This is a genomic window from Candidatus Ruminimicrobiellum ovillum, from assembly GCF_002392975.1.
In the GTDB taxonomy this organism is placed as follows: domain Bacteria; phylum Elusimicrobiota; class Endomicrobiia; order Endomicrobiales; family Endomicrobiaceae; genus Ruminimicrobiellum; species Ruminimicrobiellum ovillum.
Map to the genome: position 1 here is coordinate 102319 of NZ_DGIC01000012.1, position 115343 is coordinate 217661.

The 115343-nt window shown below is 31.5% G+C and carries 94 protein-coding genes, 5 tRNA genes and 1 pseudogene (1 of these 100 running past the window's edge); 13 read left to right on the plus strand and 87 right to left on the minus strand.

Going from position 1 to position 115343, the window contains the following annotated elements:
* Positions 1-254 precede the first annotated feature (254 nt).
* The 14 genes from B2Y85_RS07105 to smpB form a co-directional block, all read right to left on the minus strand.
* Positions 255-1205, minus strand: a complete 951-nt coding sequence (locus tag B2Y85_RS07105) for a transketolase family protein (RefSeq protein ID WP_372519787.1) — start codon at positions 1203-1205, stop codon at positions 255-257.
* A 31-nt stretch (positions 1206-1236) separates the two neighbouring features.
* Positions 1237-2061: a transketolase gene (locus B2Y85_RS07110; RefSeq protein ID WP_372519788.1), complete on the minus strand. Its 825-nt coding sequence runs from the start codon at positions 2059-2061 to the stop codon at positions 1237-1239.
* A 12-nt stretch (positions 2062-2073) separates the two neighbouring features.
* Positions 2074-3780 (minus strand): GAF domain-containing protein, encoded by a 1707-nt coding sequence (locus tag B2Y85_RS07115; RefSeq protein WP_372519789.1) that lies wholly within the window; start codon positions 3778-3780, stop codon positions 2074-2076.
* Entirely contained in the window at positions 3773-4426 is a 654-nt protein-coding gene (gene deoC / locus B2Y85_RS07120; protein WP_372519790.1) for a deoxyribose-phosphate aldolase, read from the minus strand. The genes B2Y85_RS07115 and deoC overlap by 8 nt, the downstream gene beginning before the upstream one ends.
* Positions 4420-5778, minus strand: a complete 1359-nt coding sequence (locus tag B2Y85_RS07125; RefSeq protein WP_372519791.1) for a DUF4139 domain-containing protein — start codon at positions 5776-5778, stop codon at positions 4420-4422. Before B2Y85_RS07125 ends, deoC begins: the two co-directional genes overlap by 7 nt.
* Before the next feature lie 52 nt (positions 5779-5830).
* Positions 5831-6271 (minus strand): ribose 5-phosphate isomerase B, encoded by a 441-nt coding sequence (rpiB, locus tag B2Y85_RS07130; protein ID WP_372519792.1) that lies wholly within the window; start codon positions 6269-6271, stop codon positions 5831-5833.
* Between the two features lie 14 nt (positions 6272-6285).
* Positions 6286-6870 carry a phosphate propanoyltransferase gene (pduL, locus tag B2Y85_RS07135; RefSeq protein ID WP_372519794.1) on the minus strand — a complete coding sequence of 195 codons (585 nt, stop codon included), beginning with the start codon at positions 6868-6870 and terminating at the stop codon, positions 6286-6288.
* A gap of 19 nt (positions 6871-6889) precedes the next feature.
* Complete coding sequence (gene tpiA / locus B2Y85_RS07140) at positions 6890-7642, minus strand: triose-phosphate isomerase (protein WP_372519796.1); 753 nt, start codon at positions 7640-7642, stop codon at positions 6890-6892.
* 74 nt (positions 7643-7716) lie between these two features.
* The gene (locus B2Y85_RS07145) at positions 7717-9453 is read right to left on the minus strand and encodes a GumC family protein (protein ID WP_372519797.1); all 1737 of its coding nucleotides are present in this window, start codon (positions 9451-9453) and stop codon (positions 7717-7719) included.
* 8 nt (positions 9454-9461) lie between these two features.
* Positions 9462-10136 carry a polysaccharide biosynthesis/export family protein gene (locus B2Y85_RS07150; protein ID WP_372519798.1) on the minus strand — a complete coding sequence of 225 codons (675 nt, stop codon included), beginning with the start codon at positions 10134-10136 and terminating at the stop codon, positions 9462-9464.
* A 29-nt stretch (positions 10137-10165) separates the two neighbouring features.
* Complete coding sequence (locus B2Y85_RS07155) at positions 10166-10672, minus strand: DUF4833 domain-containing protein (protein WP_372519799.1); 507 nt, start codon at positions 10670-10672, stop codon at positions 10166-10168.
* A gap of 57 nt (positions 10673-10729) precedes the next feature.
* Positions 10730-13573, minus strand: a complete 2844-nt coding sequence (locus B2Y85_RS07160; RefSeq protein WP_372519800.1) for a PD-(D/E)XK nuclease family protein — start codon at positions 13571-13573, stop codon at positions 10730-10732.
* 6 nt (positions 13574-13579) lie between these two features.
* Positions 13580-16714, minus strand: a complete 3135-nt coding sequence (locus tag B2Y85_RS07165) for a UvrD-helicase domain-containing protein (RefSeq protein ID WP_372519801.1) — start codon at positions 16712-16714, stop codon at positions 13580-13582.
* 12 nt (positions 16715-16726) lie between these two features.
* The gene (gene smpB / locus B2Y85_RS07170) at positions 16727-17209 is read right to left on the minus strand and encodes an SsrA-binding protein SmpB (protein WP_372519802.1); all 483 of its coding nucleotides are present in this window, start codon (positions 17207-17209) and stop codon (positions 16727-16729) included.
* A gap of 110 nt (positions 17210-17319) precedes the next feature.
* On the opposite strand from smpB, the gene B2Y85_RS07175 reads away from it, so the two are divergent.
* The 3 genes from B2Y85_RS07175 to B2Y85_RS07185 all read left to right on the plus strand — a co-directional run bounded on the left by B2Y85_RS07175 (position 17320) and on the right by B2Y85_RS07185 (position 18137).
* A tRNA-Arg gene (locus B2Y85_RS07175) sits at positions 17320-17393 on the plus strand.
* A 42-nt stretch (positions 17394-17435) separates the two neighbouring features.
* Positions 17436-17657, plus strand: coding sequence for a NifU family protein (locus B2Y85_RS07180; RefSeq protein ID WP_372519803.1), 222 nt, complete (start codon positions 17436-17438; stop codon positions 17655-17657).
* Positions 17658-18137 carry a metallophosphoesterase gene (locus tag B2Y85_RS07185; RefSeq protein WP_372519804.1) on the plus strand — a complete coding sequence of 160 codons (480 nt, stop codon included), beginning with the start codon at positions 17658-17660 and terminating at the stop codon, positions 18135-18137.
* Between the two features lie 5 nt (positions 18138-18142).
* Here B2Y85_RS07185 and B2Y85_RS07190 read toward each other — a convergent pair whose 3' ends face one another.
* The 13 genes from B2Y85_RS07190 to B2Y85_RS07250 all read right to left on the minus strand — a co-directional run bounded on the left by B2Y85_RS07190 (position 18143) and on the right by B2Y85_RS07250 (position 42782).
* The gene (locus B2Y85_RS07190) at positions 18143-18367 is read right to left on the minus strand and encodes a PspC domain-containing protein (protein WP_372519805.1); all 225 of its coding nucleotides are present in this window, start codon (positions 18365-18367) and stop codon (positions 18143-18145) included.
* A gap of 11 nt (positions 18368-18378) precedes the next feature.
* Complete coding sequence (locus tag B2Y85_RS07195) at positions 18379-20037, minus strand: AMP-binding protein (RefSeq protein ID WP_372519806.1); 1659 nt, start codon at positions 20035-20037, stop codon at positions 18379-18381.
* A gap of 13 nt (positions 20038-20050) precedes the next feature.
* A complete protein-coding gene (locus tag B2Y85_RS07200; protein WP_372519807.1) occupies positions 20051-20611 on the minus strand; it encodes a helix-turn-helix domain-containing protein in 561 nt (186 codons plus the stop codon).
* Positions 20612-20796: 185 nt separating this feature from the next.
* Positions 20797-22725 (minus strand): LTA synthase family protein, encoded by a 1929-nt coding sequence (locus B2Y85_RS07205; protein ID WP_372519808.1) that lies wholly within the window; start codon positions 22723-22725, stop codon positions 20797-20799.
* 1 nt (position 22726) lies between these two features.
* A complete protein-coding gene (locus B2Y85_RS07210; RefSeq protein WP_372519809.1) occupies positions 22727-23593 on the minus strand; it encodes a phage baseplate protein in 867 nt (288 codons plus the stop codon).
* Positions 23594-23974: 381 nt separating this feature from the next.
* Positions 23975-25369, minus strand: coding sequence for an MATE family efflux transporter (locus B2Y85_RS07215; RefSeq protein ID WP_372519810.1), 1395 nt, complete (start codon positions 25367-25369; stop codon positions 23975-23977).
* 19 nt (positions 25370-25388) lie between these two features.
* Positions 25389-26417 (minus strand): N-acetyl-gamma-glutamyl-phosphate reductase, encoded by a 1029-nt coding sequence (gene argC, locus B2Y85_RS07220; protein ID WP_372519811.1) that lies wholly within the window; start codon positions 26415-26417, stop codon positions 25389-25391.
* A gap of 133 nt (positions 26418-26550) precedes the next feature.
* On the minus strand, positions 26551-37719 hold the full coding sequence (locus B2Y85_RS07225; protein WP_372519812.1) for a hypothetical protein: 11169 nt from the start codon (positions 37717-37719) through the stop codon (positions 26551-26553).
* A gap of 32 nt (positions 37720-37751) precedes the next feature.
* Positions 37752-38183, minus strand: a complete 432-nt coding sequence (locus B2Y85_RS07230) for a hypothetical protein (protein WP_372519813.1) — start codon at positions 38181-38183, stop codon at positions 37752-37754.
* 129 nt (positions 38184-38312) lie between these two features.
* A complete protein-coding gene (rsmI, locus tag B2Y85_RS07235; RefSeq protein ID WP_372519814.1) occupies positions 38313-39023 on the minus strand; it encodes a 16S rRNA (cytidine(1402)-2'-O)-methyltransferase in 711 nt (236 codons plus the stop codon).
* A 1-nt stretch (position 39024) separates the two neighbouring features.
* Positions 39025-40269 (minus strand): HD domain-containing phosphohydrolase, encoded by a 1245-nt coding sequence (locus tag B2Y85_RS07240; RefSeq protein WP_372519815.1) that lies wholly within the window; start codon positions 40267-40269, stop codon positions 39025-39027.
* Positions 40270-40274: 5 nt separating this feature from the next.
* Positions 40275-41864 carry a glycoside hydrolase family 57 protein gene (locus tag B2Y85_RS07245; RefSeq protein ID WP_372519816.1) on the minus strand — a complete coding sequence of 530 codons (1590 nt, stop codon included), beginning with the start codon at positions 41862-41864 and terminating at the stop codon, positions 40275-40277.
* A 24-nt stretch (positions 41865-41888) separates the two neighbouring features.
* A complete protein-coding gene (locus B2Y85_RS07250) occupies positions 41889-42782 on the minus strand; it encodes a DUF4912 domain-containing protein (protein ID WP_372519817.1) in 894 nt (297 codons plus the stop codon).
* Positions 42783-42978: 196 nt separating this feature from the next.
* Here B2Y85_RS07250 and rpmB point away from each other — a divergent pair, with 196 nt between their 5' ends.
* The gene (gene rpmB, locus B2Y85_RS07255) at positions 42979-43170 is read left to right on the plus strand and encodes a 50S ribosomal protein L28 (protein WP_372519818.1); all 192 of its coding nucleotides are present in this window, start codon (positions 42979-42981) and stop codon (positions 43168-43170) included.
* Positions 43171-43245: 75 nt separating this feature from the next.
* Here the strand turns inward: rpmB and B2Y85_RS07260 are convergent, their stop codons facing one another.
* The 17 genes and pseudogenes from B2Y85_RS07260 to B2Y85_RS07340 all read right to left on the minus strand — a co-directional run bounded on the left by B2Y85_RS07260 (position 43246) and on the right by B2Y85_RS07340 (position 65392).
* Entirely contained in the window at positions 43246-44706 is a 1461-nt protein-coding gene (locus tag B2Y85_RS07260) for a RelA/SpoT family protein (protein ID WP_372519819.1), read from the minus strand.
* Between the two features lie 2 nt (positions 44707-44708).
* Positions 44709-45698 carry a hypothetical protein gene (locus B2Y85_RS07265; protein ID WP_372519820.1) on the minus strand — a complete coding sequence of 330 codons (990 nt, stop codon included), beginning with the start codon at positions 45696-45698 and terminating at the stop codon, positions 44709-44711.
* Between the two features lie 10 nt (positions 45699-45708).
* Positions 45709-47433, minus strand: a complete 1725-nt coding sequence (locus tag B2Y85_RS07270) for an ABC transporter ATP-binding protein (RefSeq protein ID WP_372519821.1) — start codon at positions 47431-47433, stop codon at positions 45709-45711.
* Positions 47430-48518 (minus strand): lipid-A-disaccharide synthase, encoded by a 1089-nt coding sequence (lpxB, locus tag B2Y85_RS07275; RefSeq protein WP_372519822.1) that lies wholly within the window; start codon positions 48516-48518, stop codon positions 47430-47432. The genes B2Y85_RS07270 and lpxB overlap by 4 nt, the downstream gene beginning before the upstream one ends.
* A gap of 94 nt (positions 48519-48612) precedes the next feature.
* Positions 48613-50763, minus strand: coding sequence for a tetratricopeptide repeat protein (locus B2Y85_RS07280; protein ID WP_372519823.1), 2151 nt, complete (start codon positions 50761-50763; stop codon positions 48613-48615).
* 3 nt (positions 50764-50766) lie between these two features.
* Positions 50767-51981 carry a hypothetical protein gene (locus B2Y85_RS07285; protein WP_372519824.1) on the minus strand — a complete coding sequence of 405 codons (1215 nt, stop codon included), beginning with the start codon at positions 51979-51981 and terminating at the stop codon, positions 50767-50769.
* Between the two features lie 4 nt (positions 51982-51985).
* Positions 51986-53419, minus strand: a complete 1434-nt coding sequence (locus B2Y85_RS07290) for an Rne/Rng family ribonuclease (RefSeq protein WP_372519825.1) — start codon at positions 53417-53419, stop codon at positions 51986-51988.
* A gap of 14 nt (positions 53420-53433) precedes the next feature.
* The gene (locus B2Y85_RS07295) at positions 53434-54648 is read right to left on the minus strand and encodes a tetratricopeptide repeat protein (protein WP_372519826.1); all 1215 of its coding nucleotides are present in this window, start codon (positions 54646-54648) and stop codon (positions 53434-53436) included.
* The gene (locus B2Y85_RS07300; RefSeq protein ID WP_372519827.1) at positions 54638-57091 is read right to left on the minus strand and encodes a TIGR03960 family B12-binding radical SAM protein; all 2454 of its coding nucleotides are present in this window, start codon (positions 57089-57091) and stop codon (positions 54638-54640) included. The genes B2Y85_RS07295 and B2Y85_RS07300 overlap by 11 nt, the downstream gene beginning before the upstream one ends.
* On the minus strand, positions 57084-58781 hold the full coding sequence (locus B2Y85_RS07305) for a glycosyltransferase family 39 protein (RefSeq protein ID WP_372519828.1): 1698 nt from the start codon (positions 58779-58781) through the stop codon (positions 57084-57086). Before B2Y85_RS07305 ends, B2Y85_RS07300 begins: the two co-directional genes overlap by 8 nt.
* Before the next feature lie 6 nt (positions 58782-58787).
* Positions 58788-59681 (minus strand): RluA family pseudouridine synthase, encoded by an 894-nt coding sequence (locus B2Y85_RS07310; protein WP_372519829.1) that lies wholly within the window; start codon positions 59679-59681, stop codon positions 58788-58790.
* The gene (lgt, locus tag B2Y85_RS07315; RefSeq protein ID WP_372519830.1) at positions 59671-60399 is read right to left on the minus strand and encodes a prolipoprotein diacylglyceryl transferase; all 729 of its coding nucleotides are present in this window, start codon (positions 60397-60399) and stop codon (positions 59671-59673) included. Before lgt ends, B2Y85_RS07310 begins: the two co-directional genes overlap by 11 nt.
* Positions 60400-60401: 2 nt before the next feature.
* Positions 60402-61367, minus strand: a pseudogene (locus B2Y85_RS07320) (hypothetical protein); the annotation flags it as partial.
* 15 nt (positions 61368-61382) lie between these two features.
* A complete protein-coding gene (locus B2Y85_RS07325) occupies positions 61383-62213 on the minus strand; it encodes a glycosyltransferase family 2 protein (protein WP_372519831.1) in 831 nt (276 codons plus the stop codon).
* Entirely contained in the window at positions 62210-63019 is an 810-nt protein-coding gene (locus tag B2Y85_RS07330) for a glycosyltransferase family 2 protein (protein WP_372519832.1), read from the minus strand. The genes B2Y85_RS07325 and B2Y85_RS07330 overlap by 4 nt, the downstream gene beginning before the upstream one ends.
* Positions 63020-63022: 3 nt before the next feature.
* On the minus strand, positions 63023-64318 hold the full coding sequence (locus tag B2Y85_RS07335; RefSeq protein ID WP_372519833.1) for a nucleotide sugar dehydrogenase: 1296 nt from the start codon (positions 64316-64318) through the stop codon (positions 63023-63025).
* Between the two features lie 102 nt (positions 64319-64420).
* Positions 64421-65392 (minus strand): GDP-mannose 4,6-dehydratase, encoded by a 972-nt coding sequence (locus tag B2Y85_RS07340; RefSeq protein ID WP_372519881.1) that lies wholly within the window; start codon positions 65390-65392, stop codon positions 64421-64423.
* 143 nt (positions 65393-65535) lie between these two features.
* On the opposite strand from B2Y85_RS07340, the gene B2Y85_RS07345 reads away from it, so the two are divergent.
* Genes B2Y85_RS07345 through B2Y85_RS07355 form a run of 3 tightly spaced genes read left to right on the plus strand, consistent with a single transcriptional unit; the run spans position 65536 to position 67925 of the window.
* A complete protein-coding gene (locus B2Y85_RS07345) occupies positions 65536-65874 on the plus strand; it encodes a holo-ACP synthase (RefSeq protein WP_372519834.1) in 339 nt (112 codons plus the stop codon).
* Between the two features lies 1 nt (position 65875).
* Positions 65876-66748 (plus strand): NAD(P)H-hydrate dehydratase, encoded by an 873-nt coding sequence (locus B2Y85_RS07350; RefSeq protein WP_372519835.1) that lies wholly within the window; start codon positions 65876-65878, stop codon positions 66746-66748.
* Between the two features lie 16 nt (positions 66749-66764).
* On the plus strand, positions 66765-67925 hold the full coding sequence (locus B2Y85_RS07355; protein WP_372519836.1) for a M20 metallopeptidase family protein: 1161 nt from the start codon (positions 66765-66767) through the stop codon (positions 67923-67925).
* On the opposite strand, the gene B2Y85_RS07360 is transcribed toward B2Y85_RS07355, so the two are convergent.
* The 17 genes from B2Y85_RS07360 to B2Y85_RS07440 all read right to left on the minus strand — a co-directional run bounded on the left by B2Y85_RS07360 (position 67915) and on the right by B2Y85_RS07440 (position 82152).
* The gene (locus tag B2Y85_RS07360) at positions 67915-68283 is read right to left on the minus strand and encodes a YraN family protein (protein WP_372519837.1); all 369 of its coding nucleotides are present in this window, start codon (positions 68281-68283) and stop codon (positions 67915-67917) included. The two genes, B2Y85_RS07355 and B2Y85_RS07360, sit on opposite strands and share 11 nt — an antisense overlap.
* Before the next feature lie 133 nt (positions 68284-68416).
* Positions 68417-69040 (minus strand): ribonuclease HII, encoded by a 624-nt coding sequence (locus B2Y85_RS07365; protein WP_372519882.1) that lies wholly within the window; start codon positions 69038-69040, stop codon positions 68417-68419.
* Between the two features lie 12 nt (positions 69041-69052).
* Complete coding sequence (gene rplS / locus B2Y85_RS07370; protein WP_372519838.1) at positions 69053-69424, minus strand: 50S ribosomal protein L19; 372 nt, start codon at positions 69422-69424, stop codon at positions 69053-69055.
* Between the two features lie 21 nt (positions 69425-69445).
* Positions 69446-70153: a tRNA (guanosine(37)-N1)-methyltransferase TrmD gene (trmD, locus tag B2Y85_RS07375; protein ID WP_372519839.1), complete on the minus strand. Its 708-nt coding sequence runs from the start codon at positions 70151-70153 to the stop codon at positions 69446-69448.
* Positions 70143-70472, minus strand: coding sequence for a ribosome maturation factor RimM (locus tag B2Y85_RS07380; protein WP_372519840.1), 330 nt, complete (start codon positions 70470-70472; stop codon positions 70143-70145). The genes trmD and B2Y85_RS07380 overlap by 11 nt, the downstream gene beginning before the upstream one ends.
* 5 nt (positions 70473-70477) lie before the next feature.
* Positions 70478-70708 (minus strand): KH domain-containing protein, encoded by a 231-nt coding sequence (locus B2Y85_RS07385; protein ID WP_372519841.1) that lies wholly within the window; start codon positions 70706-70708, stop codon positions 70478-70480.
* 62 nt (positions 70709-70770) lie between these two features.
* A complete protein-coding gene (rpsP, locus tag B2Y85_RS07390; RefSeq protein ID WP_372519842.1) occupies positions 70771-71028 on the minus strand; it encodes a 30S ribosomal protein S16 in 258 nt (85 codons plus the stop codon).
* Positions 71029-71279: 251 nt separating this feature from the next.
* Positions 71280-74345, minus strand: coding sequence for a transcription-repair coupling factor (gene mfd, locus B2Y85_RS07395; RefSeq protein ID WP_372519843.1), 3066 nt, complete (start codon positions 74343-74345; stop codon positions 71280-71282).
* Between the two features lies 1 nt (position 74346).
* Entirely contained in the window at positions 74347-74904 is a 558-nt protein-coding gene (locus tag B2Y85_RS07400) for a flavin reductase family protein (RefSeq protein ID WP_372519844.1), read from the minus strand.
* Between the two features lie 119 nt (positions 74905-75023).
* Positions 75024-75695: an FAD-dependent thymidylate synthase gene (gene thyX, locus B2Y85_RS07405; RefSeq protein ID WP_372519845.1), complete on the minus strand. Its 672-nt coding sequence runs from the start codon at positions 75693-75695 to the stop codon at positions 75024-75026.
* A gap of 55 nt (positions 75696-75750) precedes the next feature.
* Complete coding sequence (locus B2Y85_RS07410; RefSeq protein WP_372519846.1) at positions 75751-76194, minus strand: RrF2 family transcriptional regulator; 444 nt, start codon at positions 76192-76194, stop codon at positions 75751-75753.
* 241 nt (positions 76195-76435) lie between these two features.
* Complete coding sequence (gene nifU / locus B2Y85_RS07415) at positions 76436-76813, minus strand: Fe-S cluster assembly scaffold protein NifU (protein ID WP_372519847.1); 378 nt, start codon at positions 76811-76813, stop codon at positions 76436-76438.
* Positions 76814-76869: 56 nt separating this feature from the next.
* Complete coding sequence (locus B2Y85_RS07420) at positions 76870-78102, minus strand: cysteine desulfurase family protein (protein WP_372519848.1); 1233 nt, start codon at positions 78100-78102, stop codon at positions 76870-76872.
* Between the two features lie 66 nt (positions 78103-78168).
* Positions 78169-79362, minus strand: a complete 1194-nt coding sequence (gene nifS / locus B2Y85_RS07425; protein WP_372519849.1) for a cysteine desulfurase NifS — start codon at positions 79360-79362, stop codon at positions 78169-78171.
* A 265-nt stretch (positions 79363-79627) separates the two neighbouring features.
* Positions 79628-79918, minus strand: a complete 291-nt coding sequence (locus B2Y85_RS07430) for a rhodanese-like domain-containing protein (RefSeq protein WP_372519850.1) — start codon at positions 79916-79918, stop codon at positions 79628-79630.
* Between the two features lies 1 nt (position 79919).
* Positions 79920-80984, minus strand: a complete 1065-nt coding sequence (gene mnmA, locus B2Y85_RS07435; protein WP_372519851.1) for a tRNA 2-thiouridine(34) synthase MnmA — start codon at positions 80982-80984, stop codon at positions 79920-79922.
* A 1-nt stretch (position 80985) separates the two neighbouring features.
* Positions 80986-82152, minus strand: a complete 1167-nt coding sequence (locus B2Y85_RS07440) for a MalY/PatB family protein (protein WP_372519852.1) — start codon at positions 82150-82152, stop codon at positions 80986-80988.
* 135 nt (positions 82153-82287) lie between these two features.
* Between B2Y85_RS07440 and B2Y85_RS07445 the strand changes: the two genes are divergently transcribed.
* Positions 82288-83010 (plus strand): M15 family metallopeptidase, encoded by a 723-nt coding sequence (locus B2Y85_RS07445; RefSeq protein ID WP_372519853.1) that lies wholly within the window; start codon positions 82288-82290, stop codon positions 83008-83010.
* Positions 83011-83101: 91 nt separating this feature from the next.
* Here B2Y85_RS07445 and B2Y85_RS07450 read toward each other — a convergent pair whose 3' ends face one another.
* The 4 genes from B2Y85_RS07450 to B2Y85_RS07465 form a co-directional block, all read right to left on the minus strand.
* On the minus strand, positions 83102-83737 hold the full coding sequence (locus B2Y85_RS07450; RefSeq protein WP_372519854.1) for a hypothetical protein: 636 nt from the start codon (positions 83735-83737) through the stop codon (positions 83102-83104).
* A gap of 53 nt (positions 83738-83790) precedes the next feature.
* Positions 83791-84822: a [FeFe] hydrogenase H-cluster radical SAM maturase HydE gene (hydE, locus tag B2Y85_RS07455; protein WP_372519855.1), complete on the minus strand. Its 1032-nt coding sequence runs from the start codon at positions 84820-84822 to the stop codon at positions 83791-83793.
* Between the two features lie 268 nt (positions 84823-85090).
* A complete protein-coding gene (gene cysK / locus B2Y85_RS07460) occupies positions 85091-86023 on the minus strand; it encodes a cysteine synthase A (protein ID WP_372519856.1) in 933 nt (310 codons plus the stop codon).
* Positions 86024-86635: 612 nt separating this feature from the next.
* Positions 86636-87919 carry an O-acetylhomoserine aminocarboxypropyltransferase/cysteine synthase family protein gene (locus B2Y85_RS07465; RefSeq protein ID WP_372519857.1) on the minus strand — a complete coding sequence of 428 codons (1284 nt, stop codon included), beginning with the start codon at positions 87917-87919 and terminating at the stop codon, positions 86636-86638.
* A 748-nt stretch (positions 87920-88667) separates the two neighbouring features.
* On the opposite strand from B2Y85_RS07465, the gene gatC reads away from it, so the two are divergent.
* From gatC to gatB, 3 genes are read left to right on the plus strand one after another with little or no spacing between them, the layout of a single operon-like run.
* A complete protein-coding gene (gatC, locus tag B2Y85_RS07470; RefSeq protein ID WP_372519858.1) occupies positions 88668-88970 on the plus strand; it encodes an Asp-tRNA(Asn)/Glu-tRNA(Gln) amidotransferase subunit GatC in 303 nt (100 codons plus the stop codon).
* Positions 88971-89019: 49 nt separating this feature from the next.
* On the plus strand, positions 89020-90483 hold the full coding sequence (gene gatA, locus B2Y85_RS07475) for an Asp-tRNA(Asn)/Glu-tRNA(Gln) amidotransferase subunit GatA (RefSeq protein WP_372519859.1): 1464 nt from the start codon (positions 89020-89022) through the stop codon (positions 90481-90483).
* Between the two features lie 19 nt (positions 90484-90502).
* On the plus strand, positions 90503-91963 hold the full coding sequence (gene gatB / locus B2Y85_RS07480) for an Asp-tRNA(Asn)/Glu-tRNA(Gln) amidotransferase subunit GatB (RefSeq protein WP_372519860.1): 1461 nt from the start codon (positions 90503-90505) through the stop codon (positions 91961-91963).
* A 71-nt stretch (positions 91964-92034) separates the two neighbouring features.
* Here gatB and B2Y85_RS07485 read toward each other — a convergent pair whose 3' ends face one another.
* The 21 genes from B2Y85_RS07485 to B2Y85_RS07585 form a co-directional block, all read right to left on the minus strand.
* The gene (locus tag B2Y85_RS07485; RefSeq protein WP_372519861.1) at positions 92035-93015 is read right to left on the minus strand and encodes a glycosyltransferase family 2 protein; all 981 of its coding nucleotides are present in this window, start codon (positions 93013-93015) and stop codon (positions 92035-92037) included.
* A gap of 1 nt (position 93016) precedes the next feature.
* On the minus strand, positions 93017-93760 hold the full coding sequence (locus B2Y85_RS07490) for a metallophosphoesterase family protein (RefSeq protein WP_372519862.1): 744 nt from the start codon (positions 93758-93760) through the stop codon (positions 93017-93019).
* Positions 93761-93779: 19 nt separating this feature from the next.
* A complete protein-coding gene (locus tag B2Y85_RS07495) occupies positions 93780-94631 on the minus strand; it encodes a DUF4032 domain-containing protein (RefSeq protein WP_372519863.1) in 852 nt (283 codons plus the stop codon).
* Positions 94632-94656: 25 nt separating this feature from the next.
* Positions 94657-94742: transfer RNA gene (locus tag B2Y85_RS07500), tRNA-Leu, on the minus strand.
* Between the two features lie 162 nt (positions 94743-94904).
* Positions 94905-96674, minus strand: coding sequence for a tetratricopeptide repeat protein (locus tag B2Y85_RS07505; RefSeq protein WP_372519864.1), 1770 nt, complete (start codon positions 96672-96674; stop codon positions 94905-94907).
* Positions 96650-97756, minus strand: coding sequence for a hypothetical protein (locus B2Y85_RS07510; protein ID WP_372519865.1), 1107 nt, complete (start codon positions 97754-97756; stop codon positions 96650-96652). Before B2Y85_RS07510 ends, B2Y85_RS07505 begins: the two co-directional genes overlap by 25 nt.
* Before the next feature lie 79 nt (positions 97757-97835).
* Positions 97836-97909, minus strand: a tRNA-Pro gene (locus B2Y85_RS07515).
* Positions 97910-97914: 5 nt separating this feature from the next.
* Positions 97915-98253, minus strand: a complete 339-nt coding sequence (locus B2Y85_RS07520) for a MerR family transcriptional regulator (RefSeq protein WP_372519866.1) — start codon at positions 98251-98253, stop codon at positions 97915-97917.
* Positions 98246-98509, minus strand: a complete 264-nt coding sequence (locus B2Y85_RS07525; RefSeq protein WP_372519867.1) for an HU family DNA-binding protein — start codon at positions 98507-98509, stop codon at positions 98246-98248. The genes B2Y85_RS07520 and B2Y85_RS07525 overlap by 8 nt, the downstream gene beginning before the upstream one ends.
* Positions 98510-98519: 10 nt before the next feature.
* Positions 98520-99512 carry an NAD(P)H-dependent glycerol-3-phosphate dehydrogenase gene (locus tag B2Y85_RS07530; protein WP_372519868.1) on the minus strand — a complete coding sequence of 331 codons (993 nt, stop codon included), beginning with the start codon at positions 99510-99512 and terminating at the stop codon, positions 98520-98522.
* A 13-nt stretch (positions 99513-99525) separates the two neighbouring features.
* On the minus strand, positions 99526-100131 hold the full coding sequence (plsY, locus tag B2Y85_RS07535; RefSeq protein ID WP_372519869.1) for a glycerol-3-phosphate 1-O-acyltransferase PlsY: 606 nt from the start codon (positions 100129-100131) through the stop codon (positions 99526-99528).
* A gap of 268 nt (positions 100132-100399) precedes the next feature.
* The gene (gene der, locus B2Y85_RS07540) at positions 100400-101722 is read right to left on the minus strand and encodes a ribosome biogenesis GTPase Der (RefSeq protein WP_372519870.1); all 1323 of its coding nucleotides are present in this window, start codon (positions 101720-101722) and stop codon (positions 100400-100402) included.
* 26 nt (positions 101723-101748) lie between these two features.
* Positions 101749-103170 (minus strand): hypothetical protein, encoded by a 1422-nt coding sequence (locus tag B2Y85_RS07545; protein WP_372519871.1) that lies wholly within the window; start codon positions 103168-103170, stop codon positions 101749-101751.
* Between the two features lie 12 nt (positions 103171-103182).
* Entirely contained in the window at positions 103183-103773 is a 591-nt protein-coding gene (coaE, locus tag B2Y85_RS07550; protein WP_372519872.1) for a dephospho-CoA kinase, read from the minus strand.
* A complete protein-coding gene (gene polA, locus B2Y85_RS07555; RefSeq protein WP_372519873.1) occupies positions 103770-106508 on the minus strand; it encodes a DNA polymerase I in 2739 nt (912 codons plus the stop codon). The genes coaE and polA overlap by 4 nt, the downstream gene beginning before the upstream one ends.
* 224 nt (positions 106509-106732) lie before the next feature.
* The gene (gene trxB / locus B2Y85_RS07560) at positions 106733-107650 is read right to left on the minus strand and encodes a thioredoxin-disulfide reductase (protein ID WP_372519874.1); all 918 of its coding nucleotides are present in this window, start codon (positions 107648-107650) and stop codon (positions 106733-106735) included.
* Positions 107651-107679: 29 nt separating this feature from the next.
* Positions 107680-108156 (minus strand): TlpA family protein disulfide reductase, encoded by a 477-nt coding sequence (locus B2Y85_RS07565; protein ID WP_372519875.1) that lies wholly within the window; start codon positions 108154-108156, stop codon positions 107680-107682.
* Positions 108146-108466, minus strand: coding sequence for a thioredoxin (gene trxA / locus B2Y85_RS07570; protein WP_372519876.1), 321 nt, complete (start codon positions 108464-108466; stop codon positions 108146-108148). The genes B2Y85_RS07565 and trxA overlap by 11 nt, the downstream gene beginning before the upstream one ends.
* A 242-nt stretch (positions 108467-108708) precedes the next feature.
* On the minus strand, positions 108709-111999 hold the full coding sequence (gene carB, locus B2Y85_RS07575) for a carbamoyl-phosphate synthase large subunit (RefSeq protein WP_372519877.1): 3291 nt from the start codon (positions 111997-111999) through the stop codon (positions 108709-108711).
* On the minus strand, positions 111992-113089 hold the full coding sequence (carA, locus tag B2Y85_RS07580) for a glutamine-hydrolyzing carbamoyl-phosphate synthase small subunit (protein ID WP_372519878.1): 1098 nt from the start codon (positions 113087-113089) through the stop codon (positions 111992-111994). The genes carB and carA overlap by 8 nt, the downstream gene beginning before the upstream one ends.
* A 26-nt stretch (positions 113090-113115) precedes the next feature.
* The gene (locus tag B2Y85_RS07585) at positions 113116-114408 is read right to left on the minus strand and encodes an adenylosuccinate synthase (RefSeq protein ID WP_372519879.1); all 1293 of its coding nucleotides are present in this window, start codon (positions 114406-114408) and stop codon (positions 113116-113118) included.
* Between the two features lie 390 nt (positions 114409-114798).
* Between B2Y85_RS07585 and B2Y85_RS07590 the strand changes: the two genes are divergently transcribed.
* Both B2Y85_RS07590 and B2Y85_RS07595 read left to right on the plus strand, forming a co-directional pair.
* Positions 114799-114871: transfer RNA gene (locus B2Y85_RS07590), tRNA-Lys, on the plus strand.
* A 9-nt stretch (positions 114872-114880) separates the two neighbouring features.
* Positions 114881-114952 (plus strand) — tRNA-Glu (locus B2Y85_RS07595).
* Between the two features lie 88 nt (positions 114953-115040).
* Here the strand turns inward: B2Y85_RS07595 and B2Y85_RS07600 are convergent.
* Positions 115041-115343, minus strand: the 3' portion of a protein-coding gene (locus tag B2Y85_RS07600) for a prepilin-type N-terminal cleavage/methylation domain-containing protein (protein ID WP_372519880.1). The gene runs 216 nt beyond the window's last position; the window shows 303 of its 519 coding nt (coding positions 217-519); its start codon lies off the right edge, out of view — the gene reads right to left on this strand; the stop codon is at positions 115041-115043.

Below are 115343 nucleotides of genomic sequence, written 5' to 3' on the forward strand. Positions count from 1 at the left end.
AATTTATAATTTATAATTAAAGATATTTTTAAAATTTTCGTTTACAAGCATGATTAAAGCCGTCTATGAGTGCAGAAAAATTTAGAGCAAAAAGTTATAAATCAAAAAAACTTTTTAGTGCGAACATGCTTGAAGAAAAATCCGTTACATTAGGTCGTTAGGATTTTTCAAGTTGGAGCACGGCTTTAAATTTTTCAAACGAATGGCTTTTTTGCTTGTAAATGAGAAATTTTAAAAGAGCTATAAAAGGCAGCTTATTTTTTTCTTTTTAAAACTTTTTTCACGGCTTCGACAATATTTACATCTTTTAAACCATACTTTACAATCAGGTCTGCCGGCTTTCCCGATTCCCCGAAAGTGTCGTTAACTCCCACAAATTCCATAGGAACAGGACTGTTGGCAACAACAACTTCTGCAACAGCACTTCCGAATCCGCCGAAAATTTGGTGTTCTTCGGCAGTTACTATTGCACCGCAATCTTTTGCGGCATCGATTATTGCTTGTCTATCTATAGGTTTTATTGTATGTATATTTAAAACTCTTGCTTTTATACCTTCTTTTTCCAAAAGTTCCGCAGCCATTAAAGATTCATATACCATTGAACCGCAAGCCATAATACAAACATCACCGCCTTCTCTCATTTTTATGGCTTTACCTATTTCAAAAGGTGTTTTATCTTCGGTAATAATAGGAACATTTTCTCTGCCGTACCTTATATAAACAGGTCCGTTATAATCCGCAGCTGCAATTGTTGCTTTTTTAGTTTCAACCAAATCGCAGGGAACAAGAACCGTCATGTGAGGTAAACATCTCATTATGGAAATTTCTTCCAAAGCTTGGTGGGTAGCCCCGTCAGGACCAACCATAAGACCGGAATGAGAACCGCCGATTTTAACATTTAAATTCGAATAACAAATCGTTGTTCTTATTTGTTCCCAAGGTCTTCCGGAAGCAAAAACTCCGTAAGTGGAAACAAAAGGCACAAACCCCGCAACGGCAAGACCTGCTGCCATTCCCAACAAATTTGTTTCCGCAATACCCACATTAGCAAATCTATCAGGAAACTCTTTTTGAAAACCGTTTATCGCAACCGAAGAAACGGTATCTGCACCGAGAACAAATATTTTATCGTTTTTTTTGCCTAATTCAACAAGACCTTCACCAAAACCAAACCTCGTAGCTTTATTACCAAAAACATTTACCATAATTTATTTTCCTTATATTCCTAAAAATTGTTTACTTTAAACTTGCATCTATTTCTTTAAGAGCTTGTTCCAACTGTTCTGCATTAGGTGCCTTACCGTGCCAATCTGCAACATTTTCCATAAAAGAAACACCTTTACCTTTTACGGTTTTTGCCATTATAGCGGTAGGTTTTCCTTTGCACTGTTTTGCTTTTGTATATGCTTCATCAACTTCTTTTAAGTTGTGTCCGTCTATTTCTATAACATTCCAACCGAAAGCTTTATATTTATCCGCAATCGGATTAATATTCAACACGTCTTCTACTTTACCGTCTATTTGTAATCCGTTACAATCAACAATCGCACACAAATTATCAAGTTTAAAGTGCGGAGCGGCCATAACAGCTTCCCAAACGGAACCTTCCTGCTGTTCGCCGTCACCCATAAGGACATAAACTCTGTTATCCTGCTTTAACGTTTTCATACCTTTTGCAATACCTGCTGCTATTGAAAGTCCGTAACCCAAAGAACCGGTAGAAACTTCTATACCCGGAATATGTTTATCCATGGCAGGATGTCCCTGCAGACGACCGCCGATTTTTCTGAGAGTATCTAACTCTTCCTTAGGAATACAACCTATTTGCGCAAGAACTGCATATAGAACGGGGCAAACATGACCTTTTGAAAGAACAAAATAATCTCTGTTTTTATCTTGCCAGTTATCTTTATTAAAATTCATATGATTATTATATAAATCCACCAAAAGTTCTACGGCAGACAAACTTCCGCCGGGATGACCGGAACCGGCCTTATTCAACATTTTAAGAACTTCTTTTCTTACAGATGCTGATATAATTTTCAAATCAGCTATTTCCATTTGTTTCCCCCATTATATATTGGCATTTAATTTTTTATACAAATTCATTCTTTCTATTATACCATAAATAATAACAGATATGTGTTCCATTTTTTTTACATCGGTACAATTAAAATCGGAATTTTTTCTATTAATTGCAACCATTATTGCAATAACATTATTTTCTTGTTTTATCGGTAAAAATATTGCTGTTTTTAATTTAACGCTATCACTTATAAAATTACGAGAATAATTACTTACATCCGAATCTTTATTTATAACAACATACTTACCGCTGTTTATTATATCATTATAGATTGTTCCTTTTTTATTAGCAATCTTTAAAATGTTTTCCGAACCGAAAGACCCTTTAACGGAACAAAAGGTATCATTTTCTTTATTATATGTAAAAATACCGAAATTTTCTATATCCAAAATTTCTTTTGCCTTTGCTATTATATATTCCATGGAATCGGCTATATCTATTCTCGTAGTTGCATGAAATGCAATATCCGAAACATTTCTTATATCTTTTATTTTTTTCACCAATATACTATTTGTTTCTATAAGTTCTTTCGATGCCGTCTCTATTTCTATTTCCAGTTTTCTGTTTGTTTCTTTTATTTTTTGGTAATCTTTGATTCTGTTTATCAACGCAACCAAATATTTAGAAACACTGTTTATAATATCAATATTATCCGAATTAAAAGAATTTGCTATTTTACTTACTACAACAAAAACTCCTATACAATTTTTATCTTCATCTATAAGAGGAATAGCCATCATGGAACCAACCTTTTCATCGCACAGTCCGCCCAAATTTTCTTTTGTTATCTTATTTTCGTCATTTACAACAATTTCTTTTATTTGCTCATACGTGTTCCATATATAATTATTCTCATCTTTAGGCATAAAAGTTATGTCACTGTTCAATAACCCGTTTTTGGCAAATACTTTCAATTGTCCGCTTTCATCCGGGATAAAAAGAGCGCACATAGAATTTTTTATTCTTTTTTGAACAACATTAAATACAACATGAACGGAATTTACAAGCTCCAAATCGGAACTTACGATACTTGTTGCCGAAAACAACAAATTCATTGTCGTATTTACATCAAAAACTTTATTATGTAATTTTTTTAAATCTAAAAAAATATTTTTCCATATTCCGTATTCATTGGATTCATCAATAGTTACTTCCTTATCCATAACAATATTATTTATCATAATTTTTATTTGTTTGAAAGGATCAAAAACATATTTTTTAATATAAATATATGCAATAAATATGAAACCGATTAAAAGAAAAATAATCGATATTAAAAATATTGTTATATTCGCACCGCTTGAAAATATTTTTGCAAACAATTCATAAGACGGCCACACTTCAACCCAGCCTACAACGGAATTTTCATTTTTTATCGGATATGATAATTTTAAAACCGACAATATTGCCGAATTTATTTTTGTGGGATTTGATTTTTCTTTTCTGTTTTTTATGGTCAAATAACGAATATATTCTTTTTTTTCGAAATCGGAAATAAATTTTCTTGTTTTTTCCACAGCAAAATTTTTGTTCACTATTTCGGATAATACCTGTTTGGAATCATCTATCATAGGATATATGCTTTTTTTCAATTCATTATCAAAGAAAACATATACAAACAAAAACCACACCAATACTATAAGCAATATAGCGGAAATTATTATTGATATATGTTTAATTATTGTTTTATTCATCGTCATCTGTTAACAACTGCAAAGATTTTGATGTTCCCAATCTAATTGCCCCGGCCCTTATTAATTCTTCCGCTTGTTTATACGTGGATATTCCGCCGGAAGCTTTTATCCTTACATTGTTTTTCAATATTTTTTTAAAAAATTTAATATCTTCAACGGTTGCTCCGGATGGTGCAAAACCTGTAGATGTTTTTAAAAAATCAACTCCGTTATTTAAAACTATTTTAGCGATTTTTTCTTTTTCTTCCTGATTTAAATATGCGGTTTCAACAATTATTTTTAAAATTTTATTTAAACCGGTTTTCCTTAATAAAGCTATCTCTTTTTCCACATAGCTGAAATCTTTTGATTTTAAAGCGGAAATATTTATAACGGCATCTATCTCATCAGCACCGTTTTTTATGGCTTGCTTGGTTTCTATAAGTTTTCCTATACAACTGTTATAACCTAAAGGAAAGCCTATCACGGTACAAACTTTCACGTCGCTATTACTTAAAGCTTTTTTGCAACTTTCAACCATGAAAGGCGGTACACATACCGAACAAAATCTGTTTTCAACTGCTTGCTCACACAACAATTTAAAATCTTTATATGTTGCATTAGGTTTTAACAATGTATGATCTATAATTGATGCTATGTTTACCATGAATATTTTACCTTATAAGTAACTTTTGTTTCGGATTTTGCCGGAACATCAACTTCAAAAACTATAGTATTTGAATCTTTCTTTTCAAACTTATGTGAATTGGAAACGATTTTCCAATTAGACCAGCCGTAAAAAGTTTCTATAACATCAACCTTTACAGTTTCATCTTTTGCATTTTTCAAAACTATTTCATAAGTTTCTTCGGATTGTTTTGCGGAATTATTTCTTGAAGAGTTTGTCATTTTCTTTTCTGCCGTAACATCAAATGCATTACCCAATGTTAATCTCATATCTTTGTTTTCCGGAGTATGATCTATCATATCTTCTCCGACAAATTCTATTGAATCTCCGTCGCTCTTAAATACTCTTACTTTACCTTTAGGCAACGGTATTCCCAAATTAGAAGCCTTATTATTTTTAAATTTCAACGAAATTTCCACTTTATTGTTTTTGGAACTTTGATATGTATACTTTTTCTCTACGGGAATATTTTGTGCCGCAGTAAATTCTATTTGTTTTTTCTCATTATCTTTTAAATCAGCTTTTCTTTGCAATTTATAAATATGATATTCGAAAAATGCCTGTTCCTGAAAACCTGCTGCTGTATCATAAGCAGCTTCTTCCATAACGGCATTTTTAGCCATCATAAGACTTCTTGCAGCTCTTGGTTCTTTTACTGTATTTACATCACCTGCAACCAATTTTAGTTTAGCATCTTTGTATGTTCCACCGGATGTATTATTTATCGTTACCCAAGCATTCAAATCTATATTTTTATCATCTTTATTAAGCACGGCAACATAATCGGCTACCCAAGAAAAGCCTGTTGTTTTGTATGTTAATTCCAATTTTTTCTTACCGGCAACCTTACTGTTAATCAACCAAGACAAAGTAGGTTTTAACATTAACCCGTCAGGCATTTTCGGCAAAGAGATTTCTCCGCTCGGATTTATAACGATTTTATCGTTATTTGTTTTTATTATAGTACCGCCCTGAACGGATAAAAGCTTACCTGAAATTTTTTCTTTTTGAGAATTAGGCAAATATCTTTCAACCGTTATATCTTTACCTATATATTTTTGTAACAATTTATTACTGTTTACCAAATCAAAATCATAATTCTGTTCAAGAATTGTAATATTGTTGGAATCGGAAAGAAATTTCGGCAATACGCTCGTAGGATCTATTTTTGCAGATACATCATCTACTTCTATTGTTTGTTTACCGACTTTAACATCTACATCTTTTGTATCTCTTACAAGGGCAAAATTGTCATTGTATATTGTTACGGATGCGCCATAACCAAAACTTGAAACAAACATAAATGCAAATAAAACAAAAATTTTTTTCATAGAAATTTTCCTTATATATTTTATTTGAATATAAAAAAATAGAACAACAGCATTAATTCTGTTGTTCTATTTGAGTGATTTTATTTATTCTTTTTATATGTCTTTGTTCAAATTCCGTCTCAAGAAAAGTCTTAATCCACAAACAAATATCGTCGGGCGATGCAAATCTTGCTCCGGCACACATAATATTTGCGTTATTATGTTGAGCTATAAGCTGTGCGGTTTCTTTGCTCCAACAAACTGCCGCTCTTATACCTTTAACTTTATTTGCGGCTATTGACATTCCAATGCCTGTTCCGCAAATTAAAATTCCTTTATCCGCACTTTTTGAAATTATATTTTGAGATACTTTAAGTGCAAAATCCGGATAATCGCAACTATCTTTGGAATTTGTTCCGCAATCTATAACTTCATGTCCCAACGATTTTATAAAAGATATCAATTTATCTTTTATATCTATTCCTGCATGGTCGCAACCGAATGCAATTTTCATTTTTATACCCTTGATTATAATATAAAGAGTTTATCTCCGTTTTTCACACCTGCGGCATTAGCTTCTTCCATATCCAAATGGCATTCCAATGCCATTTTATCACTTACTCTTGCTATAACATTATCAAAAACGAGTCCTCTTTCTCCTTCCGTTTTCAATTTTAAAGAATCTCCGTTTTTTACTCCGTAAAATTCGGCATCTTTTGTTGTAAAATGAATATGTCTTTTAGCAACAATGCAACCTTCTTTTAGGTCTATTGAGCCTGCAGGACCTATTACTTTTATAGGTTCGGAACCTGCCAAATCACCGGACAACCTTATACAAACATTAACACCTAATCTTATAGCATCGGTTACAAATATTTCTACCTGAGTTTGTTTTCTTAACGGACCTAACACTCTGACTTTTTCTATTGCTCTTTTCGGTCCCTGTATTGTAACTGTTTCATCGCAAGCATGTTCTCCCGGTTGAACCAAATCTTTTGTCTTTGTTAATGTATGTCCTTTACCGAATAATGTTTCCATATCTTCTTTTGATAAATGTATGTGTCTGTTTGAAACATTTGTCAAAATAGGATTTTTTGCTCTATTTTCGTTCATTTTTATTTTTCCTCTATAATTATTTAGAAAATTTTACCAAAGCTTCAAAAGAATCTGCTTTCAAGCTTGCTCCGCCTACCAATCCGCCGTCTATATCTTCTTTTTTCATAAGTTCACTTACATTTTCGGGTTTTACGGAACCGCCGTAAAGGATTCTTATTTTATCTGCTGCACAACAATACATTTCTCCGTAAACTTTTCTTATAAAAGCATGAACTTCTTGTGCCTGATCGGGAGTTGCCGTTTTTCCTGTTCCTATTGCCCAAACGGGTTCATAAGCGATAACTACTTTTTCTGCATCTTCTTTAGATAAATCTTTTAAGCCTTCTCTTACTTGAGCTTCAATAACTTTAAATGTTACATCGGATTCTCTTTCCTGTAATGTTTCACCTACACAAACAACAGGTATTAAACCTATAGCTAATGCAGCTTTAACTTTTTTGTTTACCGTTTCATTTGTTTCACCGAAATATTGTCTTCTTTCGGAATGTCCTATTATTACATAAGTACAACCTGCATCTACCAACATATTAGGAGCAATTTCTCCCGTATAAGCACCTTTAGCTTCCCAGAATATATCTTGTGCACCTATATTAATATTTGTTCCTTTCGCTTCGTTTGCCAAAGCCGAAATTGCAGTAAATGTAGGACAAATTAAAACATCAACATCTTTAACATCTGCAATTTTACCTTTTAATTCACTTACCATAGCAACTGCTTCCGGTATAGTTTTGTTCATTTTCCAATTTCCTGCCATCAACGGTTTTCTCATGATTAAATCTCCTTTTAATATAATTTAATAAATATTTTTATAACAAACATCTTTTTTTATATTATAAAAAATTTCTATTTATCTTCTTTGTTATCCTCATTATAATATGAATAATTTTTATAATATCCGTATTTGCTGTATGTAAGACCTTTCGGTTCATATTGTGATATAACACCGCCAACAATCTTTATTCCGGCATTTTTCATCTTTTCAAGTGCAGCTTCAACTAATTTCGAGTTTGTACTTCCATACTTTACAACAAAAACAGCTTTATTTATATACTTACCCCATAACAAAGTATCACTTACAGGTAAAACGGCCGGGCAATCAACCATAACACAATCATAATTTTCAACTGCCCACTTTATAAATACTTCAAGTAACGGAGTATTTAATAATTCCGAAGGATTCGGAGGTCTTAGACCGGAAGTCATAACATACAAATTTTCTACGGAAGTTTGCTGAACATTATATTCAAAACTTGATATTTTTTTATCCTCCTGCCAAATATTGGTTAAACCTTTTTCATTCGAAACTTTAAACACTTTGTGAAGTCTGGATCTTCTCAAATCACCATCTATAAGCAAAACTTTTTTTTGAGTTTGAGCAAAAGCCACCGCCAAATTTACGGACAAATGACTTTTCCCTTCACTTTGCAAAGAACTGGCTATCAAAATAGGGGCTTTTCTGTCATCGGATAAAGCAAAACCTAACATTGTTCTTATATTTCTTATTTGTTCTGCCAACAAGAAATTCCCTTCTTTTAACATTATTTCATATTCGCTCTGTAACTTTTTTATTTTATTAACGGGAATAAAGCCTAAAAAAGGAATCTTTAATTTCTCTTGTAAATCGTCGGATGTTTTTATTGTTTTATCCAAGAATTCGACTATAAATATAAACAATATTCCTAAAATACAACCTACGCAAAAACCTATCAACAAATTCAACATTTTATTCGGTTTATAAGGATTATCCGGAACAAGAGCTTCATCAACTATTCTTATATTGTTTCCGGAAAATTGTCCGGAAAGTTCTATTTTTATACTTTGGATAAGCCTTCTTGTTTCAACATCTATCTTTTCTCTTATTGCTTGTAACTGATTTTGAACGGAAATAACTTCCGGATGATTTACGGTATATCTTGCATTTAGTTGGACATACTGTTTATATAATGCTATCTCTTGGTTCTTAAGATTTTTTATAAAATCGCTGTTCACTACCTGAGGCATAGAATTTAACAATTCCTGTTGTTTTGAACTTCTTTCCGTTGCATCAAGAGCAGCGATAACATCTTGTGCTATAGAAACTCGATTACTAACATTATCTTCTACAAAAGTTCTTGCTATTGTATTGGCAATCTTTGCACATAATTGTCTGTCGTAAGATTCTACTTCAAGGTTTAACAAACGACTTCTTGTTATAGGAATAATTTTTATATGTTTTTTTAGTTTTGCCCAACCGTTAGGTTGTTTGAATTCCGGAACTTCCGACAAATTCATATTCTTATGAACTTTTTCAAGCAATGTTCTCGATTCCAACAGTTTATACTGTGTTCTGTAATAATCTTCATCGCTTGCCCAAGATCCGAAAGAAGAAGTTTCTATTTTACCGGAATCTTCTCTGTCTATCATCATAAGAACGGAAGCTTTGTATTTCGGCTGCATCAACATATTTACAACAACAGCTGCCGCTATACAGATAATAACAACTCCGATCAACAACCATATTCTTTTTAATATTACCGATATATAGAATGTAAAATCTATTTCTTCGCTATTGTTGGTTTCATTTATAAAATTTTCGTTCATTGTTTCCTCTAAAACATACTTTGCGGAACGAAAACAACATCTCCGGGTATTAATTCGATATCAAGAGATTTGTTGCCTTGTTTTGTTATTGCATTAACATCTACATCTATACTTTTTTGTTTTCCGTTTTCCATTCTTAAAACTTTTATTTTTGAAGTGTTTGCAATATCGGTGAATCCGCCCACAGATGTAATTGCTTCAAGAACAGTTATCGTTTTTTCGGGCGGAATAGATATTTCCGAAGGTTTTTTCACCTGACCCAAAACATAAACCATTTTATTTGAATATTCCTTTATTAACATAGAAACCTGAGGACTTTTTATATAATATTTTAATTTTTCGGCCAACTGCTCTTCCGCATCACTTACACAATAGCCGCCGATTTTAACATTGCCTATCAAAGGATATGTAACGGTTCCGTTGGATGATATTCTGAGAACTCTATCCATATTAGGCTCCATAAAAACTTTAATTTCCACCAAATCTCCCGATTGCAATATATAATTTTTCGATTGCTGCACATTCGAAATATCATTTAACACTTGATCTTGAATACTATCGGTTTCATTATCCACACTACCGACACTATTGTTTTCGCCTGTAACGGCAACACCTTTCGTTGAGGCACATGACACTAAACAAAAAGAAATAAAACATAATAAAAATAAAATATAATTTTTCATAATTTTATTATTATACAAAAAAAGAAAAGTTATTTCACTAATATTTTTTGTTGTTGAATATTATCGGTGTTTACTTCTTTGCCGAACAACTCGTAGTAGTTAACCTTAGGTATACCGAAAGCTCCGTCGGTAGAATCTATATAAACTTTTTCCAAAAAACAATCAACATTGTTTATTTTTATAACCGCTTTCGGAACATTATTATCTAAGACTAAAATCATAGGCTTATCTTTTACGGATTTTAATGTAAAATCAAACTGTTCTTTTTCGGCATTATGTTTAACTTTAAAGCCGTAAGCTTTTTTATCAAAAGCACTTAATTCTTCTCTTTCACCGTTTTTATAAGCATATAAAAGCCAATAAACATCTACGGGCCTTTTCTCGTTTATACTGCCATCATCTTTTAACACCGCATCATATTTTACGACATTTGCATTTTTACTTCTCTCAATAGTAAACAAATTAACGGTTTTATCCGCATATATATTTATGCCAAACGTTAAAAACAATATTACTAACAGAATTGCTCTTTTCATTTTATGCTCCATAATAAAAATATTGTTACTATTTAGACATATATTTATACAAAATTGTTACTGTCTGCACAAGTAAAAGTAAGGACATTTTTGACAATCTGCATCATCGTAAATTTCGCTTTTAAACGGTTCATCGTTGTTAATATCCGCAATAATATTTTTGAGTTGTTTAAGCAAAATATCAAAATCTATTTTTTTATCTTGCTTTGTATCTGTTTTTTCCTTTAACAACGGTATTACAGATGTTTCTTTCAAAGAATACAGGAACACATTACTTACTGTTTTATCTTTGTTATTTTGCTCATACAAATATTTATAAATTATCAACTGAAAAGATTTTATGTTTTTTGCTATTACTTGTCTTGTAAACTTAGTTTCGTCGAAAACAAAATCTCTTGCGGCAATCGGTGCTTTCGCAGTACCGGTTTTATAATCTATAATACTTATTGTTCCGTCATCGTTTTCATCTATTCTGTCCATTCTTGAAATCAAATTATATTTTGTTCGGTTTACTTCTATTTGAAAATTAAAATCTTTTTCGGTATCCAACACTCTTTTAAACGGTCTTGCGATTTCCGCCGTTCTAAAATCGTTCAATTTCTTTTTAAGAAGTTTTTTTAACAAATACATTTTTCCGGTTTTAGTATTTTTAAAATATTCATCTATTTTATTATCCAACTCTTTTTCATAAGAAGTTTCGTCCAAAGTCAACAATTCTTCTTTAGTTAAACCGCCATGAAAAATTTTATTTAAAAAGTCGTGAACACAATTTCCTATATTAATACTTTCGTGATCATCATCATAATCTGTTTGTTCACCTAATTTCAACACATACTTATAATAAAATCTTAATTTACATTTCATATACGAATCTATGCTTGTTGCCGAATAATTGAAATTCAATAAATATTTTTTTATTTCGTCTGTCTTGGGAAATTCGGGTTTATTGTTGGCAAACAGTTGTGTAGATAAAACAGCATTATTAACCGTTACCGATTTTAAAAGTTTCGTTTTGTATTGTTTTTTCCATACAAGTTCTTCTATAAATCTGCTTCTTATGTTTGCATTGTCGCAAGGATATATTAAAGAAACGTTTTTTGCTCCAGAAATTAAACTGTAAAATTGATATTTTTGAATATCGATTTCTCTTTCCGAATAACCAATATTCAATAAATTAATAACTTCTTTCGGAATAAGAGGATTTATATCTTTTACATTCGGAATAACAGAATCCGACATAGATACTATAAAAACATTTTTAAACGAAAGTCCTCTGGATTCCATAAAACCCAATACTTGTAACCCTTTTAAAGGACTTCCCACAAGATTTATATTACCTGTAGCTATAAGGTTTTCAAATATTTTTAATAATTCTTTTGTACTAAAAATATTATTTGAACAAATAGAATTTAAAAGTTGGTTTGCAATGTCATAAATAATATTCATTGCGCCTAAATTAAAAGAGTACGAATTTATTAAACTTTTTTGGGTTATAATATCGGCTATACCGTTTATGGCTTTTCCCAAAGCATACATTGTAGAAACATTTTCGAATTTATAAAAAAAGATATCAAATAATTGTGTAATAAGTTCTTTTACTCTTTCCGGTGAAACTTCTTGCCAATAAGAAGTTATTTTTTTGGAAATAGTTTCATGTAATTCACTGTTATTTTGAATTTCATTCAACGAAACAAATTGATACATTTTAAATAAAGCTTTCTTATTTGAAAAATCGAAATTATTAATTATTTCATGAATTATAATTCTTGTAATATCCGGCAACCCTATAAATCTTATGTTTTTAACAAGCGGATTTGATATTATTGAAATAAAATCTTTTACGTAATACTTACTGTTTTCATCTCTGTTTAAATGAGTTTTAATTAAATCTTTCATTAAAGAAAATATTGTCGTTTTATTTGCGGGATATCCTACCGCAATATTAATATCTTTAAATACCGAATAAAGTTCGCTTGTAACCGCTTGTAATATTGTGTTATCCGGAACTATAACGACAGTATCTTTAAGTTCATTTTGCGGAACTTTTTGCACTAAATTCTTAACTAAACAAGCTTGAGAATATCCGTCGTAAGCACTGTAAAAATGAATATTGTCCGTTAAACTGTCTTTTACAGGTTTTGAAACGGAATTAAAATCTTTATATATTTTATTCAAATATTTCCAATTATTCTTGTCTCCTCTTAAGATAATGTCAAGCTTATCGGCATTAAACAAAACTTTAAACATTTCTGTTTCCGATTTATTCAAATAATACGGATTAAACAATATTACTCTATCGAAATCTTTAAAATAAGTTTCTATATGCTTTGCGGCATTATAATAAGAATACGCGGTTGTTGTTTTGTTTAACGACTCTATTCTTTTATGAAATTCCTCTCTGATAAAAGATATATTTTTCAAAAGATCATTAATACTTTTGGGAACATCAAAACCGATATCGGCCTGCATTTGAATATTTAACAATTTATCGTTACTTATTTGTTCCAAATCCAACAGATTTATAAAATTCAATATTTCGTTTGCCCACTGAAAGAAAGTCGAATATGTGTATTGATAAAAACTTGAACTTTTAAGATTGTTATGAATAATATCATAAATTATATAACTGCTGTCTATCTTTGATATTTTTTTCTTGTTCTGTAATCCCGATATTGAATTTACAAGTTCTTCAAAAGTAAAAAATTTTGGCGGAACAAACGGTTTATTTATTTGTTTTGCCAATTCCCTTTTTATAAACATCGACGGTCTGTTGGAAGTCATAATAACGGCAACCTTACCGAAATCATTTTCGACATCAGTTAAATCAAGCAAATATTTTGCCGTATATTCAACAATACTATCGTTTAAAGTAATGTTAATTATCTTACTCTTGTTTTTCATAAAATTTTATTCTATACCCGTATCCGTATAAAAATTACACAACTTTTCGTTTTCAATATCTACTATACAACAACATACTTTTTTATCCGCATATATATCTTTCAATATGTCAATATAATTTTTCATTTGATTATTTATGTATTCTTTATCGTATATTGAGCTTTTAAAATCTACTATACAAACTTCTTTTTGTTTTATTATTATCTTATCCGTTCTTATCGTATTTCCGAATTTATCTACATACTCTTTTTCGTTAAATACGATATTCCGTTCATCAAATAAACTTGCTATATCTTTGTTAGATAATAAACTTAAAATTTTTTCTTTAAAAATTGTAAAATCCTGATCAGGATATACTAATTGTGTATTTTCTATGGCTTTTTCGATTTTACTTTGTAAATTTTGCAAATTAAAAGTTTCTATTTGAGATAAAGCATAATGTATTATTTTCCCGTTTAGTAAAATATCTTTGTGCTTTTTTCCGTAAATTTCTATAGAGCTGTCATTTATTATATCTACAATATCCTGAAGTTTTGTAGGTATTATTTCAATATTTTTTATAACTTCTTCATCTTCATCAGATGTTTTTGCTTTTATCTTTCCTTTACCACCGAATTTTCTGTTATTTTCATCTATAAACATTTCAACATAACTTTTTTTATTTCCGCTTTTTGTTTTTTTGTGAGATATAAGAGCATAAAATTCACATACCGCTCTTGTTGTTGAAACATATAAACAGTTCAATTCGTCAGATATATTTTTAAAATATTTCTCATAGTAAATATCTTTTAACTCTTGTGAATAATTCGGCATTTCTCTGTTTATTGACAAGAAAGATATTTCATCTTCTTTTTCTATTGAAAATATATTATCTTCTTTTGGTTGTTCTATATAAAAATAAGGCATTATTACAACGTTATATTCAAGACCTTTTGATTTATGAATTGTAGTAATTTTTATTGCATTTGATGACGGAACTTTTATAAAAAACTTTTCATTTTTCTCGTTATTTTCAAAATCATTAAAGAAATCTATAAAATTTTGTAACCCCTGATTATCTTTTTCAAAATCACAAACTATTTCTAAAAATCTGTAAATTATATTTATATGTTCTCTGAAATTTTCTATTATCTTATACTTTGAAATTAAAGATACAACCATTTCGTATACGGCAACAAAACCAACCCTGTTAAAAAAATCTTCAATATAATCTTGCCATAGATTAGGATATTTTTTTCTGAATTTAATATAAAGATTAATATTGTTTGATGTTTCAAGAGAATTGTCGGTTATAAATTTGAATATTTCTTCTTTACTCAAACCTGTTACACGTAAGAACATATCACTTGTAATAAAAGAAACAAAAGATACATTATCCGTAGGCATATTAAAAAATTGTAACGAACTAAACAATTCTTTTATTATCTGTGAATTTATAATGTTTAATGTTTGAAAAGATTCTATATCTATACCCTTTTCAAGTAACCATCTGCCGATTTTTTCTATTTCGTCATTTTTTCTGCAAATTATCGTTATATCTTTTTTTGAAAATCTTTTTAACACATCATCTATTGTTTCATACAAATACTGTTTTACCAAATCATCAAAATCATCATCTTCACCATATTCTTTATATGCTATCTCGACATAACCGGATTCTTGAGTATTACATTTTTGTTCGGAATCTTTAAAAACTTCTACTATTCCTTCACAATATTTTGATACATCTTTTAAATTTTTATCTCTACCGATATAATTTAACAAGTTAGCTATATTATCTTGCGAATACACTTTATTATTAAAATCTACTATTGCTTTACAACTTCTGTAATTTGTATCAAGCACGGTAAGTTTTGGGGCATAATTATAAAACTCTTTTCTTGGAACATCGAAAATTTTATAATCTCCTCCTCTAAAACCGTAAATTGCCTGTTTTTTATCTCCGACATAGAAAAAGGAACCGCCTTTCGAAAGATTTTCTTCAACTATAAGTTTTAATGTTTGCCATTGAATTTGGTTTGTATCTTGAAATTCGTCTATAAGGAAATCGGTAAAATTGTTAGATAAACTTAAATATATTTCCGGAGCCAACTCTTGTTCATAAAAAACTTTTGATACCTGTTTATTTATATCCTGCAAAAACATTACGGAATCCAACTTAGCTCTTGTTTCAAATTCTTTTAATATACTATCAAACATCTTTATATAGTTATCGTAGAAATGTTTTGCTTTAAATTCCATAAATTTTTGGATTATTGTCTTACCTTTAACAAAAACCTCTTCTAATTTAGTACTGTGTTGTTCCTGAGGAAGAGTTGTTACATAAGGGACTTCATCCTTTGCAAAAAAAGAAGTTATATTATCATCAAACAAAGATTTCTTTTTTGAAACGATATCACTTGCATATTTTTGAAGTTTTATTCTACCGCCTATAAATTTCGGTATATTTTCTATTTCAAGAACTTTTTTACAAATTTCTATAAATGCACTATTCAGTTTAAATAACTCTTCGGAATACTTTACTTTCTTTTTTATTTCTACTATTTTTTTTGTTATTTCTTTTTTATATAATTTTTTGAATGTTCTTGAGATATTACCTCTAATATTCCAAGATGAAGTATTGTCTATAGTATATTGTTCAAAAAAAGTGTCCAACACTTCTTTTACTTTATCATCACTAAAGGATTTGTCCAGAAAAACATCTATAGAATAATCAATATACTCTTCATAAGAATCTAAAATCTTATAATTCGGCGATACTCCCAATTTCAGTGCACAGGCTTTTATTATTAAATTTATGAAACTGTCTATCGTTCTTACATTAAAATGATCGAAATTATTTATTATGTTATTTACAACAATGTTGGCATTTGACGGAATTTTTGTTTTGGGAAGATTTACTGCCGTCAAAACATCTTTTACATCTTGCCCTAAAGATATTTTTTTCAAATACTTTATTATTCTTTCTTTCATCTCGATAGTTGCTTTATTTGTAAAAGTTAAAGCAAGAATATTATTTAACGGAGGTTTTGTTACGGACGAATCGAAATTAAGCAATAAAGAAATGTATCTTTTTGCCAAATTGTGTGTTTTCCCCGAACCTGCAGAAGCTTCTAATACAACAAATTTACTTGTATCCATATTGGTTGTTTATTAATATTTATTTGAACTTTTTAAAGTTTTTTGAATTTCTCGATTTATGTCTTTTTTCTTCAACAAATCTCTTTTATCGTAGGTAGTTTTTCCTTTTGCAAGACCTATGAGAGCTTTTATTTTACCGTATTTTGAAACATAAATTTCTAACGGAACAACGGTTAATCCTTTTTCTTTTGATTTTGAAAACAGCTTATTTATTTCCTGTTTATGTAACAATAATTTTCTGTTTCTTTTAGTATCGTAATCACCGATATGTGTTGAAATTTGTGTATATTGTGCAATATAAACATTTTCTAAAAAAGCTTCATTATTATTAAATCTTACGATAGAATCCGCCAAACTTGCATTATGTAATCTTAAAGATTTTACTTCATATCCGGACAATACGATACCCGCTTCATATTCTTCCAAAATATGATAGTTATGATAAGCTTTTTTATTTGTAACCAAAACTTTTTTTTCTGTATTTTTCTTTGCCATAATATTACTGATTATTTTACCAAAAATATAATAAAAAAGTATATATGTGTATGTTGACAAAAAAGGTTAAATCTTTTAAAATCTTTAAATTAGGTTATTAATTTTAAGATGCGCCCATAGCTCAATTGGATAGAGCGTTTGACTACGAATCAAAAGGTTAGAGGTTCAACTCCTCTTGGGCGCGAACGGAATTTTATAAAAAAACAATAAAATTAAGGAGCATAACATGAAAGAAAAAGTTGAAGCGGTTTTGAATCAGGTTAGACCTGCTCTTATTGCCGATGGCGGGAATGTAGAGTTGGTAGATATTACACCTGATAACATCGTAAAAGTAAGATTGCAAGGACATTGCGGCAATTGTCCTATGGCAATGATGACATTGGAAATGGGAATAAAAAAAGCTATCCAAGAAGCTCTTCCCGAAATAAAAGATGTTGTTGCAGTGTAAATGAAAATCGGTATTTTATCCGACACGCATAACAATATAGATAAAATATGTAAAGCTATAGATTTTTTTAATCTCCGGCAAGTAGAATTCGTTTTACATGCCGGAGATTTTTCTTATCCGGAAGCAGCAAAATATTTTTCAAGGTTAAAATGTCCGTTTTTGGCAATTTTCGGAAACAATGATTTTGATTATTACGGATTATCAAAAACGATTGAAAAGTTCGGTAACATTTATGAACCGCCATACGATTTTGTATTAGACAACAAAACTTTCTTACTAACACATCATTTATACACACCTGCAAAAAAATTCGATTATATAATTTACGGTCATACTCATAGACCGTCCATAACAAAAACATCTAACGGTTTACTCATAAATCCCGGAGAAGTTACGGGAAGAAGATATGGAAGAAGCACGGTTGCAATACTTGATACAAGTACGAACCGTGCCGAAATATTCGATTTGGATTTAGAATAATCTTATTATTTTATTATATCGGGATTTGATGTACCTGAATAAGAATCTACGGGCATAATAAAATATGCAATTATATATATAAGCCCTACAGGAAAAAATCCCGTAAATACAAGCAACAAAACCATTATTATTCTTACAATAGTTTTGTCTATTTCAAAATATTGTGCCAAACCGGAACATATACCGAAAATAATCTTATCATTAGGTAATCTTGTTAACTGTTTTGCCATTTTTCCTCCAGCTATTTTTTATTGTCTGCTTCTCTTATTTGAACTCTTCTTATTTTTCCGCTTATAGTTTTAGGCAACTCATCTACGAATTCAACTATTCTGGGATATTTGTAAGGAGCTGTAACCCTTTTAACATGGTTTTGCAATTCTTTTTTCAAATCGTCACTTGCTTTAAAGCCTTTTGCCAAAACAACTGTTGCTTTAACAATTTGTCCTCTGTCAGGATCGGGAACTGCGGTTATAGCACATTCCAATACTGCAGGATGTTCCAACAATGCACTTTCTACTTCAAAAGGCCCGATTCTGTATCCGGAACTTTTTATAACATCATCAACTCTACCGACAAACCAAATATATCCGTCTTCATCTCTGTATGCGGTATCACCGGTAAAATATAATCCGTCATGTAAAACTTGTTTTGTAAGTTCAGGGTCTTTATAGTAACCGTTAAATAATCCCGCCGGTTTTTCTCCGTGAAGTCTTACCACTATCTGTCCTACTTCACCGAACTCGCAAGATTTATAATCATCATCTACAATATCTATATCGTAATACGGTGCAGGTTTTCCTATTGAACCCGGTTTCGGTGTCATCATAGGAAAATTTCCTATAATTGAAACAAGTTCCGTTTGTCCGTAAGATTCCATTAATCTTACACCGGTAATTTTTTTCCAATTGTTATACATTTCGGCATCTAACGGTTCACCTGCAATCGTACAATACTTTAAGTTAGATAAATCGTAACTCGGTATATCTTCTTTTATCAAATATCTGTATATGGTCGGAGGTGCACAGAAAGATGTTACTTTATGTTTAGAAATTTGTTCCAAAATATCTTTCGGCGTAAACTTATCGAAATCATAAACAAATACTGCCGTTCCGGTTATCCATTGAGCATAAATTTTCCCCCATGCGGCTTTTGCCCAACCGGTATCGGCAACGGTTATATGTAATCCGTTTTCCTGAAGATTGTGCCACTGACCTACAATCAAAAGTCCTAACGGATATGTAAAATCGTGTGTTACCATTTTAGGCATTCCGGTTGTTCCGGAAGTAAAATATAAAAGCATATTATCGTGATTTGTTGTTGCTTCGGCTCCCGTAGGTCTTTCGAACACGTCGGACTCTTTTTCTATTTCTTCGGTAAAATTGTACCAGCCGTCGGCACCTTTTGAATTAACGCAAACTTTATATTTCAGTGTAGGTGTTTTGCTTTGCGATTTATTTACAACATCAATAAGTCCGTGAGCATCTACAACAACTGCCATTTTTACATCCGCTGCATTACATCTGTAAACAATATCTTTTTCCGTTAATAAATGTGTTGCCGGTATTCCTATAGCACCTATTTTATGAAGAGCAACAACGGAAAACCAAAACTCGAATCTTCTTTTAAGAATAAGTAAAACGGTATCGCCTTTTTTTATACCGATTCTTTTAAAGAAGTTTGCCGTTTTGTTTGTATACTTTTTAATATCTTCGAACGTAAAAGTTTTTTCCAAACCTTTATCATCGCACCATACAAGAGCTTTTTTGTTAGGTTCTTGTTTTGCCCACTCATCAACTATATCGAAACCGAAATTAAAATTTTCCGGCACGGTTATTTTAAAATTTTTCACAAAATCTTCATACTTATCGAAATGCTTCATTGTTATATATTTTTCTAACATTTTTTTCTCCATATTAATTCAATATTGTAGCGAGAAATCTAAGTTGTTTGTTACCTAATGCCATCATTGCATGTTCTGTTCCAGAATCGAAATAAATACTGTCGCCCGGATTTAAAATAACTTCTTGGTCTTTATAAAAGAATTTCATTTGCCCTTCGAGAATATAGTTAAATTCGTGCCCTTCATGAGCATATTTGTGAATATCGGCTTTTTCTTCTTGTTCGGGATCTACGGTCACCATAAAAAATTCCGCTTTTTTATTAATAAAGTTATATGCCAAATCCTGATATTTATATTCTTTTCTTCTATCTATTGAAAGTCCTTTATCTTTTCTTACAACACTGAACTTTTTAAGTTTAGGTTCTTCACCGGTTAAAAGAACGGTTAATTCTATATTGAATTTGCCTGCCATTGCATACAAGAAACTTACCGGAATATCACATTCTCCGCTTTCATATTCAATATATTTATTTACATCTACATTAAGTTCTTTTGCCATCGATTCAATAGACATATCGGAAATTTCTCTTAATTCTTTAATTCGCTTTGCAATCAATTTAATATTTTCTAACATAACAAATACTACCTCCCTACCATATAATAAATACTTGTAAATTCTATAAATTTTATTGTGTAAAAGCAACATAAACTTAATCTAAACTTCTAAAAATTCAACATTTTTGTTAAATTTTATTGCTATTAATGTATTTAATGTTACATTTATAGGATTTTTTAAGAATTTATAATTAATTTTAGATTTTATTCAAACCACTTGTTATACTTGAAAGATGAGGAAACAACTTTATCAAAAGATAGTACTTTTTCTTCTAATTTTTTATATTTATCGGAATCTTTTTCAACATTTGTTTCCAATACGGACTGTCTATTATGTCTCATAAAATTATCATCTTCAACTATTGCAATATTGTTACCTTCACAGATAAACGCACAATGATTTGCTTGTTCATCCAAAGCATTTGTTCCTAAAGCGGTAAATTTTAAATTTTCACTAAACAAATGTGACAAAGTCGGTATTATATCTAATTGAGATACGGTATAATTTATTTTTTGCGGTTTAAATATTTTAGGTGCATATATTACAAAAGGAATATGAAACTTATCTTTCAACGTATTTCCGCTCTCTATACCATTAGGGACATGATCGGCAACAAATATAAAAATTGTATCATCAAACCAACCGTTTTGTTTTGCTTTTTCGATTAATTGCCCTATTGAATAATCGGCATAATACAATGAGTTTAAATATTTATTCTCTTCCGTTGTTCTCGGATATTTTTCAAATTCATCGGTTGTTTTGGTAAAAGGAATATGAGTTGAACCCGTAAACCCTAATATAAAGAATGAAGTGTCTTTTTTTAGCTGTGAAATTTTTTCGTTCATAAACATACACAAATCATAATCATAACCATAAAAAGCTTTCTCTTTATATTGCATATACACCGGAATAGAATCTTCCGAAAAGGTTTCTTTCATTCTAAAGTTTGTTTTGGCAATCACCCCGAAAAATTTATTTGAATCAATAGGTGAAGTCTGCATATATGCAGAATAATATTCTTTATTATTAAAGATATCTGCTACGGAAAACATATTTTTCAATTCTAAACCATAAGTATAACTTGAATTTTCAGCAATAAAACCCGGTATTAAAGGAAGCCCTGCAAAAATAGCATAAAGTCCAAACATACTTCTTGTCCCTACAGCATAAGCATTATTAAAAACTATACTTTCGGAAACAACTTTATCAAAATAAGGAGTTACTCCATAATTTGTATTATTTAAAGAATCTATATGTTTGAATGACCACCCTTCAAGAAGAACAATACACACATTATAATTTTTGTTTAAATCTTGTTTTGTAACAGTTCTCATTAATGGATAATTATCACTTATAAACAATTCATTTTTCGACAACAAATGGGTCCTTATTATCTTATATGAATCATCTGCGTTAATATTGTTTTTCAAAGCCATTTCATTTTTAACAAAAGCATGTGTTCCGGTAAAAACGCCGTTTAATATAAGATTTACTTCCTGAATATTATTTGTCAATGTATAAACATCAATTAATCCCAATGTCATACCGGAAATATTTCCTCTTATCATAAAAAATATTATTACGAATATAAGCAAAGAAATTATTGTATTTTTCATAATTGAAACTCTTTTAGGATTGTAAAAACTTTTAAATAGTTTTATCGACAAAGAATAAATAATACATATAAGCAAAATCAAAGATATTAAAACAAACCAATATCTCGTTAACGAATATTTTATAACAAACCTAAAATCACTTAATGCTAAAAACAATTCCTCGGTAATATGAGCTTTTGATTCTTGAAAATAAACTAAATCCCCAATCATTATCGTAAGCATAATAAAAAATATAATCCATATAGCAGATATTACAAATTTATAATATTTTATTGATTTTATCGGAAGAAGCAACATTATAAAAGGAACACAATAAAATATTGTCATTATGGATAAATCAAATTTTATGGAAAGCAAAAAAGATTTTAATACTTGAATACTCGTTAATGTAAATATGTTGCTATACTTTACTAACAAATAAATCCTACCTAAATCAAAAAAAATCAAAGTAGTAATAAGTACAGACACTACAAAAAATATTTTTATCTTAAAATCTTGATTAAGTATCAATTTCATTTTAATTTATCCTCATGATGTAACACAATGCATAATATGGCGGCATATTATTGTGTGCTTCAAATGCAGTTTGTTCATTTATGGTTGTATCTGTATTCCATGTAACATCATTTTCATAATCTTTTCCGGGACTTCCTACCCTATTTTCATCAATTTTGTAACTACCGTTTTCAGAATAATTTTTGATTGATATCTTATGACTGTGAGCAGGAATATTGTTGATGGTTAATGCTACCGATTCTTCTCCACCTGTTGTATCAACGGCATAATTTCTTCCTGCACCTAAAATAAACCTATCCCTTAAATCCGGTGTTCCGTTTGTACCGTCGCACAATACCCAACCTGCAGGTATATCATTTATGGAACCCGACCAAATTATTATTGCTCCTTTAGGGACCATAAAATATTCTGTAGTTCCCACAATTGTTTTTGCACCTGAAGAATCTACAACAAATTTTTTATCGTTACCTACAGTTACCGAAAATTCCGAATCTTCTTTAACGGTTGCGGATTCCGTAGTATTTGAATGTAATGAGTAAGGAACAGATGTAAGTTTTTCTCTCGGTTCCAATTTTTTATTTTCTATTTCGATTTCAAGATAACAATCTCTTTGTCTCCAATCTATTTCGGGATTTAATACAACGGAAAAAATACCGCTTGAAACAACTACCGATTGATTTCCAGATTCCCATTTCGCCGTTCCTCCGGCAGGCTGACTATAAATTTTGAAATTCATTGTTTTTGTTGCATTAACTTCTGTTCTGTATTCTTTAAGTTTGCCGTTATATCTTATTTCGTTGGGAACATCCGCAAAGACAATTTGAGAAGAAAAAATAAGAAACAACAATGCTAAAATTTTTTTTACCATAAAAGCTCCGAATATAAAATTAATATCGATTTAATTTTGTCTTTGGAAAAAATAAGTGAACTTACTTGTATTTGAAAGGAAAAATAAAAACGGCTGTGTTACTTTATGAGCGTTGAAACACATAAAATAAACAGCCGTAGCCCTTTGCCCAAAAGGGCAAAGAACATTCGACAAATATCATTAAGGGGATCAGCCAAAATGATATTTGTCTATGACGACTGTTTTTGGTTTCAACGCTCTTTTGCCTAAGCAAAAGTGTATCCTTTCGGATCCCAAAAACATTCAATATTAAGTTGTAATAACTACTAAATTTTTAAACTAAAAATACTATCCTTTACTAATTAAACATATATTCTTTTTAGATTATATCATATTATAAATTTATTCCATTTCTCTAAAATATTTTATTTTTTTATGCAATTTCGAAGGAATAAGTAATGTTTGATTATATTTATGAAAGTAGTGATGAAGTAATATTGCAGAAATCAAACATGCAAAAAAGTCCGCAAATGTTGTTGCCAAAAATACCCCGTCAAGTCCGAAAAACAAAGGTAAAATCAAAACAAACGGTATTAACAACAAAACCTGTCTCGTTAAACTTAATATGGTGGCTTGAACAGGTTTATTTATTGCTTGAAAATATGTACTTCCGAAAATATGTAAAGATACTATCGGTAACATAAAATTAACAAATCTTAATCCTCTTGCAGCCATATTTATAAGTTCGGTATTTGTGGAATTAAAAATTTTTACTACCGGCACAGCAAAAATTTCGGTTATTAAAAACCCTATTATTAAAACTATACTACTCCACCTTATTGCCATTTTTGTGGTTTGTATTGCATTTGAAAAATGCTTAGCGCCATAGTTGTAACCTATTAGGGGTTGTGTACCTTGAGATATTCCCAAAATAGTAAAAATTATCATTGAATTTACAGACATTACTATTCCTATAGCGGCAAGAGCAATATCTCCTCCGTAATGAATTAATGATTTGTTTAAAATAAAATTCAATAAACTTGAAGATATTTGAAACACAAACTGAGAAATACCTATGGCACACATTGCCAATATAATATCCGTTTTCAAAACAAAATTTTTTATTCTGATTTTATAAGGAGCCTTTTTACTCAAAAAGAAAAGTATTATCCAAACGGCACTGAATACCTGTCCGAAAACACTTGCCCAAGCAACACCTTTCATTCCCCAATGAAAATAATAAACGAACAATATACCTACAATGATGTTAACCAAATTACCGACTATTTGAGTTACAAGTGCCGTTTTAGGATATCCGCTCGATCTTATAAAATGATTCATACCGGCACCGATACCCCAAATAGTAAAACCTATCATGGCAATATCCATATACTCTTTTGCATAAGGTAACACATCGGCACTTGCACCTACAAGAATAAGCGCTTTTTCTAAAAATATATAAAGAAAAACAGATACACCCGCCGACACTAATGTAAGCATAACAAGTGTATTTCCCATAATATTTTCAGCTTTATCAATATCTTTTTTACCTAAATAAATTGAAAAAAGAGCATTACCGCCTACACCCATAAATGCACTGAAAGCCATATACAAAATTACCAAAGGGAACGTAACCGTTATGCCTGCAATACCGAGATGTCCGACATCGTTTCCTATAAGTAATCTTGCAATGATGTTATATAAAGCTCCGGCTATCATACCTGCAACGGCAGGTGCCGAAAACTTAAATAAAAGTTTCGATAGACTTGTAGATAAAAAAGGATTTTTATTTTTCATTTTATACTACTATAACCGATTAAATATTTTCTAAACCTTCCGTTTCCGGCAAGCCGAACATTATGTTCATGTTTTGAACTGCTTGTCCGGATGCACCTTTAGTTAAATTATCTTGAACGGAAATTACTATAAGTTTATTTGTTCTTTCGTCTATACTAATACCTATTTCAAGATAATTTGTTTCGACAACATTCTTAATTGAAGGAAGTTTACCCTCATCCAATACTCTTACGAATTTTCTTCCTTCATAAAACTTCTTATACATCTCTATTATTTCACTAACGGAAACTTTCTTTGCCAAATCCATATAAATACAAGATAACATTCCTCTTTCCATAGGAATAATTTGAGGAGTAAATGTTATTGTTACTTGTTTACCGAACATATTTGATAATTCCTGTTCTATTTCGGGAATGTGTCTGTGTTTACCGCCGACTTTATATGCTCTCGCGGTAGGTGCTTCGGTTTCATAATAGGCTTTTACACCTTTTCTTCCCGAACCGGAAACACCGCTTTTGGAATCTATTATTATTCCTTCGGATTTTACTAAACCGTTTTTTATTGCCGGAGCAGAGCCCAACAAAATAGTTGTAGGATAACAACCCGGATTTGCAATAAGTTTTGCGGATTTTATTTCATCTTTGTATATTTCACTCAAACCGTAAACGGCATCTTTTATATATTCTTTACCGGTATGTTTTACACCGTACCATTTTTCATAAGTTTCAAAATCTTTTATTCTGAAATCTGCAGATAAATCTATAACTTTTTTACCTGCTTTTATTAAGTCGGGAACTACTTCAAAAGCAACCGCATGAGGCAAAGCCAAAAATACGACATCCGTTTCATTTTTTATTTGTTCGATATTTAACGGATAACATTTCAAATTTAAATCGGCATATTTGGGATAAATATCTTTTAAATCTCTAAGTTCCGATGTTGCTCTTCCCGCAAGAACGGTTATCTTTGCTTGTTTATGTTTAGACAATATTCTTAATAATTCTTCTCCGGTATAACCGGTAATACCGATAATTCCAACTCTAATCATTTTATACACTTCCTTTTCATTATTTTTGTTTTTATATCCCGATAATTTTACAAAATTTTAAATTGTTTTTATACAACAAAAAAATCAACGATTGATATTTCTACCAACCGTTGATTTTGAATTTTGTTGAAAACTATGCCGCCGCCAAGATGCTTCTTACTGCCGTTACCGGTATTTCTAATTTTTCTACTGCACTTGCTTTTATTAAATTACCTTCTAACAATGCAAGAATATTTCCGAGATTTTCAATCGTGTTTCCTTCGTCATTAGAAGTTATTTCTTTTATTGCCGTCTTGTTTTCTATTATTGATTTTATAACATCTTTATTTAAACTTGTTTTTATTTCATTAAATAAATCTTCAACTCTTTGGTTTGTATCCGGTCTCATTTTTATCAAAGAATCCAAATTCAGTTTTTCATTTGACATAAGAAGCTGTATAATTATTATTCTTGCATATTCCCTATATTCTTTGTACTCTTTTCCCAAATATTTATTTCTCAATTCGCTGTATTTTTCATGTTGCTTTTCAAGTGTTAAGTTTTCGTAGCTGTTTCTCCATTGTTCTAAAATAGCACTATCTATTACCTGATTTACAAAACCTCTTATCGTTCCGATTGCTTCAAAGGATTTCCATCCTTCCATTTCAGTTTGTATTCTCATTTTTATTACGGACGGCAATTGTGTATACACCTCACTTTTTTTGAATTCGATTAGCAATTCTTCCACAACATCTTTATCTATCACATTTCTCTCTGTTAATATTCGTTTGATTATACCGCCTTCTCTCAAATCTCCCAACAATTTTTCTCTTACATTTTCTATTTCCTTTCCAAACTCTTCACCGAAATTGTAATCACTTACCGCATTGGTTTCTTCGGTTACTCTCTGTTCCGGACTTTTCGGCTTTAACAACTCATTCATTGTTCCAAACATATTTTTAAATATTCCTGCCAATCTTTGTCTGAGTTTTTCCAATTGATCTTCTTTGCCATCTGCACACAATATATTAACAACTTTTCCGCCGGATAACATCTTTTCTATATTACTATTTTCTATCTCGCTGTATCCGATGGCATATTTTCCAACCATATTTGTTGCTTGATCCATAGTTACTATCGGTATTATTCCATTATCATCATATATTCTGTTTGCATCAAGTCCTTTCGCAGTTGCCATATCCACATACATTTGAGTTTCTATGTGTAATGTTCCTTCCGTATTATTTGCCGCTAATTCTTCTAGTTTATTCATCGACTCTTTCACATTTTTCCCTTCTCCATCAAGAATTGCTCCATCTAAATTAAAGTTAGAATTGCTAAAAGTTCCACTTTTTTCAAAAGCATCTTCTATCTCACTAATTTTTCCTCTTAATATAAATCTAAAACCAGCTGTTCTTAATCCGTTAATTTCAGAACCATATTTACTTAATTGTTTTGCATTTATTACTATTGTTGTTGATTGTCCCTTAACACCTTCACACTTTTGTTTAAGACTATTCCCAATATTTTCCGTATCCGACAAATCTAAACTTACTTCTATTTCCGCTCTTTGCATTCCGTCTATAGCTGCATTTGCAATTCTGTTTTGTATATCGGCAACGTTATCGCCGGCCCTTGCAAATGCTATAGCAGAACCGATTTTCACAGAACCCGCTCTTATACCACTTGAAAATGCTTCCATAAAAAGAGATTTTATTTGTTCTTCGGAGATACCTGTCAATCCTTCTTCTGCTTTAGAATAGAAAATTATATTATTACCTTGCTTTTTTACTCTTATCGTTCTACCATCTACGACACCTATTACAGTCCCAAGCATAATGTCACTCTTTTCACTCTCTATTCTATATGTTACTTTCGTTATATCATCAGGGGCTTTAATATCCAAACCTTCCTTTGCCATTATAATCTTTCCTTCAAGTTTTATATTATTTCCAAAAACTTGACCTAATAAACCCATTGCCCATCTTATTATATTTTCAATCGGATGTATTCCTTCTCTTTCAAGTTCAACGATTGATTTAAATTCTCTCTCTTCACCTTGTCCCTGTTGTTTGGCTGCTTGTATTTTTGATTCTATTCCTTCCTCTATTTTTTGTTTTGCACTTTCATCTAATATTGCTTGAATTTCATCTCTTCTTGATTGTTGTATTAGACCTAAATTTCTAAAAATCTGTTCAACTTCATATGTTTTATATCTATTATTTATTAGAAAATCTATTAAGTCATAAACGTCAGAATCCGTATTAAAATTTTTGGCAACATCTTTCATATCGGATAAATCCGTCTTTATACCTTCCGAAACCTGCAATTTTTTTACGGTCTCATTAAATATTCTTATAAAAGTTTCAATATCCGGAGATAGCCATTCTAATTGTTCTTTTAAATGTTTTTGTTTCGCCGCAAAATCATAAATCGGAGATAAATATGCTTGTTTTTCGTCAATAATCAATCGTTTTATTCTATCTCTTTGAAGGAAAGATATTTTATCTTCTTTTTCTATGCTTTCGATTATTTTTTGTATAACAGTATTTAACTCTTCAGGTAAAGAAAGATTAGTAATTTTATATTCTCTTTCCACATCTCTACAAATATCATCAATGATATCGGATATTATTTTAGTCTTTTCTGTCTCTGAAAGTCCTTGTTGAGTTACTTGTTGTTGTTCTTGTCCAAGCTGTTGAGTAGGGTGTTGAGATGTAATATCACCTTGCTCTTCTATATTTTCTTCTTTAGAAATATGAAATTCTGCCGATGCTTTATAAAAATTATTTTTACCTAAATTTTCACCTAAACTTATATCCCCGGCAACATAATCATAATTTTTATTTTCTGTCATTCTCTTCACACCCATATGAAAACCGGAGAGACTCGCAGCAACCGCAAGAGTTTTTAATTGAATATTTTCTTTCCCTTCTGATTTTTTGTTATAAACAGCTAATCTGTTTATTTTTGAACCATCAGCATTAACTTTTATATAAAAAGCTATTGGCTCTTCAAATTTACATTGATTTCCATGTACAAAAGCATTCTTAAGTATTTCAGCGATAAGAAATTCACTACCTTTACCATAAAAAGAAAACAACCCTACTAAACTTTGAATTTGTTTATATTTACTAAGAATTTGCTTATATGTAAGACTATTTTTAAAATTATTATTTCTAAAAAAATGTATTATTATAAGTTCGTTCTTATCTGAAGCTTGTTTTATTTTAGCCTGCAAGGCAGAAGTATTATCAATATAATCATCAAGATAGATATATGTTGAACCTACAGTTCCGGTATCCTTTTCAATGGCTCTTTTTTCAGCGTCAGACAAATCAATATTTTCACCAAATTCAACCGAAGCAGTTTTATCCATATTTTGAAAAGGAATATCCCAGTTATCATTTAACGGATATATTTGTGTGCCTTCATTAAAATTGTTTGTTTTTATAATATACAGAGTTTTGTTATCAGCACTAACGTCAAAATCTATCCCCAAATAATCTTGTACTTTATCCATCTCTGCCATATCAACTATTTCGCCATTCATATAATCTAAAGTGAAATATACATCCGAATTATATCCTATATTTAAAGTAAAAATGTAAGTATTGTCTCCTACATTAACAAGAAATTGTTGTTCCAACTTATCTTTATCTGCATCATAATACTTATCCTTATTTTCAAGATTTAACTCTGCTAAAACGTCACTCGTTTTAGATTTTCTTGAACTAAACAATTTTGAAAAAAATCTTCCAAAAAATCCTTTTTTAATTTCCTCCTGTTCTTGTTGTGATTGTGTTTGTTCACCAAATAATTCCGGTGTTCTTAACATTGCGGAAACCGTATCTGTTGTCTTTTTATCATCGGAAAAATATTTATTATATTCTTCTACACTTTCTACATCTAAGAAATCATAGGCTCCAACAACAAATTCAACATATGGCAAAGCTTCCGGGTGATCTTTTAACCACTTTAATTCATTTCGTGTTCTTGAAGATTCGTTATTTGCAATTCTTGGATCAACTTTGGCTTGTCCTCTTGTTCTAGAATACTCCTTTGTCTCATTCGGTAAAAAGAAATATATTTTTTTGTTGGTTCTTTTACAATATTCTACAAGTTCAGGCATATACTTATCTGAAGTTACACCGACAAGTCCCCATTCGGGCTTTCTATCCGCAAAATATCGTAAAGCAATTTGCCAATCAGCTATATTCGTAGTACGGCAAATAGCAGAAATAAGTTTTACAAATATTCCTTCATTATTTTCATCCTTCATCAGTTCATGAGATAATAAACCTAATGCTATACCATCACTGTCATCAAGCTCTTTAGCTGAGCCTACAAAACCTTTTTCTCTAAAGAAATCAGATATAGTTATAATTCTGCTTTTTTGTTCTATTAATTGTCCAAAACCAGGTTGAATTTCTTCCAATTTAGCATTTCTTATTGCCTGTTCTCTGTCTATATCATTAATCATGTTCTCCAATTCGGAAGGATCTATACCGTTATAAACACCTATATCATAAAAATAATGGAATGTATTTGCAGTTAACGCTGTAGCTACCAATGTAGTTATTATGGCAGGAATCGCAATTGTTGCTGTTATCGGATTGATTAAATTTATTATTGCTGACAAAACACCAAAAACCATCCCTATCCCTATTGATAAAGATCTAATTCTCCAAACAACTGCTCTGGCTCCGCTATCTTGAGAAGCATAACGAAAGTTATGTGCCGCAACAAATTTCGGCATCCAAAAAGCAAAAGTCTCAAGATTTACACCAATAGCCTTACCAAATCTTGTATTTTTAAAATTTTCTCCTGCTTTGTCTTTATATAAAGTTTTTATTATTTTTGTATTACCGATTCTATCTAAAATTGCTTTAGTTTTAGCAAGAAGGAGTTCCATATATATCATATTCCCCTTCTTTGCTAACCATCTTTGTACAAGAACAGTACGTTCATGTTCTTCGTATATATCAAGATATTCTGTTATCTCCATATCTTTCGTACCATAAGTAATTTCATCAGAAGAAAGGCCTAATATTTCAAAAACATTTTGTCTCAAATCATCAAACAAATTTTCCATTTCTTCATTCGTTACGGCAAAAACGGTATAATTCGCGGATGCTCTTTCCGCATTATGAAAATCAGCTAAGGTTAAGCCTTTTTCTTTTCGTCCTTCCAGTTCAAACTTGTGTGCTAAAATATATTCTATTAAAGATACTTCTTTATTACTTAAAGTTACATTTGACTTTCCACTAACAAAATAAGACGGATCAATTGAAACCGGAGAATTCTTCATATCTATAAACTTTCCTTTCAGACTTTCATAACCGGCATCAGTTACTATATTTGGGAAAGATAGCGGAAGATTTTCCTCTTCTAATCGTTTTTTTAATTGTTCTATTATATTTATTGAAGAAAAATATGACCAACATGTTGCCAAATCCAATGTTATTTCACTTAAATCCGCACCTTTTCTCCTTGCATCCACTAAAGCTTCAACTATATCTTCTACCTTTAAATTGTGTTCACCTGTAGATAAATGTGTTGGTTGGCCATGCCCGGAATACATTGCATACATATTTTTTAATCCGTATCTGGCTTTATTTTCAGGATAAAATCTAATAGTATCCAACCATCCATATATGGTAACTTTATCATCAGAATAATCTCCCGTACATTTAAAATAATCTCTTTTAGGATTAATTCCTAACAATTTAAAAATTGATTCCCAACCTTCATTAGTACATTCTTCTTCCATACCTAAAAGACAATAAAAGCCTGTTTCATTCGTTACGGTATTTCGTGATTGTAGTTGTTCTACTCCTTTATAATATATATCCATCAACAATGGGAGTATTTTATCTATTTGTTGTTCCGTTAAATCAGCAGCCTTATCACCTATTGTGTAATAAAGCAATCTTCCAATCTTCATTGCATCTTCATAATCCGTCATTCTGGTTTTTGTTCGTTTATTTCCTTGAAAATATTTACTCAGCAATATTTTAAAAGTTAAACAATTTGCCTCTGTAGATATATCATCAATTCTTTTCTCGGAAAGTTCCTTTGCTAACGGCAATAAAATCTTATTAAGATTTTCGTCTGAAACATTCAAGTCTCTTGCAATATGTACAAAAGAGCCTATTATCGCCGATTTATTAACCCTATTACTACTAAGAGGTGCTCGTTGGAAAATATCGTATAACTCTTCCCATCTTGTTCTATCCGGTGTTCTATCCGTCTGCTTTGCTTCTATCTTAGAACTTTTTTTAGCTTTAACTCTTGTTTTCTTACCATCTTTTGTTGCTTCAAATTGTATTTCCTCCTGAGAACCGTCCTCATAAACATTCTCTATTTTCACATATTCTTGTATGGTTAAATTTCCATCCTCATCTATTACCGCAAAAACACCTCTTTTATCACTTTCAGTATCAAATATCTCAATCATAACCAGATTTTTGCCATCTTCCGATTTTACATTTGAAATAACATCTCCATAGTATAAATCATTAAAAGACACATCAGATCTGAATTTTTTAAAAAACTCTGTTACTCTATCCTGCTCTTCTAAAATTTTGCTAAATCCAAAAACTCTTATTCCTTGATCGAACGGCATAACATATAAATTTCCATCAACATAAAAAGAAAAGCTACTATCTGTCTGTTCCAACATTAAATATCCATTTCTTGTTGCTTCATATTCGTCTTGTAAACGGCTCATCTCTTTTCTTTCTACTTTATCTCTGTTTATATGGTGTGTCCACTCATGAACAATCGTTGATAATACTTGTCTGTCAAGATTAAATGTTCCATCTTTATTATAATTAACGGGAATTATTATAAAATCTTTTCTCTGTCCATTAATTTCAACTGTATGAGCACAAGCACTTCCTAAGAAATATTCATCATTAGAATCCGTCTTCATAAAAATTACTTCAGGAACATTATCATAATCACTGGGCAAATTTAAAAAAGATAGTGCTTTACCAATGTCACTTCTAAGAAAATCTCTAACTTCTTTAGAACTTGAAGTGGTAAGAGATGTTTCCAAATAACCTTTTGACTCCGGTGCAAACATTGTATTATTTCTTTTAAAACTGTTATAAAGTTGTTCAAAAGCCTCATGGGAAGATAAAATTTGTTCCATATTTGGAGTTGAATATTGTATTTCTGTTGAAGCTTGTTCCTCTTGAGTTATAGCTTCTTGTGTTACTGTGGATTCTGATTTTGCCGATTGAAAATAACCGGGAATAATGGTGGATAAAAATAATGCCCCGGTTACAAGTATGCCTGCAATTATAGCCTTTATTCTTCCTTTTTTTCCTTTTTGTTCTTGTTGTTCTTGTGTAGTTGTTCCCTTTTGTTCTTTAGGTTGTTCTACACTTACTTGTTCTTGAGACACTTGTTGTTCAGCGACCTCCGCTTTTTCGGCAGATCGTATATTTTGTGCATCTTGCAGTCTTTTTATTTCTTCTTCATGTTGTTTATAAAATTCCGGATTTTTATTTTGAGGATATATTCTCATAAATTCAGCTATTGACATTGCATAAGGTTTACCTGTTCCTTTAACAACAATATAGTAAGGTAATATGGTATCTCTACCCTCATCCGTCTCGATTATACTCATCGGTTCTGCAAAAGAAACCTCTACTTCTACTTCTCGTTTTGTAGCATCAAATATTTGTCCTACTGTTTTGTCTTTACTTACATGAGGCCTATAAATTCTTTCGAACTTTTCCCTTCCCATAAAACTAACAGAACCTTTTTCACTTACAACAAACATCGGATTTACAGAAACATTCGTTCTGGCAGAAAGAGTTGAATTATCCGGATCAGCATCATATATTCTTGCTGTAACATGCCTGCCTTTATCATATTCGGATTTTAAAACATAATATCTGTAACCATCTTCATCATATTTTGCTTCTGCTTCTTCAACACCTTCTAAGTACCCGTGAGATTTTGCATATTCTAAATCAAATGCTTGCACTTCAACTTCCGCACTTTTTACAGAGCCACCCCATTCCAAATCATCTGCAGTTAATGCAGGTTTTATAAAATTTTCAATTATCTCAAATATCTTTTCAGCTAATTTTTTCCCTTTTTCTTTCAATTGTTCTTTAACTTTCTTTTCACCGGCAGACATATCTATATCTGCATCATCCAAGTCCATAACATGAATTTTTAATTTTCCTAAATCATCTCTATTCTTTACCCCTTTTTTAAATAAAATTTCTATAAACTTCTTAATTTTTGAAGATAATTCATTAGCTCTTAATAAATCATAAAGTTCTTTTTCCTTTGGATTTAAAACGGTTATTTTATCATCATCAAAATCAACTTTGTCATCGGTAATACCTTTAATAATCCCTTTTTCTATCAAATCAACTAAGAACAAAAGATATTCGACGGAATTGTTTATTGCTCTTGTTTCCGTTATTGCAGGAGATTGTGCAGCCAATAATCTGCTGTTTATTAAAAATATCTCATTCCCTTCCTCATATGCATTTATTAAATCGTTTTCTATAGATACTGCTCTTCCTCCTATAATAATTGCAAAATTAGGAACATTCTTCGTTTGGGCCACAGCTTTAGAATAAATATCTCCGTTTTCCGCAACAAATTTAAATGCATTTAAAAACTCTCTTAAATTTGTCCCGTTTTTCATTAAATCTGCTTTGTCCATATTTACAAGAAAATCTTCTATTTTTTTAAAGTTTCCCGCACCGGGAAATTTTTCAGGCTCTACATATCCCAAATAACTTTTAGCCGTAATATATACCATTAAAGCATCATACATTTGAGACAAGACCGTTGAAGCCGCATCTATACTGCCTTGACTTGCTGTCGGACTTGATAAAATACCAAATCGTTCTTTCCCGAGTTCTTTTGATATTTTTTCCATTAAAGGTGCCAACACCGACATTGTTATTTCTTCATAATTTCCTTGAGGTGCGGAATATCCTATAAGAGTGAAAAACATTTCAACTTTTGCAAAGGATTCTTCTATTTCTCTTCTTACTTGATCTGGAGATGTTATTTCTTTTATATTCCATAATTGTTTCGTTAATTCCAAATAATGTTGCAAATATTCTTGACCGTACTTTTCTAATTTGTCATAGTCATATTTAGATAATTCTTCTAAAATTCTTTTATGTTTGTCGTCTCTACTCATTAATAGTTTTTTATGTGGCTCGGACAACTTAGGTAATGTCCTAATTTGGTCAATTAACCTTTGTTTTTGTAAATATCCTTCTTGAGATCTGAATTTATCTGTTGTTTTCAGGAATGTTCTTCTGATTTTTGTTATCGCTTTTCGTACTGTTCTGCCGGTTTTACCTGAATTCATATCTCTTTCGGCATTTTTTAATACATTTTTTATGGCAGCAGCTCTATCATTTATAGAAATATCCGTTAAAATTTCCTTTAATTCATCCAAATCAACAAATTTTGCCAAATCAACACCGACTTTTTCACCGCTTATTTTATTTAAGAACTCTACAAAATTATCATCATCAGACTCCAAGAATTTGCTTTCTTCAATCGCCTTTTTCAGATTTTTCATCTGTTCGGCAATTGCCTTGGCTGTTTCTTCTTGATCTTTATCTAAAGTTATTGTATCAATTTGAGCTACACTATTCGGGAAAAGTTCTTTCGCTATATCAACACCGAAAGCACTTACGGCTGCTCGTACTCTAATATTTTCGGGATATGCCGAAAACGGTAATGTTGCCAATGTTTGAAAAGAGATTTTGCTTTGTTCTTTTGCTATTTCGTAATACGTTTCTTCGGCAAGTTTTACTCCATCGGTAACATTAGGTGTTATAACTATATAACTTACTCCGTGATTTTTTAATATTTCCGTTACTGTTTGAGAGTGAAAACCTCCGGTTATTACAACATCTACTTCTTTTACACCTTTCATATTGTCTATTATTTTATTTACATCACCCTTTGCTTCAACTTCATTTTCGATTCTACCCAACACACTTTCTTCCGTAAACATATTGTCGGTAAAGTATATGTTTCTGTCGGTATTTATTTTGTAGAATTTATCGGCTTCCGCTATATATTCATCTAACAAACTCAATACCTTGTTATCTACATATTTGTTCCACAATTGTCTGAATGTATCAATATTTTCTTTATAATATTCATAATCATCCGATGTTATTTTGCTGCTTACATAATCTTTCAAATATTTTTCAAAATTTGTAAGAAAAACGACTTCTCTTTGTGCTTTTGTTTCGGAAAATCTTGTATTTATTTCTTCCGTTAATTTTTTTTCTTCAACTATCAACTCCAAAGGATTTATTTTTTGACTGAACTCTATATAACCGAAATAGTTATCCAAATTAGGGAAATTTACCGTTAAATCCAATCCCAATTCTCTGCTTATTCTTACTATATATCCGTATAATTTATCTATTTTTGAAAAATTTTCGGTATTATCTACCAACATTTGATATGCGGAATTTGCCAAATTTTCTCTCAGTAATAAAATCAAATTTTGAAGTTCATTTGTTATTTTTGAATAATCCAAAGTTTTCTGCATTTCCAAAAGAGTCATATAAGTAAAGGTGTTTTCATATTTGCTTAAATCTATTCCTAATTTATCAGTGTGTTTTAACAGCAAAACATAATATTTTTGGGGAGATATTGTTCCTTCTCTGTATTTCTTTGAAAGTTCTTCTAACTTATATTGTCTTTTTGTGTAATATTGTTTCTTTACTTTTAATAAAGATTCGTTCATTGCATTCAATATCAAATTTATCTTTTCTTGATTATCTACTATCTCACCGAATCTTTTTAAGTTTTCCAAATACGGACCTTTTTCTTCCAATCCTGTTATTATTTCCGTTTTCCCGCTTACAACACTGTAATATTCCGCACCCGTCAATCTTCCCGTATCCAACATTTTTTCCAAAATTTCATTCTTCTTAGCAGGCTCTATTCTGTCGCTTAACCATTTCGTACTTAATTGTTCATAAACACCTTCCAAATAAACATTTTTTACGCCAAAACTTTTATCGAAAATTTCTATTATGTTACTGATATTCTTTTGAACTTTCGGATGGCAATGCAAATCTTGTATATTTATTATTACTCGGTCTGTTCCCGCATAATGTGCACTTGTTATTTGTCCATAATTATAAGGCAACATGAAATCTTTAAATATTTGTTTATATTTTACGGTAGCCTCTTCGTTTGTCATGGCGTTAGTCGCAGTAGGTCCTATAACAAAAGAAATCAATAAACAAAGTGCCGTTATAACACTTATGAATTTTTTAGTTTTTATAAAAATTTTCATATTGCCTCCAATAAAAAAAGCTTGTATTGTTTTTACACAATACAAGCCCCTTCTATATACATTTTATTATAATCAACTGATATAGATCTCGGTAAAACATTAAATAATATTTTTATTAATAGTAACAGAAAGACACTTAACAACCAAAACGGTATTTTCAACGGATATTCTATTTCTTTACTCAAATAATTTATTAAGAAAAGAACACCATTATTGACATTATTAAAACTAAAACCGAAATTTAACGATGTCTTATATACTATCGAAGGTACCAAAAATTCGGTTATTTTGTTGAAATCTTTTTTGTCGGTATCTTTCTTGCTTTTCTGTTTATTACCGTTCATTTTTTTTGAAAGCATATTGGCTACTATATCATCTGAAAAACTTTTCGCAGCAAAAAAATGTTCAACTATGCCCGACTTAATAACATTAGAAGACTTGATGTTTGTTATAGTCAAAGACATAAAATTAAACATCAAAAAAAGCATAACAAAAAGTGATAATGCTTTATTTTTTAAAGACACTTTCATATGATAATTATAATCTATATATATTGATTTTTCAACAAAAACGTGTAAAAAAGATGTAAAATATCAATCTTTAGAAATATCTTCAGATAGAGATATTTGTATAGGTTCTACTAAAACTATAAATTCACCCAAAATATCTCTGCCGGACATATTTCCTATAACTTCTTTTATTGTTCCCCTGATAAACTCTTCAAATTTCTTTGTAAGTTCTCTTGCTAAAACAATTTTAGTTTGTTCACCGAAAACATCTTTACAAACTTCCAAAGTTTTTAAAATTCTGTGCGGAGATTCATAAAAAACAATTGTCTTTTGAATAGATTTCGCCTGTTCCAATTCTTTCTTCATTTTTCCCGTTTTTTTCTTTAAAAAACCAAGAAAAACAAATGAGTCGGTAGTAAGTCCGGAACCTACCAAAGCCGTTATCAAAGCACATGCCCCCGGTAACGGCACAACATTTATATTTTTGTCTATTGCTTCTTTTATAAGATAATATCCCGGATCGGAAATTGCCGGCGTTCCGCAATCCGAAACCAAAGCGATACTTTTACCGCTTTCAAGCATAGAAATTATTTGAGGTATTCTTTTTAATTGATTTTGTGTATAAAAACTGATTAATGGTTTTGATATTTTCAAATGAGATAACAATTTAATTGTTTGTCTTGTATCTTCACAAACCACGGTATCAACTTCCTGCAATATTCTTATTGCTCTTAAAGTTATATCTTCCAAATTTCCTATAGGTGTTGGTACAACAAACAACATGGCATTACTCATATTAATCTATAAGTTTTTCTTCCTTTAAAATATTAATAAATATATCAACTATTTTGGGATCAAACTGCGTACCTGCACCTTCTTTTAGTTCTTTAACTGCGGTTTTTATAGGTAACGCTTTTCTATATGGACGATCAGAAGTCATTGCATCGTAAGCATCTATTACGGCAACTATTCTTGCACCCAACGGAATTTCTTCTTTTGCAAGACCTTCTGGATAACCCGAACCGTCATACCATTCCTGATGATACAACACCATAGGAGCAACGGGAGACAAAAATTTAACGGGAGCCAAAATTTTATTTCCTATTGTCGGATGAGTTCTTAACATCTTCATTTCTTTTTCGGTCAATTTTTCTTTTTTTAATAGTATGTTATCTGCAATTCCTATTTTGCCGATATCGTGCATAAGTGCTGCATACTCTATATTTCTAACAATAGTATAAGGCAAATTCATTTTAACAGCTATTGCTTTGGCATATTTTCTTGCTCTATCTGCATGATCATAAGTATATGCGTCTTTTGCATCTATAGCTCTTGCTAAAGTTTGAACCATCTCAAAATAAAAAGATTGCAAATTGTTGAATAATTCTATATTATCCAATCTCATTGCAGCCTGGTCAGCTAAAATAGTAATTAATTTTAAATCTCTATCATTAAACTGTTTTTTGTTCTTTGGTGAGTTTATATTTAATACCCCGATTACTCTGCTTTTTACTTTTAACGGAACGGAAATAAAAGATTTTGAAGAATATCTATCATTATCATTAGGTCTTAAAAATCTGACATCGGTTTCAATATTTTCAACAAAAATATATTTACCTGTACTTGCGACTCTTCCCGCAATGCCTTCCCCTATTTTCATTTTTGTTTCTTTTTTTATTTTTTCGGACAAACCTTTTGAAGATATAATATACAATTCATTGTCTGAATTTATAAGCATCAAAGATGCCAAATCGGAATGAATTATGGAACAAGCGGTATCCACAACGGTTTGCGACACTTCTTCTTTTGACAATAAACCGGTTGCCGTAACACCGAATTCATGAATACTTGCCAACATCATTATCAAGTTATCTATATCGATTGTGTGAAGTTGCAATTTTTCTTCTGTAGAATTTATTTGATATCTTAATTTAGCAACTCTATATTGTAATTTTCTGTTTTGTAAAAACATATAAATTAACAATATTATAGCAATACTAAATGCGATAGTTATTAAAATATTTGTTGTCGTTAATAACATTTTGTTTAATTTTTTATATATACTTTGTAATCAATTTCGGAAAAGATATTATTTATATATTCTAAGTTAGAAAGGAAACTTTCGTCAATAGAATTATTTTTTATTTGATTATATAATGTGGTAAAATTATATATATGTTCCTTTGTTCTCTTTTCCGCATATTCAACCATTGTTCCCGTAGTCATAATAAAAGCCCAATCGGAAGACTGCGCCAATAACAATTCTCTTGCAGCTTGATTCAATGCTCTCAATTTTATTCCGTCAGCATTTTGATTTGTTGTCGCAATTTCTACCATTCTGTCTGCTGCCATATTTAAATGTTTATATATCCAGTCATTTTTAGGATTTAACCATACTTTATAATATCCTTCATCCCCCCATGATGACGGTGACGGTTGACAAACTTGATTTACGGGAAATTTATCTAAATATTGAACTGGAGTCATAGGTTTAAAAGAAGCATTTTTTTCCTGCATGGTTCTAAATATATAATTTATAAAATTAGGACCTTCAAACCACCAATGACCGAAAAGTTCCGCATCATACATAGACACAACCAACGGTTCTTTTTGCATAATACCCTGTAAATGTTCTATTTGTTTTGTTCTGTTAAACACAAAATTTTCGGCATGCATTTTGGCTTTATTGTTTGCCCATTCCGGATTATACGGTTGTTTTTCGTTCAGAGGTACTTTACCTGTAATTCTGCAATATTTTACACCTATATTTCTTCTTACTCCATCGGAATGCAAATAAGGCCTTATATAATCATAATCCAAATCATAAGCTAAATCTCTGTAAAATTCTCTATAGTCAACATCTCCCGGATAACCGCATTCCGCACTCCAAACCTGATGTGCCGTTTCCATATCTCTGCTAAAAGCCGCAACTCCGTTTTTACAATATATCGGTGCAAAAACTCCGTATTTCGGTCTTGGCACGGCATACAATATTCCGTGAGATTCCATAAAGAAAAATCTTATTTGTGCTTCTTTTAAAAATTTTTCTATGCCGTAAGTATATGCACATTCGGCAAGCCATATACCGTTAGGTTTTCTGCCGAAATGTTTTTGATAATCTTTAACGGCAACCTGGATTTGCGCTCTTTGAGCGGTTTCGTTTGTCATTAAAGGCAAAAATCCGTGGGTGGCACAACAAGTAATAATTTCAAGTTTGCCTGCATCTTGAAGATTTTTAAACCCTGTTAGAATGTTACCGTGATATTTTTCCCAAATTGTTCGGCAAGTTTTAAAATTTCGTTCATACATCAAAGCAACGGAATGATATTCCGGTAAATTTATTGTTCTTAAAACTTCTTTTTCCGATAATTCTATAAGCTTGTTTAATTTTGCATAGTATCTTGATTGCAATAAAGGGTCTGCCAACATATTTGCAAGAGACGGAGTAATCGTCATAGTCACTGCGAAGTTGATATTGTCTCTTACAAAATTTTCGAAAACAGATAAAAGAGGAATGTAGGTTTCCGTTATAGCTTCATATAACCAATCCTCTTCCAAAAAATCTGGATAGTTTGGATGACGAACGAAAGGCAAATGAGCATGTAATTGGAGACACCAATAACCTTTATTATTCATTAATATTCCGAACTGCTAAAATTTTTACTTAGTATCTTTTTTCACTTCAAATGTAATGTTCTTTTTCATCGTTCCGTCACTTGATACAGCTTCTATCGTATATTTATCTTCACCGTTCGGCAAATAAAATCTTACGGAAAAAGAACCGTCTGCTGCCAATCTTATCGGCTGACCTTTTAACGTCAAAGTTGCATCGGGTTCCGTTGCACCATTGATAATAATTTCTGTATCTGCTCTTAACCAAAAACTTTTTTCTTTGCTTACCGCATTACCGCTGTTTTCAGGTGTATAAGACGGATGTGTTTTAAACGAACTTGAACTGCTGCTGATATGAGAATGAGAACTCGGAAGAGAAATAGAAACTATTTCTTCCCATCTTTCTCTCATAAGTTTTGCTATATCAAAGGAACTCATTCCAACCTGATTTACTCCGGAAATCTTCAATAATTTTTCAAATTCAATCTGTAATAATGCCCATTGTTCATCGGTTATGTTTGATACTCCGTATCTCGGCATACTAACCTTATTAGACCTTGCCACGGAAATAAACTTACCGTCCTTTGTCAAAAAACCTAAATCCGCACACCAACATCTGTTAAATTCACCGACATTTATATACCAACTGTCGGATTGCGGAGTAACAAAAACATCAAAATATCTGTTGGCATTGTTTCCGTCGAAACTTATATCTGTGGTATCATAAACTCTTATAACCAATTTTGCATCCGCAAAAACGGATTCTCCGTATTGTTGTTTTAATTTATTCAAATAATCACCCGAAACGGACCAATATGCGAAAATACAAATTGGATCTCTCGGCAAAATTGTAATCTTTGTGTCTCCATAATCTAGTGGCAATCCGGTTTTATTGACGGTCTTTTCTTGACCGCCGATTTTTGAACTTAAATTTTCGGACATAATTACACCTTCTTTTAGATTTTATAATATATTTCATATATTCTATAAATAATACATAAAATAGTCAATAACTTTTAACTGTTTTTCCTTCAATTATAAATTATAAATTGTAAATTATGAACTGACATTTTGCGGTATTGAAAAAAAAATAATAATTTGATATATTTTTTAAATCAGTTTGATTGGAGGATTTAAAATGTCTTACAAATGTTATGTATGCGGAAAAGGTTCTTCTTCCGGAAATACGGTTAGCCACTCTAATAAAGCTACAAAGAGATTATTCAGACCTAACCTTCAGGAATTAAGAATAGTAGTTAACGGCAAAAAGACAAAGGAATATGTTTGCACATCTTGCATTCGTTCCGGTAAAATACAAAAAGCCATATAACGAAATTTATCTTTTTTATAAAAAAAATACAACTCTCGAAATTCGGGAGTTGTGTTTTTTGTTTGTGTAAAGATTTTATTTCTTTTTATGTTCTCTTAAATATTTTCTTATTCTGCTTTTTGCTTGAGCGGTTATCGCAAATGATAACCAATTTTCGGTAGGTCTTATATTCTTTCTTACGAGAGCTTCACATTTTTGACCTGTTTTTAATTTATAATTCAACGGGACTATTTTCCCGTCTACTTTTACCCCCATACACCTGTCACCTATATCACTGTGAACCGCATAAGCAAAATCCAATGCCGTTGCTCCTTCGGGTAACTTTATTGCATCGCCTTTAGGAGTGGTAACATATATTTGATCAAAATTACATTCGGTTTTTATTGCCGTTAAAAACTCATTCGAGTCTTTAACATCTTTTTGAGATTCCAAAATATGTTTAATAAATTCCAAATGATGTTCCATATTTATATCTGTTTGCTTTAAATTATTTGCACCGTTTTTATTAAAAGCTTCTTTATATCTCCAATGAGCGGCAATACCGTATTCTGCTCTTCTGTGCATTTCTTCGGTTCTTATTTGTATTTCAACTATAACATTTTGATCGGAATTTATTGTTATGTGTAAAGATTGATACATATTCGCTTTAGGAACGGCAATATAATCGGTAAAAGAATTTTCCAATACATTAAATTCCGACTGAACTATACTTAATATAGCATAACAATGTTCTTTTGTATCGGTAATAACTCTTAATCCGAACAAATCCTGTATTGCCGAAAAAGGTTTTTCCTGCCTTTGCATTTTTCTGTAAATTCCGTAAAGATTTTTAGGCCTTGCAAGTATCCTGTATTCAATATTTAGCGGTTCTATTTTTTCTTTTATTTGTTTTTCTACAATTTCTAAATTTTTCAAATTACTTTCCGATCTTGCCTGCCACTTACTTTTTATTTCATGGTATTTTACAGGTTGCAGAACCTCAAATATTAAATCTTCCAGTTCGCTTTTCCATTTATATATACCGAGCCTGTGTGCAAACGGAGTATATAATGTTAACGTTTCAAGTGATATCTCTTTTTGTTTGTCGGGCGGCAAATATTTGATTGTTCTCATATTATGAAGTCTGTCGGCAAGTTTTATTATAATAACTCTTGTATCTTTAACAACGGCAAGTAACATTTTTCGCCAATTTTCAGCTTGTTCGGTAATATTATCGTTAAACTTATATGAATTTATTTTTGTTACACCTTCTACTAAAGTTGTAATTTCTTCACCGAATTCTTCTTTTAGTTCTTCCCGGACAACCAAAGTATCTTCCAAAACATCGTGCAACAAAGCCGCACATATCGTTGCTTCATCCAACTTTAATTCGGTAAGAATTTTTGCGGTATTAAAACAATGATTAACATACGGTTCACCGCTTGCTCTTGTTTGGCAATAATGTGCATTGGAAGCAAAGTTATATGCTTTTTCTATTAAAGCAAAATCAGCATTCGGCAAATATTCTTTTACCAGTTTTTTTAGTTCTTCTATCATAATTACATTAATATCCTTACGGAAACACTATATTGAGAAACTTTTTCTTCTTCTATTTTATATGTTTCTCCGGCAATCGATATGGAAATTATCGAAACATTTATTCCCGCACCATAAGTATATTTTATATCTTCTGTTTCGGTAATCGATGGCCCTTGCGCACCTGCTCTTAACACCAAATATCTTCCTATATACTGTTCAGCACCTATTGAATAAAAATTATCATTTTCTATATTTCCGAATCTATAAAATTTCTTATTCCAATCAACAAGCAAATTAAATGTCCCTAAAATATATCCCACACCCGTTCTTATTCCGAAAGGCAATTGATCGAAATCATAATTTTCCCACCACATAATACCGAAAACATTTTCAAAATTAACACCTACATACATATTACCTTTAAGCGGCGCCATAATACCTATATCCATAGTAAAACCGTTACCGGAAGAAGTTTGTGCAAAAGGTGTTCCGCCGGTAATGGAACTTTCCGCCAATGTCCCGTACAAATAAGATAAATTTAATCCGAAAGAAACTCCTTTTTCGTTTACATTTGCCGCAGAAATGGTAACGGCTTTTATGTGTTCCGATTTTTTATAAAAATCGGAACCGTCATGGTATTCTGTATCGTTAGAAGAAAAAGTTCTCCAAGATATTGCACCTTGTTTTTGATTAATAACAACGGAAGTAAATCCCAAATCTATGGGATTATAATAAGCCATATAATTCTTATCTATATCCGTATTTCTTATCACGGAAGCCGCAGCTTCCACTTGTATTGCTTCGCTGCCGTTGAACCCCAAACTTGCCGAATTATAAAATACTCCTTCTAATGTGTTCGGCATAGCTGCACCCGTATATCCCATGGCAAGACTTCTTGCGCTAAGGCCTGTGGAATCATAAGAATTAGGCATCGTGGGAGGTTTCTTCGCAAAAGAAATATTAATTGCCATAAAAACAAAACCTACAATTAATAAAATTTTTTTATTCATAAAAAGTCACCTATTTTAAGTTATATAATTTTGCATATATTCCGTTTTTATCAAGAAGTTCTTGATGTTTGCCTGTTTCCGCAACGGTTCCTTTATCTATAACTATTATTTTATCCGCATTTTTTACCGTTGAAAGTCTGTGGGCAATCAAAATAACCGTTCTGTTTTTCATCAAAGTTTCAATTGCCTCTTGAACAAGCTTTTCCGATTCGCTGTCCAATGCGGATGTAGCTTCATCGAGAACAAGTATAGGCGGATTTTTTAACATTGCTCTTGCAATCGCAATTCTTTGTTTTTCTCCTCCGGAAAGTTTCATTCCTCTTTCACCGATTAAAGTATTGTAACCATCAGGCATTTTGGAAATAAACTTATGTGCGTTTGCTGCTTTTGCCGCAGCCTCTATTTCTTCATCCGTAGCATCAAGTTTTCCGTAAGCTATATTGTATTTTATGGTATCATTAAACAGAAAAACATCTTGAGAAACAACACCTATCTTATCTCTTAAAGATTCCAATGTTAAATTTTTTATATTTATTCCGTCAACTAAAATTTCACCGGAATTAACATCATAAAATCTCAATATTAAATTGGCTATTGTACTTTTTCCCGACCCTGAAGAACCGACAAAGGCAACGGTTTGTCCTTTTTCTATATCAATATTTATATTCTTTAAAATAGGTTTTTCTTTTTCATATTCGAAAGAAACGTTTCTGTAAACAATGTTTTTTGAAAAAGTATCGAGTTTTTTTGCATCCGGAGCATCAAATATTTCAACTTTTTCATCTAATATTTCAAACACTCTTTCGCTTCCCGATGTGGCTTTTTGAATCGTGGAATTGAGTTGTGCAAAATTTTTTATAGGCTGATACATTTGTGTAATTGCAAGAATAAAAGCGGTAAAATCTCCAAGTGTCCACACTCCGTTAATTACATCTTTACCTCCAAACCACAATACAACGGCAACTCCCGTCATAGACAATGCTTCCATTACAGGAGTCGTTCTTGCATCTACTCTCACTATTCTTTGTTGAACGTTATAATAGTCTTTATTGTTAACGGCAAATCTTTTTTCTTCGTGCTTTTCTCTGCAAAAAGATTTTATAACCGAAAAACCGCTTAAAATTTCCTGCAGCGATGTATAAATTTCCGATATTTGAACCATACTGTCTTTAGAAGCTTTTCTCAATTTTCTTGCAAATTGAACAAGAGGCAACCCCAAAACAGGCAAGACAACGACTATAACAAAAGCATATTTCCAATGCAAATAAAAAAGTCCTCCTATCATACCGACTATTATTAAACTGTCTCTTAAAACAGTTGGAGGAACCTTTACAAGTGCATCCTGCAAAGCGTTAATATCATTTGTTAATCTCGACATAATTTTTGACGAAGTATTTCTTACATAAAAGCCATGAGATAAAGAAATTAATTTATAGCATAAATCCTGTCTTAAATCTTTAATTGCATTTTGCGAAACATAATTTAAGAAATAACATCTGCCGTAATCTGCCACACCTTTTACGACATATATCAAAGGCATTATCAAACACAAACAAATTAAATTGTATTTAGCGACAGAAGGATCTTCGTTTATAAAAACGCCGTCCATTATTTGTTTAGACAAATAAACTAAAAGTCCTGCAACGGCAGAATAAATTCCCATACAAAGCATTGCAAGAACAAATCTGCCTTTATACGGCATAGCATATTTAATCAGTCGTTTGTAATCTATCATATATTATCCTCCAAAATTCTTTTTGCCACTCTGTCATAAACGCCTTCCGGTCCCAACTGCTGCCTAAATTTCAAAAGTTCTTTTTTTATGGAATCATACTTTTCTTTTCCCAAAACATTCAATATATTCTTTGCTAAATTTGCCGCCGTTGCTTTATGTTGTATACATTCCGGAATTAACTCTTTATTTAATAAAATATTTGCCAAAGTTATATACTTTACTTGAACAATCATTCTTGCCAACAAATAGTTTGCCCAAGATAATTTATACATTACAACCATAGGTATTCCCATTAAAGCATTTTCCAAACTTACCGTTCCCGAAGGGCATAAAGCGACATCTATTTTTTCTCTTTCACCAAAATCATTTCCCTTTCTGACAGTTATGTAATCCGGAACGTTTTGTTCAAAATTATCAACGGAAAACAAAACAAATTTTGCATTTATTTTTTCTTTTAATATTTTTACGGTGTCAAGTATTACCGGTAAATGCCTTTTTATGGTATTTTTTCTGCTGCCGGCAAAAAGGCCTATACAAACTTCTCTTTTTGTATCTTCATCCTTTTTTTCTGTTACATTAGGCACCAAATCAACCAAAGGATTTCCTTCAAAAAAAGCTTTTACATTTTCTTTTTCATACATAGGTTTTTCAAAAGGAAGTATAGGAAAAGCAATATCGACATATTTAGCAATATTTTTTATTCTGTATTTTCTTGAAGCCCAAACTTGAGGAGTGACAAAATAATAGACGGGAATCTTTAATTCATGAGCAAGTTTAGCAACATGAATATTAAAGCCGTAATAATCTACCAAAATTACTTTGTCCACATTTCTTTCTATAAGATATCTTTTTACGGCCTTAAATATTTTTTTTAAAATAAACACCTGTTTTATAGGGAAGAATCCAAAACCGTTTATGTTTACGATATCTTTAATAAATTCATCCGCAACTTTTTTTAATTGATTGCCGCCGATAGCATAGACTCTGTAATTGCTATCTTTTTTTATTGATTTTATTAAATTTGCCGCATGTATATCACCGGAAATATCACCGGCAGAAATAAAGATAGATTTATTCTTTCCCATATCTTAAAATTATATTGAAAAACAAAACAAATTTCAATAAAAATATTGATTTTAATAAATTATTTTTTGAACTTATATTTAATTATACGGAATGTTATTCGACAAACAATATATCTTCAAGTTCTTTTAATTCGAAAACAACTTTCTGCTCTTGCGACATTCTTGAAAACAAATTTTCTTTTAATTGTGTATATTTCCCGGTTTTATCCAACTCTATTGCTTTTATATAATCTTTTAAAGCTTCTTCATACATATTCAACTTTTCTTCCGCTTCTCCTCTTTTTGCATAAACAAAAGCATTTTCATATATTTCCAAAGACTTGGTATAATCCTTTATAGCTTCCTTATAATTACCGAACATAATTTTTATGTTTCCTTTGTCCGCCATAGCTAAATCGTTTTTCAATATTTTTTCATATAAACTTGCTCTCAATATATAATATATTCTTCTCTCTCTTATTGATAAGGCCTTAGTACAATATGTAATAGCTTTATCGTAATCACCTTTTTTTTCCATAAGTTTGGCGATCGCATGATAAGTCTCATCTTTATTTGCATCTATTTGTAAAGATTTATTAAAACTTTTCAGAGACTCATCATATTTATTCATTTCCATTTGTGTATTACCGATATACAAATATGCCGTAGCGGACTGTTTTATTTTTAATGCTTTATTAAAATCCGTAATGGCTTCTTTATAATCTTGATTTTTTAGTTTTAATTCTCCTCTTGCAATAAAAACTTCGGCATTTTGTTTTATTTCCAAAGATTTCGTAAGCTCTGCTATAGCAACATTATTTTGATATGAGCCGACAATGGCACTGAAATAACCTTTATCCGCCTGTGCCAAATCTTTTCTGTCTATTAACAAATACAAATCAGACCTTTTTAAATAAAAATTCTTTAAATTCTGTTTTGCTATAAAACCCACATTTTCTTTTTCTATATCTATTGCGATTGTATAATTCAAAATTGCTTTCCTGTATTCTTTCATTTTTTCGTAAATTTCGGCAACCAAGACATAGGTTTCCGTTTTCGGAGAAATTTTTAAAGAACGTTCCGTATCTCTTAACGCTTCCTTATACATTCCGATTTTATATTCGGCTTTAGCCGATAAATCCCACAATCTAATATCGTTAAATTGAGAAACCACACTCATTTTTTCCAATATTATGCTTTTATAATTATTTAATTCATAAAAACAATTCCATCTGTTTACCGTTGCTTCCAAATTTTGTTCCATTTTGAGTGTTTTATTGTAAAACTCTATGGCTTGCTCGTATTTTTTAGACAAGAAATATATTTCGGCAATTTCAAAATATGCCGCTGCCGTTTTTTTCATTTTCAACGAAGTATTAAAATCTTCTACCGCACTGTTATATTTATTTATTTTAGCCTTTGCTTTTCCTCTCTCAAAAAAAGCCTCCGGTGTTTTTTTCATTTCGATAGAACTTGTAAAATCGTTTATCGCACCTAAATTATCTCCCGCTTTACTTTTTAACAAACCCAAATTGTAATATATATCATAATTTTGTTTTTTTCTTAAAATTTCCGTTAATTTTTTTATTGCGGAATCATAATCTTCATTTATGGCATCGATAGCGGCACTATCTTCATCAACCGAATCAAACTTTTTCATCACTTTGTATAACTCATATCTATAAGTATAATATTCCAAATTATCGGATTCCATATCTATTGCCGTAGTGTAATCATGTAAAGCGTTATAATATTGTCTCATACTTTGGTAGGCAATTCCTCTTCTTGAATAGAATAAAGCATTAGGCAAAACTTTTATGGCATTCGTAGTATTTCTTACAGCTTCAATGTAATTACCTTTTTTAAAATTTACACAAGCTAAAAGAGCATGAACATAGGCGGAATTTTCTATTGTTAATGCAGAATTAAAATCTTTAATTGCATCATCATATTGCTCACACAATAATTCCGCCTTTCCTCTTGACACATATGCCCGAGAAGAAATTTCAATATCCAAAGCGGATGAATAATCACCGATAGCACCATTATAATTATCTAAAAAATATTTTGCATCTCCCCTTTTTAAAAACAAATCCGCATCTTCTTTTTCTTCTTTTAATAATTTCGTGTATTCTATTACGGCTTTGTAATAATCGCCGTTTCTAAACAATAGGTCGGCTTGTTCAGATATATCATTTTCAACATCCGCAAACAAAAATGTCGAAAAAAACACAAAAAAACATAATAAAAAAATTTTTTTTATCATATGCTATATTACCCAAAAATAGTTTAACACAAATTCTTTAAAACTACACTCATATTTTTTTACATCATTAAAATAGTTTTCAAATCTTTTGAAAACGTCACGACCTTTTTGCACATAACAAAAATAATCGTCTATCTCATTAATATCAACAGCAAAATTATCGTTTTTATAAGACTTTAATTTTTCTAAAATACTTTTATGCTTATTTATATAACTGTTCGGATTAACAACGGAAATTTTCGGAAGATTATTCTTTTTTATTTTTCTTAAATTGTATATTTTTGAAAGGATATATGAAAAATATCTGTCCGCTTCCGGCAAAGAATATCCTATAAAACACCAATTATCGGCTTCCTGTAAAATATTTTCAACTTTACTCCATATTTGCATTATATATTTATTTTCATAAATTCTGTTGTTGGTCGGGTGAACTATATAAGGTTCAACCGATGAAAGTCCGCAGTTATAACATTTTGTTCTTTCTACAAGTTCCAACGGTTTTCCCTGTTTAGATATTTTAGAGAAAATTTTACCGCACGATTTACAAAAAACCCAATTTATAGAGCCGTGCGGTCTCAGCAAACTTATTTTTCTTTTTCTCGGTCTGTGAAACCATTTCTCTTGCTCATAATTTCCCAAATCTATACCGAAATCAACATCAAAACTTTTGTTTTCATCCTCATTATACATCGACAACAATACTCTATCCAAACAAATATCATAATTAAAAGTAATAAAAGATATATCTATATTATTTTGTTTTTTGCAGCCGTTATATATTTTTTGTCCGAGTATTGTATACGGGCTTTTCGCTTTCCTGTTGAAAATATTATGTTCTTTTAATTTTGCATCGGTTAAAGTGGCAAACATTATGCCTTTTAACAAACTGTCGTAATATTTTTTTATCTTTTCAAGTTGTATTTTGCCTATATTTTCATTTTTGTATATTGCTGTTTCCAAAACATTAAAAATAGTTTCCAGGGATATATTATCTATTGATTTCTTACCGGTAAAAATATTTGTTAAAATTGATTTTATTTCATTGGAAACTTTTTTATATTCCCGTATATGAGAACCTTCTTTATTTTTAAAAGCAAATTCCTGTTTCAATATATTTTTTAAAATTTCATCTTGTATGGGAAGGTTATCGTCTTTACTGGCACCCGCCCCCATAATAAAGACATACTTTTCTTTGGGATTTAAAATAAATTTATTCATACATTTATTGTTCCAATATAATATTATAGTCTTCCCTTGTAACGGCATCCGTAGAAATAATATCTATATCTTTTTTAAACAATTCATGTAATCTTTTTTTTCTTTCGGTAAAATACTGTGCCACATCGGGATGAAGCTTAATTTTTATTTTTCCGAAAAATTTTTCTATTTTCATCTGTTCTATTTCCTGACATACGGAAATGAAAACAGATTCTTTCGATAATATAAGACCGAGTCCGTGACAAGTAGGGCATGTATCTCCCAAGAGAGAAAACAACGATTCTCTTTTTCTTTCCCTTGTCATTTCTATAAGACCCAAATGAGTTATAGGCCATATTTTTATTTTAGCCTTATCATGTTTAGTTGCCTCTTTCAAGGCTTCCAAAACTTTTTTTCTGTTCTTTTCTTTTTTCATATCGATAAAATCTATAACTATAATTCCGCCGATATTTCTTAATCTTAATTGTCTGGCAACTTCTTGAGCTGCCTCTATATTTGTTATCGTAACCACTTCTTCTTGCGTATTATTGTTGCCGACAAATTTACCGCTGTTAACATCTATAGCACATAAAGACTCCGCTTCTTGAATGATAAGATATCCGCCGGATTTCAATCTTGCTTTGTTTGATCTTAATCTTTTTATTTCTTCTTCTATTCCGTAAGCTTTAAAAATAGGTTGTTTGCCTTCATATAAAACAATTCTGTCTTCAAGTTCCGGAGAAACTGTTCTTACGAATTCAACAACATCGTTCAACTCTTTTTGATTATCGATTTGCATCATTTTCACATCTTCGGTAAAATGATCTCTGACGGTTTGAAAAACGACGCCTAAATCTTTATGAACACAAGTTCCGCATTTTGAATTATTAAACCTGTTTATAATTGAAGCCCACAATCTCGAAAGATACTTCATTTCTCTTTCTATTTCTTCCTCGGTTGCATCTTCGGCTTCGGTTCTGACGATTATCCCTCCGGCAAGATTTTCTTTCAGCTTCTTTACTATACTTTTCAGCCTGTTATATTCTTCTTTATCTTCTATTTGTTTTGAAACGCCTATTCTTTTACTGAAAGGCATATACACCAAAAGTCTTCCCGGCAAAGATATATCCATGGTAACTTTAGGACCTTTTGTACTGATAGGTTCCTTATAAATTTGAACCATTATATCTTGTCCTACTTTCAGCATATTCTCTATATTTTTTTCATTCTTCGGTGCAACAATATCGGCAATTCCCAAATAAGCACTTTTTCCGAAGCCTATATCGACAAAAGCAGACGACAATCCGGATACAATATTTTGAACTTTGCCTTTATATATATTGTTTAAAATTTTTTCGGTTTCTCTTCTTTCTATAAAGATATCAGATAATCTGTCGTTTTCTAAAACAGCAACTCTTGTTTCTTCAAAAGTTCTGTTTACAATTATTTCTTTGGACATTTGATTTTAGATTCTCACTTTTTAATTAAAATTCTGTTTCCTGTTAAAAAATCGTATATTTTTTTTGCCATACTGTATATAGTAAAATCCGAGTTATCTTGAACATTTATTTTGTCGTTTTCCATATACATAGCTTTGGATGAATTTTTTGCATAATCCGAAAGTAATGAATTTATCGGAATATTATCGGGATAACCGACAAAAATCAAATTTGTATTTGCCACAAAAGCTTTATTTCTTATCTTATCGATATCCGACAAAATCCAATCATTTATTGTTTGTATTTTTTCATCATAATCTACGGTATTTATGGACATTATAGCTTCCAAACTTTCACTCGGGAAAGTAATATATTGGCTTATTCCCCTGGCAAAAAACAAAACGTCAGCAGTAATTTCTCCCTTGTATAACATGTAAATTAATTCCAAACCTTTATAACACAAATTTAATTTATTTAACGGATCAACAAGAATACCGTCTTCAAAACATTGTAAAGCTTTAGCTTCGCATCCCTCGGAATTTTCCGTTAAATATGTTGAACCTAAAGCATAATACAACATACTTTGTGACGGTTTTTTCTCTATAATAGTCGACAAAAAGATTTTTGCTTCGTCAAATCTTCCGTCTCTTATAAGTTGCCATGCTTGTTCATAAGTTTTTATTGTTGCCATAAAATTATTATCTTCCGTAAAATCACTGTTAAGAACATAAAAATTAGGAACAACTTTAGGCTTAAAAGTTTTGTCGGAACCTCCGCCCATTAAGGAATTATATACACCGCCGATAACTTTTGTTAAAGTATTTTTGCCGGTACTTCCATACAATTTTAACATCTCGTTATTTATTTCATAAAGATTTTTGTTCTCTCTTATAACCACGGTCTTATCTCTGTCTCTGTTTTTCATATACGCGGCAAAGCCATATAAATTGTGGTAGTTTGAGTCTCCGACATTAAGTATCAATGTATCTTGATGTTTCTTGTTAAACAAAACATCACATATTTCCAAACATTGGGTTGTGTTCATATCGAATTTTGTAATTTTGCTGACATTTACGGTGCCTTTACCGAAATCGTCATCTATCAAACTCTGCAACATATCTATATATTTTGTGTTGAAATAATCCGAAACATGCACGCTGTCACTCATATACAAAATTGATTTATCTGCAAAAATTGCTGACGATAAAAAACAAATAAGCATAAAAACAGCCGTCATTTTAAATTTCATAAACAATTCCTTTACTTTCAACAAATAACTTGTCCCTTTTAGTATACAATATTTTTATATCTTTTTCTTGTATTTTCAATAAGTTTTGCAAAATTTTTTCAAGTTTCATATTTTTTGCAGGCCCGAATCTTAAAAAGATTTTTAATGTATTATCATCAACAATTTGTATTTCTCGTATAAGATCTTTTACATCCACTATGGTTTCTTTATCTTTTTTTATTTTTTTTATTAAAATTTCTTTTTGATTTAAATATTCATTCAAATAATTTTGTTCCAACTTAACACCTTTAACCGTATACTCAGCCAAATTCACAACAGATTCTATTGACGGAAATCTTAAAGGAATATATTTTGCATCTAAAAGTTGATATCCTTCCGGCAATATTTTTGATATTTCCTGTTTTATTTGTACCAAATCAACTTTTTCCGTTAAAGATAAATCGACATATTCACTGTCGCTTTCATAACCTACCGCTATTGCCGGTCCGAAAGCGGCTTTTACCTGCGGACTGAAACCGTTTGTGTATGCCAACGGTAATTTTGTTCTTTTTAATGCCCTTCTAAAGAAATCTATTTGTTCCAATTGCGATACATATTTTACGAAACCTGTTCTTGAAAATTTTAATAATACTCTAAACTTTGTTTCAAAAATTTCTTTTTTTACGGAAGAAATATTTTCGGGAAGTTTTGTTACTTGTTTTTCTTTACCTGAAACAACATTTGCCGTTTCTTTAATTCCGTTTGTATAATCGTTATAAAGGAATTGTTTGTCCACACCTAAATTAATATGTTGCCACGGTAACACTTCATCAAAATCTCTTCTTCTGTAAACATAAAAATTTAAATCAAAACCTGCCTCTTTTATGCTTTCAGTCCATACTTCAAAATTAAATTTATCTTTCCATTGATCAAATCTCATACCTTTTTGCCAAGCAATATATATCGCTTTTGAAACTCGTCTGTCGGCTCTTGCCAGAAAAGCTTCTATTATGCTTGATTGATGATTATGAGCTCTGATATCGGCAGGAACAGATTTTTTAATATTTGTTATAACATCTCTGAAATATTCGCTTGAAAACATCGGTTCCCACTGAAATGCGGTTTGGGCTTTCGGAACAAAAGGAGATACGGTTATACTGAAATTTAATCTGTTAGCCGTTTTTCTAACTTTATCGATAAGTGTTTTTATTGCAGAAATATCTTCCGGAGTTTCCGTTGGAAGACCTATCATAAAATATAATTTTATTGCCCGCCACCCCATTTGATAGGCAAAATTTAAAGTATCAACTATTTCGTTTTCGGACAAATATTTCCCTATAACATTTCTTAATCTGTCGGAACCTGCTTCAGGCGCAAAAGTTATTGATGGTTTTTTATCCCTGTTTAAATATTCGGCAACCTTTAATGAAAATTTATTGCATCTCATAGAAGGTAAAGTAACATTAAGATTTTGTTTATAATATTTTTCGTTTGTCTGCAACAAAAGTTCTTCCAAATCTTTATAGTCGGTACAAGATAACGATGAAAAAGAAACTTCTTCATATCCGGTATTTTTTAAACTTTCATCCAACAAATTTAAAATAGTTTCTACTTTTCTTGCCCGCCAAGGTCTGTAATATTTTGATGCCTGGCAAAATCTGCATCTGCCTACACATCCTCTTGCCACTTCAATATTCAATCTGTTGTGAACGGTTTCGACAAAAGGAACAATTTTGTTATTATGAAAAAAAACTTTATCCAAATCCACTGTTGTTTTCTTTATCGTTTCGGGAACACCTTCAATGTTCGGTTTTACGGATTTTACGGTATTGTCTTCATTATAACTGACATCGTAAAATGCCGGTATATAAATACCTTCTATTTTAGAAAGTTCAAAAAGAGTTTCTTTTCTGCTTAACTTGTTTTTTTTGCAAGTTCTGTATGTTTCTAAGATTTTAACCATGGAAACTTCACCGTCACCTATGGTAAACAAATCAAAAAAATCCGCAAACGGTTCGGGGTTTGCCATTACAGGTCCGCCGCCGATAATCAAAGGTTCATCTTCTTTTCTGTCCTTTGCAAAAACAGAAATATCCGACAACGACAACATATTAACAATATTTGTTCCGACAAGTTCGCACTGTAAACTAAAACCTACTATATCAAACTCTTTTAACGGACTTTTAGATTCCAAAGAAAAAAGACTGATTTTTTCTTGCCTTAATATTTGTTCCAAATCCGTATCGGGAGCATATGCTCTTTCGCATCTTGCAACTTTTTTTTCGTTGACCAAGTGATACAAAATTTCAAGTCCTAAATTGGATGCACCTATTTCATAAATATCCGGAAAACACAAACATATGGAGACATCATTTTCCATGTCCGGTTTATATGAATTTATTTCGTGATTTATATATCTTGACGGTCTTTGAACAAGCGGTAATATTTTATCCAAATCAAGCATTTTTCGTTTCCCTGTTTTTTATTCTTTCTTTAAGTTCCGTTATTTTATTCTTGTATTCTTTATTTCTTTTATCGTATCCTGACAGTTGTTCATAAACTTTCAGTTCTTCATCATATTTTTCCGTTACATCATATATTTTTATCAACTGTTTGCAATAGTTCATATCATAACGATTGATTTCATATGCCATTAATGCATAATATTCTGCCTTTTTGTAGTCTTGCTTTTTATAATATATTATACTTAACGGATAATACACGAAATCTTTTCCTTTTTTCATATCGTTTTCTAATTGCAACAAAGCAGTTTCAGCCTGTTCCATATCTCCTGTCATAATTAAAAATCTCGCATAATCAATAAGCGTTCCGTAATTTGATTTTAACTCAATTGTCTTTTTCATAAAGTGTTCCGCTTCTTTCAACATTCCTCTATCCAAATAAATTCGTGCTAAATTTTTACATGTAAGAACATTTTCCGGACTATCTACATATGCATTTACCCAAAAAGTTTCGGAATCTTTATATTTGTCCTCTTGTTTGTAAGAAAAAAGAAACAAGCTTACAAAAAGTATAATTGAACAGATTATAAAAAAGATTTTTATCTTTTCAAAATTTGAAATCAAATATTCAAAAGCAGAAACGATAATCATTATTATTCCCAAAGAACAAACAATAAATCTATGATTTAAATAAACTACATCTTCCTGTAAAAAAGTAGGCGATAGAGCTAAAAAGACAAGCAAAATTGAAAAAACAAATATTTTTTTTGACAACATTTTTTTATACAAGGCAAACAATATTACCGAAATAAACAACAAATTATATACAACTGTTTTCAAACTTAAACTGACATTAAATAACATTGTCGGGATATATTCGGGAACAAAAAAATTATAGACATAAATAAAAATATATTTAATAAAATTTAATGTTATAACACTGATTTTTAAAGCATAATGTTCATATCCGAATGTATAAACGGCATAACTCCTTAAAAAAAAGAAAGCGAGCACGAAAGGGACCAAACTAAAAAAAAGAAAAAGCAGTTTCTTTTTTTGAATTTCGTGTTCGAATAAAAACAAATAAACAAAATATAAAAGAATTAACACTATAAAAGTTTCTTTAGTAAAAAGAGAAAGGACAAAGAAAAGTCCGAATAAAAAAGCATATTTTATTTTTTGAGTATTTAAATACTTTATAAAAAATATAAAAGATGAAAAATAAAAAACAGTCAACAGACTATCATTTCTTCCCGGTATCCAAGCTACTACAGAAACAAACATCGGATGTACGGCAACTATAAGTAATACAAATTTTGTTATTACCGAATTAAGCTTTAGTTCAATGCAAAACAAATAAAAAAGATATAAAGATAAAATGAATAAAATAATGTTTGTTATGTGATATAATCTTAAATTATTTCTTACAAAAAAAGCTTCTATTGCGAAAGATACCGATAACATCGGTCTGTAATACGTTGTAAAATTGTCGTAATACGGTGACATTATAAACAATTTCGGAATATTCTTATAATTTGAAATAAAATTAATATTTTTTGTTATTAGAGAAGTATCATCAAAACCGGTTTCTTCAAAACTTATCGATTTTCCGTACAAAGAAAAAACAACTATTGTTAATAGTATTAAGAAAAAAATATTTGTATTTAAAAAATTTTTTATTTTTTTTAGCATGGTTAATTATAACTTTATATTTTTAAACAAACTTTTCATATCTTCCGGCAAAGGAGCAATTAATTCCATTTCCTTACTTGTCACGGGATGAGTAAATCTGACTCTGTAAGAATGTAACATTTGTCTTGTAAATTTAATATCTTTTAAATGGTCACTGCCGCCGTAATCAACATCTCCCAAAACGGGATGCCCTATATATTTCATATGGCTTCTTATTTGGTGCGTTCTTCCCGTAATAATATGAACTTCGAGCAAAGAAACATCTCTGCTTCTTGACAACACTTTAAATTCGGTTATTGCCATTTTCTTTGCAAGCGGTCCGACTTCTATAATTTTTCTGTTCTGCATGGAACGGCCCAACGGAGCTTCTATTCTGCCCTGTTCTTCAACAACTGTTCCGGTTACCGCCGTAACATATGTTTTATGTATTGTCCTTTTTTGAAATTGTTTAGACAGAGAAACTTTTGATTTTTCGTTTTTTGCAAAAATTATTGCACCTGTTGTATCTTTATCCAATCTGTGAACCATAAACGGGCTGCATTTTCCTTTGAAATGATATAACAAAGCATTAAGCAACGTTCCCGTTTCGTGACCGAAAGAAGGATGAACAACCAAATCGGCTTGTTTGTTTATAACTATTATATCGTTATCTTCATAAATAATATTTAAAGGAATATTTTCCGGCTTTAAAGAAATTTCAACATTATCTTCAATAGTGTATTCTATATTATCATTCTGTTTTGCTTTATAACTGGGATGAACTTTTTTACCGTTTACCAACAATTTCCCGTCTTTTATCATATTTTGAAAATATGTTCTTGAATATTCTTTATGCAAATTGTTCATAAAGCAATCCAATCTTTCATTCGTATCTTTTTCGCAAACAAACTTATTTTTCATTTTTAGCCCCGTTTTTTGTAAACAATAAAATTACCGCTGCCACAACAAATATAACTATTGAAATATTTTGTGCCGGAGATAATCCGAGAAAAAATGTTCCCCTGTCATCTCCTCTGAAAAACTCAACAAAAAATCTTAAAAGTGAATACAATATCATATACAAAACAAAAACATATCCGTCCTTATGAGATTTTTTTAGACGATTATGTAGTATATAAAATATTATAAAATTACCGAATGCTTCATACAATTGTGTAGGATGCTTTTGTGCTATTGCAAAAAAACAATCACTGTTTTTTCCGTAACAACATCCGGAAAAGAAACAACCTATTCTTCCGAAAGCATGTCCCAATGCTAAAGCCGGTGCAAAAACATCCATAAGTTTTACAATATTTATTTTTTTGTATCTGCAATAAAAAAATGCAAAAATCAATACTGCAACAAAACCGCCGTAATATACAAGTCCTCCTTTCCAAACTTGTAAAATTTCCAAAGGATTAGATTTATAGTAAGGTAAATCGAGCGTTACATAAAACAATCTTGCGCCGATAATTCCGACCAAAATAACATAAAACAAAAAATCATATACTTGTTGTTTTGCTATTATATTTTTTGAATATTTAACAATATATTGCATACCCACAAAAAACCCCAGTGCTACAAGAACACCGTAAGTATATATTGTAATTTTACCGATAGAAAAAAGTTCCGGATACATGATTATTTTCTAAATAAATTTTTTATTTTCTTTTCTATTACTTTTAAATTTTCTTTACCAAAAACGGAATACACAAAATTTTTCAAAATATGTTTAGGCTGTTTTATAACTATATTCATAAAACAACAAATTTTTTCTTTTGTTGTTTGAACCAGGATATAGTCTTTATATTTATTTTTATTGTTACAGATATATTCAGGAAAAGATTTGTCTATTGATACGGGAAACAAAAACATATCGGAATTAAATTGTGCATTACCGTTTCGTATTTCCTTTTCTATTTTTTCTCTGTTTATATTTGATACTTCTCTAAAATGAGAAAAAGATTTTATTTTTTTTATAATCATATCTACTCCGCCGGTATATGTAAAATGCCATCCCGCATTTTTTATTAATAAGCCGTCGTTAATATGCCTAACTTTTTGCGGTGTAGTGCCTATATTTAATTCTTTTATAACAGTTTTACTGTAATTATCAACATTATCAAATCCGTTTTTTAAATCTTTATAAAAAAGCATTCTTGTACCTGATACCCATTTTGACGATGCCTTCAAATTAAAGTAATAATAATACATTTCTTGTTCAAGAATTTTTAATCCCGGTTTATCTTTGTTATCTAAAATCGAACTCGGTCTTGGTATTTCATCACAGTCCGATATCAATATAACATCATCATCATTACAATTAATTAATCCTTTTAATATCTCATTTCTTTGATAATTTTCAATTACCCAATCGCCGTCCATATTTGGATATTTATCGACAACAACATATATTATTCTATTTAAAAACTTATTGAATTTATTCTTGTTTTCATTAAAATACAACGGTTTATCAAGTCCGGAAAAGGTTTTTGTAGCCTCAACCAAGACAAACTTATCTACCACGGAATCTAATTCGTTTAACCTTATTTCCAACAAATCAAATTCATTAAAAAAAGTAAAACAGTCGTATATCATTTTATTTTTCTCATTTTCCTTATATCAGAATTTTGAAATATTTTTAATATCTTTTTCCGGTTTCAATAAGTTATCTTCCATTTTAACTGCATGAGCATAGGGATTGCATTTTTGTTTTTTGTTCAACAAATAAAGTTTTATATATTTTGCAAAAGTGTAATATGAACCCAAAACTGCCCAAACAAAACCTTCAAATCCGTCTAAAAAACCCAGCTTTAAAATGTATCTTTTTATAAATTCAATCGGCGGTCTGAAAACGATATCAATGATATTTGCTTTTTTGTTTTTTCCGGCCATTTTTAATGCAGCCAAAGTTGTATATTGTTCGAATTTATTAAAATATCCGTCTAAATCTTGACATGTATAATGATAAAAGACATTGTTTAATTTTCCGACTTTTCCGTCAACGGACAACTCTTCATGAATAATTCCACCGACATATTTAGATAAAGATTTCTTTGCAAGTCTGAGTATGTCTTCTTTTGCAACACCTGAATATTTCATTTTTCTGCCAAGAAAAAAATTTTCTCTGGTTAACATAAAGCCGTCACATTGTGCTGTTTCTACGGCATTTTTTATTTCTTCTTTTAGTTGTTCTGACAACACTTCGTCGGCATCAAGATGTAACACCCATTCGTTTAAAGCAAGTGACAATGCATAATTTTTTTGAGCGGAAAAATTATCGAAAGGTCTTTTAAAAATTTTGGCTCCGTAAGATTGCGCTATTTTATTTGTGTTGTCCGTTGAACCGCTGTCAACAACAATAATTTCACTTACCAACCCTTTAACACTTTCCAACGATTTGGCAATATTTTTTTCTTCATTTTTAGCAATCATTACCAACGATATTTTCATTTATTCTTTATCATCATCCTTATAATAAAATTTTCAAACTTGTTTCTGTTTTTATCGAAATATTTCAGTAAAGATTCGTTATACATTTTTTTCTTATTAAATGTCATTTTATCATCACTACCTAAACCGCCATAATGATAAACTTCACTTTCCGGAAGATAACAAATTTTTTTACCGATCAATTTTAATTGTCTGAACAAGTCTGTTTCTTCCAAATAAAAGAAATATCTTTCATCAAAACCGCCTACTTGTTTCATATACGCTTTATTTATTATAAAACAAGCTCCTCTTAGTGAATTAACCGTATAACATTTACCTGCTTTATAAAAATTTTCTTTTATCGATACACACAACTTTACTACAGGTTTAAAAATTTCGGTATATAAAGTTGCTTCCGGATAAACCGATTTTTGAACAGTATTATTTTTTCTTAAAAGTCTTGGTCCGATAACTGCAATACTTTTATCCGAAATTATTTTATTATACAATTTTGATATTGAATTCTTTTTAATTTCGGTATCGGTATTTATATATAAAATAAAATCACTTTCACAAGAACCAAAACCTTGGTTTGCAGCTTTTGCAAAACCTAAATTTTCTTTGTTTTTTATAACTTGTGTTTGAGGATATAAATTTAAAACTTCTTCTATTGAACCGTCGGTACTGTCATTATCAACTATAATCCATTGAGAATATTTTGAAGATGTAATTTCATCGTTATTATCCAATGCTTTAAGGCAATCAAACAACACGGATTTAGAATTTCTCGTAACCAAAACAATTGATAATTTTTTCCCTTTATTCACCAATTATATCCTTACTATTTTTGGAGATTTCATTAAATTTGTTGCATTTCTTGTATCAAAAACAAGTTTAGATTTTTTAACGACATTCGCATAATCTATGCAAGAGTGATCCGTTAATATTACAACCGCATCATACTTTGCAATAGCGGAAATATTTTTTTCTGATTTTAATATTTTATTTGCGACTTTCACTGTTGAAACATACGGATCATAATAAGAAAGTTTTGCTTGTTTATTTATTAACAATGTCATAACATCAAGTGCAGGAGATTCTCTTAAATCAGCAACATCTTTTTTGTAAGCTACACCTAACACAAGTATTTTAGAACCTTTTATAGATTTTGTTTTTTCGTTTAATGCGTCCGCCAATTTTGTTACAACATATTCCGGCATTTTGGAATTTATTTCACCTGCAAGTTCTATGAATCTGGAATAAAAATTCAATGTTTTAAGTTTCCATGACAAATAGTGAGGATCCAACGGAATACAATGTCCGCCTATTCCGGGACCGGGAGTAAATTTCATAAAGCCGAACGGTTTTGTTGCCGAAGCATTTATTACTTCCCAAACATTTAAGCCTAATCTGTCACACATTAAAGCAACTTCGTTTACAAGACCGATATTTACCGCTCTAAATGTATTTTCCAAAAGTTTTACCATCTCTGCCGCTTGTGTAGATGATACTTTATGAACTTTCGTAAAACTTCCGTAAACGGCACAAGCCAAATCCGCCGATTTGGGACATATACCGCCGACAACTTTTGTAGTATTTGCAATAGTAAATTTTTTGTTTGCAGGATCTATTCTTTCGGGACTGAAAGCCAAGAAGAAATCTTTCCCGCCTTTTAAGCCGGTTTCTTCAAGCATAGGAAGAACAAGTTCCTGTGTAGTTCCTGGATAAGTTGTGGATTCAAGAATTATCAGTTGTCCTTTTTTTAAATTTTCTTTTATTTCGTTTGTTGCCGAAACAATATATGAAACATCGGGATCTTTAGATTTTCTTAACGGTGTCGGAACGCAAATAATAACAACATCCAACTTTGAAATTGCTTTAAAATTTGTTGTAGCGGAAAGTTTTTTTGCTTCTACAAGTGCTTTAATATCTTCTGTGGAAATATCTCCTATATAAGATTTTTTATTATTTATACTTTCAGTTTTTTTGCTGTCAACTTCAAGACCTGTAACAACAAACCCCTTTTTGGCAAGTTCTACCGCTAAAGGAAGTCCGACATAACCTAAACCTATAACTCCAATACGTGCTTCTTTTTTTTCAATTTTCTTTGATAATTCTTTGTACATTTTATATCCTCTACAAGATAAATTTTAATGTATAATTTACCGTTCTGCCGTTTCCAGACCTCTATACTTCCATTCCTCTATACCTCAAAATATAAAACTGTTTTACAATTTTATATTTTTAAACCAAGAGCGGTTTTCCAAATACCAATCTACCGTATTTTTTATTCCCTGTTCCAACGAAACAGTCGGTTTCCAATTTAATATTTTACCTGCTTTTGAAATATCCGCCCATGTTGAAACTATATCTGCTTTATGGAAAGGTTTTCTGTTAACCTTAGCTTTTTTGCCTAAATATTGTTCTATCAACCCTATAACATAGTTCAACGAAATAGGATTATTTCCGCCGCCCAAATTTATAACTTCAAAACCTACTTTTTTTAATGCTTTTATTGTTCCTTTTGCGATATCATCCACATAAGTAAAATCTCTGCTTTGAGAACCGTCCCCGAAAAGTTCTATAGGTGTTCCCTCATCTATCCATTTTATAAACCTTATTATACTCATATCAGGTCTTCCCGCAGGTCCGTAAACAGTGAAATATCTTACTATGCTTATATCTATACCATACAAATAATGATACGAATAACACATAGCTTCCGCACCTTTTTTGGAAGCGGCATATGGCGAAATAGGGGTATTAACAGCAAGGTCTTCCGTAAAAGGCATTTTTTGGCCTGCATAAAGAGAAGATGTCGAAGCTAAAACAAACTTTTTTATTTTATGTTCTCTGCACAAATCCAAAAGATTAAGCGTTCCCATAGTGTTGGTTGAAACATAGACAAACGGGTTTTCCATACTGTATCTTACACCGGCTCTTGCAGCCAAATTGATAACGGCGGAAATTTTATTTTTCGAAAATATTTTTTCTAAAGATTTTTTATTCTCGATATCGAGTTTAAAAAATTTAAAATTCTTATATTTTTTTAGTTGCTTTAATCTGTAATTTTTTATCTTAACATCATAATAATCGTTTATGTTATCAATACCTATAACTTCTTTTTTCGACTTCAATAAAAACTCTGCGGTTTTATTTGCAATAAAACCGGCAACTCCGGTAACAATTATGCTCATGATTTACCTCAAAAAAAATATTTTAAATATTATACAAAAAATATATATAAAAAAACGAATTTTTTTGATAAAAATATATCATTGATTTTTTTTAATTAATAGTATACAATTTTGACGATAAATAAAATTTTCATCGGTTGCAAAAAATGAATATCGGAATAGATATAGAAGAAATAAAAAGATTTCAAAAATTATTAAAAGATAAAAATTTCATTGAACGGGTATTTTCCAAAGATGAAATAGAATATTGCTCGTCTAAAAAGAAAAATGCCGTTCAACATTTTGCAGTAAGATTTGCAGGCAAAGAAGCTGTTTGGAAAGCAATAAACAAATCAAAAAAATTGGTAATAACGGACATATCGTTTAAAAATTCGGTTTCAGGAAAACCTGAAGTTTATATTAAAGGTAAAAAAGCGTCTTACATTGATATATCTTTTTCGCATAACAAAACAACGGTTGTAGCTGTTGCCGTATCTTCTAAATAAAATGCAAATAAAAAATATATTTAAAAGAAATCAAAACGGTTTTAAAAATAATTTCGGACATGTACTTGTTATTGCCGGTTCTTACAATATGCCCGGAGCCGGAGTTTTGTGTGCTAATTCTGCAATAACTTCAGGTGCAGGTCTTGTAACAATTGCGTTTCCGAAATCGGCTTATCCTGTTATAGCAAAAAATATTAAACCGGAAATAATGCTTTTGCCTCTCGAAGAAAAAAACGGAACTTTTTCAAAGTCTGCACAAAATAAAATATTAAAATTTATAGAAAAAAGAAAAATTACTTCGGTAGCTATCGGTTGCGGAACGGGTAAAAGCAGTTCCGTAAAAAATTTAATATTATCGATAATAAAAAAGTTTGATATTTATGTAACAATCGATGCCGACGGTCTGAATTCGTTGGAAGGCAAACAAAAAAATTCAATAATAAAAGAATTTAAAAATTCAAAATCTAAAATAATAGTTACTCCCCACCCTAAAGAATTTGAAAGGATATCGGGAGTAAAATATAAAGAAGATAAGAATTACAGAAAAGAAATAACTAAAACTTTTGCTGAAAATAATGATATAATTTGTTTATTGAAAGGACATAAAACAGTTGTCAGTGACGGTAAAAAAGTATATGTGAACACTACCGGAAATGCCGGTATGGCTACGGCCGGAAGCGGTGATGTTTTAACCGGTATAATTTCCGCTTTTGCATGTATTGAAAACAAAGATTTATTGTTAAAAGTTTCAACTGCGGTTTATGTTCACGGTCTTGCCGGAGATTTTGCAGCTAAGGAAAAATCTCAAGTTTCAATGACGGCAAGTGATATAATCGGAAATATATTTAAAGCAATAAAAAAAATTACAAAGTAATTTTTCGGAGAAAGATATGAACTTATTTAAAACTTTACAGAATATAAGAAGAACCATCCATCAAAATCCGGAACTCAGTAATAAAGAATTTAAGACTGCCGATTTAGTAGAAAAGACTTTAAAAGAACAAGGCATAAAAACATACAGATTATGTAAAACAGGTGTTATCGGAATTTTGGAAGGAACAAAGAAAACCAATAAAAAAACTAAAGTTATTGCTTTAAGAGCGGACTTGGACGCGCTTCCCATAAAAGAAAAAAACAATCATTCATATAAATCAAAAAATCCGGGTGTAATGCATGCTTGCGGTCATGACGGCAACACAACAATGTTACTCGGTGCCGCCATGATTTTAGCTAAACAAAAAGAAGAGTTTGCGGGTAAAATTCAGTTCACGTTCCAACTTGATGAAGAAACTGCCGGCGGATCCAAAGGGATGATAAAAGAAGGAGTATTATCTGCAAACAAAGTTGATTGCATTATAGGTGCACATGTAAGTCCTTGGACAAAATCAGGTAAAGTTGCTTTAAAATACGGTGCAATGATGGCGGGAGTAGATAAATTTGTTATAGAAATAAAAGGCCTTTTAGGACATGGTGCATATCCTCATTTATCCAAAGATCCTATTGTTGCAACAAGTGAATTTATAATGTCTTTACAAACTATTCCTTCAAGAATAGTAAATCCCGTTGAGCCGGTAGTTGTTACCGTAGGAAAAGTTGAAGGCGGACAACAATATAATATAATTGCAGACAAAGTAACCGTTGTGGGAACAGTCAGAACATTCAGTGAAAAAACGAGAGAACTTATAAAAAAAGAAATGATAAAAAGACTGCAAGGTATTTGTAAAAGTTATTCAATGACATACACTTTTGATTATCAAGTTTTGAACAATCCTTTAATAAATACGGATTCCGTTGTAGATTTATGTTACGAATCAGCGAAACAAGTTTACGGTCCCAAAAATATAGAATTTTTAAAAAACCCGTCTATGGCCGGCGAAGATTTTGCCGAATATTTACATGAGGTTAAAGGTGCTTTTATTTATGTGGGAACTTCTTCAAACGAGAAAACGTCTTATCCTTGGCATCATGAAAAGTTTGATTTAGATGAAACTGCTCTTCCTAAAGGTGCGGAAATTTTAGCTAATACCGCAAAACTTTTCCTTAATAAGTAAAATAAGTATCAGGACAAAAAGCATTTTTTATATGTTCGATTTCCGTTTGGCAAATTGATATAACATCAAATCTTATATCTGCTTTTATTTTGTTTTGTTTAATATAACATAGTGCTGTTTTTATTACTTTATTTTGCTTGGATTTTGTTACAAATTCGGCAGGTGTTCCGAATTCTTTGGTTTTTCTGTACTTTACTTCAACAAAAACTATTGTTTTTTTATCTTTGGCAACAATATCTATTTCCCCTATCGGCAAAAGTTTAAAATTTTGTTCTATAATTTTATAGTTTAATTTTTTAAGAAAATTAACTGCTTCGTCTTCGTATTTTTTGCCGATATCCGTAGTCAACTCTTTCATTGTTATACCTTTTAATAGCTTAAAGCTTACAGTTTATGGCTTATAGTTTGAACGACAACTACTTTTAACTACAAGATCCCGCATCAAGTGCGGGATGACAACAATTCTATATCTATATATCTCAAATCTTCTATCAAAGCAATTCAAGTTGCTTTGAATTTAACGGAGCAAATGTCATTCTGTGTATAGGACAAGGACCGTATTTTTCTATTGCCTCAATATGTGCTTTTGTGCCGTACCCTTTATGCTTTTCAAAATTATATTGCGGATATTGTTTTGCATATTCATACATCATATTATCTCTTGTAACTTTTGCAAGTATCGATGCACATGCAATGCATGCACTCTTAGCATCACCGGAAACTATTGCCTGTTGTTTATTTTGTAAATTAGGTATTGTATGATTACCGTCAACCAAAACTAAATCCGGTTTTACCGATAACTGCTCCAATGCTTTTCTCATTGCAAGAAATGTTGCCTGCAAAATATTTATTTCATCTATTGTTTTGGCATCAACTATTCCTATACCGTAAGAAAAAGCTTTCTGTTTTATTTCTTCAAAGAGAACTTTTCTCTTCTTTTCGGTTAGTTTTTTTGAATCGTTTACGCCATCTATGAATATATCTTTATGAAGGATAACTGCGGCTGCTACCACCGGACCTGCTAAAGGACCTCGACCTGCCTCATCAACACCTGAGACAAATTGAAGTCCTTTATTATAAAAATCTTTATCAAATTCAAAAAGAGAAATTTTAATTTCCTTTTATTATTACTTTGCTGCAGCTTCTGCTTGTTGTTTGTTTTGTACTTCGGAAATTCTTGCTGCTTTACCTGCTAAATCTCTTAAGTAGTAAAGTTTTGCTCTTCTTACTTTACCTTGTCTTACTACTTGTATTTTATCGATTCTCGGTGAATGAATAGGGAATATTCTTTCTACTCCGACACCGAAAGAGATTTTTCTTACCGTAAAAGTTTCGGTTAAACCTGTACCTTTTTTCTGTATAACTACACCTTCAAAAGCCTGAATTCTTTCATTTCCGCCTTCAACAACTTTGAAGAAAACCCTTACTGTATCTCCGGCCTTGAATTGAACTTTAACATCTTTTTTTTGTGCTGCTTCGATTTGGTCTATAAGTGACATTTTACTACTCCTTTAACTTAATTACTTTTTTAACTTTAACAGGTCAGGTCTTCTGTTTTTTGTTCTCTCATAAGACTGCTGTTTTCGCCATTTTTCTATTTCTAAATGATTACCGGATAACAACACTTCCGGTACTTTAAAATTTTTAAATTTTGCAGGGCGGGTATATTGAGGATAATCAAGCATCCCGTCATAAAAAGAATCTTGTTCTACGGACGATTTGTCTTGAACAACTCCCGGTAACATTCTTGCAACGGAATCTATTAAAACCATTGCCGGAATCTCACCGCCGGTCAAGACATAATCCCCTATAGAGATTTCTTCATCCACCCAATTTAAAACCCTTTCATCAACTCCTTCGTAATGACCGCAAAGTAAAACTAAATGTTCATATTTCGAAAGAGTTTTAACCTTTTTAGTGTTTAATAAGTTGCCTTGCGGACTCATATAAATCACATAAGGTTTTTTGTAAGGATTTTTGTATAAACAATTTTTCTTTCTTACACCAACACTTTTCAACGATAGATATATAGGTTCAACCTGCATTAACATACCAGGTCCGCCGCCGAACGGTCTATCATCTACTTTTTTGTGTTTATCTTTTGTAAAAGATCTGATATCTATATAGTTTACATCTAAAATTTTGTTCTGTATTGCCCTATTCATTAAACTGCAAGTCATAGGACCTTTAAACATATCGGGAAATATAGTCAATATATCAATCTTCATAAACAGTAATTCCGGAAAATTCTTCTACAACTACCGCATCTTCCAATTTTACTTTTGTTCCGTAAATATCAACATATCCGTCCGGTAAAGAAACAAAAATTCTTTTTTTCGATATATCTACTTTTGTAACTATACTTTTCAATGCCGGAATTAAAAGTTCTTCCGTATCGGACTTTATTGTCCAAACATCATTGTTGCCTGTTGATATAACATCTGCTAACAATCCCAACTTATTTCCGTCTTGATCAAAAACTTCAAAACCTAAAATATCCGCCACTTTCCAAGATGTCTTAGCGGCAGTTTTGCGAGTACTACCCATTTTTACTACTCTACTATCTCCAATGTTGTTCTCTTATCAAGCTTTGCGGAAGCAGAATTCAAAATTATTCTGATAGCTTTTATTATTCTTCCTTCTTTACCGATAATTTTGCCTCTGTCGCCTGCTGCAACTTTAAGTTCCAAAATTGTTGATTTTTCACCTATAACTTCATTTACTTCAACTTGATCTGGGTTATCTACTAATGATTTTGCTATAAAAAGTATTAATTCTTTCATTTCTATATCTCCGTTATTTTCTTTAGTTTAAATTTTAATACTACTCAAATTAAATACAAATACTATTTGCTTTCTTCTGCCGGTGCTGATGCTTTCTTCAATAAATCTGCAACAGTATCGGAAGGTTTTGCACCGGTTTTCAACCAATACTCAACTCTGTCTTTTTTTACATTTAATTTGTTTTCCTGCAATACCGGATCGTATTGTCCTAAAATTTCAATAGGTTTGCCGTTTCTTTTTGCTCTTTGATCAATAGCAACTACTCTATAGTATGCTCTTTTCGGTCTTCCTATTCTCTGTAGACGAATTCTCACACTCATTTACATTTCTCCTTAAATAAAATACTTAACCTGCTTATTACAAAGCAAGTTAGTATAAGATTTTATATGATTTTGGCTAATTTGTCAACAACCGGGGAAACAATTTACAATTTATAATTTACAATGTATAATTTCGGAAACTTTTAACATAGATTCAAGATCAAGTCCTGAATGACAACTTGTTTTGTAGTTGGCGTTTCTATCCTTCCATACATCTATACTTCTATATCTCAAAAATCGCAGAGCGATTTTTATTTCATATATTTTTTAAATTCTTTTAAGAATTGTATTATATAATCAATGAAATTTGAATATATTTTGCTTTTTACCAATTTAAAGCTGAAACTGTCCGTTCTGTTAAATTCCACCAAAGAATTGTAATCCGTTATAAATCTCATTGAGTCTATTCTGTCAAAATTTGTATCTTTTCTGAAATATATGTAACAAAATCTTTTATCTTCGGAAATTCTTTCAACAAAAATCTTTGATGCATTTATTTTAATTTGTGCTATTTTGAACAAATTTTCCACATTTTCCGGTATTTTTCCGAATCTGTCCAAAAGTTCGTTTCTTATTTCATCAATTTCTTCCTGAACATATATGTTTGATATCTTTCTGTAAAACAATATTCTTATATCTTCATCTTCAATATAAGCCTGCGGAATAAAAGCATCTATATATAAGTCAACTTCAACATTATGTTTTCTGTCTTCTTTTTGCGGAACACCTCTGACTTTGTGTCCTTCTTCTTCAAGTAATCTTGCAAACATCTCGTAACCGATATCCCTGACAAAACCGTGCTGTTTTGCACTTAATATACCGCCCGCACCTCTTATTTCCAAATCCTTTAATGCAATCTTGTATCCAGAACCCAACTCACTGAAATTTTTCATTGCTTCAAGTCTTTTAATTGCATCATCGTTCATATCTTTTTCTTTATAAAAAAGGTAACAGTATGCTTTTTGTTTTTCTCTGCCGATTCTTCCTCTTAACTGATGAAGTTGCGAAAGCCCGAAATTTTGTGCATCTTCTATTATCATTGTGTTTACCGTAGGAATATCTATACCGGACTCTATTATAGTTGTAGCTATCAAAACATCCAGTTCCCTGTGCAAAAATCGCCACATAACTTTTTCTATCTCGGACGGTTTCATTTGCCCGTGTATAACATCCAACCTTATATCAGGCAACAACTTTTTTATTTCGGCAGCTTTATTTAATATTGTTTCAACTCTGTTATAAACATAAAATACCTGCCCGTTTCTTGAAAGTTCAGCCTCGATAATATTTTTTATAAGTTTGGAATCGTAAAATGCAATATTTGTTTCTATAGGTTGTCTTCCGTAAGGTTGTGTTTCTATTAAAGATAAATCTCTTAACCCGTACAATGCTCCCGATAATGTTCTCGGAATAGGAGTAGCCGATAACATTAATATATCTATATTTTGTTTCATCTGTTTAATTTTTTCTTTCTGTTTAACACCGAACCTGTGCTCTTCATCTATAATCAAAAGTCCCAAATTTTTGAACTCAACATCTTTTTGCAACAGTCTGTGTGTACCTACAATAATATCAATATTTCCTGCTTTAAGTTCCTGCAAAATCTTTTTTTGTTGAGCGGGTTTTTGGAATCTGCTTATAACTTCAACTTTCGCCGGAAATGCCGCCAACCTGTTAACAAAAGTGTTGTAATGTTGTTCTGCTAAAACCGTCGTAGGAACAAGAAGTGCAACCTGCTTTGATTGGCACACAACTTTAAATGCCGCCCTTAAAGCTACTTCGGTTTTACCGAACCCCACATCACCGCAAATTAACCTTTCCATAGGATACGGTTTGGAAAAGTCGTTGTTTATATCTTCTATAGCTTTTAATTGGTCCGTTGTTTCTTCATAGGCAAAAGAGTCTGCCAAATCTTTTTCCAATAAACTCATTTGCGGATACGGTTGTCTTTGTGTTTGTGCTCTTTGAGCATAAAGTTTTAACAACTCTTTAGCAAAAGCGGAAGCTTCTTCTCTGGCTCTGTGTTTTACTCGTTCCCAAGCAAATGTATCCATAGAATACAGTTTCGGTTTTACACCTTCAACACCGATATATTTTTGTACTACTCTAAAATCGTCCGGCGGAACATAAAGTTTATCCCCTTTTCTGTACTCTATGCACAAATATTCCGCGGTCTTATCGGACTGACTTATCTTCTTTAATCCTTTATATTTCCCTATACCATACTTTTCGTGAACGACATAATCGCCTGCGGATATTTCCCATATACCTTCAAGTCGTTTACCGCTTTTCATCTTAGGGAAACTTATTTGTTTTCTTTTATAAAGAATTTCTTTTGTGGAAATTATCGCAACTTCGTCTTTCAAATAAAAGCCGTGCCATAACGGCATAATTGTCATGGCCGGTATATCGTCGAACTCCCATCCGTTTTCATAAAACAAGTCCACCATCTTTTGTTTTTCCGGTTCGTTGGAACAATATATTTTTATAGGTATCGCATTATATTTTAAATCTTGTATTAACCCGATAAAATATTTTATGTCGCCTTGAAATCCCTGAAAACTTTGATAATTATAATGGATAGATTTTTTGTTTAACGGATCGTTTATTATCAAATTAAATTTATCGAAACGGCTGTCTTTTTCTATTTCATCATCACAATATACAACAAAGTTATTATTTAATTGGTCTAACAATGTCGTTTTTGTATCTACAATTTTGTACGGAAGGATGGTTATTTCATCCAAATATTGTTGTGATCTTTGCGAGATATAATCAAAAGTTTTTATTGTTTCCACCATTTCGAAATCAAAAGTTATTCTTATAGGATTTTCGTTATCGCAAGGCCAAATATCAAGTATATCTCCCCTTACGGAAAACTGACCTTTATCTTCAACAAAATTTTCTCTTGAATATCCTATTTTTGATAATGTCGTTATTATACCGCTGTATTTGTATCCGTTATTTACTTTTAAAGTTATGGTATTATCCTGTAAAGCATTAAAAGTTAATACTTCTTTATCTACAGATTCTTTGTCGGCAACAACAACGGTTTGCTGTAATGCCGATATTTTAGATAATGTTATTATTCTTTTGGCTTCGTCATCGGACGGATATTCCAATACCGTTATATTTTTATTATCAAGAAAAGTTTTGATATCTTGGCTTACGGAATCTATTTCGTTATCATTGAGTATGACAAGCATAGATTTTTCGTTACTTGTTAATATATATTGGGATAAAAAGTGTGCTACCGAACACTCGTTTACCCCTGATATATAAAGTTTTTTTGTATCAAAAATTTTCTTTTCTGTCATCTTATTTTATTGCTTTACCATCTTCAAAAGCATTACCCACAACTTCACTTACTTTCAAATATTTGTGTCCTACACCGTCGTAACTTATAGGTTCTAATTTCAACGGATCTATTTTGCCTTTTTCGTCCAATATTTTTTCATCCGCACTCACATTAACGATATCTGCAATAATGTTTCCGTTATCATCAAACTTTATTAATTTACACTCCAAAGTCATCGGTAATTCTTTTATTACAGGTGCATCTACAAAAGAACTTTTTTCAACGGTAAATCCCGCTTTTTCTATTTTGTTCGGAACTTCGTTCCCGGAAACTATACCCAAATAATCACACTCTTTAACATGTTTTGCATCCGCGAAACTTATAGTAAATGCTTTTTTTACTTTTATATTTTGTGTTGTTTTATGACTTTCATCCAAACAAATCATAACTTTTTTGTAATCATATACACTACCCCAAGCGGCATTCATTGCATTTGCATTACCGTTTTCATCGTAAGCAGCAACGATTAATACCGGCATAGGATAAAACCAAGTTTGTTGTCCGAAATTTTTTCTCATAAAATGCTCCTTAAAACAATATTGTATTTTAATATTATACTATTTTGAACTTTGTTGTTAAAATAAAAAATCCGCATATAAATTATATACGGATTTTATATTCAGTTTATTGTTTTTAACTATATTCTTTTCCAAGGTTTACCGCAAGGTTTGTCTTCCGTGCAGGCACCTTTTACACAGTTAGGTCCCGCATCGTTAAAAAGTATCGGTGCAACTTCTTTTGCAAGTTTCAACATTCTGCAAGCCATATCTCTTATTTCCCATTGTGCTCTGTTACAACATCTTAATTCAAAGAAATGTCTTAATTCTCTTGCATTCATTGTAATAACTATTTTTGTTGAAGATGCATTAGGTAAAACATATCTTGAATCTTCTGCAGGAATACCTGCTTCAATAAACTCGTTATAATATTGTTGCGACAATTTTAAAAACTCGTTATATTTTGCCAACAATTTTTCATCTTTAGCTATTGTAGGCGGAATAACGAAATCTACACCTTTCTTGTTAAACTTTACATATCTTTGACTTTGAACGGAAAAAGACGCAATTCTGTGACGTGTCAATTGTGCAAGTAAAGCTCTTGATACACCTTCTATTCCGAAACTGAATGATGCATGTTCCAAAACAGATAAATGTCCGGACTTTATTATTCTTTTTAAAATATCTTCAATTTTTTCCTGTGTCATTTTCTCTTTTAATTCTTCTATACCGACAGCGCTGTAACATAATCTTCCGGCTATGGCACAAGTTTTTTCCGGCTCGTTTGTATATTTTAGTAATTCTACTATCATTTTTTACTCCAAAATGTTTTATTTATTATGAAGTATTATAACAAATTTAAGTTATCTATAAAAGTTGTTGAATATTGGTGAACAAATCAAAATTTTTGTTATCGTTTAACAAATCATCTATAGTTATAGAACCGAAAAATTTGTTTATGATATCATAAAACTTATTCCACATAAATACGGTTTTGCATTGTGCTTTTCTTTTGCAATGTTCACCTTTTTTTAAGCATGTAACAGGTGCAAGGTCTCCTTCGGTAAGTTTCAGTATATCTATAACTTTATATTTTCTTATATTTTTACCTAATTTGTAACCGCCGCCTTTACCGTGAACACCTTCAACAATTTTATGTTTTGTAAGTATAGGCAAAATTTTTTCCAAATACTTTAACGATATCTCTTGTCTTTTGGCAACATCTTTCATAGGTATAAAATTCCCGTTGGAATTTTGTGCCAAATCTATTATTACTCTAATGGCATATCTGCCTCTTGTCGATATTAACATATTAACTCCTTAAACTTTAATAAGCATTTTTAAAATTTTCGTTTACAAGCATGATTAAAGCCGTCTATGAGTGCAGAAATTTTTAAAGTAAAAAACTATAAATCAAAAAAGTTTTTTAGTGCGAACATGTTTGAAGATTTTTCCGTTACATTAGGTCGTTAGGAAAAATCAAGTTGGAGCACGGCTTTAAAAATTTCAAGCGAATGGCTTTTTTGCTTGTAAATGAGAAATTTTAAAAGAACTATTTTGATAATTTTTGTTTATAATCTTCAATTGCTTTATGTAATGCATCAGCGCCTAAGTTGGAACAGTGCATTTTGTTTGGCGGTAATCCACCCAATTCTTTTGCAACCGCTTCGTTTGTTAAAGCAAGTGCCTCTTCAATTGTTTTACCCATTGCCATTTCGGATACCATTGAAGATACCGCTATTGCCGCGCCGCAACCGAAAGTTTTAAACTTAACATCTTTTATTATGTTGTTTTCAACCTTAATATAAAATTTCATCATATCACCGCATACAGGGTTACCGACTTCTCCTACACCCGATGCATCTTTTATTTCTCCTACATTTCTCGGATTTGCAAAATGATCCATTACTTTTTCACTATAAAAAGCCATACCTTTTCTCCTATATTAGTTTAAACAACTTTATTTTTTTAATTCAAACTCTATTTTTATTCTTCATGATGATGGTGGTGCTCATAGTCTGTTCCAGGACCGGCTTTCATTCTTTCACCGGTACTTTTAAAATGGTCATATAACGGCGACATCATTCTTAATCTTTTAACTATCGCCGGAAACTCGTTTATAACATAATCTATTTCTTCTTCCGTATTATATTTTGATAATGTAAACACTATGGAACCCTGCCCTACCGCAACATCAACATTTATTGCTGTTAACACATGCGATATTTTTAAAGATTTGTTTGCACAGGCAGAACCGCTTGAAGCCATTATACCTTTAGCATCCAACAAAAGGAAAAGTGATTCCCCTTCCACAAATTCTATAGAAAAATTTACATTTGTCGGCAACCTGTTTTGGGTAGGTCCGTTAAGATAAATATAATCTATGTTTTTTTGTAATCCGTTAATCAATTTATCTCTTAACTTTATAATTTTTTCATAATTTTGTTGCATTTGGCTTAATGCTCTGCTGCAAGCAACACCGAAACCTACAATTGCCGGAACATTTTCCGTTCCTGCTCTTTTGTTAAATTCCTGTACTCCGCCGTCTATTTGCGGTTTTAAATATATTCCTTTTTTAACATAAAGTGCCGCAGCACCTTTCGGTCCGTAAATTACCGAACTTGAAATAGTAAGCATATCTATATTGGATTTAACAACATCTATAGGTATAACTCCCGCAGCAACAACCCCGTCAACATGCAAAGCAACATTTTTTTCTTTAACTGTTTTTGATATTTCATCAATGTTTTGAACAGTTCCTATTTCCGTATTTGCATATTGTATCGATACCAAAATCGTATCTTGTCTTATAGATTTTTTCAGTTCATCCAGTACAACAAATCCTTTGTTATCTACAGGAACATAGGTAACTTCAAAACCGTCTTTTTCCAAAGATTTTACCGCATTTAAAACCGAAAAATGTTCTATTGCAGAAACTATAATATGTTTACCTTTTTTACTGTTACCGTATGCATACCCTTTTATTGCCAAATTGTTGGATTCCGAACCGCAGGAAGTAAATATAATTTCTTCCGGTTTGGAATTTATTAATTTTGAAACTGAAATTCTTGCTTCTTCTATTGCATCTTTAGAAATTTGTCCTAAAGAATAAATACTTTGTGGGTTTCCGTAATATTGTTTAAAATACGGGACCATAGCATCAAAAACTATATCATCCATTCTTGTATTTGATTGATTATCTAAATATACCTGTTTCATTTTTCCTCCAATCTTCCAATCCTCTGCCTTTCTTGCCGTTCTTGTTGTTGCCAATCTTCCAATCTTCTAATCTTCTGCCTTTTTGTTCCACACCGGTGACATTTTTCTTACTCTTTCAACAAGTTTCGGTAACACATCCAACACATAATCTATATCTTCTTCGGTGTTGTATCTGCCTAACGAAAATCTTAATGTTCCCTGTGCCGCAAGCGGACTTGCACCTATTGCAGACAACACATGTGACGGTTCTGCAGAACCTGTTGCACATGCGGAACCTGCAGATGCCGCAATTCCCGCCATATCAAGCATTAAAAGTAAAGATTCCCCTTCTATATAATTAAAACTTACACTTAATACACTCGGAACGGCATATTTTATATCAGTATTTATTACAACTTCCGGAATTTTTTCTACAATGCCGTTCATTAATTTATTTCTTAACTTAAATATTTTTTTACTTTCTTGTTCCATTTCTTCGTTTGCAAGTTCTAATGCTTTTGTCATACCTACAATTTCGGCAACATTTTCCGTTCCCGGTTTCATACCGAATTCGTGGTGACCGCCGTGAAATAACGGTTCTATTTTTGTGCCTTTTCTAATATATAAAGCACCAATCCCTTTAGGACCGTAAAACTTGTGTCCCGATACAGACAACAAATCCACACCTAACTTTTGAACATCAAGTTTCAGTTTGCCTGCAGTTTGAACCGCATCGGTATGTAACAATATTTTGTTGTTTCTTGTTTTGTTTATTTCTTTTAAAACTTTAGATATTTCTTCTATCGGTTCAATTACACCGATTTCATTATTTGCATGCATTATGCTTACAATAACTGTATCATCGGTAATTTTACTTTTCAGTTCTTCAACATTTACTCTGCCTGTTTTATCAACGGATATAAAGTCTGCTTTATAACCTTTTTTTGCTAAATTTTGGCAGGTAAAAAGTACAGCATGATGTTCTATTTTACTTGTGATAACATGATTACCTTCATTTGCAAGCAAACTGCCCACAATTGCAATGTTGTCCGATTCCGTTCCGCAGGAAGTAAAAATTATTTCTTCCGGAGATTCGGCATTTATAAGTTTTGCAAAAGTTTCTCTTGCTTTGGTTAATGCGGCTTTTGATTGTTGTCCGTAAGTATGAACGGACGATGCATTACCGTAAATATCCGTAAAGTAAGGTAACATTTCTTTTAATACTTCTTCCCTGACCTTTGTTGTTGCACTGCTATCTAAATAAACATTTCTTTTTTCCATTATATTCTCCTATTGCGACCGAAATTTTTTGGCTACGACTTTGAAAATTTAAAATTTATGTACCATATCACTTCGTTACCATATCAGTACACTGCGTTTCAAATTTTCTTTGTCTCTCCTAAAATCTTTACGGTCACGTCAAAAATTGCAAATTATATATTGCAATTTTTGAATTGTACTTCGTTTTGCCCAAAATCTTAAGGTCTCTGAAATCGCTTCGCGATTTATTGTATTTTTTATAATACAAATTCCCAATTACAACCTTTTAAAAATAACTTTTTATCTTTTGCCAGCCGCCTAAAACATTTGTTGCATCATATCCTCTTTCTTCAAGAAGGATAACCATTTCTTCGCTGAAATACCCGCTGTTACAAAAAACATATACTGCTTTTCCTTTCGGTATACTATCAATTCCTGCCCAAAATTTTGAAACAGGAATATTTACACTGCCCTCAAAATGACTGTCTGAATACTCCGTTTCTTCTCTCATATCAACTATCGTTATTTTTGTTTTATCAAGTTTAATAAAATCTTGTGCCGAAATTTCTTTAACCATTTTAATCTGCTATCGTTCCGCCGCCTAACACAATATCCCCGTCATATAAAACTGCTGATTGTCCGGGAGTTATTGCTTTTTGCGGCTCGTTAAAAACAATTTTTACTTTGTTATCATCCAAAACTTCTATATCTGCTTTATGTTCTTTTTGTTTATATCTTATTTTTACCGAACAACTAAAATTTTCTGTCGGCGGTACTCCCAATATCCAATTAAAGTCTGTTACAACAAACTCTTTTTTATATAAATCTTCCTGATCACCCAACATTACGGTATTATCTTTTGCGGAAATATTACAAACATAAACATGTTTTTGAAAACAACCTAACCCTCTTCTTTGCCCTATGGTATAATAAACTATTCCTTTGTGTTTTCCTATTACTTTGCCGTTTTTATCTATAAAGCTCCCTTCTTTTATTTTGTTTTCGGAAAACTTTTCTATTGCTTTAACATAATTGCCGTCCGGAACAAAACATATATCCTGGCTGTCCGGTTTATCGGCATTAATGAAACCGTTTTCTTTTGCAATGTCTCTGATTTTCGTTTTATGTAAACTACCTAAAGGAAACAAAGTATGTGCAAGTTGCTCTTGTGTTAAATTGTATAAGACATAACTTTGATCTTTGGTGTCATCCACTGCTTTTTTTAAGTAATATTTGTCGTTAATTTTTTCAATTCTTGCATAATGGCCTGTAACAATATAATTACATTCCAAATTTTGTGCCATATTATAAAGTTTTTCAAACTTCATATATTTATTGCAATCTATACAAGGGTTCGGTGTTCTTCCGCTTTCATAACTTTTAACAAACTTATCTATAACTTTATCCTTAAAATCCGCAGAAAAATTTAAAACATAATATTTCATATTCAGTTTATAAGCAACAGACCTTGCATCATTTACATCGTTCAAAGAACAGCATGTTCTGCTTTTTACACCTATATCTTCATTATTATAAAGTTTCATTGTACAACCGATACAATCATAACCTTGTTGTTTCAACAAAAAAGCTGCAACACTTGAATCTACTCCGCCGCTCATAGCAATTAAAGCTCTTTTTTCCATTTTAAATTACCTGCTTAATTTGCTTAATGGCTTTAATTAATACTTTTTGCGGACAAGCAAGGTTTAATCTCATATACCCTTCACCGCCAACACCGAAAGTGGAACCTTTATGTAACCAAACTCCTGCTTTTTTCAAAAACAATCTTTCTATACTTTCACAACTTAAATTCAGTTGTTTACAATTAAGCCAAGCCAAATATGTCCCTTCCATATCTTGAACGGAAACTTTTGTTCCGGCAAAACTTTTTATCAAAATATCTCTGTTTTGCTGCAAATATTTTAATAATGTATCAAACCACTTTTCGCCGTCTTTATAAACTGCTTTTACAGCCTGTATTGCCGGTTTTGTTAACACATGAAAACCTGTCGCATTAACGGCTTTAACAACTTTTTCTCTTATATTTTTGTTTTGTATTACAAGATGTGCCGCCTGCAACCCTGCAAGATTAAAAGTTTTTGTAGGTGCTATTGCCGTTATTGTATTTTCCGCAATCTTTTTGGAAAGAGTGCATATCGGATAATGTTTATAATTTTCGTAAACGAAATCGGAATGGATTTCGTCCGAAACTATAATAACGTTATGTTTAATACATATCTTTGCAACAGATAAAAGTTCTTGTTTTGTCCAAACTCTGCTTACGGGATTATGCGGTGAACATAATATATACATTTTTACTCTATTTTGTTTTATTTTGTTTTCAAAATCTTTAAAATCAAATTCGTATCTTTTACCGTTAAAAACTAGCGGACTGACAACAAGTTTTCTGTTGTTGTCTTTAACAATATCCATAAACGGATAATATACCGGCTGTGAAATTAAAACAGAATCTTTTTCTTTTGTTAATGCCCTGATTGCGGCAGATATACCGAACATTACACTCGGCACACATAAAATTTCTTCTTTTTTTATTTTCCAATCCATTCTTCTTGCATACCAATTTTGCAATAACGATATATATTCATTATCAATGTATGAGTATCCGTAAATGTTGTGACTTGCAACTTTTTTTAATGCATTTTCAACAGCGACCGGACTTTTAAAATCCATATCGGCTACCCACATAGGAATAACATCTTTGTTCCTATTCGGTATGAAATCATATTTTACCGAACCGGTATTTTGTCTGTTATTAACTACATCAAAAAAAGATTTTTTTATTTTATTCATTTTGTTTTACTCTTAAATTTTACCATTAACCAACCATAAAGGTAGGTAGGTAAATATATTATAAAAAAAGATTATTGTTGTCAATATAAATTTTGTATAATAACTTAAAACATTATTATAAAAGAGAGGTAAAAAATGAAAAAATTTGTTTTAAGTTTGGTTTTATGTTTGTGTGTTACACCTTTTATTTTTGCAGATACTGTTTCAACCGACAGCAGCGGTTTTCAAAAAATATCTTCAAGAATTCCTGATGCTGTTTATGATATGAGATATTATTCCGACTACAATTTTACGGGACACAGAATAGACGGATATCATGCTCCTGTTGCTTATATGACAAAAGAAGCTCTTGATGCTTTGGTGGTTGCAGCAGATGATTTAAGAAAACAAGGTTACAGAATTCTTGTCTGGGATACATACAGACCTCAAAAGGCAGTTACCGATTTTGTTAACTGGATAAACGATCCTAACGATCCGGGAAACAAATCTTTTTATCCTGATATAAAGAAATCGGATCTTCTTGCAGGAAATTATGTTGCAGCAAAGTCCGGCCATTCAAGAGGAAGCACTATCGATTTAACAATAATAAAACAAAACGGCAGTTTTGTTGATATGGGCGGAACATTCGATTTCTTCGGTGAAGAATCTCATCCCGACTACAAAAAAATTACAAAACAACAAAAGAAAAACAGACAAATTTTAAGAGATGCAATGTTAAAAGCAGGTTTTAAACCTATCGATTCGGAATGGTGGCATTTCACTTTAAAAGATGAACCGTATCCTGATACATATTTTGATTTTAATGTTGAATACTTTTTACAAAACAGCAGCGGAACAACAAACTCAATAAACTTCTAAAAACCGGTGAAGAGTTGAAAGGGTGAATGGGTGGTTTAATGTAAAAGCAGGAAGAAAACATTCTTCCTGCTTTTTTATTTTATCTGACAGACTATATAGAGAATTTATAACCTACATTAACATTTAAAGAAGAATATTTGAAAACATAATCTGTTCCAGACGAAGCATAATTTTTTTCTTTAAAAGTTGCAGTATTTATAGAATATAACACTTCAAATAAGAACGATTTATACTCAACACCTGCACCTAACCCAAAATACAATCCGCCACCATCAACTTTAAGAACGGCTCCACCTACATTAAAATCATCATAAAAAGACCCGTGTGATATTCCGTAACCGATTTGGCCTACTGCATAAATACTTTCGGATAAGCTTGGTTTTACGGAAAGATATATATTTGTAAATCCTAACTTTGCTTTATCTTGATAAGAAAAATAAGTAGCATCATACGGAGATGAAAGTTCGGATTCAAAGCCATAACTTAAGCCTAAACCTACGGATAATTTTTCATCAAGTTTATAATAACCTTCTACTGCTATGGCAAAAGCATTAGATGTGTTACCTTCGTAGGTATTATAGTCAGGCCCCCAACAAAAAGATGAATTGTAATTTGATACTACGCTTAATCCTAATTTACCTACAATGTCAAACTTGCTGTCTTTACTTGCAAATGCAGGTACTACCATTGCTACCGCCAACAACATTACTACCAACAACTTTTTCATTTTTTACTGCCTCCTTTTTATAAAATTTACTTACTAATTTTTCTTTTATTCTATCATAAATTTTTTACATCGCCTATATCTGTAACAACTTTGTAACCGGCAAGAGATACTCTTCTTTCCAAGCAACCTCTGCATTCCGCTGCTTCTTCGTTTGTACAGATTTTGTCATCGTATAAAGTGTATAAATTTCTATATTTGGTTGGTGATAAATTTGGCATAACAACATTTGCACCGGATTTAAGTCCGAGTTCTCTGCCTTGCGGATCTATTGTTCCTAATGCCGTTGTTGAAGGTATTAAAGCATAAGGGAACAACAACCTTAATATTGAAATTATTTTTAATGTTAAATTCAGTTTACCATGCTCAAACTTTTCAAATTTTGTGTTTTGTGCCGGAATAAAAGGTCCTATTCCTATCATATCGGGTTTAAGTTCCTGCAAAAAACGAAAATCTTCAATAATGTTTTCTATAGTTTGGTAAGGTGAACCTACCATAAAACCACTGCCTACCTGATACCCGATTTCTTTTAAATTAAAAAGGCATTGTTTCCTTTTTTTTAAAGATAAACTTTCGGGATGCAACTTTTTATAATGTTCTTCGTTTGCAGTTTCGTGCCTTAAAAGGAACCTGTTGGCACCTGCTTTAAAGTAAGCAAGATAACTTTCTTTACTTTTTTCCCCTATCGATAATGTAATTGCACAATCTTTATAATTTTTTCTTATTGCAGATACAATATCACAAATTATATCGTCTGTAAAAAAGGGATCTTCCCCGCCCTGCAAAACAAAAGTTCTGTAACCTAAAGCATAACCGTCTTTACAACATTGTAAAATTTCATCTTTTGTTAAACGGTACCTTTGAATATTTTTGTTTGTGCAATTTATACCGCAATAATAACATCCGTTTTTACAATAGTTTGTAAATTCTATTAAGCCTCTTAAATAAACATCTTTACCGTAAACTTGTTGACGGACAATATCCGCCTGCTTAAAAAGTTCATCTTTATAAGTGTCCGTTTCAAGCAACAGTTTAAACTGTTCATTCGAAAGATTTTTGTTTTGTCTTAATTCTTCAATTATGTTCATGAGTTATATTATAACATATACCGGAAATTTTTTTGTCGTTGTCGTTCAAGACCTTAAGATTTTATAAAAAAGCGGGAAGAGAAACCTTCCCGCTTTTTACATTATTGTCGTTATTGGCTTTCAAAGGATTTACAAATTTTAAGCTATAACGAAATATTTGCCGCCTGAAGTGTACTGAAATGAAAGCGGAGCGAGTGGTATTCGAAGAAGGCAAATATAAAGTTATAGCTTAAAAGATAAATCCGTTTCGCCAAATAATATTAAAATGTTAGTCTGCAAAAAGAGCTGTCGAAAGATATCTATCCCCCGTATCCGGCAACAAAACTACAATATTTTTCCCCTTATTTTCCGGTCTTTTTGCAAGTTCTATACCTGCCCACAAAGCTGCACCTGAAGAAATACCTACAAGCACACCTTCTTTTTTACCTATAAGTTTACCTGTCGCAAAAGCATCTTCGTTTTTAACAGGAATAATTTCATCATAAATTTTTGTGTTCAAAACATCGGGAACAAAACCTGCTCCGATACCTTGAATTTTGTGCGGGCCTGCAACTCCGGTAGACAAAACTGCCGATGTTGCCGGTTCAACTGCTACAACTTTTACATTAGGATTTTTAGATTTTAAAAATTCACCTACACCGGTAATTGTTCCGCCTGTTCCTACACCTGCAACAAATATATCTACTTTACCGTCGGTATCTTCCCATATTTCAGGACCGGTTGTATCTCTGTGTATTTTAGGGTTTGCAGGGTTAACGAATTGTCCCGGAATAAAGCTGTTAGGTGTTTGCTGTGCAAGTTCTGCTGCTTTTGCAATAGCACCTTTCATACCTTTTGCGCCTTCGGTTAACACCAACTCTGCGCCGTAAGCTTTCATCAACTGTCTTCTTTCTACAGACATGGTTTCAGGCATTACAATAATAATTTTGTATCCTTTTGCTGCTGCTACTGCGGCAAGGCCAATACCTGTATTTCCGCTTGTCGGTTCAATAATTATTGAACCCGGTTTTAATAAACCTTTTTTTTCTGCATCTTCTATCATTGCTTTTGCAATTCTGTCTTTAACTGAACCTGCAGGATTAAAATATTCCAATTTTGCAATTAATTTTGCTTCCAAATTTTCTGCTTTTTCTATGTGTGTGAACTCCAATAAAGGTGTTTTTCCTATTAATTCATCTGCTGATTTGTATATTTTTGACATAATAAATCTCCTTTTTTATAACGATTTACAACTTTGAACTGCGACTTTATATTTTGCTCCCTTATGTACCAAGTCGCTTCCGCTTTATTTTTTTCTCCTGTTTTATATAGCGACCGCAGATTTTGGACTACAGTTTTGTAATTTCAAAACTTATGTACTTATCCGCTTCGCTAATTTTTTGTACACCGCGTTTTGAAATTACTTCACTTCATCTCAAAATTTACGGTCTTCATCGGTAAAAATCGTTTCACAATTTTTGTTATTTTTTAATTTTCTATTCTATTTCTGTGGGCATTCTGCCGTTGAACAAGTTTCACTTGTACTACAACTATCATTACCGCAGCTGCAACACTCTGCGAAACTTAAAGAAACAACAACTGCTAAAACTGAAATGATTAACAATATTTTTTTCATATATACCTCCAAATCACAAGTATTATTTTAACAAATTTTTTATTATTTTTTTCTAACATTAGAGACTTTAAGATTTTAGGTTAGAATGAAGCAACTAACGAATGAAGTGTACTTGGATCCCGTAAGGGCGTACTCGATTGAGTTAGTTGCAAAATTATAACCAAAATATTAAGGTCGATATAAAGTGTTTTTTATATTTTACTTAACTGCTTCAAAACCCTGTTTCAAATCATCAATAATATCATCTATATGTTCCGTACCTATAGATAATCTAACCGTTGTGGGTTTTATTCCACTGCTTAACAACTCTTGTTCTGAAAGTTGTGAATGAGTTGTTGATGCAGGATGTATTACCAAACTTTTAACATCTGCAACATTTGCAAGAAGCGAGAAAAGTTTTAAACTTTCCGTAAATTTCTTTGCCGTTTCCGCGGTACCTTTAATTTCAAATGTGAATATTGAAGCTGCACCTTTCGGGAAATATTTGTCATACAATTCTTTTTGTTTTCCCGTTGCTAAAGACGGATGATTAACTTTTTCTACTTGCGGATGATTCTTTAAGAAATCTACCACTTTAAGTGCATTTGATACATGTCTTTCCACTCTTAAAGAAAGGGTTTCAAGACCTTGCAACAACAAGAAAGAGTTAAACGGAGATATTGCTGCTCCCTGATCTCTTAACAATGTTGTTCTTATTTTTATTATGTATGCCAAATTACCTACCGCTTTTGTAAACACTACACCATGATAAGACGGATTAGGTTTTGAAAGTCCCGGGAATTTATCGTTTTGTGCCCAATCAAATTTTCCGGCATCAACGATAACTCCACCCATTACCGAACCGTGTCCGCCGATAAATTTTGTTGCCGAATGTACCACTATATCTACACCATGTTCAATAGGCCTTAATAAATAAGGTGTGGCAAATGTACTGTCTACTATAAAAGGTATTCCGTGCTTATGTGCAATTTTGGATATTGCATCCAAATCTATAACATCTGAATTAGGATTTCCTAATGTTTCGGCATAAAGAAGTTTTGTATTTTCTTTTATTGCTTTTTCAAAGTTTTCGGGATTTGAAGGATCAACAAATGTTGTTGAGATTCCTTGCTCTTTTAAAGTATTTGCAAACAAATTGTATGTTCCGCCGTAAAGATTTGTGGAAGATACTATATGATCCCCTGCAGTTGCGATATTTTGAACTGCATAAGTAATTGCAGATGCTCCCGATGCTGTTGTAAGTGCTGCAGCTCCGCCTTCAAGTGCTGCAATTCTTTTTTCAAGAACATCTGAAGTCGGGTTCATCAATCTTGTATAAATGTTTCCGCCGACAGTAAGTCCGAATCTGCCTGCTGCCGTTGCGGAATCTTTAAATACATAAGATGTTGTTGCATAAATTGGTACTGCTCTTGAATCTGTTGCTGAATCCGGTGTTTCTTGTCCTACGTGTACTTGTAATGTTTCAAATTTATATTTTGACATTTTTATCTCCTGTTATAATGATCGAAAGTTTTTATTTTCACATTTGAATTTTCAAGTTTTATGTATTTTATGTGTTTTATATTTTCATACATGGCAACTTGAAAATTTTTTGTTTAGCAAAAAAAACATCTCGATCCATAAAAAATCATCTTTGACAATTTTTTATCGAATTTTTATTTTTTATTATTTTTTAATTTCTAAGATCTTTACTTTTTAACTACTACTTTCCAACTACTACTTCTTTACTACCTACACATTCGCTCGTAAAACAAATCACATTCTTTAATGCAACATCGTGGAATGATTTTATTTTGACTATCTATTATTATTTGTTTATCTTTTAAATTCATATTTTTAACCCTTTATATACATATCAAATAATTTATTTTTTTACTATTTTTTCTACCTACCTTTGCGGTAGGTAAATATATTACAAAAAAACTTTTTATTTGTCAATACCAAACTTTTCCGTAGATAAATTTTAATTTATGATTTATTATAAGTTTATATTTTAACTAAAAAATAACAATCGCAAACTTTCTAAAAAATCAATATTACTTATTGCTTTTCATATAAATTCACTTACTAATCAACATAATATAAATAAAAAAAACAGGGAGAAAACGTATCCCTGCTTTTTTATTCCATCCTTCCAATCTTATATTTCTCTATATCTCAAAAAGAATTGCCTTGCAATTTTTTCTTATGTATAATATCAAGATAAATTATTGTTTTTTTAGGAGCAAATATGGAATTAACAAAAAAAGATGTTGATTATGTTGCTTCTCTTGCAAGATTGGAATTTGAAGAGAAGGAAAAAGAAAACTTAGTTAAACAACTTGGCTCTATTTTGGGTTATATCGACAAGATAAAAGAAGTTGATACTTCAACAATAGCACCTACAAGCCATGGCGGAACAAGCGAAAATGTTTGGAGAGAAGATGTTGTAGTAAAAAGTTCTCAAGAAACTATAGATGCTTTATTTAAAAATGCACCGGAACAAGACGGCGACTTTTTTAAAGTTAAGAAAGTTATGGAGTTAGAAGATTAAATTTTATTTCATAAAATTTAATTTACAATTTATAATTAAGGAAAGAAATATGAACAATGATATAATAAAGATGACTGCAACGGAGCTTGCAGCAAAAATTAAAAGCAAAGAACTTTCAAGTGTTGAAGTAACAAAAGCTTTTCTTGGAAGAATAAAAGAAGTAGATCCTAAAATAAAAGCATATGTTTCCGTATGTGAAGATTATGCTTTAAAGCAGGCACAACAATCCGATGATAAAATTGCTAAAGGTGAGAATGTAGGTGTGTTGGAAGGTGTACCTATAGCAATTAAAGATAACATTTTAATAAAAGATATCAGAATGACTGCATCATCAAAGATTTTGGAAAACTATATCGCTCCTTACGATGCAACAGTTATTACAAAATTAAAAGATGCAGGTGCGGTATTCGTAGGTAAAGCAAACCTCGATGAATTCGCAATGGGTTCATCAACGGAAAACTCCGCATTTTTTACTACAAGAAACCCTTGGAACACGGAACATATTCCGGGAGGTTCTTCAGGCGGCAGTGCTTCCGCAGTTGGTGCAATGACAGCTCCTTTAGCATTAGGAACTGATACCGGCGGTTCTATAAGACAACCTGCAAGTTGTTGCGGAATCGTTGGTGTAAAACCTACTTACGGCAGAGTAAGCAGATTCGGTGCCGTAGCATTTGCTTCTTCTCTTGACCAAATAGGTCCTATGTCCAAAACGGTTGAAGACAGTGCATTATTATTGAATGTTATTGCGGGACACGATACAAAAGATTCAACATCAATAAATATAGGTGTACCAAACTATCTTTCTACAATTAAAGACGGCGTTAAAGGTTTAAAAATCGGTCTTCCGAAAGAATATTTTATAGACGGTTTAGATGCAGATGTTAAAGCGTCGTTAGATAAAGCAATAGAAGTTTATAAGAATTTAGGTGCGGAATTTGTAGAAATTTCTTTACCTCACACGGATTATGCAGTTGCTGTTTATTATATTATTTGTTGTTCCGAAGCATCTGCCAACCTTGCAAGATATGATGGTGTAAGATACGGTTTCAGAGCAGAATGTAATAATTTGTTGGATGAATATCAAAAATCAAGAGGACAAGGTTTCGGTGCGGAAGTTAAAAGAAGAATAATGCTTGGAACTTATGCACTTTCAGCAGGTTATTATGATGCTTTATACGGAAAATCTCAAAAAGTAAGAACATTGATTAAACAAGATTTTGAAAAAGCGTTTGAAAAAGTTGATATTATTCTTACTCCTTCAGCTCCTACACCTGCATTTAAAATAGGTGAAAAGAGTTCGGATCCTTTACAAATGTATTTATCAGATATATTTACAATAAGTTGTAATTTAGCTGCTATACCGGGAATGAGTTTACCTTGCGGTTTTTCACAAAAAGGTATTCCTATAGGTATGCAATTACTTGCTAAACCGTTTGATGAACAAACGATGTTTAAAACAGCTTATGCCTATGAACAAGCTACGGCTTGGCATAAAGAGTTCCCAAAAATATAATTGTATGAGGATATAAAAAATGAATAATAAATATGAAGTAATTATAGGACTTGAAGTTCACTCACAAATAAAAACAAAAACAAAAATTTTCTGTAATTGTTCTACAGAATTTCATTGTAAACCTAACACAAACATTTGCCCTGTTTGCACCGGTCAACCGGGAGTTTTGCCCGTATTAAACAAACATGCCGTAGAACTTATAGTAAGAACAGGTCTTGCTTTGGATTGTACAATAAATAAGAAATCCGTATTTGCAAGAAAACAATATTTTTATCCCGATTTACCTAAAAACTATCAAATATCTCAATACGAACTTCCTTTCTGCGAGCATGGCAAAATAAATATTTCCGTTGACGGTAAAACAAAAAGTATCGGTATAACAAGAATCCATTTGGAAGAAGATGCCGGAAAACTTATACATGATATAGGTTCAAGACAACTTGATTATTCTTTGGCAGACTACAACAGAACAGGCGTGCCTTTAATGGAAATTGTTTCCGAACCTGATATGAGATCACCGCAAGAAGCGGCAGCTTATTTGGAATCTCTTAAAAACTTAATCGAATATGTTGAAGCTTCCGATTGTAACATGGAAGAAGGCAAATTCAGATGCGATGCAAATATAAGTATAAGACCTTTCGGTCAAAAAGAGTTCGGAACAAAAGCAGAACTTAAAAATATGAACTCTATTTCCGGTGTTCAAGAAGCTCTTTCCTACGAAGTAGAAAGGCAAATTGAAATTGTAGAATCCGGCGGCAGAGTTATACAGGAAACAAGAACTTGGGATCCTAATGAAAAAGTGACGAAATCCATGAGATCCAAAGAAAATGCACACGATTACAGATATTTCCCGGATCCTGATTTGGTACCTGTAAATTTAGATGATGAATTTATAGATAATATTAAGAAAAACATTCCGGAACTTCCCGAAGCAAGAAAAGCAAGACTTATAAACGATTTGGGACTTTCCGAATATGATACTAACATAATAATATCAGATAAAGCTCTTGCAGACTATTACGAAACAGCTCTTAATACTGCTAATAAAGGTGCAAAAGATTGTGCAAAGACCGTTGCAAACTGGATTATCACGGAATTGTTAGGTAAGTTAAACAACTCAAAATTAACAATAAAAGAATCCCCTATTTCACCTGAAAATATAGGTAAACTTGTAATACTTATTTCCAAAGGAACAATATCGGGTAAAATAGCAAAAACGATATTTGAAGATATGTTTAAAGATAACAAAGATCCTGAAGTGATAGTTAAAGAAAAAGGTCTTGTTCAAATATCCGATGCAGGCGAAATAGTAAAAGTTTGCCAAGAAGCAATAGATGAAAATGCTAAAATCGTTGCGGATTATAAGTCCGGTAAAAAATCGGCTATAGGTGCTTTGGTTGGTGCCGTAATGAAAAAATCCAAAGGTAAAGCAAACCCTCAAATGGTAAACAAAACATTAACCGAACTTTTAAACAAATAAAATTTTGTTTAAATATAAAAAAAGGAACTATGTTATAAAGCATAGTTCCTTTTTTATTTGATTTATATATTTTAATTCTTAAAAAAGTTCTTTAGTATTCTAAAAATTTTAAATGAAAAAGTCTTAAAAGTATTTAATAAAAATATCGAAAAATTTATTTTAAATTTATATAAAAAACCTAAATCCAAAGACATTTCTTTTAAAAATTTTATATGTTCTATTGCTATAGAATAATTTTTTTGTAAAGTTTGCTTAGATATGTTCTTACCTAATTTACCAAGTTTATATAAAAAAAAGTCTATACAAAATTCTTTTATTTTCGGTTCGTTGAAATTTCTTTTTTGTAAATCTTTTGTTAATGTAATAAAATTGCAGAAATCATCTGTTGCATTTTTTTCAAGATTAGTTGTTATGCTGGAATTATGTTTTCTATAAAACAATAATTCATCAGAGATAAAAGCTATCTTTTTTGAGTACAAAAATACTAAACCTAAAAACGGACAATCTCCGGCACTTTTTCTCTCATCATAAAACCAAATGTTATTATCCTTTATCAAAGATGTTTTATATATTTTTGACCAAACAAAAGCACCGGCATATCCCTTATATAACCTTTCTATATCACTGTTTGCGGTTATTTTATGAATTTCTCTTATTCTGGCAGATTTATATGCGTTGTCTTCCTGAAAATAAAATTTATAACTTGCTCTTACAACATCTGCACCTGTTTCTTCTATTTTATTATACAAGACTTCTAAATAGTTTTCTGTTATCCAATCGTCGGAATCTATAAATGTTAAATATTTTGTATTAACATTTTTGATACCGGTATTCCATGCACCTAATAATCCTTTATTTTCTTGTGTGATTATTTTAAATCTTTTATCTTTTTTTGCATATTCTTGTAATATTTCCAAGGAATTATCTGTAGAACCGTCATTAATACACAAACATTCAAAATCTTTAAATGTTTGATTTATTATACTATCCAAACATTGTGTAAGATATTTTTCTACGTTGTAAACCGGTAATACTATTGTTATTTGCGCCATTTTATTTCCATTCCGCCTTACTATTTACAAAATTCTTTATATTTGAAACTACACTTACTTTGTCGTTATCAATATCTACGATATGAAAACCGTAAACATTTATAACCATTGTGTTATCTACTTTCGTAATTTGTTCCGTCATTTGTCCTTCAAAATGAACATGTCCGTGAAACCAAATTAACGGATTAAACTTTTTAAGAAAATTTTTAAAACATAAAAAGCCTTTATGACAAGTATCTTGTTTATCATGAACACCTAATATAGGTGCATGAGAAACAACGATTATTTTCTTCTTTTTTCTTCTGAATATAAAATCTTTTATTTGTTGTATTCTTATTTTTTTTGATACTTTACTTACAATTCTTGCCATTTCTTTTTCGGTATATTGATACCCTTTCATATTGTATCTCATTGAACCTTCAAAACCCACCAAGATATAGTCGGCATAAACTTCCATTCTTGCATGCAAATTTATACCGCCCAAACTGAACTGCTGTTCATCATCATAAATTTTATCGGCTATTTTTTTAAAATAATCTTTGGAAGTATCGTTATTTAATGTGGGATGGTTACCTTCTACAAAGAAGAAATATTTTCTTACACTGTCAACAATAAATTCCAAATAACTTTTAGATAAATCTCCGCAAGATACAATAAAGTCAATCTTTTTTATAACATTTGTATTTCCGATTATAAAATCTTGAAGTTTTGCATCTTCTTTATCGGATACGGCAAGAATTTTCATAAGTTATCCTTATTTTAAATTACTTTACTAAGTTTTTTATAATATCGGTAAATATCGAAGGAATAATATCAAGAAACTTTTTATCTTTATATTTTGCCATAAAGTCATGTGCGGTAAAATCAAAACCGACATCGTGTCCCGCCTGCTGACTTAAAAAATATTTATGTTTTTGTATCCATACATACAAGTCGGTATAAGTTCTGTTTGCGAATTTAGATAAAATTTTTTCTTCTTTCATTAATTCTACGGCAGGCAAAAATCTTTCGGCATACCATTTGTAAGATACAAACATTATTGATCTTTTTATAAGTTCACCGTTATTATAATTTTCTTTAAAATCCAATATTTCCTGGTTTAATATTGCATAACTTTTTAATTCGGTAACTTTTAAAGGATGTATTAAAATTTTATTATTTAACATTGTTGCTTTTTGAAAAGCGTTTTCTTCCAACTTTATCAAAAACTTTTTTGTGCTTTCCGAATCGAAAGTATAATTTTTATCTTTTGATAATTCAAAATCAAATTTAATTTCCGTAACATCGGCATCTATATATTTTGCTTTAAATTCATTTTTAGCTACTGCAACTCTGTGATGACCGTCTATAATGAAATAGTTATCCAACATTTGGTAAACCTGTATCGGTTCCAAATTTATACCTTTTTCCATTAAAGATTTTATGTATTCGTATCTGGATGAACCGTCGCTACGTTTCGGCAGCAATGTTTCGGAAAAATCTAAATATCTTCCCAAACTGCCTATAATTTTATCTATAGGTATTGCCTGGATTCCTTTTGATTTTAATGTATATACCGGCACATTCTTTTCTATTGCAGAAAAATCTACTAATATTCCGTCTTTATCGTTTGCCATTTTTACCTCTATAAAATAAAAAATATGGGTAGAGAGGGAATTGAACCCTCACGGCTCTTGCGAGCCTCAGGATTTTAAGTCCTGTGCGTCTGCCAGTTCCGCCATCCACCCATATTCACTACACTTATTAAAAAAAACATATTGCAACTAATATTGAGAAATTATACATTTTTTTTATAAAGCTGTCAAAAAATTGCGGAGCAATTTTTAGCTTAAAGTTTAAAGCTTATAGTTTATGTTTTTCGGTAAAAATTTGTGAAGCAAAATTTTCTATTATTTTAAATGTTTTAAAGCATTGATTGCTCTTTGGTGATTTGGATTCAATCTCAATGCAAGTTCAAACATTTTTTCCGCTTCAAAATATTTACCTTTAGCATATAAAATTAATCCTTCTTTATATTTTTCATCCGCTAATTTCTCATCTATTAAAATATTTTCTTCTTGGGGTTCTTGTATATTTTTTTGTTCCCGCTTTGCAGTATTTTTTAAAGATTTTGTTATTTCTTTTACAGACTTATCTATATATTCTTTTGCGGAAGAATAATAATTAAAAGATGTGTTTGTATATTGTGATTTCTTTAAAAATTCCTGCAATTTTTCCATATATTTTATACATTCAACCCACTGTTTGTTTTTATATAAAATTATTCCGTTCTTAAGTAAAGTGTTTGCCTCATATTCGAATTGTTTTTTCTTTTGTTCTTCAATCGAATTGGTTACAATTTCATTTACTTTATTGTAATATTCCGTGATTTCTTTGTTTTTATTATCAAATTGAAGGTATTTCATCCATTCTTTTAAACATTGATCGTAATTTCCTTCATAATAATTTTTGTAACCTGCCCAGTAAGCATACTCATCAAAATCAGTATCAAAACTTGAAGAAGATTTTTCTTTCATCATTTTCTTTATTTTTTCAAAATAAATATTCGGAGATTCGTATGTGGGATAATCCATTATAATTTTTTGTAAAATATCTGTTGAATACAAGTATTGTTTTTTATTATAAAAATCTTTTGCTTTATCAAACATTTCTTGTGCTTGTTGTTGTGAAAGTCTGTCTTGATTCAACGCTGCCTGTGCTTCTTTTTCCAATTCATTTTTCAATCTTTTTTTCTTATTCCATCTGTACGACAAAGAAAACCTGTTTATTAAATCAAGTTCATTGAAATCTATAGAATAGTTTACGGTAAATGCGGAAATATTTATACCGAAACCGGCTGTAATATGTTCCGGATAATAACCGCATCTTACAGCATATTTTTCTATAAACTTATATTCAAGTCCCGCAAAAAGTTCGTTATAAGAATCTTCGTTTACTATATCCAAAGATAATGTTAAAGTATCTTTTGTTTCAAGCCTGTATATTATCGGTATTTCCATTAAAGTTGACAATCTGAATATATATTGAAAATCTTCTTTGTATTCATCAAGTTTTATACCGGTACCGACAATGTTTTGCATAGATAAACCTACGCCGAATTTTGCCCGGGTATATTTTATGTCCACATTATCAAAATATTTTGATAAACCTATATCCGTTGCAAAACCGCCATTTTTTTTAGCATATAAATCATAATAAATATACTTTAAATTTATACCTATAGAAGTATCTATAGGCTTTATTGTTGTCGCAGCCGAAAGCACATATGCCCATTGATTTGTTTTAACTGTTTTAGGATTATCAAACGCATCTTGCCTTATTTCAACATCACCGCTTGCCAAATCTATAGCGGAAAAGCCTAAAAAGAAATTATCTAAAAGTCTGTAATTAATTGCCGCAGCATTGTACGATGTTCCGTCAAACAAATTGTATCTTGATAAAGACACATTGTTATAATCGAAATATCCCAACAATGAACTGTTATGATATATTACGGAAGGATCATCTAATGAATTTAATGCTGTTTCTCCTTGAGAAAATGCGACAACAGAAGGTCCGTGAGAGAGAAAATTTTTTCTTTTCCCGGTGGCATATATGTTTTGAACAACAAATATAGATATTATTAAAACTAAAATTATTTTATTATTAACAATCTGCATCTTTCGGTTTTACTTCCGCCATCCGAATATTTTTTCTTTATTACACACAAATATGTTCCGTTATACAATATGTTACCGTAATCATCTTTACCGTCATAAACAATTTCGTTGTTACCTTGTGACAGATTAGCTTTTACTGTATGATATATTTTGTCCCCGTATTCCGAATATATATCAAGTTCGGCTTTACCTTCTTTACTCATTTCAAAAAATATTCTTGTAGTTTGTCCTTTCTGAGGATTAAACGGATTAGGTGCATTATAAACTTTTTTAATTTCACCCAAAGTAACAAAATCAAAAGTTATGGGATTTAACATTTTTATACCATACTGATTTTCCACCTCTACTCTCCAATAATATCTTGTTCTCGGAGAAAGATTTCCGGCTGTATAAAAATCTTCGGTCGCCAAATCGTATTGTTGCATGGAATTTTCATCTGTTCCTAAAAACAAAGTATATTTTAATATATCGCTTTCAACACCTTTGGCAACAGTCCAGCGAAAATTTAAATTTGTATTAGAGTTTCCTTTTCCGTCCTGCAAACTAAGATTTAAATTTTTAAAAGAATGAGGTCTTTCACTGACTATAATAAGTTTTGTCGGTGAGATATATTCATCGGGATAATTTTCGTTATCCGCAACGACATAATATTCGTAATTTCCGTATTCTAAAGGTAATTCCATATTAAACAAATTATTTCCCGAAGGATTAAAAAGTTTTTCCGTCCAAGAATCCGACGAACTTTGTTTTCTGTAATACAATTTCGGATATCCTTCCGATATTTCGTTACCATACTTATCGTTATATTTAATTTGTAAAAAAACATCATTTTCGCTTTTGATACTGATTATATCTTTTATGCTGTCATCGGATATTAAAACATTATCGGTGTTAGGTATGTAATCCAAAAGTGTAAAAAAAGATTGTTCGGATTGTTTTTCTTCTTGAGGATTTGTTGTTTCATACTTCAGTTCGGACAAGCCGACATAATCTATGTAAGAATCCACGTTAAGCCAAGCATTTTGTTGGGAAAATTCTGCAACTTTTTGTTCTATTTGAACTTCTTTCTCGTCGACAGACATACTATTGGCATATATATTTGATACAAAGATTATTAGAGATAAAATTATTAAACGAAAAAACTTCATATGCATAAAAAAATCGGGGTGACTGGACTTGAACCAGCGACCTCTCCCACCCGAAGGGAGCGCACTAGCCAACTGTGCTACACCCCGACCAACTATTCCAGAATATCTAAAATTTCTTTTAATTCCTGTTTTATTTCTTCAAGAATTTTTGAATCGGAAACGCCAACCTGCATATTAGACATATTTTTTTTTCTTCTGTCAACAGTAAGGCATTTTTTTACACCTTCTATTGTATACTTCTTATTATACAATAAATCTTTAATTTTTTTAATAAGTTCGACATCCAAAGGAGAATATTTTCTTATTCCGGAATGCCTTTCCGGCTTAAGTTGTTTAAACTCGGTTTCCCAATATCTCAACGTGTGAGCGGGAACATCCGTTCTTTCGGATACTTCACTTATATTTAAATATTTTTTGTCCGGTTCAAACATTGAATATCTCTTTAGATTGTTTAAATTTTATTTTCTTTTTCGGTTCTATAAGTATCGTATCACCCGTTTTTGGGTTTCTCCCCTTTTTGGCTTGTGTAACCAACAAATTAAAACTTCCAAAACCTGTAATTACTACCTTTTCACCGTTTACTATTGCGTTCAACATTTCATCAAACAATTTATTTACAACTATAGTTGCCTCTTTTTTTGAAGGCATTATTTTTGCTATTTTTTCTATTAAATCGTTCTTAGTCATTTTTTATTCCTCATTCAGCTTTCGGACTTCTTGTCATTAAATCATATACGGCTTTTTTAGCATCTTTATTGTTAAACAAAACTTCATAAACTTGATTTATTATCGGTAAATCTATATTTAATTTTTTGCCTAATTGATAAGCACTCATACAAGTTTTTACACCTTCGGCAACCATTTTAAGTTCTTGTTCGGCTTGTTCCAATGTTTTACCTTTTGCCAACATCTCACCGAGATTTCTGTTTCTTGAATGTTTTGAAAAACAAGTAACCATTAAATCTCCCACACCCGAAAGTCCGTAAAAAGTTTTTTCTTTACCGCCCAAAGCAACACCTAAATTTATAAGTTCTATTAAACCTCTGGATATTATTGCAGCTTTAGTATTATCTCCGAAATGAAGTCCGTCTATTATACCGCCTGCTACCGCAAAAACATTTTTTAAAGATGCACCCAACTCAACACCGACTATATCGTCTTGCGTATAAACTCTGAAATAATCGTTCATAAACAAATCTCTGACTTTTACGGCAAGAGATTCGTTCTTTGATGCGGATGTTACGGCGGTAGGAATTTGTTTTGATACTTCTTCGGCATGACTCGGTCCTGATAATGCAACTATTTTGTCTTTCGTATCCGGATAAATTTCTTCTATTATCTGAGATACTCTTAGCAATGTTTCGTTTTCTATACCTTTTGTTGCACTGATTATAAGTTTTTTTCCTAAATCAATATTTAATTTCTTTATAGACATTACGGTTGATCTTAGAAAATGAGAAGGTACAACAAATAATACGGCTTCCGTTTCATTTATAATATTTAAATCACTTGAAATAACAACACTTTCCGGAATGGTTGCCCCGCCGATAAACGGAATTATTCTTTCTTTATCCAATTTTTCCGCAGCTTCTTTATTTATTTCCCAAAGATAAACTTTATGCCCGTTATTTGCCAACAAACATGCAAGTGTTGTTCCCCAAGAACCGGCGCCTAAAACTGATATCTTCATTTTTTGCCTCTTATTATTTTATGGTTTTAGTTCCAAATATTTTATTTTCCGTTCCGTTTAATAGTCTTTTTATATTGCCGATATGACGAATTACGACTAAAATTGCAATTATACCGGAAAAGACTATAAGTTCGGGAAAAGAATCTAAACAATATAAACTTATCGGCAACATCATTGCCGCAATAATGGATGCTAACGAAACATATTTGAATATTGCCAATATAATAACAAACGTTATAAAACAAATTAATACGGATAAAGGATTCAATGCTAAAAATACGCCGCAAGCCGTTGCAACACCTTTTCCGCCTTTAAAGTTTAAAAACACGGTAAATATATGACCGATTATCGTAACAAGAGCAACAGCTATTACTATCAAAGAAAATTCGGGATTTATTAATTTTACAAAATATATTGGAATAAACCCTTTCAAAACATCTAAAATCAAAGTCAAAATTCCTAAAGGTTTACTTATGGTTCTATAAACATTTGTGGCACCGGGATTTCCAGAACCTACGGTTCTGATATCAATATGTTTAAATAACTTTGCAATTATATATCCAAAAGGTATTGCTCCGCATAAATATGCAAATATTAAATATAAAATTATTTTTAACATCTTAAAAAATACCCCAGATTATTTGAAGATTGGAAGATTGGAAGCTAAGCTGTAAAATCGCCATGCGATTTTTAATTTTTTATAGATTCTGAATCGAGTTCAGAATGACACCGATGAGATCCCGCATCAAGTGCGGGATGACATTTCTTCTAATCTTCTATTCTTTCGAACCTATCCATCTCCATTCATCAACTTTTTGTAAAACAAAAAGTTTCTATCCCTCTATACTTCTATTCCTCTATACCTCAAATTTTTGCTTTGCAAAAATTTATTCTTTAAACTTCTCTTTTGAAATTTCTCTGAATTTCAAAATTATCGGTGTTCCTTTAAAAGAAAACCTTTCTCTTAATATGTTTTCCAAATATCTTTTATATGAAAAATGCACCAATTCCAAATCGTTTACGGCAATTCTAAATGTCGGCGGTTTTGATACGGGTTGTTCTATATCTTTTATTTTTAAAACTTTACCTTTTCTTGAAAAAGGAGTTTTATCCGTAGCATATCTGATTGCTTCGTTAAGTTCTTCCTGCGGAACCATTTTGGAATATTCTTTATAAATTGCAGGTGCAAGTTTAAATATTCTGTCTACTCTTTGTCTTGTTTTTGCAGAGATAAATATAATATCTGCCCAATCCAAAAACTTTAATTTTTCTTCCAACTGCTGTTGAAACATTCTTATTCTGTCTTCTTTATCTTCTATCAAGTCCCATTTATTTACGGCTATTATGCACGGCTTTTTCTTTTCTATAATCATTCCCAATATTTTGGCTTCGGTTTCACCTATACCTTGTTCGGCATCCGCTACAAGAACGGCAATGTCCGCTTCATCCATGGCATAGTTTGTACTTAGTGTAGACAAATATTCCAAATCATCTTTTTGTTTGTTTCCTCTGTGAAGACCGGCAGTATCTATCAACAAATAATCCGTATCTTCGTATGTTGCATGAACGGAAAGAGAATCTCTTGTTGTTCCCGGAATATTGTGAACTATACATCTGTTTTGTTGTGTTATGGAATTTACCAACGAAGATTTACCTACATTAGGTTTACCCACAAATATTATTTTTAACAAATTATCTTGTTTTTCAACGACATCGTTATCGCCTATCATTTCACATATCGCTTCAAGCAATTCAACCATATTTCTGCCGTGTGTAGATGATACGGATATAATATTTTCAAAGCCCAACTGATAAAATTCATAACTTTTTACTTCTTCGGCAAATGTATCTATTTTGTTTACAACAAGTATTACGGGTTTTTTGCTTGCTCTTACGGATTTTGCAATTACGGGTTCAAAAGGATGGATACCCGATTTACCGTCAACAACAAACAAAATAATATCGGAACTTTCTATTGCCAAGTTTAATTGTTGGCTCATGGATTCCGAAAATTCCGAAGTTTCCGTACTCCAACCCGCAGTGTCGGTAACAATGAAATGTTTATCTTTCCAAGCTACTTCATAATCGTTTCTGTCTCTTGTTGTTCCCGCAATATTGTGAACGATAGCTTTTTTCTTACCTATAAATCTGTTAAACAATGTTGACTTGCCGACATTCGGTCTGCCGACAATCGCAACTTTTTTGTACATTAAAACCTCTGTAAATTAATTTTCGATTATTTCTTTTTTCCTTGATTTTGTTTTGCCATATTTTTATAAGTTTCAAATCTTGCCACTTCTTTAAACGGTAATACTTTTTTAGAAAGATTAACTATTTTTTCTCCTTCTACATCCGCATGTTTTATACTAAATGCGGTTAACGCTTTATTTAAAGCACCGGTCTTCATATTTTCTTCTATAGAAAACAAAGGTTTTATCACAAATTTTTTCGGTGTTTTATATATTTCTTTTGCTTTTTCTATTTCCATATCGGAAAATTCATACTTTAATGCAGCAACAAGTGATTGTTCGGCATTATACAATATTTTTATTTCAAAATATTTTTTGTCCGCATTAATAGAACCTAAAGAAAGAATTTTTGCCTTTTCCGAATTTTCATCATAAGCTTTCTCTGCTTGAAGAGAATTTAGTTTATCTATTTTGGGTTGCATAGTCGAAACTACGGTTTGTGCTATTTTTGCTTTGTTTTCACTCTTTTTTAATGAACTGTCAAAATTATCCAACTCCGGTTTTATTTCGTTCTTGACTGCTTCAATTTCCTGTAAAACTTGTTCTACAGACTTTTTTTCTTCTTTAATAACTATTTCTTTAACTTCAACATTGTTTGCGGTTTTTTCCTGTTTTATGGTCGCAGTATCAACCGCAACTTCGTTATGTATTGTATCACCTGCTATTTTAGCCGTTGTTGTACTTACTTCGGTAACACTTGCAGAACTTACATTTACTTCGTTTTGATTAACTAAAGCAATATCCGATTGAACATCTTTAGCCTTTTCATCTGTGCTTTTTTTTGCATTCTTCTTTGCTTCTTTTTTAGCTTTTTTATCTGCTTCTTTTTTTGCTTTTTCTTCAGCTTTTTTATCTTTTTTAGATTTTACAGTTTCATCTTTAACAGTTTCTTCTTCCGACTCTGCATTTACAACTGGAATGTTTTTTTCAAGCTCCTCTTTTTTTTCAATTTTCTCGCTTTTTTCAGCTTTTTCTTTTTCCATTTTTTCAAGTTTTTCTTTTACTTTGGCATCTATGAGTTCTGCTTCTTTTTTTGCATTCTGTTCTTGTTGCAATTCATACAAATAGTTTCTTGCAATATCGGAATCCATTTTTACAATCAACTTAATATTTACAGCCTGTTGGTTACCTTTTTTCATGAATACTTTTTTGTTTTTCACTTCAACTTTAGCAACATCTTTTACGAATTGATTATATTCTTTTTTTGATAATTTATAATCTTTTATTTTAATATCGGACTTTTCTATAGCTTGTTTTGTTAACCTTTCTATTAACGAAGACACTATTTCATCTTGTGACTTATTTGAAGGAATATCATCCGTTGCTTCGACTTTATAATTTTTTACTTGAGCAAAACAAATACTACCGACAAATAAAAACATTAACGCTAAGCTAATAACTTTTCTCATGTCTTTCCTCCGTTAATCTATATCTTTTAGTTTTTTATAAATAAATTTTATATTTTTTTTAAGCTCTGCAAGAGTTCCGGAATTATCTATTGTAATATCTGCCAATTTCATTTTATCCTCTATCGGCATTTGTAATGCTATCCTTTTGGTAGCCTCTTCTTTTGAAAGATTATCTCTTTTCATAAGTCTTGACAGCTGCAAATGGTATTTTGCATATATAACAATAACTTTATCACAAATTCTGTCCAATCCCACTTCAAAAAGTAAAGGAGCATCAACTATAATGTCGGTAACATTATATTTTTTTGCTATTATCTCGTTTGTTTTTCTTATTATGTGAGGATGGATTATTCTTTCAAGTTCTATTTTTGCCTGTTTATCGTTAAAAACAATTTCACCTAACTTTTTTCTGTTCAAAGAACCGTCGTCCTTTAATACATCCGTTCCGAACGTACCGACAATATCTTTCAAACATTTGCTGTCTTTAGTAGTTAATGTTCTCGATATTTTATCGGCATCGATTATATAACAACCGAGTTGTTTAAATATTTTAGATGATTGACTTTTTCCGGTAGCTATGCTTCCCGTAAGCCCGATTATCATTTTATACCTTCCATTTCTGCCCAATTACTACCTGTTTTTACTTCCACCAACAAAGGAACATCCAACTTTACCGCATGTTCCATCTCATATTTTAGCATATTTATAACAATATTTTCTTCTTCTTTAGGCACTTCCAATAATAAATCATCATGAACCTGTAAAAGTATCTTGGATTTCAAGTTTTGTTCTTTTAACTTTTTGGATACATTTATCATTGCTATTTTAATAATATCCGCCGATGTTCCCTGAACAGGAGTATTAAGAGCCATTCTTTCACCGAAAGATACTATCTGTTTATTGGAAGAATTTATCTCCGGAATATATCTTATTCTTCCGGTAATTGTTTTAACATATCCTTTTTGTTTTGTTTCTTCTATTATTTTATTAGACCAGTTCCTTATACCGGAATATTTTGAAAAATAGCTGTCTATATACTCTTTTGCCTGTTTAACAGGAATATCCAACTGTTTGGATAAGCCGAACGAAGATATACCGTAAACTATACCGAAATTTATGGATTTGGCCGCCATTCTTTGCTGTTTTGTAACATCTTCTTTTTTAGATATATTAAAAACTTCCATAGCGGTTGCAGTATGAATATCTTGACCGGAACAAAAAGCTTTAATTAAGTTTGCATCTTTGGATATGTGTGCTAAAGATCTTAAATCTATTTGAGAATAATCTGCAGAAACAAAAATTTTCCCTTCATCTGCTACAAAAACTTTCCTGAATTTTCTGCCGTATTCCGTTCTTATAGGAATATTTTGTAAGTTCGGATCCGAAGAAGAAAGTCTGCCTGTTGTTGTAACCGCCTGATTAAATATTGTGTGTATTCTTTCTCCTTCAATTTCGGTAAATCTTATGACCGAATCAACATAAGTAGTTTTTAATTTTTGTAATTCTCTGTATTTTAATATTTCGTTAGCAATATCATATTGAGAAAGTTCAGCCAAAACGGATTCATCGGTTGAATAACCTGTTTTAGTTTTTTTAATTACAGGCAAATTCATTTTTTCAAACAATATTGTTGCCAGCTGTTTAGGTGAATTTATATTAAATGTTTCTCCTGCCAAATTATAGATATTTTGTTCAAGAACAGATATTGCATTTGTTAATTCTTTATCAAAATCATTTAAAAAGTTTTTATCTGTCTTTATACCGATATTTTCCATTTCATATAATACTTGAACTATCGGCATTTCTATATCAAAAAATAAAGATGACAAATTATTTTTTTTCAGTTCGTTTGTTAATACATCTTTTAAATTATAAAGGCTTACGGATTTTGAACATGAATATTGTGCCAATGTTTCTATATCAAGGTTATCGGCTTTTATTTTTTTTGTTCCTTTGGAAAAAATTTCTTCGTCTGTTTTTATATAAAAATTCAAATACTTTAATGCCAACTGTTCTGTTGTATGTTGTTGTGAAGGATTTATACAATAAGATGCTATCATAACGTCAAAAGATATATTTTTGAGTTCTATATTTAATGTTTTAAGTATATGTTTAACAAACTTTAAATCGCAACCTATAAAATTTATATTTTCATTTTCAAATACAGATTTAAAAATTTCAATAAAATCTTGTTCCGGAACCTGTTGCAATATAAAATCGCTATGATTTACGGGAATATAATAATTGTTGTCTTGTCCGTAACAGAAAGAAACTCCCACCAGCAAATCCTGCATTATTCCGGAACCTGCGGTTTCTATGTTTATTGCTATTTCTTTTTGTTGTAATAACTGTTGTTTAAGCTCGGTTGCCTTTTCTGTAGTATCGACTATTTTTACAATATTTTTTATTTCTTTATGTATAACTTTTTGTTCTGCAATTTTTTCTTCTTGTTTATCTCGTTGTCGGTTCACTTGAAAAGTTATCTGTTGTGAACGATTAGGAATAAAGCTGTATAATTCATACTCTTTAAAAAACTCTTTTGCCGTTTCTGTTTCAAACAAATTGTCGTTATATTGTAATTTTTCCACAGAAACATCTATAGGAACATTAAGTTCAAGTTGTACAAGCTTTTTACTTAACAAAACATCGTTTGCACCGTCTTTAATTGCTTGTGATATTTTACCTTTAATCGAATCGGCATTTGCAATAATATCTTCAACACTGCCGTAAGTGTTTATAAGTTTTACTGCTGTTTTTTCCCCTATACCTTTAACTCCGCAAACATTATCACAATTGTCGCCCATTAAAGCCAACATATCTACAACTTTATCGGGATATAAACCGTATTTTTCATAAACTTTTTGACTGTCGAACATTATATTTTTAGATTCGTTCCAAATATGAATATTGTCGTTTACCAACTGAAACAAATCCTTATCACCCGTAACAATAACAACTTTTATACCTTCTTTTTCGGCTTTTTTCGCCACCGTTCCTATAACATCGTCGGCTTCAAAGCCCGCCATTTCAAAAGAAGCAAGTTGCATAGCGTTAACAGCCTGTCTTGCTATAGGCATTTGTTTTATTAAATCTTCATCCAACTGTTTTCTGTTTGCTTTGTATATCGGAGATAATTGATGTCTGAAATTTTTTGACGGATGATCGAAACATACTGCAATGTAGTCCGGTTTTTGTTCGTTTTTTACTTTATTGATAAGTTTTATAAAACCATAAACGGCATTCGTAGGAACACCTTTTGATGTCGTTAACGGTCTTATAGCATGGTATGCTCTATGAATATATGCACTTGCATCTATGATATATAAAACTTTGTCCACAATAAAAAATACTCCGTATTTTTTAGCTTAAAGGCTTAATGGGTGAATGGCTTAAAGGCTTTAACTACGAGTCGTTGCACGGAATGTTTGCCAACATTGCAATGGCAAATCATCCGAAGATCCCGTATCAAGTACGGGATGACAAACTTTTCACCCTTTCACCAACAAATTGTTTACAATTTGTGTTCAGCTATTCACCAAACTTTTTATTCTATAAAAAGTTTTTATCCTTCTATAAAGTGTTGGGCGGAAATTGCCGCTATAGCTCCGTCACCCGCGGCGGTAACTACCTGTCTCAATATTTTTTGTCTTACATCTCCGCAAGCAAAAATTCCTTCTATTGAAGTGTTCATATTGTCATCGGTTACGATGTAACCTGCTTCGTTTAACTTTATTTTTGTGTTTTCCAAAAATTTTGTATTCGGCAACCAACCGACAAAGACAAAAACGCCGTTAACATTCAACGGTGACGAAATGTTATTTTTAACATTTTTTAACATCACTTGTTCCACCGAAATATTACCTGAAATTTTTTCTACTACGGAATCGAATATTATATTTATTTTAGGTTCCGCAAAAACTTTTTCCTGCAAAATTTTTGCCGCTCTGAATTGGTCTCTTCTGTGAATTAAATTAACTTTTGTAGCAAATTTCGTTAAATACAATGCTTCTTGTAATGCCGAATCTCCGCCGCCGACAACTGCAATTTCTTTGTTTCTGAAAAAAGGTCCGTCGCAAGTAGCACAATAAGATACACCTTTACCTATAAATTCTTGTTCTCCTTCAACGCCTAACTTTCTGAAATTTGCTCCGCTTGCTATAATAATCGTTTTAGTAAAATATTCTTTTTTGTCCGAAAGTATAACTTTTTTTATCGCATCATCGGTTTCCATAAAAGAAACCTCACCGTAAACTATTTCACATCCGAAAGTTCTTGCCTGTTTTTCCATTTTCATGGCAAGCTCAAACCCGTTAATACCTTCTTCAAAACCGGGATAATTTTCAAGATGATCGGTTATTGCGATTTGCCCGCCGCAACCTGCTTTTTCTATAAGTAAAGTTTTAAGCCTTGCTCTTGAAGCATATATTGCAGCCGACATACCGGAAGGTCCGCCGCCGACTATTATAACATCATATATCATATTTTATTCTCTCTGTTTTAATATTTTTTCTATAGTAATTTTTTTATATCTTTTTGCCAAAGTTCTGCCACACCCGGAGCAAAGCCTACAAATTTGTTATAAATTTCCCCGTTCTTATCTATTATAAAGAATTGAGGTATGGACGATATTTTATAATTTGCTATAACTTTTTTATCACTTAACAATATAGGATAACTCATTTTCTGTTTCTTCAGAAATTTAGCTATTGTATCTTTATCTTCCTGCAAATTTATACCTAACACTACAAAATCTTCGTTATCTTTATACTGTTCATATAGCTTTTCCACTTCCGGAATAGAAGCTCTGCAGGGAGGGCACCAAGTTGCCCAAAAATCTATAAATACGACTTTACCTTTATAATCGGATAAAGATACCGGTTTACCTTCCAAATCCTGCAAAGTAAAATCGGGAGATATTTCCGCACAAGAAAAAGAACAACATGCAACTACAAACAATAACAAGACAAAAAGTTTTTTATAAAACATTATTTAACTCCTGCTCTATAGCGGTTTTAGGTCTGAAGCCGACCATTTTATTTATTGCTTTTCCGTCTTTAAATATTATAAGGCAAGGAATAGATGTTATTTGAAACTGCGATGACAATGACATATTTTCATCGGTATTAACTTTACCGACTTTAATTTTGCCGTCATATTCTTTTGCTATTTCATCTACTACAGGCAACAACATTTTGCAAGGTCCGCACCATGGAGCCCAAAAATCAAGCAATACGGGAACATCCGATTTTACAACTTCTTGTTCAAAATTTGCTTCCGTTATAACTATTTCTGCCATTTTATGCCTCCGTAATTTATTATTTTTTATATTGATTAGATTATACTAAAAACGGCACTAAATTGCCAAAGACAAATTAGCAATTAGTAATTAGTAATTATTAATTAGTAATTAATGTAAGGACAGAAAAAAACTGAAATATTTGTTTGTGAAACGAAGAAATTCCGAGCTGTAGTGTACAAAAGTGTACACGGTACATGAAGCTCGGAATTTCAAAGTTGTAACTAAAATTTTTCAGTTTTTTATTTATCAAGCTTATAATGAGTTTGTATGCTGCAAACTTCCCAATCATAATTTCTTTTTGCCCTTATCGCTTCAATACTTGCTCTGGCTGCGGCAAGTGTTGTTACTATAGGAACATTATACATTAAAGCTGTTCTTCTGATACTGTAACCGTCGTGATGACTCTTTTGTCCGGACGGTGTATTTACTATCAAAGCAACTTCTTTGTTGGAAATTATATCAACGACATTAGGTCTTCCTTCCTGGATTTTGTGAACTTCTTTTACATCAAGTCCGTTTTCTTTAAAGAATTCCGCAGTGTGTTTTGTTGCTATAACACTAAATCCAAGGTCTATAAAATCTTTTGCAATTTCAAGACCTTTCGATTTATCTCTTTGACCCAAACTTATAAATACTGTTCCCGAATCGGGCAATATTGTACCTGAAGCAAGTTCGGCTTTAGCAAATGCTTTACCGAAATCTTTATCTATACCCATAACCTCACCGGTACTCTTCATTTCAGGACCTAAAACGGTATCAACATTAGCAAATCTTATCCATGGCAACACAACTTCTTTTACACATGTATAATCTATATGTTTTAGTTGACCGTTCAAATATTCCGCGGGAATTAAATCTTTAACCGCTTTTCCTATCATAACTTTTGAAGCAAGTTTTGCCAAAGGATAACTTATAGCTTTTGAAACAAACGGAACCGTTCTTGAAGCTCTCGGGTTTGCTTCCAAAAGGTAAGGAATACCGTTTTTAACGGCATACTGAATATTCATTAATCCTTTAACATTAATTTCTCTTGCCAAGTTTATTGTATGTTCTTTTATTTTTGTTATTACATCTTTAGATAAAGTGTGTGTAGGAAGAACGCAAGCGGAATCTCCGGAATGGATACCTGCCTGTTCGATATGTTCCATAATACCTGCAATATACACATCTTTACCGTCGGAAAGTGCATCAACATCTATTTCTATAGCGTTATCAAGATACTTATCTATAAGGATAGGTTTACCTTCACTTACATCGGTAGCTTTTGAAATGTATGTTTCAAGATGATTCTCATCGTAAACAATTTCCATGGCTCTACCGCCCAACACGTAAGAAGGTCTTACCATTACCGGATAACCGATTTTACTTGCTATAGCTTTAGCTTCTTCAAATGTTGTTGCAGTACCGGAATCCGCTTGAGGAATATTCAATTTTTTCAACACTTTACTGAATATTTTTCTGTCTTCTGCCATATCTATAGATTCAACGGATGTTCCCAAAATTTTGAGTCCTGCCTTATTTAAAGCTGATGCTAAATTTAAAGGAGTCTGTCCGCCGAACTGAACAACAACACCTTCCGGTTTTTCTTTATCCGCAATATTTAAAACATCTTCCACCGTTAACGGTTCAAAATAAAGTTTGTCTGCAGTGTCGTAATCGGTAGAAACGGTTTCAGGGTTACAATTTACCATTATTGTTTCATACCCTTCCTGTTTTAAGGAAAGCACTGCATGCACACAACAATAGTCGAACTCTATACCCTGACCTATTCTGTTGGGACCTGCACCCAAAATCATAACTTTTTTCTTCTTATCGGAAACAACTACATCGTCTTCATCTTCATAAGTTGAATAGTAGTATGCGGTTTTAGCTTTAAATTCTCCGCCACAAGTATCTACAAGTTTGTATACGGGAATAATTTTTAATTCTTTTCTTAATGCTCTTATTTCTTCTTCTTTTTTGCCTGTAGCTATTGCTATTTGTTTATCTGAAAATCCGAACTGTTTTATTCTTCTTAAAAGAAGTTTTTGATCTTCCCCTTTCAATTTGAATATGTTGGGAATTTCGCTTTCCATATCAACAATTTCTTTTATTTGATTTACGAACCACTGATCTATTTTACATACATTGAAAATATCGTCAACGGACATTCCGAGCTTCAAAGCGTATCTTATTACATAAATTCTGTCGCAGTTTGGTGTTGCAAGTTTTGCGGTAACAATTTCCAAAGCTTTTTTCTTCGCTTCATCCGTACCCAACTCAAGAAGTTTGTTTAACTCTTTATCTATACCTACATTTTCAAGACCGTAACCGCTTCTTTTAACTTCCAATCCTCTTATAGCTTTTTGCAATGCTTCTTTAAATGTTCTGCCCAACGCCATTGTTTCACCAACGGATTTCATTGCTGTCCCGAGTGTTTGGTTTGTATCACCGAACTTTTCAAAAGCAAATCTCGGAATTTTTATAACATGATAATCTACCGTCGGTTCGAAACTTGCAGGGTTAGGAGCCGTAATATCATTTGTAAGTTCATCCAATGTGTATCCTACCGCCAACAAACTTGAAATTTTTGCTATAGGAAAACCCGTAGCTTTTGATGCCAAAGCCGATGAACGGCTTACACGAGGGTTCATTTCTATAACAACAAGTCTTCCGTCTTTAGGATTTTGTGCAAACTGAATATTTGCACCGCCGTGTCTCATACCGATAACTCTTAGTATTCTGAACGAATCTTGTCTGATTTTTGCATATTCTTTTGCGGTAATTGTCATTGCAGGTGCAACGGTAATGGAATCTCCGGTATGAACACCCATCGGATCAACATTTTCTATTGAACATATTGCAATACAATTATCTTTTCTGTCTCTCATAACTTCCATTTCAAGTTCTTTCCAACCTAAAACGGACTCTTCTATTAAAACTTCGCTTATAGGGCTTGCCTGAAGTCCCGCCTGAACAATTTCTTCAAACTCTTCTTTTGTCCATGCTGTTCCGGAACCTACACCGCCCAAAGTAAACGAAGGTCTTATAATAACGGGAAAACCTATGGATTCCGCAATTTCTCTTGCTTCTTTCATGTTGTAAGCATAACCGCTTTTCGGTAAATCAAGGCCGATACTTTCAACCATTTTTTTGAAAAGTTTTCTGTCTTCCGCTTTTGAAATGGTATCAAAATCCGCACCGATAAGTTCTACATTATGTTTAGCCAAAATACCTTTTTCGGCTAAGGCTACAGCCAAGTTTAATGCTGTCTGGCCGCCGAGTGTAGGAAGAATGGCATCCGGTTTTTCTTTTTCAATAATTTTTTCAACAATTTCCGGAACCAAAGGTTCAATATATGTTGCATCGGCAAATTCGGGGTCTGTCATAATTGTTGCAGGGTTGGAATTTACCAAAACAACTTTATATCCTTCTCCTTTTAAAGCTTTTATTGCTTGTACTCCGGAATAATCGAACTCACAAGCTTGACCTATAACGATAGGTCCCGAACCAATTATAAGTATTTTTTTTAGATCTGTTCTTTTAGGCATTTTTTTCCACCATATCAAAGAAATTTTTAAACAAGTATCCGGTTTCGTCTGAATCTAAAGAAGGATAAAACTCCACTGCGAAATTGTTACCTTTTTTATTGGCAAAACCTGCGACCGTCCCATCATATAAATTTATATGTGTTACTTGTAAATTTTCGTTTTGTTCTATTGAGTTTTTGTCCGTATAATAACCGTTATTCTGAGATGTTATTGCTATTTTGTTTGTATTAATATCTCTAACGGGATAATTTGCTCCTCTGTGACCTATTTTGTGTTTTACCACTTTTGCACCGTTGGCAAGTGCCAAAACCTGTGAACCGAAACCGATAGCAAATACAGGCATATCCGGACATTTTTGTATTATTTGTTTAACCGTATCAATTGCATAACTTGAATTTGCCGCATATCCCGGACCGCTTGATAAAAATATACCCTGCGGACATTCTTTTAAAATTTCGTCTGCCGTTGCGGTTGCGGGAAATACCGTAACCTTATAGTCTTGAGATGTAAAAGTATCTATAAAACTTTTCGGACAACCGTAATCTATTATTGCGATTTTTTGTTTTTTACCGTTTTCGTTTAAAGAATATTTTTCTTTACATGTTACGGTTTTAACCAAATCCTGTTTATCGTTTGCGACAACTTTTGCAAGTTTTGATTTTAAACTTTCAACATCAAAATCTTTTGTTGATACTATAGCTTTTTGAGTACCGTTTTCTCTTATATGTTTTATTAAAGCTCTCGTATCAAATCCTTCCATTGCAACTACATTGTCTTTAACAATTTGGTCCTGCATTGAACCTTCTGCTCTCCAATTGGAATATCTTTTGCTGTATTCCTTAAAAAAAAGCCCGGTAGCTTGAATAGCTCCGGACTGAAAATCTTGGTTATTAAATCCGCAATCGCCAACATGCGGATGAGCAAAACAGATTAATTGTTTTGCTGTTGCGGGATCGGTAACAATTTCCTGATACCCGAAAACAGCAGTGTTAAAAACAATTTCCCCCGTGCTTTCCGTATCTGCACCACAGGAAAATCCTTCAAAAACTTTACCGTCTTCTAAAGCCAAAATACATTTTTTTAAAACCATTTTTCTTCCCTACTTATATAAATTTCTTAAAATAATTTTACTTTCTTTCCCGCAGGAATTGTTTCTTCTCTTTTTCTTCCGAGAGAAACCAAATCTATTTTTGCACCTACCAACTGTTCCAATCTCTTTATATATTTTTTTGCATTTGTCGGTAACTTTTCAAATTTTGTTACGCCTCTTACAACACCGTTTAAGCCCGGCATTTCTTCGTATACAGGTTTACAATCTCTTTGAACTATTCTCGATGCAGGAAAATCTTTCAAAATTTTACCTTTATATTTATAAGCTACACATATCTTTATTTTGTCCAATCCTTCCAAACAATCAAGTTTTGTAAGGATAAGATGTTTTATACCGTTAACTCTGACACTGTGTCTTAAAACAACCGCATCAAACCAACCGCATCTTCTCGGTCTGCCTGTTGTTGCTCCGAATTCCTGACCTTTTTCTCTTAAAAATTCGCCCGTTTTATCAAAAAGTTCCGTTGGGAAAGGTCCTTCGCCGACTCTTGTTGTATAAGCTTTAACTACACCCAAAACAGCATCTACATTTGACGGCCCCATACCGACACCGGTGCTTGCTCCGCCCGATGTAGGATTTGATGATGTTACGAAAGGATATGTTCCGTAATCCAAATCGAGCATTGTACCTTGAGCAGACTCGAATAAAACTTTTTTCTTTTTTGCTATTGCATCTGCAATCATTACCGAAGTATCCGCAACATATTTTTTCAAGAACTTTGATAATACTGCATGATCTTTCAATATCTCTTTCTTTAATTTCTTTATATCACAAACTCTTTTAAGCATATTTTCTTTTTCTTTTAAATTTTGGTCTAAAAGTTCAAGAAAAACTTCTTTATCTATATAATCTATAACTCTTATACCGACTCTTCTGACTTTGTCGGTATAGCAAGGACCGATACCTTTCTTTGTTGTTCCTATTTTTGTTTGTGTTGTATCGCTTTCAAGCATACCGTCTATAAGTTTATGGTAAGGAAGAATAACATGTGCTCTTTCACTTACGAAAAATCTTCCGTCAACGGGAATTTTTTTCTTTTTTAATACATCTATTTCTTCTTTTAAAGCTTTAGGATCTACAACGACACCGTTTGTAATCATACAAACTTTTTTAGGAAACAATATTCCGGATGGTATTAAATGTAAAACAAACGGTTTGTTTTCATATATTAAAGTGTGTCCCGCATTGTTACCGCCCTGATATCTGACGATATAATCCGCTTCTGCCGCAAGATAATGAACAACTTTACCTTTTCCTTCATCTCCCCACTGAGTACCTAACACAACTAATGTAGACATATTTACCTTCCAAAAAATAACCGTTAGAGCTTTTTTTAAGCTTAACGGTCTATATTTTATTTAAATGATATTTATTTTTAGCAGTTTATTATTCTATCGTTGTCGTTAATTATAAATTGTCCATTGAAAATTATAAATTGCCTTTATTACAGACCTTTGTTATTGTATTAAAACATTTTTTCTTTGTCAACAAAAAATTGCCAAGAGCAATTTTGAGGAATAGATGTATGGATGTATAGAAGGATAGAAACGACAGGTGAATGGGTAAAATTATCGTTTTGCTGTTGTTGCTAATTATAAATTTTACATTGTAAATTATAAATTGTAATTTCAGGTCTTGACATAAAATATTTTTTTTGATAAAATTTTTTACATTGTTAGTTTTGAGATGGGCCCGTAGCTCAGTTGGTAGAGCACTTCACTTTTAATGAAGCTGTCACGCGTTCAAGTCGCGTCGGGCTCACTTTTTTAAGCTCCCATCGTCTAGGGGTTAGGACACATGATTTTCAATCATGCAGCAGGAGTTCAATTCTCCTTGGGAGCGCTTTAAAATAACTTTTTAGATATAAAGAAAAAGACTTGCAGATATAACTGCAAGTCTTTTTTTGTTATAAACTGAATAGAACAAAATATCAGCAAACATCAAAATTACTCTGGGGTTCCGGCATATAGGATGAGCCTTTTGTTGTTCGTATATCTTCTATACCACCATTAGCATACACTCTTGTATGAACCTCCCATAATTCCCCATTTTCTGTAAAGTAACCTGCATGGATATCAACATAAGTATCATAACCGTCATCATCTGACATTTTTTTCAATTTCGAAACTATGTTCATTGAGGCCTTGTCTGCCCAATTATTATTTGCTTCTGTATACCAATCCCTAAAATATTTATTTCCTCGCGAATCTACATCAAGATATTCACCTTTTCC

What these genes read in the sequence shown, in the direction of transcription:
- B2Y85_RS07105 (WP_372519787.1), bottom strand. Translation starts at nt 1,205, where the DNA reads ATGGTAAATGTTTTTGGTAATAAAGCTACGAGGTTTGGTTTTGGTGAA.
- B2Y85_RS07110 (WP_372519788.1), bottom strand. Translation starts at nt 2,061, where the DNA reads ATGGAAATAGCTGATTTGAAAATTATATCAGCATCTGTAAGAAAAGAA.
- B2Y85_RS07115 (WP_372519789.1), bottom strand. Translation starts at nt 3,780, where the DNA reads ATGAATAAAACAATAATTAAACATATATCAATAATAATTTCCGCTATA.
- deoC (WP_372519790.1), bottom strand. Translation starts at nt 4,426, where the DNA reads ATGGTAAACATAGCATCAATTATAGATCATACATTGTTAAAACCTAAT.
- B2Y85_RS07125 (WP_372519791.1), bottom strand. Translation starts at nt 5,778, where the DNA reads ATGAAAAAAATTTTTGTTTTATTTGCATTTATGTTTGTTTCAAGTTTT.
- rpiB (WP_372519792.1), bottom strand. Translation starts at nt 6,271, where the DNA reads ATGAAAATTGCATTCGGTTGCGACCATGCAGGAATAGATATAAAAGAT.
- pduL (WP_372519794.1), bottom strand. Translation starts at nt 6,870, where the DNA reads ATGAACGAAAATAGAGCAAAAAATCCTATTTTGACAAATGTTTCAAAC.
- tpiA (WP_372519796.1), bottom strand. Translation starts at nt 7,642, where the DNA reads ATGAGAAAACCGTTGATGGCAGGAAATTGGAAAATGAACAAAACTATA.
- B2Y85_RS07145 (WP_372519797.1), bottom strand. Translation starts at nt 9,453, where the DNA reads ATGAACGAAAATTTTATAAATGAAACCAACAATAGCGAAGAAATAGAT.
- B2Y85_RS07150 (WP_372519798.1), bottom strand. Translation starts at nt 10,136, where the DNA reads ATGAAAAATTATATTTTATTTTTATTATGTTTTATTTCTTTTTGTTTA.
- B2Y85_RS07155 (WP_372519799.1), bottom strand. Translation starts at nt 10,672, where the DNA reads ATGAAAAGAGCAATTCTGTTAGTAATATTGTTTTTAACGTTTGGCATA.
- B2Y85_RS07160 (WP_372519800.1), bottom strand. Translation starts at nt 13,573, where the DNA reads ATGAAAAACAAGAGTAAGATAATTAACATTACTTTAAACGATAGTATT.
- B2Y85_RS07165 (WP_372519801.1), bottom strand. Translation starts at nt 16,714, where the DNA reads ATGGATACAAGTAAATTTGTTGTATTAGAAGCTTCTGCAGGTTCGGGG.
- smpB (WP_372519802.1), bottom strand. Translation starts at nt 17,209, where the DNA reads ATGGCAAAGAAAAATACAGAAAAAAAAGTTTTGGTTACAAATAAAAAA.
- B2Y85_RS07180 (WP_372519803.1), top strand. Translation starts at nt 17,436, where the DNA reads ATGAAAGAAAAAGTTGAAGCGGTTTTGAATCAGGTTAGACCTGCTCTT.
- B2Y85_RS07185 (WP_372519804.1), top strand. Translation starts at nt 17,658, where the DNA reads ATGAAAATCGGTATTTTATCCGACACGCATAACAATATAGATAAAATA.
- B2Y85_RS07190 (WP_372519805.1), bottom strand. Translation starts at nt 18,367, where the DNA reads ATGGCAAAACAGTTAACAAGATTACCTAATGATAAGATTATTTTCGGT.
- B2Y85_RS07195 (WP_372519806.1), bottom strand. Translation starts at nt 20,037, where the DNA reads ATGTTAGAAAAATATATAACAATGAAGCATTTCGATAAGTATGAAGAT.
- B2Y85_RS07200 (WP_372519807.1), bottom strand. Translation starts at nt 20,611, where the DNA reads ATGTTAGAAAATATTAAATTGATTGCAAAGCGAATTAAAGAATTAAGA.
- B2Y85_RS07205 (WP_372519808.1), bottom strand. Translation starts at nt 22,725, where the DNA reads ATGAAATTGATACTTAATCAAGATTTTAAGATAAAAATATTTTTTGTA.
- B2Y85_RS07210 (WP_372519809.1), bottom strand. Translation starts at nt 23,593, where the DNA reads ATGGTAAAAAAAATTTTAGCATTGTTGTTTCTTATTTTTTCTTCTCAA.
- B2Y85_RS07215 (WP_372519810.1), bottom strand. Translation starts at nt 25,369, where the DNA reads ATGAAAAATAAAAATCCTTTTTTATCTACAAGTCTATCGAAACTTTTA.
- argC (WP_372519811.1), bottom strand. Translation starts at nt 26,417, where the DNA reads ATGATTAGAGTTGGAATTATCGGTATTACCGGTTATACCGGAGAAGAA.
- B2Y85_RS07225 (WP_372519812.1), bottom strand. Translation starts at nt 37,719, where the DNA reads ATGAAAATTTTTATAAAAACTAAAAAATTCATAAGTGTTATAACGGCA.
- B2Y85_RS07230 (WP_372519813.1), bottom strand. Translation starts at nt 38,183, where the DNA reads ATGTCTTTGACTATAACAAACATCAAGTCTTCTAATGTTATTAAGTCG.
- rsmI (WP_372519814.1), bottom strand. Translation starts at nt 39,023, where the DNA reads ATGAGTAATGCCATGTTGTTTGTTGTACCAACACCTATAGGAAATTTG.
- B2Y85_RS07240 (WP_372519815.1), bottom strand. Translation starts at nt 40,269, where the DNA reads ATGTTATTAACGACAACAAATATTTTAATAACTATCGCATTTAGTATT.
- B2Y85_RS07245 (WP_372519816.1), bottom strand. Translation starts at nt 41,864, where the DNA reads ATGAATAATAAAGGTTATTGGTGTCTCCAATTACATGCTCATTTGCCT.
- B2Y85_RS07250 (WP_372519817.1), bottom strand. Translation starts at nt 42,782, where the DNA reads ATGTCCGAAAATTTAAGTTCAAAAATCGGCGGTCAAGAAAAGACCGTC.
- rpmB (WP_372519818.1), top strand. Translation starts at nt 42,979, where the DNA reads ATGTCTTACAAATGTTATGTATGCGGAAAAGGTTCTTCTTCCGGAAAT.
- B2Y85_RS07260 (WP_372519819.1), bottom strand. Translation starts at nt 44,706, where the DNA reads ATGATAGAAGAACTAAAAAAACTGGTAAAAGAATATTTGCCGAATGCT.
- B2Y85_RS07265 (WP_372519820.1), bottom strand. Translation starts at nt 45,698, where the DNA reads ATGAATAAAAAAATTTTATTAATTGTAGGTTTTGTTTTTATGGCAATT.
- B2Y85_RS07270 (WP_372519821.1), bottom strand. Translation starts at nt 47,433, where the DNA reads ATGATAGATTACAAACGACTGATTAAATATGCTATGCCGTATAAAGGC.
- lpxB (WP_372519822.1), bottom strand. Translation starts at nt 48,518, where the DNA reads ATGGGAAAGAATAAATCTATCTTTATTTCTGCCGGTGATATTTCCGGT.
- B2Y85_RS07280 (WP_372519823.1), bottom strand. Translation starts at nt 50,763, where the DNA reads ATGATAAAAAAAATTTTTTTATTATGTTTTTTTGTGTTTTTTTCGACA.
- B2Y85_RS07285 (WP_372519824.1), bottom strand. Translation starts at nt 51,981, where the DNA reads ATGAATAAATTTATTTTAAATCCCAAAGAAAAGTATGTCTTTATTATG.
- B2Y85_RS07290 (WP_372519825.1), bottom strand. Translation starts at nt 53,419, where the DNA reads ATGTCCAAAGAAATAATTGTAAACAGAACTTTTGAAGAAACAAGAGTT.
- B2Y85_RS07295 (WP_372519826.1), bottom strand. Translation starts at nt 54,648, where the DNA reads ATGAAATTTAAAATGACGGCTGTTTTTATGCTTATTTGTTTTTTATCG.
- B2Y85_RS07300 (WP_372519827.1), bottom strand. Translation starts at nt 57,091, where the DNA reads ATGCTTGATTTGGATAAAATATTACCGCTTGTTCAAAGACCGTCAAGA.
- B2Y85_RS07305 (WP_372519828.1), bottom strand. Translation starts at nt 58,781, where the DNA reads ATGCTAAAAAAAATAAAAAATTTTTTAAATACAAATATTTTTTTCTTA.
- B2Y85_RS07310 (WP_372519829.1), bottom strand. Translation starts at nt 59,681, where the DNA reads ATGAAAAATAAGTTTGTTTGCGAAAAAGATACGAATGAAAGATTGGAT.
- lgt (WP_372519830.1), bottom strand. Translation starts at nt 60,399, where the DNA reads ATGTATCCGGAACTTTTTTCTATCGGTAAAATTACAATATATACTTAC.
- B2Y85_RS07325 (WP_372519831.1), bottom strand. Translation starts at nt 62,213, where the DNA reads ATGAAAATATCGTTGGTAATGATTGCTAAAAATGAAGAAAAAAATATT.
- B2Y85_RS07335 (WP_372519833.1), bottom strand. Translation starts at nt 64,318, where the DNA reads ATGTACAAAGAATTATCAAAGAAAATTGAAAAAAAAGAAGCACGTATT.
- B2Y85_RS07345 (WP_372519834.1), top strand. Translation starts at nt 65,536, where the DNA reads ATGAATATCGGAATAGATATAGAAGAAATAAAAAGATTTCAAAAATTA.
- B2Y85_RS07350 (WP_372519835.1), top strand. Translation starts at nt 65,876, where the DNA reads ATGCAAATAAAAAATATATTTAAAAGAAATCAAAACGGTTTTAAAAAT.
- B2Y85_RS07355 (WP_372519836.1), top strand. Translation starts at nt 66,765, where the DNA reads ATGAACTTATTTAAAACTTTACAGAATATAAGAAGAACCATCCATCAA.
- B2Y85_RS07360 (WP_372519837.1), bottom strand. Translation starts at nt 68,283, where the DNA reads ATGAAAGAGTTGACTACGGATATCGGCAAAAAATACGAAGACGAAGCA.
- rplS (WP_372519838.1), bottom strand. Translation starts at nt 69,424, where the DNA reads ATGTCACTTATAGACCAAATCGAAGCAGCACAAAAAAAAGATGTTAAA.
- trmD (WP_372519839.1), bottom strand. Translation starts at nt 70,153, where the DNA reads ATGAAGATTGATATATTGACTATATTTCCCGATATGTTTAAAGGTCCT.
- B2Y85_RS07380 (WP_372519840.1), bottom strand. Translation starts at nt 70,472, where the DNA reads ATGGGTAGTACTCGCAAAACTGCCGCTAAGACATCTTGGAAAGTGGCG.
- B2Y85_RS07385 (WP_372519841.1), bottom strand. Translation starts at nt 70,708, where the DNA reads ATGAAAGAATTAATACTTTTTATAGCAAAATCATTAGTAGATAACCCA.
- rpsP (WP_372519842.1), bottom strand. Translation starts at nt 71,028, where the DNA reads ATGAGTGTGAGAATTCGTCTACAGAGAATAGGAAGACCGAAAAGAGCA.
- mfd (WP_372519843.1), bottom strand. Translation starts at nt 74,345, where the DNA reads ATGACAGAAAAGAAAATTTTTGATACAAAAAAACTTTATATATCAGGG.
- B2Y85_RS07400 (WP_372519844.1), bottom strand. Translation starts at nt 74,904, where the DNA reads ATGAGAAAAAATTTCGGACAACAAACTTGGTTTTATCCTATGCCGGTA.
- thyX (WP_372519845.1), bottom strand. Translation starts at nt 75,695, where the DNA reads ATGATAGTAGAATTACTAAAATATACAAACGAGCCGGAAAAAACTTGT.
- B2Y85_RS07410 (WP_372519846.1), bottom strand. Translation starts at nt 76,194, where the DNA reads ATGTTAATATCGACAAGAGGCAGATATGCCATTAGAGTAATAATAGAT.
- nifU (WP_372519847.1), bottom strand. Translation starts at nt 76,813, where the DNA reads ATGGCTTTTTATAGTGAAAAAGTAATGGATCATTTTGCAAATCCGAGA.
- B2Y85_RS07420 (WP_372519848.1), bottom strand. Translation starts at nt 78,102, where the DNA reads ATGAAACAGGTATATTTAGATAATCAATCAAATACAAGAATGGATGAT.
- nifS (WP_372519849.1), bottom strand. Translation starts at nt 79,362, where the DNA reads ATGGAAAAAAGAAATGTTTATTTAGATAGCAGTGCAACAACAAAGGTC.
- B2Y85_RS07430 (WP_372519850.1), bottom strand. Translation starts at nt 79,918, where the DNA reads ATGGTTAAAGAAATTTCGGCACAAGATTTTATTAAACTTGATAAAACA.
- mnmA (WP_372519851.1), bottom strand. Translation starts at nt 80,984, where the DNA reads ATGGAAAAAAGAGCTTTAATTGCTATGAGCGGCGGAGTAGATTCAAGT.
- B2Y85_RS07440 (WP_372519852.1), bottom strand. Translation starts at nt 82,152, where the DNA reads ATGAATAAAATAAAAAAATCTTTTTTTGATGTAGTTAATAACAGACAA.
- B2Y85_RS07445 (WP_372519853.1), top strand. Translation starts at nt 82,288, where the DNA reads ATGAAAAAATTTGTTTTAAGTTTGGTTTTATGTTTGTGTGTTACACCT.
- B2Y85_RS07450 (WP_372519854.1), bottom strand. Translation starts at nt 83,737, where the DNA reads ATGAAAAAGTTGTTGGTAGTAATGTTGTTGGCGGTAGCAATGGTAGTA.
- hydE (WP_372519855.1), bottom strand. Translation starts at nt 84,822, where the DNA reads ATGAACATAATTGAAGAATTAAGACAAAACAAAAATCTTTCGAATGAA.
- cysK (WP_372519856.1), bottom strand. Translation starts at nt 86,023, where the DNA reads ATGTCAAAAATATACAAATCAGCAGATGAATTAATAGGAAAAACACCT.
- B2Y85_RS07465 (WP_372519857.1), bottom strand. Translation starts at nt 87,919, where the DNA reads ATGTCAAAATATAAATTTGAAACATTACAAGTACACGTAGGACAAGAA.
- gatC (WP_372519858.1), top strand. Translation starts at nt 88,668, where the DNA reads ATGGAATTAACAAAAAAAGATGTTGATTATGTTGCTTCTCTTGCAAGA.
- gatA (WP_372519859.1), top strand. Translation starts at nt 89,020, where the DNA reads ATGAACAATGATATAATAAAGATGACTGCAACGGAGCTTGCAGCAAAA.
- gatB (WP_372519860.1), top strand. Translation starts at nt 90,503, where the DNA reads ATGAATAATAAATATGAAGTAATTATAGGACTTGAAGTTCACTCACAA.
- B2Y85_RS07485 (WP_372519861.1), bottom strand. Translation starts at nt 93,015, where the DNA reads ATGGCGCAAATAACAATAGTATTACCGGTTTACAACGTAGAAAAATAT.
- B2Y85_RS07490 (WP_372519862.1), bottom strand. Translation starts at nt 93,760, where the DNA reads ATGAAAATTCTTGCCGTATCCGATAAAGAAGATGCAAAACTTCAAGAT.
- B2Y85_RS07495 (WP_372519863.1), bottom strand. Translation starts at nt 94,631, where the DNA reads ATGGCAAACGATAAAGACGGAATATTAGTAGATTTTTCTGCAATAGAA.
- B2Y85_RS07505 (WP_372519864.1), bottom strand. Translation starts at nt 96,674, where the DNA reads ATGCAGATTGTTAATAATAAAATAATTTTAGTTTTAATAATATCTATA.
- B2Y85_RS07510 (WP_372519865.1), bottom strand. Translation starts at nt 97,756, where the DNA reads ATGTCTGTCGACGAGAAAGAAGTTCAAATAGAACAAAAAGTTGCAGAA.
- B2Y85_RS07520 (WP_372519866.1), bottom strand. Translation starts at nt 98,253, where the DNA reads ATGTTTGAACCGGACAAAAAATATTTAAATATAAGTGAAGTATCCGAA.
- B2Y85_RS07525 (WP_372519867.1), bottom strand. Translation starts at nt 98,509, where the DNA reads ATGACTAAGAACGATTTAATAGAAAAAATAGCAAAAATAATGCCTTCA.
- B2Y85_RS07530 (WP_372519868.1), bottom strand. Translation starts at nt 99,512, where the DNA reads ATGAAGATATCAGTTTTAGGCGCCGGTTCTTGGGGAACAACACTTGCA.
- plsY (WP_372519869.1), bottom strand. Translation starts at nt 100,131, where the DNA reads ATGTTAAAAATAATTTTATATTTAATATTTGCATATTTATGCGGAGCA.
- der (WP_372519870.1), bottom strand. Translation starts at nt 101,722, where the DNA reads ATGTACAAAAAAGTTGCGATTGTCGGCAGACCGAATGTCGGCAAGTCA.
- B2Y85_RS07545 (WP_372519871.1), bottom strand. Translation starts at nt 103,170, where the DNA reads ATGAGAAAAGTTATTAGCTTAGCGTTAATGTTTTTATTTGTCGGTAGT.
- coaE (WP_372519872.1), bottom strand. Translation starts at nt 103,773, where the DNA reads ATGATAATCGGGCTTACGGGAAGCATAGCTACCGGAAAAAGTCAATCA.
- trxB (WP_372519874.1), bottom strand. Translation starts at nt 107,650, where the DNA reads ATGATATATGATGTTATAATAGTCGGCGGCGGACCTTCCGGTATGTCG.
- B2Y85_RS07565 (WP_372519875.1), bottom strand. Translation starts at nt 108,156, where the DNA reads ATGTTTTATAAAAAACTTTTTGTCTTGTTATTGTTTGTAGTTGCATGT.
- trxA (WP_372519876.1), bottom strand. Translation starts at nt 108,466, where the DNA reads ATGGCAGAAATAGTTATAACGGAAGCAAATTTTGAACAAGAAGTTGTA.
- carB (WP_372519877.1), bottom strand. Translation starts at nt 111,999, where the DNA reads ATGCCTAAAAGAACAGATCTAAAAAAAATACTTATAATTGGTTCGGGA.
- carA (WP_372519878.1), bottom strand. Translation starts at nt 113,089, where the DNA reads ATGGTTTTAAAAAAATGTATTTTGGCTTTAGAAGACGGTAAAGTTTTT.
- B2Y85_RS07585 (WP_372519879.1), bottom strand. Translation starts at nt 114,408, where the DNA reads ATGTCTACATTAGTTGTGTTAGGTACTCAGTGGGGAGATGAAGGAAAA.